The 114,772-nt window shown below is 57.9% G+C and carries 101 protein-coding genes, 1 other RNA gene and 2 CRISPR repeat arrays (2 of these 104 cut by a window edge); of the genes, 62 read left to right on the top strand and 40 right to left on the bottom strand.

Going from position 1 to position 114,772, the window contains the following annotated elements:
• A protein-coding gene (gene sbcC, locus G6041_RS10610; protein WP_012125512.1) for an exonuclease subunit SbcC crosses the window boundary here: on the bottom strand, positions 1–1,901 show its 5' portion. The gene continues 1,249 nt to the left of window position 1, outside the view; 1,901 of the gene's 3,150 nt are visible here — the first part of the coding sequence; the start codon lies at positions 1,899–1,901; its stop codon lies beyond the left edge, outside the window.
• Positions 1,898–3,112 (bottom strand): exonuclease subunit SbcD, encoded by a 1,215-nt coding sequence (gene sbcD / locus G6041_RS10605; protein ID WP_012125511.1) that lies wholly within the window; start codon positions 3,110–3,112, stop codon positions 1,898–1,900. The genes sbcC and sbcD overlap by 4 nt, the downstream gene beginning before the upstream one ends.
• A 198-nt stretch (positions 3,113–3,310) precedes the next feature.
• On the opposite strand from sbcD, the gene phoB reads away from it, so the two are divergent.
• From phoB to G6041_RS10570, 7 genes are all read left to right on the top strand, one after another.
• Complete coding sequence (gene phoB / locus G6041_RS10600) at positions 3,311–4,000, top strand: phosphate response regulator transcription factor PhoB (RefSeq protein WP_004387771.1); 690 nt, start codon at positions 3,311–3,313, stop codon at positions 3,998–4,000.
• Positions 4,001–4,022: 22 nt separating this feature from the next.
• Positions 4,023–5,336: a phosphate regulon sensor histidine kinase PhoR gene (gene phoR, locus G6041_RS10595; protein ID WP_012125510.1), complete on the top strand. Its 1,314-nt coding sequence runs from the start codon at positions 4,023–4,025 to the stop codon at positions 5,334–5,336.
• Between the two features lie 398 nt (positions 5,337–5,734).
• Entirely contained in the window at positions 5,735–7,054 is a 1,320-nt protein-coding gene (brnQ, locus tag G6041_RS10590; protein ID WP_004387769.1) for a branched-chain amino acid transporter carrier protein BrnQ, read from the top strand.
• 70 nt (positions 7,055–7,124) lie between these two features.
• Complete coding sequence (proY, locus tag G6041_RS10585) at positions 7,125–8,492, top strand: proline-specific permease ProY (RefSeq protein WP_012125509.1); 1,368 nt, start codon at positions 7,125–7,127, stop codon at positions 8,490–8,492.
• Positions 8,493–8,660: 168 nt separating this feature from the next.
• Positions 8,661–10,478 (top strand): maltodextrin glucosidase, encoded by a 1,818-nt coding sequence (gene malZ, locus G6041_RS10580; protein WP_012125508.1) that lies wholly within the window; start codon positions 8,661–8,663, stop codon positions 10,476–10,478.
• A gap of 84 nt (positions 10,479–10,562) precedes the next feature.
• Entirely contained in the window at positions 10,563–13,289 is a 2,727-nt protein-coding gene (locus G6041_RS10575) for a DUF2339 domain-containing protein (RefSeq protein WP_012125507.1), read from the top strand.
• Positions 13,286–14,656, top strand: coding sequence for a DUF3999 family protein (locus G6041_RS10570; RefSeq protein WP_012125506.1), 1,371 nt, complete (start codon positions 13,286–13,288; stop codon positions 14,654–14,656). Before G6041_RS10575 ends, G6041_RS10570 begins: the two co-directional genes overlap by 4 nt.
• On the opposite strand, the gene acpH is transcribed toward G6041_RS10570, so the two are convergent.
• Positions 14,657–15,238 carry an ACP phosphodiesterase gene (acpH, locus tag G6041_RS10565; RefSeq protein WP_004387765.1) on the bottom strand — a complete coding sequence of 194 codons (582 nt, stop codon included), beginning with the start codon at positions 15,236–15,238 and terminating at the stop codon, positions 14,657–14,659.
• Between the two features lie 101 nt (positions 15,239–15,339).
• Between acpH and queA the strand changes: the two genes are divergently transcribed.
• The 5 genes from queA (at position 15,340) to secF (ending at position 20,860) form a co-directional block, all read left to right on the top strand.
• Positions 15,340–16,410: a tRNA preQ1(34) S-adenosylmethionine ribosyltransferase-isomerase QueA gene (gene queA / locus G6041_RS10560; RefSeq protein WP_012125505.1), complete on the top strand. Its 1,071-nt coding sequence runs from the start codon at positions 15,340–15,342 to the stop codon at positions 16,408–16,410.
• A 111-nt stretch (positions 16,411–16,521) separates the two neighbouring features.
• Positions 16,522–17,649, top strand: coding sequence for a tRNA guanosine(34) transglycosylase Tgt (gene tgt, locus G6041_RS10555; protein WP_004387763.1), 1,128 nt, complete (start codon positions 16,522–16,524; stop codon positions 17,647–17,649).
• A 21-nt stretch (positions 17,650–17,670) separates the two neighbouring features.
• Entirely contained in the window at positions 17,671–18,003 is a 333-nt protein-coding gene (gene yajC / locus G6041_RS10550) for a preprotein translocase subunit YajC (protein WP_004387762.1), read from the top strand.
• A gap of 27 nt (positions 18,004–18,030) precedes the next feature.
• Entirely contained in the window at positions 18,031–19,878 is a 1,848-nt protein-coding gene (gene secD, locus G6041_RS10545) for a protein translocase subunit SecD (protein WP_004387761.1), read from the top strand.
• A 10-nt stretch (positions 19,879–19,888) separates the two neighbouring features.
• On the top strand, positions 19,889–20,860 hold the full coding sequence (gene secF, locus G6041_RS10540; protein WP_004387760.1) for a protein translocase subunit SecF: 972 nt from the start codon (positions 19,889–19,891) through the stop codon (positions 20,858–20,860).
• Positions 20,861–21,053: 193 nt separating this feature from the next.
• On the opposite strand, the gene G6041_RS10535 is transcribed toward secF, so the two are convergent.
• Together G6041_RS10535 and G6041_RS10530 are read right to left on the bottom strand one after the other, a co-directional pair.
• Entirely contained in the window at positions 21,054–21,932 is an 879-nt protein-coding gene (locus tag G6041_RS10535) for a nucleoside-specific channel-forming protein Tsx (protein WP_012125503.1), read from the bottom strand.
• A 340-nt stretch (positions 21,933–22,272) separates the two neighbouring features.
• Entirely contained in the window at positions 22,273–22,833 is a 561-nt protein-coding gene (locus G6041_RS10530; RefSeq protein ID WP_007865183.1) for a DUF3251 domain-containing protein, read from the bottom strand.
• A gap of 154 nt (positions 22,834–22,987) precedes the next feature.
• Here G6041_RS10530 and nrdR point away from each other — a divergent pair, with 154 nt between their 5' ends.
• The 6 genes from nrdR to pgpA all read left to right on the top strand — a co-directional run bounded on the left by nrdR (position 22,988) and on the right by pgpA (position 27,206).
• Positions 22,988–23,437, top strand: coding sequence for a transcriptional regulator NrdR (gene nrdR, locus G6041_RS10525; RefSeq protein WP_004387756.1), 450 nt, complete (start codon positions 22,988–22,990; stop codon positions 23,435–23,437).
• A 3-nt stretch (positions 23,438–23,440) separates the two neighbouring features.
• Positions 23,441–24,544, top strand: coding sequence for a bifunctional diaminohydroxyphosphoribosylaminopyrimidine deaminase/5-amino-6-(5-phosphoribosylamino)uracil reductase RibD (ribD, locus tag G6041_RS10520; RefSeq protein WP_012125501.1), 1,104 nt, complete (start codon positions 23,441–23,443; stop codon positions 24,542–24,544).
• An 87-nt stretch (positions 24,545–24,631) separates the two neighbouring features.
• Positions 24,632–25,102, top strand: a complete 471-nt coding sequence (gene ribH, locus G6041_RS10515) for a 6,7-dimethyl-8-ribityllumazine synthase (RefSeq protein ID WP_004387754.1) — start codon at positions 24,632–24,634, stop codon at positions 25,100–25,102.
• Between the two features lie 21 nt (positions 25,103–25,123).
• Positions 25,124–25,543 carry a transcription antitermination factor NusB gene (nusB, locus tag G6041_RS10510; protein WP_004387753.1) on the top strand — a complete coding sequence of 140 codons (420 nt, stop codon included), beginning with the start codon at positions 25,124–25,126 and terminating at the stop codon, positions 25,541–25,543.
• 186 nt (positions 25,544–25,729) lie between these two features.
• Positions 25,730–26,710 carry a thiamine-phosphate kinase gene (thiL, locus tag G6041_RS10505; protein ID WP_032989266.1) on the top strand — a complete coding sequence of 327 codons (981 nt, stop codon included), beginning with the start codon at positions 25,730–25,732 and terminating at the stop codon, positions 26,708–26,710.
• Positions 26,685–27,206 carry a phosphatidylglycerophosphatase A gene (gene pgpA, locus G6041_RS10500; RefSeq protein ID WP_004387751.1) on the top strand — a complete coding sequence of 174 codons (522 nt, stop codon included), beginning with the start codon at positions 26,685–26,687 and terminating at the stop codon, positions 27,204–27,206. The genes thiL and pgpA overlap by 26 nt, the downstream gene beginning before the upstream one ends.
• 41 nt (positions 27,207–27,247) lie before the next feature.
• Here the strand turns inward: pgpA and G6041_RS10495 are convergent, their stop codons facing one another.
• The 4 genes from G6041_RS10495 to xseB all read right to left on the bottom strand — a co-directional run bounded on the left by G6041_RS10495 (position 27,248) and on the right by xseB (position 31,325).
• A complete protein-coding gene (locus G6041_RS10495; protein ID WP_012125498.1) occupies positions 27,248–28,222 on the bottom strand; it encodes an aldo/keto reductase in 975 nt (324 codons plus the stop codon).
• Between the two features lie 69 nt (positions 28,223–28,291).
• Complete coding sequence (gene dxs, locus G6041_RS10490) at positions 28,292–30,154, bottom strand: 1-deoxy-D-xylulose-5-phosphate synthase (protein ID WP_012125497.1); 1,863 nt, start codon at positions 30,152–30,154, stop codon at positions 28,292–28,294.
• A gap of 26 nt (positions 30,155–30,180) precedes the next feature.
• Entirely contained in the window at positions 30,181–31,080 is a 900-nt protein-coding gene (gene ispA, locus G6041_RS10485) for a (2E,6E)-farnesyl diphosphate synthase (RefSeq protein WP_004387748.1), read from the bottom strand.
• A gap of 2 nt (positions 31,081–31,082) precedes the next feature.
• The gene (gene xseB / locus G6041_RS10480) at positions 31,083–31,325 is read right to left on the bottom strand and encodes an exodeoxyribonuclease VII small subunit (RefSeq protein ID WP_004387747.1); all 243 of its coding nucleotides are present in this window, start codon (positions 31,323–31,325) and stop codon (positions 31,083–31,085) included.
• Between the two features lie 211 nt (positions 31,326–31,536).
• On the opposite strand from xseB, the gene thiI reads away from it, so the two are divergent.
• A complete protein-coding gene (thiI, locus tag G6041_RS10475) occupies positions 31,537–32,985 on the top strand; it encodes a tRNA uracil 4-sulfurtransferase ThiI (protein WP_004387746.1) in 1,449 nt (482 codons plus the stop codon).
• Between the two features lie 78 nt (positions 32,986–33,063).
• Here thiI and yajL read toward each other — a convergent pair whose 3' ends face one another.
• Entirely contained in the window at positions 33,064–33,657 is a 594-nt protein-coding gene (yajL, locus tag G6041_RS10470; RefSeq protein ID WP_004387745.1) for a protein deglycase YajL, read from the bottom strand.
• Positions 33,617–34,531 (bottom strand): 2-dehydropantoate 2-reductase, encoded by a 915-nt coding sequence (panE, locus tag G6041_RS10465; protein ID WP_012125495.1) that lies wholly within the window; start codon positions 34,529–34,531, stop codon positions 33,617–33,619. The genes yajL and panE overlap by 41 nt, the downstream gene beginning before the upstream one ends.
• Before the next feature lie 152 nt (positions 34,532–34,683).
• Here panE and G6041_RS10460 point away from each other — a divergent pair, with 152 nt between their 5' ends.
• Positions 34,684–35,175, top strand: a complete 492-nt coding sequence (locus tag G6041_RS10460; protein WP_004387743.1) for a YajQ family cyclic di-GMP-binding protein — start codon at positions 34,684–34,686, stop codon at positions 35,173–35,175.
• A gap of 64 nt (positions 35,176–35,239) precedes the next feature.
• Here G6041_RS10460 and G6041_RS10455 read toward each other — a convergent pair whose 3' ends face one another.
• From G6041_RS10455 to cyoA, 6 genes are all read right to left on the bottom strand, one after another.
• Positions 35,240–36,604, bottom strand: coding sequence for an MFS transporter (locus tag G6041_RS10455; RefSeq protein WP_012125494.1), 1,365 nt, complete (start codon positions 36,602–36,604; stop codon positions 35,240–35,242).
• Between the two features lie 171 nt (positions 36,605–36,775).
• Entirely contained in the window at positions 36,776–37,663 is an 888-nt protein-coding gene (gene cyoE, locus G6041_RS10450; RefSeq protein ID WP_007705361.1) for a heme o synthase, read from the bottom strand.
• An 11-nt stretch (positions 37,664–37,674) separates the two neighbouring features.
• On the bottom strand, positions 37,675–38,004 hold the full coding sequence (locus G6041_RS10445; RefSeq protein WP_004387740.1) for a cytochrome o ubiquinol oxidase subunit IV: 330 nt from the start codon (positions 38,002–38,004) through the stop codon (positions 37,675–37,677).
• Positions 38,004–38,621 carry a cytochrome o ubiquinol oxidase subunit III gene (locus tag G6041_RS10440; RefSeq protein WP_004387739.1) on the bottom strand — a complete coding sequence of 206 codons (618 nt, stop codon included), beginning with the start codon at positions 38,619–38,621 and terminating at the stop codon, positions 38,004–38,006. Before G6041_RS10440 ends, G6041_RS10445 begins: the two co-directional genes overlap by 1 nt.
• Entirely contained in the window at positions 38,611–40,602 is a 1,992-nt protein-coding gene (cyoB, locus tag G6041_RS10435; RefSeq protein WP_004387738.1) for a cytochrome o ubiquinol oxidase subunit I, read from the bottom strand. Before cyoB ends, G6041_RS10440 begins: the two co-directional genes overlap by 11 nt.
• Before the next feature lie 19 nt (positions 40,603–40,621).
• Positions 40,622–41,569: a cytochrome o ubiquinol oxidase subunit II gene (gene cyoA / locus G6041_RS10430; protein WP_004387737.1), complete on the bottom strand. Its 948-nt coding sequence runs from the start codon at positions 41,567–41,569 to the stop codon at positions 40,622–40,624.
• A gap of 520 nt (positions 41,570–42,089) precedes the next feature.
• Here cyoA and G6041_RS10425 point away from each other — a divergent pair.
• Together G6041_RS10425 and G6041_RS10420 are read left to right on the top strand one after the other, a co-directional pair.
• Complete coding sequence (locus G6041_RS10425; RefSeq protein ID WP_012125493.1) at positions 42,090–43,790, top strand: molecular chaperone HscC; 1,701 nt, start codon at positions 42,090–42,092, stop codon at positions 43,788–43,790.
• Positions 43,790–45,130, top strand: a complete 1,341-nt coding sequence (locus G6041_RS10420) for a J domain-containing protein (protein WP_012125492.1) — start codon at positions 43,790–43,792, stop codon at positions 45,128–45,130. The genes G6041_RS10425 and G6041_RS10420 overlap by 1 nt, the downstream gene beginning before the upstream one ends.
• Here the strand turns inward: G6041_RS10420 and ampG are convergent.
• Complete coding sequence (gene ampG / locus G6041_RS10415; protein ID WP_012125491.1) at positions 45,119–46,603, bottom strand: muropeptide MFS transporter AmpG; 1,485 nt, start codon at positions 46,601–46,603, stop codon at positions 45,119–45,121. The genes G6041_RS10420 and ampG overlap by 12 nt on opposite strands.
• Before the next feature lie 54 nt (positions 46,604–46,657).
• Positions 46,658–47,236: a lipoprotein gene (locus tag G6041_RS10410; protein WP_004387734.1), complete on the bottom strand. Its 579-nt coding sequence runs from the start codon at positions 47,234–47,236 to the stop codon at positions 46,658–46,660.
• Between the two features lie 298 nt (positions 47,237–47,534).
• Between G6041_RS10410 and bolA the strand changes: the two genes are divergently transcribed.
• The 10 genes from bolA to G6041_RS10360 all read left to right on the top strand — a co-directional run bounded on the left by bolA (position 47,535) and on the right by G6041_RS10360 (position 60,694).
• Positions 47,535–47,852 (top strand): transcriptional regulator BolA, encoded by a 318-nt coding sequence (gene bolA, locus G6041_RS10405; protein ID WP_004387733.1) that lies wholly within the window; start codon positions 47,535–47,537, stop codon positions 47,850–47,852.
• A gap of 350 nt (positions 47,853–48,202) precedes the next feature.
• Positions 48,203–49,501, top strand: a complete 1,299-nt coding sequence (gene tig, locus G6041_RS10400; protein ID WP_004387731.1) for a trigger factor — start codon at positions 48,203–48,205, stop codon at positions 49,499–49,501.
• Between the two features lie 300 nt (positions 49,502–49,801).
• A complete protein-coding gene (clpP, locus tag G6041_RS10395; RefSeq protein WP_004387730.1) occupies positions 49,802–50,425 on the top strand; it encodes an ATP-dependent Clp endopeptidase proteolytic subunit ClpP in 624 nt (207 codons plus the stop codon).
• A 123-nt stretch (positions 50,426–50,548) separates the two neighbouring features.
• Positions 50,549–51,823, top strand: coding sequence for an ATP-dependent protease ATP-binding subunit ClpX (gene clpX / locus G6041_RS10390; RefSeq protein WP_004387729.1), 1,275 nt, complete (start codon positions 50,549–50,551; stop codon positions 51,821–51,823).
• A 186-nt stretch (positions 51,824–52,009) separates the two neighbouring features.
• Entirely contained in the window at positions 52,010–54,364 is a 2,355-nt protein-coding gene (gene lon / locus G6041_RS10385) for an endopeptidase La (protein WP_004387728.1), read from the top strand.
• A 209-nt stretch (positions 54,365–54,573) separates the two neighbouring features.
• A complete protein-coding gene (hupB, locus tag G6041_RS10380; RefSeq protein ID WP_004387727.1) occupies positions 54,574–54,846 on the top strand; it encodes a nucleoid-associated protein HU-beta in 273 nt (90 codons plus the stop codon).
• A gap of 215 nt (positions 54,847–55,061) precedes the next feature.
• Positions 55,062–56,939: a peptidylprolyl isomerase gene (ppiD, locus tag G6041_RS10375; protein ID WP_012125487.1), complete on the top strand. Its 1,878-nt coding sequence runs from the start codon at positions 55,062–55,064 to the stop codon at positions 56,937–56,939.
• 146 nt (positions 56,940–57,085) lie between these two features.
• A complete protein-coding gene (locus tag G6041_RS10370; RefSeq protein ID WP_004387725.1) occupies positions 57,086–57,454 on the top strand; it encodes a helix-hairpin-helix domain-containing protein in 369 nt (122 codons plus the stop codon).
• A gap of 123 nt (positions 57,455–57,577) precedes the next feature.
• Positions 57,578–57,976, top strand: a complete 399-nt coding sequence (locus tag G6041_RS10365; protein WP_007902862.1) for a YbgC/FadM family acyl-CoA thioesterase — start codon at positions 57,578–57,580, stop codon at positions 57,974–57,976.
• A gap of 213 nt (positions 57,977–58,189) precedes the next feature.
• A CRISPR array of direct repeats spans positions 58,190–59,683; the repeat unit is 29 nt; unit sequence CTGTTCCCCGCGCGAGCGGGGATAAACCG.
• Positions 59,684–59,857: 174 nt separating this feature from the next.
• Positions 59,858–60,694: an MBL fold metallo-hydrolase gene (locus tag G6041_RS10360; protein WP_029464267.1), complete on the top strand. Its 837-nt coding sequence runs from the start codon at positions 59,858–59,860 to the stop codon at positions 60,692–60,694.
• On the opposite strand, the gene queC is transcribed toward G6041_RS10360, so the two are convergent.
• Together queC and G6041_RS10350 are read right to left on the bottom strand one after the other, a co-directional pair.
• On the bottom strand, positions 60,687–61,382 hold the full coding sequence (gene queC, locus G6041_RS10355) for a 7-cyano-7-deazaguanine synthase QueC (protein ID WP_012125485.1): 696 nt from the start codon (positions 61,380–61,382) through the stop codon (positions 60,687–60,689). The genes G6041_RS10360 and queC overlap by 8 nt on opposite strands.
• 29 nt (positions 61,383–61,411) lie before the next feature.
• On the bottom strand, positions 61,412–63,142 hold the full coding sequence (locus G6041_RS10350) for an SgrR family transcriptional regulator (protein ID WP_012125484.1): 1,731 nt from the start codon (positions 63,140–63,142) through the stop codon (positions 61,412–61,414).
• Positions 63,143–63,233: 91 nt separating this feature from the next.
• Between G6041_RS10350 and cof the strand changes: the two genes are divergently transcribed.
• Positions 63,234–64,052 carry an HMP-PP phosphatase gene (gene cof, locus G6041_RS10345; protein ID WP_012125483.1) on the top strand — a complete coding sequence of 273 codons (819 nt, stop codon included), beginning with the start codon at positions 63,234–63,236 and terminating at the stop codon, positions 64,050–64,052.
• A 39-nt stretch (positions 64,053–64,091) separates the two neighbouring features.
• On the opposite strand, the gene G6041_RS21425 is transcribed toward cof, so the two are convergent.
• The 3 genes from G6041_RS21425 to G6041_RS10330 all read right to left on the bottom strand — a co-directional run bounded on the left by G6041_RS21425 (position 64,092) and on the right by G6041_RS10330 (position 68,471).
• The gene (locus tag G6041_RS21425) at positions 64,092–66,581 is read right to left on the bottom strand and encodes a hypothetical protein (RefSeq protein ID WP_227003068.1); all 2,490 of its coding nucleotides are present in this window, start codon (positions 66,579–66,581) and stop codon (positions 64,092–64,094) included.
• 11 nt (positions 66,582–66,592) lie between these two features.
• On the bottom strand, positions 66,593–67,030 hold the full coding sequence (locus G6041_RS10335; RefSeq protein ID WP_007865247.1) for a hypothetical protein: 438 nt from the start codon (positions 67,028–67,030) through the stop codon (positions 66,593–66,595).
• A 394-nt stretch (positions 67,031–67,424) separates the two neighbouring features.
• Positions 67,425–68,471 carry a PLP-dependent cysteine synthase family protein gene (locus G6041_RS10330; protein ID WP_012125481.1) on the bottom strand — a complete coding sequence of 349 codons (1,047 nt, stop codon included), beginning with the start codon at positions 68,469–68,471 and terminating at the stop codon, positions 67,425–67,427.
• A 115-nt stretch (positions 68,472–68,586) separates the two neighbouring features.
• Between G6041_RS10330 and G6041_RS10325 the strand changes: the two genes are divergently transcribed.
• The 5 genes from G6041_RS10325 to amtB all read left to right on the top strand — a co-directional run bounded on the left by G6041_RS10325 (position 68,587) and on the right by amtB (position 74,540).
• Positions 68,587–69,048, top strand: a complete 462-nt coding sequence (locus G6041_RS10325) for an Lrp/AsnC family transcriptional regulator (RefSeq protein WP_004387554.1) — start codon at positions 68,587–68,589, stop codon at positions 69,046–69,048.
• 57 nt (positions 69,049–69,105) lie between these two features.
• Positions 69,106–70,881, top strand: a complete 1,776-nt coding sequence (locus G6041_RS10320; RefSeq protein WP_041460591.1) for a SmdA family multidrug ABC transporter permease/ATP-binding protein — start codon at positions 69,106–69,108, stop codon at positions 70,879–70,881.
• Complete coding sequence (locus G6041_RS10315) at positions 70,874–72,652, top strand: SmdB family multidrug efflux ABC transporter permease/ATP-binding protein (protein ID WP_012125477.1); 1,779 nt, start codon at positions 70,874–70,876, stop codon at positions 72,650–72,652. The genes G6041_RS10320 and G6041_RS10315 overlap by 8 nt, the downstream gene beginning before the upstream one ends.
• 231 nt (positions 72,653–72,883) lie before the next feature.
• Positions 72,884–73,222: a P-II family nitrogen regulator gene (glnK, locus tag G6041_RS10310; protein WP_004387552.1), complete on the top strand. Its 339-nt coding sequence runs from the start codon at positions 72,884–72,886 to the stop codon at positions 73,220–73,222.
• A gap of 31 nt (positions 73,223–73,253) precedes the next feature.
• Entirely contained in the window at positions 73,254–74,540 is a 1,287-nt protein-coding gene (gene amtB / locus G6041_RS10305; RefSeq protein WP_004387551.1) for an ammonium transporter AmtB, read from the top strand.
• A 269-nt stretch (positions 74,541–74,809) separates the two neighbouring features.
• On the opposite strand, the gene tesB is transcribed toward amtB, so the two are convergent.
• Complete coding sequence (gene tesB, locus G6041_RS10300) at positions 74,810–75,670, bottom strand: acyl-CoA thioesterase II (protein ID WP_012125475.1); 861 nt, start codon at positions 75,668–75,670, stop codon at positions 74,810–74,812.
• Positions 75,671–75,895: 225 nt separating this feature from the next.
• On the opposite strand from tesB, the gene G6041_RS10295 reads away from it, so the two are divergent.
• The gene (locus tag G6041_RS10295) at positions 75,896–76,468 is read left to right on the top strand and encodes a YbaY family lipoprotein (RefSeq protein ID WP_041460590.1); all 573 of its coding nucleotides are present in this window, start codon (positions 75,896–75,898) and stop codon (positions 76,466–76,468) included.
• Positions 76,469–76,499: 31 nt separating this feature from the next.
• On the opposite strand, the gene G6041_RS10290 is transcribed toward G6041_RS10295, so the two are convergent.
• Positions 76,500–76,811, bottom strand: coding sequence for an MGMT family protein (locus G6041_RS10290; RefSeq protein WP_054628518.1), 312 nt, complete (start codon positions 76,809–76,811; stop codon positions 76,500–76,502).
• A gap of 205 nt (positions 76,812–77,016) precedes the next feature.
• On the opposite strand from G6041_RS10290, the gene G6041_RS10285 reads away from it, so the two are divergent.
• The 13 genes from G6041_RS10285 (at position 77,017) to G6041_RS21570 (ending at position 89,997) form a co-directional block, all read left to right on the top strand.
• A complete protein-coding gene (locus G6041_RS10285) occupies positions 77,017–79,650 on the top strand; it encodes a CRISPR-associated helicase/endonuclease Cas3 (protein ID WP_012125472.1) in 2,634 nt (877 codons plus the stop codon).
• 353 nt (positions 79,651–80,003) lie between these two features.
• Positions 80,004–81,572, top strand: coding sequence for a type I-E CRISPR-associated protein Cse1/CasA (gene casA, locus G6041_RS10280; protein WP_041460589.1), 1,569 nt, complete (start codon positions 80,004–80,006; stop codon positions 81,570–81,572).
• Positions 81,573–82,178, top strand: coding sequence for a type I-E CRISPR-associated protein Cse2/CasB (casB, locus tag G6041_RS10275; protein WP_012125470.1), 606 nt, complete (start codon positions 81,573–81,575; stop codon positions 82,176–82,178).
• Between the two features lie 11 nt (positions 82,179–82,189).
• Positions 82,190–83,263, top strand: a complete 1,074-nt coding sequence (cas7e, locus tag G6041_RS10270; RefSeq protein ID WP_012125469.1) for a type I-E CRISPR-associated protein Cas7/Cse4/CasC — start codon at positions 82,190–82,192, stop codon at positions 83,261–83,263.
• A 9-nt stretch (positions 83,264–83,272) separates the two neighbouring features.
• On the top strand, positions 83,273–84,025 hold the full coding sequence (gene cas5e, locus G6041_RS10265; RefSeq protein WP_012125468.1) for a type I-E CRISPR-associated protein Cas5/CasD: 753 nt from the start codon (positions 83,273–83,275) through the stop codon (positions 84,023–84,025).
• Positions 84,007–84,657 (top strand): type I-E CRISPR-associated protein Cas6/Cse3/CasE, encoded by a 651-nt coding sequence (cas6e, locus tag G6041_RS10260; protein ID WP_012125467.1) that lies wholly within the window; start codon positions 84,007–84,009, stop codon positions 84,655–84,657. The genes cas5e and cas6e overlap by 19 nt, the downstream gene beginning before the upstream one ends.
• On the top strand, positions 84,654–85,571 hold the full coding sequence (gene cas1e / locus G6041_RS10255) for a type I-E CRISPR-associated endonuclease Cas1e (protein ID WP_007865291.1): 918 nt from the start codon (positions 84,654–84,656) through the stop codon (positions 85,569–85,571). The genes cas6e and cas1e overlap by 4 nt, the downstream gene beginning before the upstream one ends.
• Positions 85,571–85,864: a type I-E CRISPR-associated endoribonuclease Cas2e gene (cas2e, locus tag G6041_RS10250; protein ID WP_012125466.1), complete on the top strand. Its 294-nt coding sequence runs from the start codon at positions 85,571–85,573 to the stop codon at positions 85,862–85,864. Before cas1e ends, cas2e begins: the two co-directional genes overlap by 1 nt.
• 96 nt (positions 85,865–85,960) lie before the next feature.
• Positions 85,961–87,820: direct repeats of the CRISPR family, unit length 29 nt; unit sequence GTGTTCCCCGCGCGAGCGGGGATAAACCG.
• Positions 87,821–87,925: 105 nt separating this feature from the next.
• Positions 87,926–88,384 (top strand): DUF3828 domain-containing protein, encoded by a 459-nt coding sequence (locus tag G6041_RS10245; protein WP_012125465.1) that lies wholly within the window; start codon positions 87,926–87,928, stop codon positions 88,382–88,384.
• 374 nt (positions 88,385–88,758) lie between these two features.
• Positions 88,759–88,855, top strand: an RNA gene (gene ffs / locus G6041_RS10240) — signal recognition particle sRNA small type.
• A gap of 300 nt (positions 88,856–89,155) precedes the next feature.
• Positions 89,156–89,407, top strand: coding sequence for a DUF6364 family protein (locus tag G6041_RS10235; protein WP_004386923.1), 252 nt, complete (start codon positions 89,156–89,158; stop codon positions 89,405–89,407).
• Positions 89,404–89,625 carry a hypothetical protein gene (locus G6041_RS10230; protein ID WP_007781449.1) on the top strand — a complete coding sequence of 74 codons (222 nt, stop codon included), beginning with the start codon at positions 89,404–89,406 and terminating at the stop codon, positions 89,623–89,625. The genes G6041_RS10235 and G6041_RS10230 overlap by 4 nt, the downstream gene beginning before the upstream one ends.
• A gap of 243 nt (positions 89,626–89,868) precedes the next feature.
• Positions 89,869–89,997: a hypothetical protein gene (locus tag G6041_RS21570; RefSeq protein ID WP_007865308.1), complete on the top strand. Its 129-nt coding sequence runs from the start codon at positions 89,869–89,871 to the stop codon at positions 89,995–89,997.
• A gap of 3 nt (positions 89,998–90,000) precedes the next feature.
• Here G6041_RS21570 and yczR read toward each other — a convergent pair whose 3' ends face one another.
• The gene (yczR, locus tag G6041_RS10225; protein ID WP_012125462.1) at positions 90,001–91,422 is read right to left on the bottom strand and encodes a MocR-like transcription factor YczR; all 1,422 of its coding nucleotides are present in this window, start codon (positions 91,420–91,422) and stop codon (positions 90,001–90,003) included.
• An 86-nt stretch (positions 91,423–91,508) separates the two neighbouring features.
• Between yczR and yczE the strand changes: the two genes are divergently transcribed.
• Positions 91,509–92,126, top strand: coding sequence for a membrane protein YczE (gene yczE / locus G6041_RS10220; protein ID WP_014729420.1), 618 nt, complete (start codon positions 91,509–91,511; stop codon positions 92,124–92,126).
• A 56-nt stretch (positions 92,127–92,182) separates the two neighbouring features.
• Entirely contained in the window at positions 92,183–93,010 is an 828-nt protein-coding gene (locus G6041_RS10210; protein ID WP_041460588.1) for a GNAT family N-acetyltransferase, read from the top strand.
• Here the strand turns inward: G6041_RS10210 and G6041_RS10205 are convergent.
• The 5 genes from G6041_RS10205 to G6041_RS10185 all read right to left on the bottom strand — a co-directional run bounded on the left by G6041_RS10205 (position 93,003) and on the right by G6041_RS10185 (position 98,030).
• Positions 93,003–94,559 carry an EAL domain-containing protein gene (locus G6041_RS10205; protein ID WP_041460587.1) on the bottom strand — a complete coding sequence of 519 codons (1,557 nt, stop codon included), beginning with the start codon at positions 94,557–94,559 and terminating at the stop codon, positions 93,003–93,005. The genes G6041_RS10210 and G6041_RS10205 overlap by 8 nt on opposite strands.
• Positions 94,560–94,723: 164 nt before the next feature.
• The gene (locus G6041_RS10200) at positions 94,724–95,383 is read right to left on the bottom strand and encodes a methionine ABC transporter permease (RefSeq protein WP_012125458.1); all 660 of its coding nucleotides are present in this window, start codon (positions 95,381–95,383) and stop codon (positions 94,724–94,726) included.
• Positions 95,380–96,171, bottom strand: a complete 792-nt coding sequence (locus tag G6041_RS10195; RefSeq protein ID WP_012125457.1) for a methionine ABC transporter ATP-binding protein — start codon at positions 96,169–96,171, stop codon at positions 95,380–95,382. Before G6041_RS10195 ends, G6041_RS10200 begins: the two co-directional genes overlap by 4 nt.
• A complete protein-coding gene (locus G6041_RS10190) occupies positions 96,168–96,971 on the bottom strand; it encodes a MetQ/NlpA family ABC transporter substrate-binding protein (protein ID WP_012125456.1) in 804 nt (267 codons plus the stop codon). The genes G6041_RS10195 and G6041_RS10190 overlap by 4 nt, the downstream gene beginning before the upstream one ends.
• A gap of 21 nt (positions 96,972–96,992) precedes the next feature.
• Positions 96,993–98,030: an isopenicillin N synthase family dioxygenase gene (locus tag G6041_RS10185; RefSeq protein WP_012125455.1), complete on the bottom strand. Its 1,038-nt coding sequence runs from the start codon at positions 98,028–98,030 to the stop codon at positions 96,993–96,995.
• Between the two features lie 357 nt (positions 98,031–98,387).
• On the opposite strand from G6041_RS10185, the gene G6041_RS10180 reads away from it, so the two are divergent.
• The 3 genes from G6041_RS10180 (at position 98,388) to ykgO (ending at position 100,833) form a co-directional block, all read left to right on the top strand.
• Positions 98,388–100,289: a methyl-accepting chemotaxis protein gene (locus tag G6041_RS10180; protein ID WP_014729414.1), complete on the top strand. Its 1,902-nt coding sequence runs from the start codon at positions 98,388–98,390 to the stop codon at positions 100,287–100,289.
• A 139-nt stretch (positions 100,290–100,428) separates the two neighbouring features.
• Positions 100,429–100,689, top strand: coding sequence for a type B 50S ribosomal protein L31 (locus tag G6041_RS10175; protein WP_004386912.1), 261 nt, complete (start codon positions 100,429–100,431; stop codon positions 100,687–100,689).
• Positions 100,690–100,692: 3 nt separating this feature from the next.
• The gene (ykgO, locus tag G6041_RS10170; protein ID WP_004386911.1) at positions 100,693–100,833 is read left to right on the top strand and encodes a type B 50S ribosomal protein L36; all 141 of its coding nucleotides are present in this window, start codon (positions 100,693–100,695) and stop codon (positions 100,831–100,833) included.
• Between the two features lie 28 nt (positions 100,834–100,861).
• Here ykgO and G6041_RS10165 read toward each other — a convergent pair whose 3' ends face one another.
• The 6 genes from G6041_RS10165 to acrA all read right to left on the bottom strand — a co-directional run bounded on the left by G6041_RS10165 (position 100,862) and on the right by acrA (position 107,709).
• Positions 100,862–101,371 (bottom strand): YlaC family protein, encoded by a 510-nt coding sequence (locus G6041_RS10165; protein WP_007891920.1) that lies wholly within the window; start codon positions 101,369–101,371, stop codon positions 100,862–100,864.
• 119 nt (positions 101,372–101,490) lie between these two features.
• Positions 101,491–102,042: a maltose O-acetyltransferase gene (gene maa / locus G6041_RS10160; RefSeq protein ID WP_004386910.1), complete on the bottom strand. Its 552-nt coding sequence runs from the start codon at positions 102,040–102,042 to the stop codon at positions 101,491–101,493.
• Between the two features lie 208 nt (positions 102,043–102,250).
• Complete coding sequence (locus G6041_RS10155; RefSeq protein ID WP_004386909.1) at positions 102,251–102,469, bottom strand: HHA domain-containing protein; 219 nt, start codon at positions 102,467–102,469, stop codon at positions 102,251–102,253.
• A gap of 26 nt (positions 102,470–102,495) precedes the next feature.
• The gene (gene tomB / locus G6041_RS10150) at positions 102,496–102,870 is read right to left on the bottom strand and encodes an Hha toxicity modulator TomB (RefSeq protein WP_004386908.1); all 375 of its coding nucleotides are present in this window, start codon (positions 102,868–102,870) and stop codon (positions 102,496–102,498) included.
• A gap of 462 nt (positions 102,871–103,332) precedes the next feature.
• Entirely contained in the window at positions 103,333–106,482 is a 3,150-nt protein-coding gene (gene acrB / locus G6041_RS10145) for a multidrug efflux RND transporter permease subunit AcrB (protein ID WP_007848020.1), read from the bottom strand.
• A gap of 21 nt (positions 106,483–106,503) precedes the next feature.
• The gene (gene acrA, locus G6041_RS10140) at positions 106,504–107,709 is read right to left on the bottom strand and encodes a multidrug efflux RND transporter periplasmic adaptor subunit AcrA (RefSeq protein WP_012125452.1); all 1,206 of its coding nucleotides are present in this window, start codon (positions 107,707–107,709) and stop codon (positions 106,504–106,506) included.
• A gap of 144 nt (positions 107,710–107,853) precedes the next feature.
• Between acrA and acrR the strand changes: the two genes are divergently transcribed.
• On the top strand, positions 107,854–108,519 hold the full coding sequence (gene acrR / locus G6041_RS10135; protein WP_012125451.1) for a multidrug efflux transporter transcriptional repressor AcrR: 666 nt from the start codon (positions 107,854–107,856) through the stop codon (positions 108,517–108,519).
• 116 nt (positions 108,520–108,635) lie between these two features.
• A complete protein-coding gene (gene mscK, locus G6041_RS10130) occupies positions 108,636–112,007 on the top strand; it encodes a mechanosensitive channel MscK (RefSeq protein ID WP_170921715.1) in 3,372 nt (1,123 codons plus the stop codon).
• 39 nt (positions 112,008–112,046) lie between these two features.
• Here mscK and rsmS read toward each other — a convergent pair whose 3' ends face one another.
• Entirely contained in the window at positions 112,047–112,199 is a 153-nt protein-coding gene (gene rsmS, locus G6041_RS10125) for a pleiotropic regulatory protein RsmS (RefSeq protein ID WP_007781495.1), read from the bottom strand.
• Between the two features lie 22 nt (positions 112,200–112,221).
• Complete coding sequence (priC, locus tag G6041_RS10120; RefSeq protein WP_012125448.1) at positions 112,222–112,737, bottom strand: primosomal replication protein PriC; 516 nt, start codon at positions 112,735–112,737, stop codon at positions 112,222–112,224.
• A gap of 66 nt (positions 112,738–112,803) precedes the next feature.
• Between priC and G6041_RS10115 the strand changes: the two genes are divergently transcribed.
• The 3 genes from G6041_RS10115 to dnaX all read left to right on the top strand — a co-directional run.
• On the top strand, positions 112,804–113,181 hold the full coding sequence (locus G6041_RS10115; protein ID WP_012125447.1) for a DUF454 family protein: 378 nt from the start codon (positions 112,804–112,806) through the stop codon (positions 113,179–113,181).
• 151 nt (positions 113,182–113,332) lie between these two features.
• Positions 113,333–113,884 carry an adenine phosphoribosyltransferase gene (gene apt, locus G6041_RS10110; RefSeq protein WP_004386902.1) on the top strand — a complete coding sequence of 184 codons (552 nt, stop codon included), beginning with the start codon at positions 113,333–113,335 and terminating at the stop codon, positions 113,882–113,884.
• A 90-nt stretch (positions 113,885–113,974) separates the two neighbouring features.
• Positions 113,975–114,772, top strand: partial view of a DNA polymerase III subunit gamma/tau gene (dnaX, locus tag G6041_RS10105; protein WP_041460586.1) — the start only. The gene runs 1,164 nt beyond the window's last position; only the first 798 of its 1,962 coding nucleotides appear in the window; its start codon is at positions 113,975–113,977; the stop codon falls past the right edge of the window.

The raw sequence follows: 114,772 nt of genomic DNA, 5'->3' as shown, positions 1-114,772 counted from the left end.
GACGTGACCTGGCGCTGTGTGCCTTCAAGCGTGGCCTCCAGCATCTGACGCTCGCGCAGCAGATGCAACTGCTGTTCGCGGCGGGTCTGCTCGTCAAGCCAGGGGGTGAGATCGTCGCCCGGTGTCTGGGTGAGCCCTGCCGCCGCGCAGAGCGTCTGCCATTGTGAGGTGAGTGCTTGCTCTTCTTCCAGCAGGCTTGCCGCTTCGCTTTCCTGCTGCTGGCGCTGTTTCATCAGCGCGTCGAGCTGGCCGCGCAGCGCCGCGCCCTCGGTGCCGAGCTGCTCTTTCTCCTGCTCTAGTTGCGCAAGACGCAGACGGCTCGCGTCGGGCTTCAGCGCCTGATACGCCTCCACGGCCGGGTGTTCGGTCGCGCCGCACAGCGGGCAGGGGCTGCCGGGTTGCAGGCGCGCGCGCTCTTCAACGAGGCTCGCGATACGCTGCTCCAGATCGCACACCGCTTTCGCCCGGGCCACATCTTCCTGTTTGGTTTTGTAATCCTGACGCTTTTGCGCCAGCTGCTGTTCGGCGTGCTGAATTTGCGTTTGCAGCGCGCTGTTCGTCTCCTGCAGGCGCGCTTTACGGCGCGTCAGGGGCGCAAAGGATGACTGGAGCGTTGCAAGTTGCTGGCGCAGCGGGCGCTGCTCGTTAAGCTTAGTCAGCGCCTGCGCGGCGTCCTCCGGCGAGAGCGTAAGCCCGGCGTCCGGCATCGCGTCGCGCTTGCGGCGGGTGGCGTCAAGCGTCTCGTTCAGCGCGCGTAGCTGGTCGCGGTCGCGTTTCTGCTGCGCCAGCACCGCGCGCCAGCCCGCGAGCTCGCTGCTCCAGAGGCGAAAGCGGTCATGCTCCGTCAGCCACTGGCCGAGTTGCGTGAGTTCTGCCGCCTGCGCCTGCGCCTGCTGTGCAGCGGCCTGGCGGATCTCACGGCGGCGCTGCTGGCTTTCCTGTAAGCGAACGCTTACTTCTTCATACTGGCGACCGGTGGCGGTAAGGGCGGTTTCCAGCTCCTGACAGCGCAGCCAGGCCGGACGCAGTTTTTCCGCCGGTAGCGCCGCTTCAAGCCGTGCGAGATCCGGGGCGGCGGCCTGTAACGCCGCATCCGCCGCAGCCGCAGCCTGGCGCGTCGCGTCGAGCGCGCTGGCAAGCGCGGTGCGCTGCGTCAGCCACAGGTGTTCTTGCTGTAACTGGCGCTGGCGGGCAAGCAGCGTTTTTTCCTCGTCAGTAAGCGCCTGCAAACCTGTGGTTAAGCTTTCCCGTTGCGCTTCGTCCAGCAGCCGCACGCCCTGCGCCTGCGATTCAAGCTTCTCAAGCTGGCTGCGGGCTTCTTTATGCTGTTCGAAAATACGCGCCGAGACCTGACCGTAGATTTCGGTGCCGGTCAGCTCTTCCAGCAGTTCGGCGCGCGCTTTGGCTTCGGCATTGAGAAACGCGGCAAACTGCCCCTGCGAGAGCATCATCGAACGGGTGAAACGGTCGTAATCCAGCCCCGTCAGCGCGGCAATTCTGTCGAGTTTGTCTTTGATTTTATCGGCGACGATTTTGCCGTCTTCGCAGCGCGCCAGCTCCACGCGCGGCGCCTGCAAGTTACCGTCCGGCTGGCCGCGCGCGCGGCTCTGGCTCCAGAAGGCGCGCCAGGCGACGCCTTTGACTTCAAACTCCACTTCCGCCAGACACTCGGCGGTGTCGCGCGTCATCAGGTCATTCTGGCTTTGCGACAGCGCGTTCAGGCGCGGCGTGCGGTGGTAGAGCGCAAGGCAGATGGCGTCGAGCAGCGTGGTTTTGCCCGCGCCGGTCGGGCCGGTAATGGCGAAGAGCCCGTTGCTCGCGAACGGTTCGGCGGTAAAGTCGATTTTCCATTCGCCTTTCAGCGAGTTCAGGTTTTTTAGGCGCAGGGTTAAGATTTTCATGCCTCGTCCTCCTCGTGCAGGCTCTCCAGGGTGCGGGCGAAGAGCGTGCGCAGGCGCGCTTTCTCCGGCTCCTCAAGCGCCTCCAGCTCCAGGCGGCGTTCAAACACCTCTTCCGGCCCCAGCTCGCTGAGCGTTTCGGTGCTGAGCGTGCCGAGCGCGCGCTCGCGCATTTCGCGGCTGCGACGCAGAAGGACAACCTCCACCGGCAGGCTTTCGGTGAGCTGACTTATCTGACGGTGCATATCATGCAGAAACTCGCCGGTGTCGATTTCGATATCGAGCCAGACTTTCGGCTCGTCCGGCGCGTCGCGCCACTGTTCGAGCTGCGCGGTAATGGATTCCAGGCTGCCTTTCAGCACCGCCAGCGGCTGGCTGACCGGTACCGGCAGGGCTGTGACGTCGCGCAGTTTGCCGTCTGCAAACTCCACCAGATAAACGCTTTTCTCTTTGCCGGTTTCATCAAAGCTCAGCGCAATCGGCGAGCCGCTGTAGCGGATATGCTCGCAGCCCGCCACTTTCTGGGCGCGGTGAATATGCCCGAGCGCGATATAATCGGCGGGCGGAAAGCGGTCCGCCGGGAAGGCGTCGAGCGTGCCTATATAGATGTCGCGTACCGCGTCACTTTTGGTCACGCCGACGGTGGTCAGATGGCCGGTCGCGATAATCGGCAGGTTACGCTCGCCGCGAAGCGCGCACGCGGCCTCATAGCTCTGCTGGTAGTGCAGGCTGATGGCTTCCAACAGTTGCTGCTGCTTTTCACGGCCTGACTGCCCGCTGAGGCTTCGCAGTACGTCGCGCGGGCGTAAAAACGGCACCGGGCAGAGCACGGCACCCGGCTCGCCGTCGCGGCGGTATAAAAGCGTGGCCTGCGTTTCTGGCGTAAGCTGCGCGCTCGCGATAACGTGGGTATTGAGGCAGGCCAGCAGTTCGCGGGATTCATTGAGCGTCGCGACCGAATCGTGGTTGCCGCCAAGCACGATAAGCGGGCAGTTCGCCGCCTGGAGTTTGACCACAAAGCGGTTGTAGAGCTCACGCGCATAGCTTGGCGGCGCGCCGGTATCGAAGATGTCGCCCGCGACGATAATCGCATCCACCTGATGCGCTATCGCCGCCTCCAGCAGCCAGTCGAGAAAAGCTTCATGTTCGGCGGCGCGGCTTTTGGCGTAAAAATTTTGTCCAAGATGCCAGTCTGAGGTATGCAGAATACGCATGGAATGCCCTGTGGCGAAAAAGCGAGAAGGGGATTATAAACATCCAGTACGGCGGGTGTCCTGTTTCGTCGCGCCGCCAGGTTTAACCGCCTGCGCTGACAGGTCATCTAACGGTCATCTTTTTCATAAATCTGTCATAAATCTGACGCATAATGGCGCCGCATAACATACTGTTTACTTTATTTAACAGGGCGAATCATGGCGAGACGTATTCTGGTCGTTGAAGATGAAGCACCTATCCGCGAGATGGTGTGTTTCGTACTGGAACAAAACGGCTTCCAGCCGGTGGAAGCGGAAGATTATGACAGCGCGGTGAATCAACTCAATGAGCCCTGGCCCGATCTGATTTTGCTGGACTGGATGCTGCCCGGCGGATCGGGGATCCAGTTTATTAAACATATCAAACGCGAAGCGCTGACCCGCGAAATTCCGGTCGTCATGCTGACCGCGCGCGGCGAAGAAGAAGACCGCGTGCGTGGCCTGGAAACGGGGGCTGACGATTACATTACCAAACCGTTTTCCCCGAAAGAGCTGGTGGCGCGTATTAAAGCGGTCATGCGCCGTATCTCGCCGATGGCCGTTGATGAAGTTATCGAAATGCAGGGCTTAAGCCTCGATCCGTCATCGCACCGCGTGATGACCGGCGAAAATCCCCTCGATATGGGGCCGACCGAATTCAAGCTGTTACACTTCTTTATGACGCACCCGGAGCGCGTTTACAGCCGCGAACAGCTGCTGAATAACGTCTGGGGCACCAATGTGTATGTGGAAGATCGCACCGTGGATGTGCATATCCGCCGCCTGCGTAAGGCGCTGGAGCAGAGTGGTCATGACAGAATGGTTCAGACGGTGCGCGGCACGGGTTATCGGTTCTCAACCCGTTTTTAAACCCAAAACAGGAGTGTGACGCGTGCTGGAACGGCTGTCATGGAAAAGACTGGTGCTGGAGCTGTTGCTCTGCTGTATTCCGGCGCTGGTGCTCGGGGCGATATTCGGCTATCTGGCATGGTTTTTACTGGCGGCGGTGACCGGATTGCTTATCTGGCATTTCTGGAATCTGCTGCGGCTCTCCTGGTGGCTGTGGGTGGATCGCAGCATGACGCCGCCGCCCGGCAGCGGGAGCTGGGAGCCGCTGCTCTACGGTCTGCACCAGATGCAGTTGCGCAATAAAAAACGCCGCCGCGAACTGGGCAATCTTATCAAACGCTTTCGCAGCGGCGCGGAATCCCTGCCGGACGCCGTGGTGCTGACCACGGAAGAGGGCGTCATCTTCTGGTGTAACGGCCTTGCGCAACAGCTTCTCGGCCTGCGCTGGCCGGACGATAACGGCCAGAACATCTTAAACCTGCTGCGCTACCCGGAATTCACCAGTTATCTGCGCGGCAAGGAGTTCAACCGGCCATTGCATCTGGTGCTCAATAACGGGCGTCATCTTGAGTTTCGCGTGATGCCGTACAGCGAAGATCAGCTGTTAATGGTGGCGCGCGACGTCACGCAGATGCACCAACTCGAAGGCGCGCGGCGCAACTTCTTCGCTAACGTCAGCCATGAGTTGCGCACGCCGCTGACCGTGTTGCAGGGGTATCTGGAGATGATGCACGAGCAGACGCTCGAAGGGCCGCTGCGTGAAAAAGCGCTGCACACGATGCGCGAGCAGACCTTCCGCATGGAAGGGCTGGTGAAACAGCTACTCACGCTCTCGAAAATCGAGGCGGCACCCGCAATGCAGCTTAACGAAACCATCGACGTGCCGATGATGCTGCGGGTGGTGGAGCGCGAGGCGCAGACGCTGAGCCAGCAGAAGCAGACCTTCACGTTTGAGGTCGATCCGCAGCTTAAAGTGCTTGGCAACGACGAGCAGTTGCGCAGCGCGATTTCAAATCTGGTGTATAACGCGGTCAACCATACGCCCGCCGGGACGCACATCACGGTGCGCTGGGAGCACGTGGCGAACGGGGCGCGCTTTAGCGTGGCCGACACCGGGCCGGGGATCGCCGCGGAGCATATCCCGCGCCTCACCGAGCGTTTCTATCGCGTGGATAAGGCGCGTTCGCGCCAGACGGGTGGGAGTGGGCTGGGGCTTGCGATTGTGAAACATGCGCTGACGCACCACGACGCGCGTCTGGAGATTGAAAGTACGCCTGGCAAAGGCACGACGTTTTCCTTCCTCCTGCCGGAGCGGTTAATCGTCTCCGCGCCTGCCAAAGCGCTTTCTGACGCTTAATTCGTCAACCTTTCTTTCCAGGGCCAGCCATAAGCTGGCCTTATTCATTTTTTCGCCGACTCTGAACGCTTTTTACAGCGTTTGACGCTTTTTTGCTCGCGCGAATCGCCGGAGGTTTTTTACGATTTTAGATTTTATCACTGCTCTGAAACTTAGATCTGGCATAAAGGTCTGGTTTTACGATCCCGTCTTGCCTTTAAACGTTATAAGCGTTTAAATTGCGCCCCTGCTATTGCCAGACCGACTGTTTTTACCTAGTAAATCGAAAAACAATTCTTCGCCAGCGTAATCGGGAAGCATATCCCGCTGTCAGCTCTGCAAATAGCCGCGTTTTCGTCAGGTAACTGGCGATAAAAAATTAGTCAATTTCAACACCACATCCACAGGCAGTAAATCTTATGACCCATCGTTTAAAATCGCGCGACATTATCGCACTGGGGTTTATGACCTTTGCGTTGTTTGTCGGCGCGGGCAATATCATTTTCCCTCCCATGGTTGGTTTGCAGGCCGGTCCGCATGTCTGGACGGCGGCGATCGGCTTTCTTATTACCGCCGTGGGTCTGCCTGTGCTGACCGTGGTGGCGCTGGCGAAAGTTGGCGGTGGCGTTGACAGCCTGAGCCATCCGATTGGCCGCGTCGCGGGCATTCTGCTGGCGACGGTGTGCTATCTGGCCGTCGGGCCGCTGTTCGCGACGCCGCGCACCGCGACCGTGTCGTTTGAAGTGGGTATTGCGCCGCTCACCGGCGACGGCGCGCTGCCGCTGCTCATCTACAGCCTGGTCTATTTCGCGCTGGTGATTCTGGTGTCGCTCTATCCGGGCAAACTGCTGGATACCGTGGGTAACTTCCTGGCCCCGCTGAAAATCATCGCGCTGGTGGTGCTGTCGGTGGCGGCGATTGTCTGGCCGGCGGGTGATATCAGCGTGGCGACTGATGCCTATCAGAAAGCGGCGTTTTCTAACGGCTTCGTGAACGGGTATCTGACGATGGATACGCTCGGCGCAATGGTGTTCGGCATTGTTATCGTCAACGCGGCGCGTTCGCGCGGCGTGTCTGATTCTCGTCTGCTGACGCGCTACACCATTTTCGCGGGCCTGATGGCAGGCGTCGGCCTGACGCTGCTCTATCTGGCACTGTTCCGTCTGGGCTCTGACAGCGCGACGCTGGTGGATCAGTCCGCCAACGGCGCGGCGATTCTGCATGCGTATGTTCAGCACACCTTCGGTGGTGCGGGCAGCTTCCTGCTGGCGGCGCTGATCTTCCTCGCGTGCATGGTGACGGCGGTCGGCCTGACCTGCGCCTGCGCCGAGTTTTTCGCGCAGTATCTGCCGCTCTCTTACCGCGCGCTGGTGTTTATCCTGGGTCTCTTCTCGATGGTGGTGTCGAACCTTGGCTTAAGCCAGCTGATTCAGTTCTCCATTCCGGTGCTGACGGCCATCTATCCGCCATGTATCGCACTCGTTGTGCTGAGCTTCACCCGCGGCTGGTGGCATAATTCGGGCCGTGTTATCGCCCCGGCGATGGCGGTCAGTCTGCTGTTTGGTTTGATTGATGGGGTGAAAGCCTCCGCGATAAGCGGTATCCTTCCGGCCTGGACTCAGAAACTGCCGATGGCGGATCAGGGGCTGGCCTGGCTGCTGCCGACCGTCGCGATTACGCTGGCGGCGGCGCTCTGGGATCGTGCGGCCGGACGGAGCGTGACAACCACCGCTCACTGATCGTCGGTTGATTGTTGAACCACGGGGCCTGGCTCCGTGGTTTTTTATTGTATGACGTGGTACTGGAAAGATGGAAAACGAGAACAAGCTCAAGCGCGGATTGAGTACAAGACACATCCGCTTTATGGCGCTGGGTTCAGCGATTGGCACCGGCCTGTTTTACGGCTCGGCGGACGCCATCAAAATGGCGGGCCCGAGCGTACTGCTGGCTTACATTATCGGCGGCGTGGCGGCGTATATCATCATGCGCGCGCTTGGCGAGATGTCTGTGCATAACCCGGCGGCGAGCTCATTTTCTCGCTACGCGCAGGATAACCTTGGCCCGCTCGCAGGCTATATCACCGGCTGGACCTACTGCTTTGAAATTCTGATTGTCGCCATTGCCGACGTCACCGCGTTCGGCATCTATATGGGCGTCTGGTTCCCGACGGTGCCGCACTGGGTCTGGGTGCTGAGCGTGGTGCTTATCATCTGCGCCATTAACCTGATGAGCGTGAAAGTCTTCGGCGAGCTGGAGTTCTGGTTCTCGTTCTTTAAAGTCGCCACCATTATCATCATGATCGCGGCCGGTATCGGCATCATTGTCTGGGGTATCGGCAACGGCGGTCAGCCGACCGGCATTCATAATCTCTGGAGTAACGGCGGCTTCTTCGCGAACGGCTGGATTGGCACCGTCATGGCGCTGCAAATGGTGATGTTCGCCTATGGCGGCATCGAGATTATCGGCATCACCGCCGGTGAAGCGAAAGATCCGGCCAAATCCATTCCGCGCGCCATTAACTCAGTGCCGCTGCGTATTCTGGTGTTTTACGTCGGCACGCTGTTCGTGATTATGTCTATTTACCCGTGGAATGAAGTCGGCACCAACGGCAGCCCGTTTGTGCTCACTTTCCAGCATATGGGGATCACCGTTGCGGCGGGCATTCTGAATTTCGTGGTGCTGACGGCCTCGCTGTCGGCGATTAACAGCGATGTGTTTGGCGTGGGCCGTATGCTGCACGGCATGGCCGAGCAGGGCAGCGCGCCGAAAGTGTTCGCCAAAACCTCGCGCCGCGGCATTCCGTGGGTGACGGTGGTGGTGATGTGCTTTGCGATGCTGCTGGCGGTGTATCTCAACTACATCATGCCGGAAAACGTCTTCCTGGTGATTGCGTCACTCGCGACCTTTGCGACCGTCTGGGTCTGGATAATGATCCTGCTCTCGCAGGTGGCGTTCCGCCGTCGCCTGAGCGTGGATGAAGTCAAAGCACTGAAATTCAAAGTGCCGGGCGGCGTGGCGACGACCATCGTCGGCCTGATTTTCCTGGCATTTATCATCGCGCTGATTGGCTATCACCCTGATACCCGCATTTCGCTCTACGTCGGTTTCGCGTGGATTGCGCTGCTGCTGGTGGGCTGGGTGTTTAAACGCCGCCGCGACGCCCGACTTTCCGCATAACGCGCCCTCTCATCCCCGCCGCCTGGCGGGGATGTCGTTTTCGCTCTACGCTCACTTCTGTTTCTCCGCCTCCCGTCTCCTCCCCCAATAAAATCCAGAATGAGGAAGGCGCGCGGTTGCCCCTGTGGAAAGATGCGCCTGTTTTCTGTCGATTAAGGATCAAAGTGTATGTTGAATGCCTGGCATCTCCCCGTTGCGCCCTTTATTCACCGGCAGGGGGAGAAATTACTCATTACCCTCTGGCTTGCGGGCGACGCGCTGCCGGAAAAGGTCATGCTGCGTTACGAGCGCGATAACGAAGAAACGCCCTTTGAAATGAAGCGTCTGACCGCCGCGCCGCATCCGCAGGTCAGCGCGTGGCAGGCGAGCATTCCGCTCGGCGACGGCCAGCCGCGCCGCCGCTACTGCTTTAAGCTGTTATGGGGCGATCGCCAGCAGTGGTTCAGCCCGCTGGGGCTGAGTGAGTTTCCGCCCGCCCGGCTGGCGCTGTTTGCCATCGACGCGCCGGACGACGGCCCGCAATGGGTGCAGGATCAGGTGTTCTACCAGATTTTCCCGGACCGCTTCGCCCGCAGCACGCCGCGCGGCGCGCAGCAGGACAACATCTATTTCCACCACGCCCAGGGCCACGACATCATTCTGCGCGACTGGCACGAGCCGGTCAGCGCAGAGGCGGGCGGCTCGACGTTTTACGGCGGCGATCTCGACGGTATCTGCGAAAAACTGCCGTACCTGAAAAAACTCGGCGTCACGGCGCTTTATCTCAACCCTATCTTCAGCGCGCCGAGCGTGCATAAATATGACACCGCCGATTATCGCCACGTCGATCCGCAGTTCGGCGGCGATGAAGCGCTGCTGCGCCTGCGTGAAAAAACGCGTGAAGCGGATATGCGCCTGATTCTGGACGGCGTCTTTAACCACACCGGTGATACGCACCCGTGGTTCGATCGCCAGAATCACGGCACCGACGGGGCGTGCCATCACCCGGATTCGCCGACGCGCAACTGGTACACCTTCGCCGAGGACGGTCACGCCTTCTGCTGGCTCGGCTACGACAGCCTGCCGAAACTCGATTTCGCTGAGCGCGATGTGGTGGAAGAGATTTACGCAGGCGAAGAGAGCGTGGTGAAACACTGGCTGAAAGCGCCCTGGAGCATCGACGGCTGGCGGCTCGATGTAGTGCATATGCTTGGGGAACGCGGCGGCGCGAAAGCAAACCTGCGCCACGTCGAGGGGATCACCCGCGCGGCCAAAGCCGTAAACCCGCAGGCGTTTGTCTTCGGCGAGCATTTCGGCGACGCGCGCCAGTGGCTGCAAAACGACGTGGAAGATGCGGCCATGAACTACCGCGGCTTTACGACGCCGGTGTGGAGCTTTCTTGCGGGCGTCGATCACGGCCTTGAGCCACAGCAGCTTGACGCCGCCGACTGCGCGCGGTGGATGGATGAGTATCGCGCCGCGCTCTCGCACGAGCAGCAGTTGCGAATGTTTAACCAGCTCGACAGCCATGATACTGCGCGTTTTAAAACGGTCGCCAAAGGCGACCCGGCGCGCATCAGGGCGGCGGCGGTGTGGCTTTTCTGCTGGCCCGGCGTGCCGTGCGTTTTCTATGGCGACGAAGTGGGCGTGGAAGGCGGCAACGATCCGTTCTGCCGCCAGCCGTTCCCGTGGGATAAAACACAGCAGGACGGCGAGCTGCTGGCGCTCTATCAGCGGCTCGCGCGCCTGCGCCACCGCAGCCGGGCGCTGCGTTCCGGCGCGTGCCAGGTGGTGTATGCGAAAGGCGACGTCTTTGTGTTTACGCGTGTCTTCCGGCAGGAGCGCGTGCTGGTGGCGCTGAACCGCGGCGCGGCTTGTGAAATCACACTGCCGTTCTCGCCGCTCCTTGATGACCGGGCCTGGACGCGCGAAGAGGGCGACGCCGCGCTGGAAGGGCTGACGCTGCGGCTCGCCGCAGGCGCGGCGGTGATCCTGCATTCGCGATAAGCGTAACGAAACGCGGTAAAGGAATACCGCTTTTCATTCAGATATGGGAAAGTAGCCGCACTTCTGCCGCAGGGTCTGAAATCAATGGATGAGATTTTTGTATTTGCTGCTCTGATTGCGCTCTTCTGCGTGGTTGTGGTGCCGGTGATAGCCATCATGGCGCTAAAACGCAGCGCGCGTAATGAAACCGAACTTCATCGCCTGCGTAATCGCATAGAGACGCTGGAAGCGCGGCTTGCCGCGGCGTCTGCGCCGCCGGGTGTGGAAACCGCGCCAGTGGCAACGCCTGCGCCGGAGCCTGCGCCCGTGTTTGTCGCGCCAGAACCCGAACCGGTGCCTGAAACCGCGGCAGCGCCTGAGCCTGAACCGGTGCCGCAGGCGGACGCGCCACCGGTCTGGTCGCAGGCGGTGCGCAACGCGGCGAAAGCGCCTGCACCCGCCGCTGCTACGCGCCGCGAAGAACCCGCGCCGGAACCGCGCCATGCCGCGGCGTCAGGCGGGCTTATCACCAGCCTGACGCGCTGGTTTATGCAGGGCAATCCGCTCGCTAAAATCGGCGTCATCCTGCTCTTTTTGGGTATTTCCTTCCTGCTGCGCTACAGCGTTGAGCGCGACATGCTGCCGCTTGAGCTGCGCGTGGCGGGCGCGGGCGTCGCGGCGCTGGTGCTGCTGGCGTTCGGCTGGCGGCTGCGCCACAAGACGCCGGTCTATGCGCTCATCCTTCAGGGCGGCGCGGTGGGCGCGCTCTATATCACGATTTTCGGCGCGTTCCGGCTCTGGCAGATGCTGCCGATGCCGCTCGCCTTCGGCCTGATGCTGGTGGTGTGCGCCGCGAGCGTCGCGCTGGCCGTGCTGCAACGGGCGTTAAGCCTCGCGATGCTGGCGAGTCTCGGCGGCTATCTCGCGCCGCTGCTGCTCTCAACTGGCGGCGGCAATCACATCGCGCTTTTCTCGTTCTATCTGCTGTTGTCGGTAGGCATCGCCGCCGTCAGCGTCTGGCAGCACTGGCGCGAGCTTAATCTGCTCGGCTTGCTGTTTACCTTTGGCGTGGCGGGCCTCTGGGGCATCAACGGCTATCAGCCGGACGAGTGGCTGAGCTGCCAGCTCTTTCTTATCGCCAATATTCTGCTCTTTGGCGTGGTCTGCGTGGCGCTGTCGCTGCGCGCGCAGGGGCGCAAGAAAATCGTCGACGGCGTGATGCTGTTCGCGCCGCCGCTGGTTGGCTTTGGGATGCAGTATGCGATTACCCGCCACTGGACCTATGGCCCGGCGTTTTCGGCGCTCGGCTTCGGGCTGGTCTATTTGCTGCTCGCGCGTGCCGCGCTGCGCCGCTATCCGCAGGAGGGGCGAATACTGGCGCTGGGCGGGCTGGCGCTCGGCGGCGCGTTTGTCACGCTCGCTATTCCGCTGGCGCTGTCGGCCCGCTGGACAGCGCTCGCCTGGGCGCTGGAAGGGCTGGGGCTGCTGTGGTTTGGCATGCAGCAGAAGCAGCGTCGGATGAGCTACAGCGGCAGCGTGCTGCTGACGCTGGCGGCGGCCAGCGCTGTTTACGCATGGGTTGATGGTATTACGCTGCTCAACGCGGCGTTTATCAGCGCGGTGCTGGCGCTCTGCTGGCTGGCGGGCGGCTGGCTGTGGCGCGAACCGCAGCGGCAGGTGAGCCGGGCGCATCTTGGCGCGGGCATCGCCTTCTGGCTGATGGCGCTGCTGCAGACCGCCCGCTGGGCGTTTACGGATATCTCCACCGGGCTTGCCCTGATGCTTGCACTGCTGACGCTCTCCGTCTTGCTGTGGCTCGCGGTATCGCGCAAAGCGGCGTGGCCGGATCTCGCTTACGCCGTCTGGCTGCTGTGGCCGGGCATGGCGCTGATGCTGGCTTGTCACATTGTTATTGATGGCGCGCTGGTGCTGGCGGGCTGGCACAGCCTCGTCTGGTGCCTGACGCTGCCGTGCGCGCTCTGGCTGCTGCGCCGTGATGCCGGTGCGTTGCCGGTTCGCCTTCAGCAGGCGCTGCATCTGTCGCTGTTCTGGATGCTGCTCCTTGCCGCTGGCGCGGAAACCTGGTGGTTTACCGATAGCCTGCCGTGGGGCAGCGAGGCGTGGCAGACCGGCATTATCCTTGCCGTCAGCGCCGCTATTGTGTTGCTGGTGAACGGCGCGCTCCGGCGCGGCGTGTGGCCGTGCGCGCAGTGGCCTGCGCTTTACAGCGGGCCAGGGCTGTTGCCGGTCGCGCCCGTACTGGCGTTCTTACTGCTTGCGGGCAACCTGATGAGCGGCGTAACAATCGACTGGCCGTACCTGCCGTTGATTAACCCGCTGGAGCTTGGCGCAGGTTTCGCGCTGCTGGCGGTGCTGAGCGGGTGGCGGCTGCTTACGCGCTTCTGGTCACCGCTGTTACAGCAGGCGCAGCCGTGGGCGCTGCTCGTCTGGTATGCGCTGCTGTTCTGGTGGGGCAATGGGCTGGTGCTGCGTACGCTCGCGTGGATTGGGGATATTCCGTGGCAGTCCGACGCGCTGTGGGATTCTCGTCTGGTCCAGACCACGTTCGCGCTGCTCTGGATGTTGCTGGCGCTGCTGGTGATGGTGAGCGCCACGCGTAAAGGCGCGCGTCAGGGCTGGTTCTGCGGCGCAGGCCTGCTCGGCGTGGTGATTGTGAAGCTGATGCTGGTGGACAGCGCAGGCGGCGGCGGGCTTGCGCGCGCCGTGGCGTTTATCGGCGTCGCGGTGCTGGTGCTGATTGTCGGTTATTTCTCACCGCTGCCGCCGAAAGCGGCGCAGCCGGTCAATACCCGTCAGGGAGAGGCAGAATGAAACAGTTATGGGTTGCCCTTGTCTGGGCGTTCGCCGCGACGTGCGCGGCCAGTGACGACACCCCTCGCGCCGAGCGTCCGCAGGATTATGCACGCGGTGTGGAACTTGCGGTGGAAGGGCAGTCGCCGTGGTATCGACTGCCGCTGCCGGAGGCCGTCTATTCGCAGAGCGCCTGGCCGGATCTGCGCGATATCCGCGTGTTTAATGCGCAGGGCGCAAGCCTGCCTTTTGCGCTCGACACCACCACGCCGCCCGCGCCTGCGCCGCAACGCGCGCCGCTGACGGTCTACAGGCTTGACGCACAGCCGGTTAAAACCAGCGAAGAAGAGCAGCGCACGGTGCTGTTAACCTCGCCGTCCGGTGTGCAGATCCGCATGGAAAACGCGCCGGTAGAGCAACTGAGCGCGAGCTGGCTGCTCCCGCTTGGCGAGAACAACGGCGAGCGCGCGCTGACGCAGCTGCAACTGGCGTGGCCACAACAGGTCAACGGCTGGCAGGCGCGCGTGGACGTGCTCGCGAGCGAGACGATGCGCGACTGGCAACCGATCATCGCGGATGCGCCGCTGCTGGATTTAGCCTCCGGCAATCAGCGGCTGTTGCAGAACACGGTGGATTTCAGTGGTGCGCCGTCGCTCTTCGGCGCGAAATACCTGCTGGTGGTGGTGAAAAACGCCAGCGCGCCGCTTGATTTTACCTCGGCTACCGGGCTGTGGCAGGCACCGCACGTACAGCCGCGGCGCGTCACGCTTGCCGCGCATGGCGAGAAAGAAAACGATGACGCCGCCGTCTATCGCTGGGCGCGGCCACAGCCGTTCGATGCCCTGACGCTGCGCCCGCAGCTTGAGAACGCCGTTGTGCCGGTGGAGATTGAGTATCGCAGCGCGGATAACATGGCGTGGCAGCCGCTCGCCCGCACGGTTATTTATCGCCTGCCGGAGAGCCCGGCGGTGACGCTGCCGCTGCACGGCGAGCAGATTTCCGCGCTCCGCGTGCGGGCGGTGAACCAGCGCTTTGGCGACGCGTTCCCGGAAGTGACCGGCGAGCGCGACGAAAAAACGCTGGTGTTTAATGCCCAGGGCAGCGGCCCGTTCCTGCTCGCCTGGGGCAATGGAGCCGCTAAAACGCAGGCGCTGGAGTTACAAACGCTGGTGCCGGGTTCTCACGATCCGGAGATGTTGCCTTACGCGCAGGCGGTAAAAGCGGTGACGCTCGGCGGCGACGCGCGGCTGACGGCCAAAGACGCCAGCGCGCAGCGCAACGCGCTCTACAACTGGATCATCTGGGCGGTGCTGGTGGCGGGCGCCGCCGGGTTGCTGCTGCTCGCCTGGCGGCTGTGGCGCGAGATTCGCGGCGAAAAAGCGGCGTAATCAGAGCGTTTGCTCGCGCGCCATCGCCATCATGCGCGGATAAAAGCGCCAGAACTGGCGCTCCAGCGCGGCGTAATGGGTATTGAGATCGTCCCAGGAGTCGCGCAGGGCCGCGAGTTTCGGCCGTCGGCTCGCCATGCCGTTGAGCACGCGGGCGATGTAGTCCATCTCGCGGTAGCGTTCCATCCAGCGTTCGCGCCAGAGGTAGTTATTAAGATTCACAAAGCGCTCCGGCGCGTCGGGCAGCGTCGGTAAAATCTGGGCGTGCGCGTGCGCGATAAATTCCGCAAGCGGGATCTCCGGTGAGATTTGCGCCCAGTGGCGCGAGAGAAAGTGATCCCACATGACATCCAGCGTGACCGGCGCCACGCGGCGGGTTTCCGGGCGGAACCACTCGCGCGCCTCGCGCACTTCCGGCAGGTTATCGGTCAGCACATCCACGCGCCGGTGCATGTAAATTCCCGCCACGACATCCGCCGGATAAAGCTCATCCGGTTTGCCGCGCACGAAGTCCGCCATCAGATTGCCGGGCAGCGAACTTTGCGCCAGATGCGCCAGATGCAGATGGGCAAGAAAATTCATAACGATCCTTTCCTTAAAGAGAGATAAAGCGGCTTATCAGTTGCAGGGAGCGCGCCCCGGCACTAGACTAGCCGCCTGTTTTTTATGTCAGAGTTCCAGCCATGCGTTTGACCGATTTCTCCTTTGAATTACCCGAATCCCTGATAGCTCACTATCCGCAAGCCCAGCGTAGCGCCTGTCGCCTGCTGTCGCTCGACGGGCCGACGGGAGATCTCACGCACGGCACTTTCACCGATTTGCTCGATAAGCTCAACCCCGGCGATCTGCTGGTGTTTAACAATACCCGCGTGATCCCGGCGCGCCTCTTTGGCCGCAAGGCGAGCGGCGGCAAAATTGAAGTGCTGGTGGAGCGTATGCTCGACGATCATCGCGTGCTGGCCCATATCCGCGCCTCTAAAGCGCCGAAGCCGGGCGCGGAACTTCTGCTGGGCGATGATGAAAGCGTAAACGCCACGATGACCGCGCGCCACGACGCGCTGTTCGAAGTGCAGTTTAATGACGCGCGCCCGGTGCTGGATATTCTGAACAGCATCGGCCATATGCCGCTGCCGCCTTACATTGAGCGCCCGGATGAAGAGGCTGACCGCGAGCTTTATCAGACCGTTTACAGCCAGAAACCGGGCGCTGTCGCGGCACCGACCGCAGGCCTGCATTTTGATGAGCCGCTGCTTGAGCGCCTGCGCGCGAAAGGCATTGAGATGGCGTTTGTCACGCTGCACGTCGGCGCGGGGACGTTCCAGCCGGTACGCGTTGAGAGCATCGAAGATCACGTGATGCACTCTGAATACGCCGAAGTGCCGCAGGAGGTGGTCGACGCGGTGCTGGCCGCGAAAGCGCGCGGTAATAAAGTCGTCGCCGTGGGCACGACATCGGTACGATCGCTTGAGAGCGCCGCGCAGGCAGCGCAAGACGCGCTTATCGCGCCGTTTTTCGGCGATACCCAGATCTTTATCTATCCGGGCTATCAGTACAAAGTGATCGACGCGCTGGTGACCAACTTCCACCTGCCGGAATCGACGCTAATCATGCTGGTGTCTGCGTTCGCGGGCTATAAGCACACCATGAACGCCTACCGCGAAGCGGTAAAAGCGGAGTATCGCTTTTTTAGTTACGGTGATGCGATGTATATCACGTACAATCCGCAGGCCATTAACGAGCGTCCGGGCGAATAACCGGGCGCTTGCCGCTTTTTTCTCTCTCCTTAACGGGAGAGGGCCGGGGTGAGGGGCGCCCTCACTCTGTAACATTAATCATCAGACTGTCTCTCTGATGTGGAGAAAAACGTGAAATTCGAACTTGATACGACCGATGGCCGCGCGCGCCGCGGCCGCCTGGTATTTGATCGCGGCGTCGTGGAAACCCCGGCGTTTATGCCCGTGGGCACCTACGGCACCGTCAAAGGCATGACGCCGGAAGAAGTGGAAGCCACCGGCGCGCAGATTATCCTCGGCAATACCTTTCACCTCTGGCTGCGTCCAGGCCAGGAGATCATGAAGCTGCACGGCGACCTGCACGATTTTATGCAGTGGAAAGGCCCGATCCTGACCGATTCCGGCGGCTTCCAGGTCTTTAGCCTGGGCGATATTCGCAAAATTACCGAGCAGGGCGTGCATTTCCGCAACCCGATCAACGGCGATCCTATCTTCCTCGACCCGGAAAAATCGATGGAGATCCAGTTCGATCTCGGTTCTGACATCGTGATGATCTTCGATGAGTGCACGCCGTACCCGGCAGACTGGGATTATGCGAAGCGCTCTATGGAGATGTCTCTGCGCTGGGCGAAACGCAGCCGCGACCGCTTTGACAGCCTCGGCAACAAAAACGCGCTGTTCGGCATTATTCAGGGCAGCGTTTACGAAGATTTACGCGATATCTCCGTGAAAGGTCTGGTAGAGATAGGCTTTGATGGCTACGCTGTCGGCGGCCTGGCTGTCGGTGAGCCGAAGGAAGATATGCACCGCATTCTTGAGCATGTCTGCCCGCAGATCCCGGCGGACAAGCCGCGCTACCTGATGGGGGTGGGCAAGCCGGAAGATCTGGTCGAAGGCGTGCGTCGCGGCATCGATATGTTCGACTGTGTCATGCCGACGCGCAACGCGCGTAACGGCCATCTTTTCGTCACCGAAGGCGTAGTGAAAATCCGCAACGCGAAGTACAAAAGCGATACGGGGCCGCTGGATCCTGAGTGTGATTGCTATACCTGTCGCAATTATTCACGCGCCTACTTGCATCATCTTGACCGTTGCAACGAAATACTGGGCGCGCGGCTCAATACCATTCATAACCTTCGCCACTATCAGCGCTTAATGGCTGGTTTACGCAAGGCTATCGAAGAGGGTAAATTAGAGCACTTCGTCGCGGATTTCTACCAACGCCAGGGGCGGCCGGTGCCACCGTTGAACGTTGATTAATTTAATAATGAGGGAATTTGAATGAGCTTTTCTATTTCTGACGCGGTAGCCGCTGGCGGTGCGCCGGCGCAGGGCAGCCCGATGTCTCTGATCCTGATGCTGGTCGTGTTTGGTCTGATTTTCTATTTCATGATCCTGCGTCCGCAGCAGAAGCGTACCAAAGAGCATAAAAACCTGATGAACTCCATCGCTAAAGGGGATGAAGTGCTCACTAACGGTGGTCTGGTGGGTCGCGTGACCAAAGTAGCGGAAAACGGCTACATTGCTATCGCTCTGAACGACACCACCGAAGTGGTTATCAAGCGTGACTTCGTCGCAGCCGTCCTGCCGAAAGGCACCATGAAGGCGCTGTAATTCATTGTTTTCCCAAAGGGAACTGCCGTGTTAAACCGTTATCCTTTGTGGAAGTACCTCATGCTGGTCGCCGTGCTTATCGTCGGCCTGCTTTATGCACTTCCCAACCTGTATGGTGAGGATCCGGCTGTTCAAATCACTGGCGCGCGCGGCGTCGCCGCCAGTGAGCAAACGCTGATCCAGGTCCAGAATACGTTACAAAAAGAAAAAATTTCCGCGAAATCTGTGGCTCTGGAAGAGGGCGCAATTCTTGCGCGCTTTGACTCCACCGATACTCAGCTGCGCGCTCGTGAAGCGCTGATGAGCACGATGGGCGATCAATTCGTCGTCGCGCTTAACCTCGCGCCTGCCACCCCACGCTGGCTTACCGCTATTTCCGCCGAACCGATGAAACTGGGTCTCGACCTGCGCGGCGGCGTTCACTTTCTGATGGAAGTGGATATGGACACCGCGCTTGGCAAGCTCCAGGAACAGAATATGGACAGCCTGCGCAGCGATCTGCGCGAGAAAGGGCTGAGCTGGACGAACGTGCGTAAAGCCGATAACTACGGCGTGACGATTCAGTTCCGTGACAGCGATATCCGTGACGCCGCGGTCTCTTACCTGACGAGCCGCCACCGCGACATGGTTATCTCAAGCCAGGGCGATAACAGCCTGCGCGCGGTGATGTCTGATGAGCGTCTGCGCGAAGCGCGTGAATACGCTGTTCAGCAGAACATTAACATCCTGCGTAACCGCGTGAACCAGCTGGGCGTAGCCGAGCCGCTGGTGCAGCGTCAGGGCGCTGACCGCATCGTGGTTGAGCTGCCGGGTATTCAGGATACCGCTCGCGCGAAAGAAATCCTCGGCGCGACCGCGACGCTGGAATTCCGTCTGGTTAACAGCTCTGTTGACCGTTCTGCCGCCGCGGCAGGCCGTGTTCCAGGCGATTCTGAAGTGAAGATGACCCGTGAAGGCCAGCCGGTTGTGCTGTACAAACGCGTTATCCTGACCGGTGACCATATTACCGATTCCACCTCCGGCGTTGACCAGTACAACATGCCGCAGGTGAATATTTCGCTCGACAGTGCGGGCGGTAATATCATGTCCAATTTCACCAAAGACAACATCCATAAACCGATGGCGACGCTCTTTGTGGAATATAAGGACAGCGGTAAGAAAGACGCCAACGGCCGCAGCATCCTGGTAAAACAGGAAGAAGTGATCAACGTTGCGACGATTCAGGCGCGTCTGGGTCAGAACTTCGTGATTACCGGCATCGACAACCCGAACGAAGCGCGTCAGCTTTCGCTGCTGCTGCGTGCGGGCGCGCTGATTGCGCCGATTCAGATTGTGGAAGAGCGCACCATTGGCCCGACGCTGGGTATGCAGAACATCACTCAGGGTCTGGAAGCATGTCTGGCGGGCCTCGCGGTCTCCATTCTGTTCATGATTCTGTTCTATAAGAAGTTCGGTCTTATCGCCACCACGGCGCTGCTGGCAAACCTGGTGCTGATCGTCGGCATTATGTCGCTGCTGCCGGGCGCGACGCTCACCATGCCGGGTATCGCGGGGATTGTGTTAACCCTTGCGGTCGCGGTGGATGCGAACGTGCTGATAAACGAGCGTATTAAAGAAGAGCTCAGCAACGGCCGTTCGGTGCAGCAGGCGATTGACGAAGGTTATCGTGGGGCGTTTAGCTCGATTTTCGATGCCAACGTCACGACGCTGATTAAGGTCATCATCCTGTACGCAGTGGGGACCGGCGCGATTAAAGGGTTTGCTATCACGACCGGTATCGGCGTGGCGACCTCCATGTTCACCGCTATTGTCGGTACCCGTGCCATTGTGAACCTGTTGTACGGCGGCAAACGCATCAACAAGCTGTCTATCTGAGGAGTGCGTTGTGGCACAGGAATATACTGTTGAACAATTGAACCACGGCCGCAAAGTCTATGACTTTATGCGCTGGGACTACTGGGCCTTCGCCATTTCCGGCCTGCTGCTTGTCGCCTCTATTGTGGTGATGGGCGTACGCGGGTTTAACTGGGGTCTCGATTTTACCGGCGGTACGGTTATCGAGATTGGCCTGGAAAAACCGGCGGATCTGGATGTAATGCGCGAGTCGCTGGTAAAAGCGGGCTTTGAAGAGCCGCTGCTGCAGAACTTCGGCAGCAGCCGCGACATCATGGTTCGTATGCCGCCTGCCCAGGGTGAAACCGGCGGTCAGGCACTCGGCACCAAAGTAGTGAACGTCATTAACCAGGCCACCGGCCAGAACGCGGCGGTAAAACGTATCGAGTTTGTCGGCCCGAGCGTAGGCGCTGACCTCGCTCAGGCGGGCGCGATGGCGCTGCTGGTTGCGCTGCTCTCCATTCTGGTTTACGTCGGGTTCCGCTTTGAGTGGCGTCTCGCGGCTGGTGTGGTTATCGCGCTGGCGCACGACGTCATTATCACCATGGGCGTGCTGTCGCTGTTCCAGATTGAGATTGACCTGACCATCATCGCCTCGCTGATGTCGGTTATTGGTTACTCGCTCAACGACAGCATCGTGGTTTCTGACCGTATTCGTGAGAACTTCCGCAAGATCCGCCGCGGAACGCCTTACGAAATCTTTAACGTGTCGCTGACCCAGACGCTGCAAAGGACGTTAATCACATCCGGTACGACGCTTGTCGTGATCCTGATGCTTTACCTGTTCGGCGGCGCGATGCTGCAGGGCTTCTCGCTGACCATGCTTATCGGTGTCTCTATCGGTACGGCGTCGTCCATTTATGTCGCTTCCGCTCTGGCGCTGAAGCTTGGCATGAAGCGTGAACATCTGTTGCAGCAGAAGGTGGAAAAAGAGGGCGCGGATCAACCGTCTCTTCTGCCGTAATCGCGCAGCAGCGTTTTACGTTTATAAAACCGCAGGTTCAGGCCTGCGGTTTTTTTTTCGCCTCGATAAGGGATAAAGAGGGCAGAAGAGGCGGTGCGCGTACATCTGTGGCGTAACAGCAGGGCGCGATAATCAACGCCCATAAAAAAAGCCAGCAGAGGCTGGCTTTTTTACACGTTCACCGGGGTAAAGCTTAGAAGTTGTAACCTACCACCAGGTAACCACCCCAGCCCGTAGTGCGGGTGTTGTAGTTAGTGAAGGCTAACTGCGCATCATCGTTCCACTGACCGCCGTTGTGCCAGTAACGCGCGACCACGGAGTAGTGCCAGTGATCGTAATTCAGCGCCAGAATATGGCTGGAGGCGATGGAATCGTTAGTGCGGGATTTCACGCCATTGAGCGCATAACCGCTCTTATCGCCGAGGTCTGAACCCCAGTCAAAGTTGGTGAAACCGATATAGCTCAGGTTGCCGCCCCACAGCTGGGTGATCGGCACGAAGTATTTCACTTTAAAGCGGTAGCCATCCCACTCATTCTGGTTTTCTGCACCGTAGTTCTGCCACTGGTATTTGGCATACACGTTCAGGGAGAGGCTCATCGGCAGGCCGGTGTCGATATCGGTACCAAGACCCATATACCAGGTGCTCTGACGGCCAGAAGCGTTGCGGCCCATATCGTAGATATAGTTATTCGCGAAATACCACTCTTTGAACGGGCCAAACGCCAGGCTGGTGCCGGTCAGCTTATCGATAGAGAAGCGCGGTTCGATCTCCACAAACAGCGGGGAACCGTGATTCCAGATCCCTTTAGCATCAGTGTTACCGCCGAAGAAGACCGGGGCGTCAGCGTAGCCGTAGAAATCAAACCAGTCTTTTTTGGCGAACGCTTCATATTCCAGATAGGTATCGTTGCGGATGGTCGGTCCGAAGCGCGTGTGGTAGCTGCCCACCACGTTAACGCTCTGGTGCCACCAGTCGGAAACAAACTCACTATTGCTGGTTTCTGCCGCGCCGGCAGTAAAAGAGGTGGAGAGCGCCAGGGCTGCACCGGCAGCTAAAACAATTTTTTTCATAATAGAGCCACTGTTTTCAGGAAATCCCCATTTCTGGGTGGAGTAATGCTTTCGCGCAACGCGGATAAACCGCCGCCGCATAAATTGTGCTGCCTATTATAAGTATCCAGCCTCACAAAAATATGTGGCGTTTCACATTCTTGTCATGTACGTAATCGATTGCGTTCACGTTTGCGTACATCGGAACGCGGATTCTAGCGGCATAAGGGAACTAAGCCAACTCCTGTTACACCATTTTTGCGAAGCGGCAGGGATGAAATGAAGAATTTACGACGCGAGAAAAGCAAGAAAAGCGAGCGGCGCGAATGTAACAAACCCCGCGCCGCAGATGGTGAGGCTCTCAGGGCGTGACGACGGCGTCACCAGCGATAAGCGGCTGAATATCATGCACGCGGATAAAGCCCAGTTGTTCTGGCGTAATGCCGGTCAGCGTCAGGGGAATGGAAACATCACTCGGTGCCAGCGTGCTGGCGGGTGCGCTGAACGGCTGGTTCTGCACGTTCACTTCCTGATAATTTTCGGTGGTGCCCTGTAACTGGCCCCATTCGACGGTGCCGGTAAAGGCGGGCAGCGCCTCGCTGGATTCGCTCTGGATAAACAGCGTCGCCTGTGTGCCGTTTGCGCCCGCCGTGACGTTACGCAGCGACATTTTCAGCATACCGAGCTGGCTGCTTAAGCGAGCGGGCGTGTTGGAGCCCGGCAGCAGGTAAACGCCGCTTTTCGATTTTACATTCAGCGCGTTCTGTTGCGTGATTTTGACGGTCTCCTGCTTGAGCTTCGTCATCTCCTGATTGAGCGTGCTGACATTCTGGTGCATCTGGCGTACTTCGCTTTGCGGGGCGCAGGCGCTTAAGGCCAGCGCGCTGGCGACGATAGACCATTTCAGATAACGTGTTGTCATTATTCGCTTTTCCTGAAAGAGTGGCGGTCTTTTTATGGTAGAGCGTAACGGCGCGTCCGGCATAGCGCCTTTGTCTCAAAAAGGTTGCGTCTTTGTAGTCCCGCCAGTTCAGGGTAAACTGTTGTTCAGTTAACTTTTTCAGTCAGGAAGCGCTATGCATTGCCCGTTCTGTTTCGCCGTTGACACTAAAGTGATCGATTCCCGCCTGGTGGGAGAAGGCTCCTCGGTGCGCCGCCGCCGCCAGTGCCTGGTGTGTAATGAACGTTTCACGACCTTTGAAGTCGCGGAACTGGTCATGCCGCGCGTGGTGAAAAGCAACGACGTGCGCGAGCCTTTTAATGAAGACAAACTGCGCAGCGGCATGCAGAAAGCGCTGGAAAAACGCCCGGTCAGCTCCGATGACGTGGAGATGGCCATCAACCATATCAAATCCCATCTACGCGCGACCGGTGAGCGAGAAGTGCCGAGCAAACTTATCGGCAATCTGGTGATGGAGCAGCTTAAAAAGCTCGATAAAGTCGCCTACATCCGTTTTGCCTCGGTCTACCGCAGCTTTGAAGATATCCGCGAATTCGGCGAAGAGATCGCCCGCTTACAGGATTAACTGATGTCTGACGAATTTTACATGGCGCGCGCGCTTAAGCTCGCGGGCCAGGGACGTTTTACCACGCATCCGAATCCGCGTGTGGGCTGCGTGATTGTTAAAGAGGGCGTTATCGTCGGCGAAGGCTTTCATCTGCGCGCCGGCGGGCCGCACGCCGAAGTGCATGCCCTGCGTATGGCAGGCGACAAAGCGCGCGGTGCTACCGCGTATGTCACGCTTGAACCCTGTAGCCACCACGGACGCACGCCGCCGTGCTGCGATGCGCTGATTAACGCGGGCGTCGCGCGCGTTGTCGCGGCGATGCAGGATCCGAACCCACAGGTGGCGGGCCGCGGTTTGTATCGTCTTCAGCAGGCGGGAATTGAGGTCAGCCACGGTCTGATGATGAGCGAGGCCGAAGCGCTCAATAAAGGCTTTCTCAAGCGCATGCGCACCGGTTTTCCGTTTATTCAGCTCAAGCTTGGCGCGTCGCTTGACGGCCGCACGGCGATGGCGAGCGGCGAAAGTCAGTGGATAACCTCGCCGCAGGCCCGGCGCGACGTGCAGCGTCTGCGCGCTGAAAGCCATGCTATCCTCACTACCAGCGCCACGGTGCTGGCCGACGATCCGTCAATGACGGTGCGCTGGGATGAACTCGGCGAAGAAACGCAGGCGGTTTATCCGCGTGAAAACCTGCGCCAGCCGCTGCGGATCGTGCTCGACCGCCAGAATCAGGTCACGCCCGCGCACAAGATTGTCAATCAGCCCGGCGAGACATGGCTTGCCCGCGCCTGCCCGGACGACACCGTCTGGCCAGAGGGCGTGGAACAATTGCCGACGCCCGTGCACAACGGCAAGCTCGATCTGGTGTTGCTGATGATGCAGCTTGGCAAACGCCAGGTGAACAGTTTGTGGGTTGAAGCGGGCCCGCAGCTCGCCGGCGCGCTGCTTCAGGCGGGGCTGGTGGATGAGCTGATTGTTTATATGGCGCCGAAATTGCTCGGCAGCGAGGCCCGCGGGCTGTTCGCGCTGCCAGGACTTGAGCGGCTCGCCGACGCGCCGCGTCTGGAATTTCGCGACGCCGTTCAGATCGGCCCCGATTTGCGCCTGCGCCTGACGCTCGCCTGACGGTGGGACGTAAAACGTAAGCAGTGCGCGAAAGAGTATGATAAAATCCGCCCCCCTGCGGGGGCTACATAACCCTAAGGTAAGAGTATGAACATTATTGAAGCTACCGTTGCTGCCCCGGACGCTCGCGTCGCCATCGCCATTGCGCGTTTCAACAACTTCATCAACGACAGTCTGCTGGAAGGCGCTATCGACGCCCTGAAACGCATTGGTCAGGTAAAAGATGAAAATATCACCGTCGTGTGGGTGCCGGGCGCTTACGAGCTGCCGCTGGCGGCTCAGGCGCTGGCGAAAACCGCAAAATATGACGCGGTGATTGCGCTCGGTACGGTGATTCGCGGCGGCACCGCGCATTTCGAATATGTTGCCGGCGGTGCCAGCAACGGTCTGGCCCACGTGGCGCAGCACAGCGAAATCCCGGTAGCTTTTGGCGTACTCACCACTGAAAGTATTGAACAAGCCATCGAACGCGCTGGCACTAAAGCCGGGAACAAGGGCGCCGAAGCGGCGCTGACCGCGCTTGAAATGATTAATGTCCTGAAGGCTATCCAGGCCTGATTTTTTTGTAAGGGGAATTCCGTGAAACCTGCTGCTCGTCGCCGCGCCCGTGAGTGTGCCGTCCAGGCGCTTTACTCCTGGCAGTTGTCCCACAATGACATCGCCGATGTTGAATACCAGTTCCTGGCGGAACAGGATGTCAAAGATGTGGACGTGATGTATTTCCGCGAACTGCTCTCCGGGGTGGCGACCAACAGCGGCTATCTCGACGGCCTGATGAAGCCGTACCTGTCCCGTCAGCTCGAAGAGCTGGGCCAGGTGGAGAAAGCGGTGCTGCGCATCGCGCTGTTCGAACTCTCAAAACGTGATGATGTGCCGTACAAAGTGGCCATCAACGAAGCGATTGAGCTGGCGAAAGTCTTCGGTGCTGAAGACAGTCATAAGTTCGTCAACGGCGTGCTCGATAAAGCCGCGCCGCACATCCGCCCTAACAAAAAGTAATTTCCGCCTGCCATCGGCAGGCGAGACCTGACGCTCGTTTTCTTTTACCGTTCTGTGCTTAAGGCAGACGAAAAGCTGACGATTGTCTACTATGGTCATCAATACGAAGAAACTGCGGTTCTTCGTCTGCTTTCTGAGGCCGGGATCCCGGCCTTTTCTTCTTCTTATCTGTTGAGGCGTAACCTTATGTCATGCGGTGAGTTTTCCCTGATTGCACGTTACTTCGATCGGGTCAGAAGCTCTCGTCTTGATGTCGAGACCGGCATTGGCGACGACTGCGCGCTATTGACCGTGCCGGAGAAGCAAACCCTGGCTATCAGCACCGACACGCTGGTGTCGGGTATTCACTTTTTACCGGATATCGATCCGCGCGATCTCGGCTACAAGGCGCTGGCGGTGAATGTCAGCGATCTGGCGGCGATGGGTGCCGATCCGGCATGGCTGACGCTGGCGCTGACCCTGCCGGAGGTGAACGAGACCTGGCTTGAAGCGTTCAGCGACAGCCTCTTTGAACAGCTTAACTATTACGATATGCAGCTTATCGGTGGCGATACCACCCGCGGCCCGCTCTCCATGACGCTCGGCATTCACGGCTTTGTTCCCGCCGGACGGGCGCTGAAGCGCTCCGGCGCACGGCCTGGCGACTGGGTGTTTATCACCGGCACGCCGGGCGACAGCGCAGCCGGGCTTGCGATTTTGCAAAAGCGGCTTCACGTCGAAGATACCAGCGACGCAGGCTATCTGGTCAAACGCCATCTGCGCCCGACGCCGCGCGTGCTGCACGGTCAGGCACTGCGCGGGCTCGCCAGCGCCGCTATCGATCTCTCGGACGGGCTGATTTCCGATCTCGGGCATATCCTGAAGGCGAGCGACTGCGGCGCGCGCATTGAGCTTAACGATCTGCCGTACTCCGACGCGCTCTCTCGCCATGTTGATCCGGAGCAGGCGCTGCGCTGGGCGTTGTCTGGCGGTGAGGATTATGAACTCTGCTTTACGGTATCGGAGCTTAATCGCGGTGCGCTGGAGGTGGCGGTGAGCCATCTTGGCGTACCCGTGACCTGCATCGGCCAGCTGACCACGGCGTCGGAAGGCATGGTATTTTTACGCGATGGCGCGCCGGTAACGCTCGACTGGAAAGGATATGACCACTTCGAAACGCACATTTAATAAGGATGTTGCTAAAAGCCGCCTGAATTTACGCAATCCGTGGCATCTGCTCGCCACCGGCTTTGGCAGCGGTTTAAGCCCGTGGGTACCGGGCACGATGGGGTCGCTTGCGGCGATCCCGTTCTGGTACCTGATGACTTTTTTACCCTGGCAGCTCTACTCGCTGGTGGTGATGTTTGGCATTAGTCTTGGCGTCTATCTCTGTCATCAGACCGCCAAAGATATGGGCGTACATGACCACGGCAGTATTGTCTGGGATGAGTTTATCGGCATGTGGATTACGCTGATGGCGCTGCCGACGAATGACTGGCAGTGGGTCGCCGCCGGGTTTGTGATTTTCCGTATTTTCGATATGTGGAAACCCTGGCCTATCCGCTGGTTTGACCGTAACGTTCACGGCGGTATGGGGATCATGGTGGATGATATCGTCGCGGGGATTATCTCGGCCGGGCTTCTCTACTGGATTGGGCATCACTGGCCCATCGGCCTGATTTAACGAAAACAGCCCTCTGCGACGAGGGCTGTTTTTTTACTGGCTTATTTAAAACCCACCACCGGGTGCGCTTTGTAAGGCGTCTCCAGCTCGGCCATCTCTTCAGGGGTGAGCGTTACGTCAACCGCCTCAATCAGCTCCTGCAACTGCTCTTCGCGCGAGGCGCCGATAATCGGTGCGACGACGCCGGGTTTGCTTAAAAGCCAGGCCAGCGCTACCTGAGCGCGGCTCACGCCTTTATCTTCGGCGATGAACGCCAGCCGTTCGGCGATTTTCGCGTCGTTTTCTTCGGTTTCGCTGTAGAGCGTTTTGCCGAACTCATCGGAAACCAGACGCGCCGTGGTTTCGCCCCACGGGCGGGTCAGTCGCCCACGCGCCAGCGGGCTCCACGGGATCACGGCCACGCCCTCGCGATAGCAGAGCGGCAGCATCTCCTGTTCTTCTTCACGGTAAATCAGGTTGTAGTGGTTTTGCATGGTAACGAACGGCGCCCAGCCGTTCTCTTTTTGCAGCCGCAGCGCCTGTTCAAACTGGTGCGGATGCATTGACGACGCGCCGATGTAGCGCGCTTTACCCGCTTTCACCACTTCGTTCAGCGCTTCCAGCGTCTCTTCTATGGGCGTGTCGTAGTCCCAGCGGTGGATTTGCAGCAGGTCGACATAATCCATACCGAGGCGGCGCAGGCTGTCGTCAATCGAGCGCAGGATCAGCGGGCGGGAAAGCCCCTGCGGCAGGTCGCCGACCTGGTGATAGACTTTAGTGGCGACGACGACCTCTTCACGCCGCGCGAAATCGCGCAGCGCGCGTCCAACAATCTCTTCGCTGCTGCCGTCGGAGTAGCTGTTAGCGGTGTCGAAAAAGTTAATGCCGCCGTCGATGGCGTGTTTGATGATAAGGCGGCTGCTTTCTTCGGGGAGAGTCCAGGCGTGATTACCGCGGTCCGGCTCGCCAAAAGTCATACAGCCCAGGCACAGACGGGAAACCTGAAGGTCGGTTTTTCCTAATTGCTTGTATTGCATGGTTCCGCTCCTGCTTTAGGGTCACAAAGGTCACCGTTAAGCATAGCAGGAGCGGAAACAGAGCAGGGGTCAGGCGAGCCAGTCCCGCACGCGTTGTTCGATGCCCGACGCGGTCAGGCCAATTTCGGCGCGCGCTTCGTCCTGCGTACCCTGTGGAATGAAATGATCCGGCAGGCCAATATTCAGCACCGGCACCGGTTTGCGCTTCGCCATCAGCACTTCGTTTACGCCGCTACCGGCACCGCCCATCACGGCGTTTTCTTCGATGGTGACCAGCGCCTCGTGTCGCCCGGCGAGCTCCATAATCAGCGCTTCATCAAGCGGCTTCACAAAACGCATATCCACAAGCGTGGCGTTCAGCGCTTCAGCGGCCTGCGTGGCCTCCGGCAGCAGCGTACCAAAGTTGAGCAGCGCTACTTTTTCACCGTGGCGTTTCACCACGCCTTTGCCGATGGGGAGTTTCTGGAGCGGCTCCAGCGTCACGCCGAGCGCATTGCCGCGCGGATAGCGAACCGCGCTCGGGCCGTCGTTGTAGTGATAGCCGGTAAACAACATCTGGCGGCACTCGTTTTCATCGCTCGGGGTCATGATAACCATGTCCGGGATGCAGCGCAGATAAGAGAGATCGAACGCGCCCTGGTGCGTCTGGCCGTCAGCGCCAACGATGCCCGCGCGATCGATAGCGAACAGCACCGGCAGTTTCTGGATAGCGACATCGTGGATAACCTGGTCATACGCGCGTTGCAGGAACGTGGAGTAAATCGCAACGACCGGTTTATATCCGCCAATCGCCAGCCCCGCCGCGAAGGTCACCGCATGCTGCTCGGCGATCGCCACGTCGAAATATTGCGCCGGATATTTGCGGGAGAACTCCACCATGCCGGAGCCTTCGCGCATGGCGGGCGTGATAGCCATCAGTTTGTCGTCTTTGGCTGCGGTTTCGCACAGCCAGTCGCCGAAAATCTTCGAATAACTCGGCTGACCGCCGCTGCTTTTCGGCAGCGTGCCGCTTTCCGGATCGAATTTCGGTACGGCGTGGAAGGTGATCGGATCTTTTTCCGCTGGCTCATAACCACGGCCTTTTTTGGTCATGATGTGCAGGAACTGCGGGCCTTTCAGATCACGCATGTTTTTGAGCGTATTCACCAGCCCCAGCACGTCGTGGCCATCCACCGGGCCGATATAGTTAAAGCCCAGCTCTTCAAACAGTGTGCCCGGCACGACCATGCCTTTGATGTGCTCTTCGGTACGCTTGAGCAGCTCTTTGATGGGCGGAACGTTAGAGAACACGCGCTTGCCACCTTCGCGAAGCGTCGAATAGAGCTTGCCGGAAAGCAGCTGCGCCAGATGATTATTAAGCGCGCCGACGTTCTCGGAAATCGACATCTCGTTATCGTTCAGGATAACCAGCATATCCGGGCGAATATCGCCCGCGTGGTTCATCGCCTCAAACGCCATCCCTGCGGTGATAGCGCCATCGCCGATCACGCAGACGGTGCGGCGGTTTTTCTCTTCGCGCGCCGCGGCGACGGCGATGCCGATACCGGCGCTGATGGAGGTGGACGAATGGCCGACGCTCAATACGTCATATTCGCTCTCGCCGCGCCACGGGAACGGGTGCAGGCCGCCTTTCTGGCGGATAGTGCCGATGCGGTCCCGGCGGCCAGTCAGGATTTTATGCGGATACGCCTGATGACCCACGTCCCAGATAAGCTGGTCGAACGGCGTGTTGTAGACGTAATGCAACGCCACGGTGAGTTCCACCGTGCCAAGCCCGGAGGCGAAGTGTCCGCTGGAGCGGCTTACGCTGTCGAGCAGGTAACGACGCAGCTCGTCGCACAGCTTCGGCAAACTCTCTTTTGGCAACAGGCGGAGCTCCGCAGTGGAGTCCACCAGCGCCAGGGTCGGGTATTTGGCAGTATCAAAACTCATCAGAGACTCATCGTGGTGTTATACGTTTATTTATCACGTTGGATTATGAAATTCGCTAACGCTTCCAGTGTCGCGGTATCCAGCGCTTGTGCTTTCAGCGGCGCCAGCGCCGCCAGGGCGTCATCGCACAGACTGCGCGCTTTCGCCTGGGCTTGCTCAAGACCCAGCAGGGCGGGGTAGGTGCTTTTGCCAAGTTGCTGATCGGCCCCCTGGCGTTTTCCAAGGGTTGCAGTATCGCCCACCACATCCAGAATGTCATCCTGTACCTGGAAGGCAAGGCCGATGCTGTCTGCATAGCTGTCGAGATAAACCAGCGCGTCGCGGCCTTTATCGCCCGCGCACAGCGCGCCCATTCGCACGGCGGCGCGGATAAGCGCGCCCGTTTTGTGGCGATGGATACGCTCAAGCGCGTCGAGATCCACCTGCTGGCCTTCGGCTTCGAGATCGAGCGCCTGGCCGCCGCACATGCCTGCCACACCGCTGGCTTTCGCGAGCTCAGACACCATCGCGAGCCGGTCGCGCAGCGCCACGTTTTCCATCGGCGCGTCGCTTAAAATCGAAAACGCCAGCGTTTGCAGGGCGTCGCCCGCAAGAATAGCGCTCGCTTCGCCAAAGCGGATATGACAGGTCGGCTGTCCGCGACGCAGATCGTCATCGTCCATGGCGGGCAGATCGTCATGCATCAGCGAATAGGCATGAATACACTCAATCGCTGCCGCCGGAGCATCCAGCGCGGTCGGGTTAACCCCAAACATCTCGCCAGTGGCGTACACCAGAAACGGGCGCAGGCGTTTACCACCTAATAATGTGCCGTAGAGCATCGCCTCAACCAGTGGACTCTTCTGAAACGGCAGCTCGCCGATAAAGTGCTGTAACGCGCGATTGGCCCGCTCGGCCTGCGCCTGAAGCTGTTGACTGAAATCCATGTTTACTCGGCGTCCGGCGTGAAGGGGGTAAGAGGCGCGTCCTCATTCTGAGACAACAGGATCTGAACGCGCTGCTCAGCCTGCTGCAGTTTTACCTGGCCCTGGCGCGCGAGCTGCACGCCGCGCTCAAATTCATTCAGCGCTTCTTCCAGCGGCAGGTCGCCGCTTTCCAGACGGGTGACTATCTGCTCAAGCTCCGTCAGGGCCGTTTCGAAACTGGCCGGCTGTTCATTTTTCTTCGGCATAGTAAATATCTGACTCTATGGGTTAACGTCATGTTAGCGACACTGCATGGTAGCGGAGACGCAAAGATTAGCAAATAACGCCTTGTGGGTTGGTAATAGGCGCAGTGACATCGCGATGATGATATACTGCCGGGCTCACGATGCAGGCGCGGTTCTGCCTGCTGTACCATTTTCTAAGCCCCGGTGGGCTTGCCAACGAATCATAGCCACCATGAAGTTTATCATTAAATTATTCCCGGAAATCACCATTAAAAGCCAGTCTGTGCGCTTGCGCTTTATAAAAATCCTGACCGGGAATATTCGTAACGTCCTGAAACACTACGATGAAAATCTTGCCGTGGTTCGCCACTGGGACCATATCGTAGTGCGTATTAAAGATGAAACTCAGCACGACGCGGTGCTTGACGCCCTGACCCGTATTCCCGGCATTCACCATGTGCTTGAGGTGGATGACGTCCCGTTCACGGACATGCATGACATTTTCGAGAAGACGCTCGCCAACTGGCGCGACCAGCTCGAAGGGAAAACGTTCTGCGTGCGCGTTAAGCGACGCGGTCAACATGAGTTTAGCTCGATTGAAGTGGAGCGCTACGTCGGCGGCGGTTTAAATCAGCATATTGAATCTGCCCGCGTCAAACTCAAACAGCCTGACGTGACCGTGAATCTTGAGATTGAAGATGACCGCCTGTTGCTTATCAAAGGCCGCTATGAAGGCATCGGCGGTTTCCCGATCGGCACCCAGGAAGATGTGCTGTCGCTGATCTCCGGCGGTTTCGATTCCGGCGTCTCCAGCTATATGCTGATGCGTCGCGGCTGCCGCGTGCACTACTGCTTCTTTAACCTGGGCGGCGCGGCGCACGAAATCGGCGTGCGTCAGGTCGCGCACTATCTGTGGAGCCGCTTTGGCAGCTCGCACCGCGTGCGTTTTGTGGCGATTAACTTTGAGCCGGTCGTCGGCGAAATCCTTGAGAAAGTGGACGACGGCCAGATGGGCGTGGTGCTCAAGCGTATGATGGTGCGTGCGGCCTCAAAAGTGGCGGAGCGCTACGGCGTGCAGGCGCTGGTCACCGGCGAAGCGCTGGGCCAGGTCTCCAGCCAGACGCTGACCAACCTGCGTCTTATCGATAATGTCTCCGATACGCTGGTGCTGCGCCCGCTTATCTCTTATGACAAAGAGCACATCATCGATATCGCCCGTAAAATCGGCACCGAAGATTTTGCCCGCACCATGCCGGAATATTGCGGCGTGATTTCAAAAAGCCCGACCGTGAAAGCCGTGAAAGGAAAAATCGAAGCCGAAGAGGCGAATTTCGATTTCTCTATCCTCGACCGCGTCGTGGCGGAAGCCACCAACGTGGATATCCGTGAAATCGCCGAGCAGACCGAGCAGCAGGTAGTGGAAGTGGAAACCGTTAACGGTTTCGGCCCGAACGACGCGATTCTGGATATTCGCTCTGTCGATGAGCAGGATGAGAAACCGCTGGTGGTTGAAGGCGTTGAGGTCGTTTCGCTGCCGTTCTACAAGCTCAGCACGAAGTTTGGCGATCTCGACCAGAGCAAAACGTACCTGCTGTGGTGCGAGCGCGGCGTGATGAGCCGTCTGCAGGCGCTTTACCTGCTGGAGCAGGGCTTTAAGAACGTGAAAGTCTACCGTCCGTGACGTCATGGCGTTGCGCTGAGACAAAAATCCCCTCGGTCGAGGGGATTTTTTTATATCCGTGGCTTAACGGGATAATGCTTAATAGTCGCGATAGCTGTAAATCCCCGCGGCCAGCACCAGTTGCCCGGCCACCTCATGCGCTTTTTCGCGCCCGACCAGCAGATCGATAATCTTGAGCGCGAAATCAATCGCGGTGCCCGGCCCCTGGCTGGTGAGCAGGTTGACGCGCGGATCCCAGACCACGCGCTTATCCTGCCACTGATCGTCCGGGATCGTCTCTTTCAGCGCCGGAAAGCCGGTCATATTGCCGATCGGGAAGAGCTCGTGCGGCACCAGTACCGTACCCGCCGCCGCGCAGATGGCCGCGACAATCCGCCCTGAGAGATGAAACTGGCGCACGGTTTCGACCAGCAGCGGGCTGTCGCGAAACGCTTCGGCACCTTTCAGGCCGCCCGGCAGAACAATCACATCGAAATCGCCGTCGGCGACTTCCACCAGCGGCGCATCCGCCAGCAGCCGGACGCCGCGCGAGCAGGTGATCGTCAGATTGCCGTCGCTGGCGACGCTCGCGGTGGTGACGTTAATCCCGCCGCGCACCAGCAAATCGATGGTGGTGACCGCTTCGGTCTCTTCAGTGCCAGGGGCGAGGCATACCAGTGCCGATGCGCTCATACTCATTCTCCTTGCGTTTAATCTGTTCATACAGACGGCTGTTAACCGGCAGCGTCAGGCCATGCGCTCTGGCGCGGCGCAGCAGATAGCCGGTGATGTAATCTATCTCGGTGTGACGCTGCTGGCGGATATCCTGCAGCATCGAGGAAATATTGGCGGCGGTGCTCTCGATCACCTGATTGATGTAATAGAGCAGGCTATCCGGCGACGTATGGTGTCCTTCACGCTGCATCACCAGGGCGACTTCGGCGCAGATCTCGCGTACCTCGTCCTGGCGCATGCGCAGGTCGCCGTTCGGGCAGTTATAAAGCGCCGTCAGCGGGTTAATCACGCAGTTGGCGGCCAGTTTTATCCAGCGTGAGACGTTGACGTTATCATGCCAGGCGACATCCGGCAGCGCCTGCTGGAGCAGCGCCGCCAGCCGGGAGTCATCCTGCGCGCCGGGCGTAACCGGGCCAATGTGAGTGGTACCGCAGGCGACATGTATCACCTGGTTGCCTTCGCGCCGCGCCGCGTGGGTCGTCACGCCCGCCAGCAACGGCTGTTGCACGGCGCGCAGCTCATCAAGCGTGCCCATGCCGTTATGCAGCAGCAGAATCGGGCTGGCGGCCGGTAGCCGTGTCGCCAGCGTGCTTACCGCATCTGAAACCTGCCAGGCTTTCAGCGTCACCAGTAACAGCTCACTTTCTGCCAGAAATCCGGTGTTGTTAGTCGTAAAGGTGTGCTGGAACACGCTATTGTCGGTTTCCAGCAGATTCACGCTGTATGACGATTGCGGCACCCGCAGCCATCCCTGCACCTCGTGACCTTGTTTATGCAGCGCGCTCATCCAGAGCTGGCCTAACGCGCCGCAGCCAAGCACGGTAATTTTCATGGTTCCTCCTCGCCCGCAACAGCGCCGGGCGTTATGTCATACGTCTATTATAACGTGAGCGCTTAGGCTTTCGCCTGCCGCCGGTTTCCGGGTTGTGTTATGCGCCTTTGCGGGTATTATGCAACGCACATACTGTGAGGGAGATAGAAAACATGCCATCTTTTGACATTGTCTCTGAGGTCGATATGCGCGAAGTGCAGAACGCGGTAGAGAACGCGACGCGCGAGCTCGAAACCCGTTTCGACTTTCGCAACGTGACCGCAAGCTTCGAGCTGAACGAAAAAAATCAGACCATCAAAGTGACGAGCGAATCTGATTTCCAGGTCAACCAGCTGCTGGATATCCTGCGCGCGAAGCTGTTGAAACGCGGCATCGAAGGCAGCTCTATTGAGGTGCCGGAAGAGTTCGATCACAGCGGAAAAACCTGGAGCGTGGAAGCGAAGCTCAAGCAGGGCATCGATTCCGCAATGGCGAAGAAGATCGTGAAGCTGATTAAAGACAGCAAGCTGAAAGTCCAGGCGCAGATCCAGGGCGAGCAGGTGCGCGTCACCGGTAAAGCCCGCGACGACCTCCAGCAGACCATTGCGCTGGTGCGCGGCGGTAATCTCGGCCAGCCGTTCCAGTTCAACAATTTCCGCGACTAAGCGGTAAGTCGAACAGACGGCACAAAAAAGGGCGGATTTTCCGCCCTTTTTCTTTGCTGATGACTCAAGCGCCGAGCATTCGCTGCTCTATCTCGACGCGGTTCGTCACTTTGGTGTCGATTTTCAGATACGCGCTACGCTCATCGGCCACCACAATCGCCTCGCTGACGCCCGCGCTTTCGCGTAAACGCTGCGCCAGTGTTTCATCGGCAGTCACTTCAGGCGGAATTTCCACGCGTATGCTGCTGACATAGGGCGGCTCTTTCATCGTGGTGCTCACGAGCAGCCACACGGTCGCCAGCAGCGCGCCCACCAGAAATACGGTTTGCGAGTCAAACAGGCCATCAACCCAGCCGCCGAGCGATCCGCCAATGGCCACGCCCAGAAACTGGCTGGTGGAGTAGACGCCCATCGCGGTGCCTTTATAGCCCGCCGGTGCCGCTTTACTGATAAGCGACGGGAGCAGCGCTTCCATCAGGTTGAACGCCACGAAGAAAAGCTGAACGCCGACGATAAGCTCCCAGAAGTGCGGGCCCGCGCCCCACAGCACGATTTCCGCAATCAGCAGCAGCGCCACGCAGAAGAGAAACACGCGCTTCATTTTGCGTTTCGCTTCGGCGTAGATGATAAACGGCACCACCGAGACAAACGAAATCAGCATCGTGCAGAGATAGACTTTCCAGTGCGCCGCCGCCGGAAAGCCTGCCGCTTCAAGCTGGCCGGGCAGGGCGACGAAGGTCGACATCAGCAAAATATGCAGACACATGATGCCGAAGTTAAGCTTCAGCAGCGTCGGCTCCGCCAGCACTTTACGAAAGCAGCCCTTCACCATGCCGGAATCGCGGTTCAGCACGTGATTGCTGCTGTCAGGCACGACCCAGAGCGTAATGATGATGCCTGCGGTGGCGAGCACTGCGATCATCCAGAACAGCGCATGCAGGCCGAGCGCGTGGGTGATAATCGGCCCGAGCACCATCGCGATGGCGAACGTGATGCCAAAGCTGACGCCAATAAACGCCATCGCTTTGGTGCGGTTCTGTTCGCGGGTGAGATCGGAAAGTAGCGCCATCACGGCGGCGGCAATCGCGCCGGAGCCCTGCAGCGCACGCCCGAGAATAATGCCCCAGATGGAGTCGGTCAGCGCGGCGACCAGGCTGCCGATAACGAATATCGCCAGTCCCCCGACAATCAGCGGCTTGCGGCCGATGCGGTCAGAGAGCAGGCCAAACGGTACCTGGAAAATCGCCTGCGCGAGGCCGTAAATACCGATGGCCAGGCCAATCAGCGCTTCGCTTGCGCCCTGTAGCGCCATTCCGTAAGTAGTAATGACCGGCAGTACCATAAACATACCGAGCATGCGCAAAGAAAAGACCGTCCCTAAACCCCATGTCGCGCGCAACTCGACTGGCGTCATTTTGTTATCGTTCATTACCACCTCAGATAAAAAGCAGGTCTTAGTGTAGTGCGAGGGCAAGGGAGGGTAAATGCCGGGTTATTTAGAAAATATTTCAAGGGTTAACTATTAATGCTGCCAATAAAACGAGCGCCAGATTGCAGCAATAAAAAAGGGTGCCGCAGCACCCTTTTTCGTATCGATGACTTACCAGACGTAAGTCAGCAGATTATGTGAATCCGGCACCATGAAATCGACGGACATCATCACGCTCAGCGAGGTGATAGCGACAATCGAGAACACAAACAGCTTACGCGCCCAGACTTTGTCGTTTTCAGCCTTGTAGCCACGCAGGGCCATGCCAAGCCACCAGACGCTGACCGCTGCCGCCACCACCAGGTATTTATACCCGGCATAACCACCCAGCGAGAGCATCAGGGTCGCCACGGCGAAGGCGATGATATAAAGGGTGATGTGGTTTTTCGCCACAGAGATCCCTTTAACCACCGGCAGCACCGGAATATTGGCGGCCTGATAATCCTTGAAGCGGAAAATAGCAATCGCATAGGAGTGCGGCATCTGCCACAGGCTGAAAATCGCAAGCAGGATCAACGCGCCGGTATCGAATTCGTTGGTCACCGCGCAGTAACCGATAACCGGCGGCGCGGCGCCCGACAGCGAGCCAATCAGCGTGCCATAGACCGAGTGGCGTTTCATGTAGAGGCTATAGACCCCGACATACACCACAAAGCCCATGACCGCCAGCCACATCGCCAGCGGGTTCGCGCCGAACCAGAGCAGCATAAAGCCAGCAATACCCAGCAAGGTGGCGTACACCAGCGACATTTTCGGCGAAATCAGTCCCTTCACCAGCACACGGTTTTTCGTGCGCTCCATTTTGCGGTCAATATCACGGTCGATGTAGTTGTTGAACACACAACCGGACGCCACGACCAGCGACACCCCCACGAGGGTGAAAAGGAACAGGGGATAGTCGATGCTGCCTTTGGAAGCCAGCAGGAATCCCCCGATAACCGATATCAGGTTGCCGAAGATGATGCCTGGTTTCGTTACTTGCAGGTATTGCTTAATCATACTCGCCGCTCTTAGTGAACCATCATGTTGTAATTCAGGTTCCACATAATCCAGATAGAGCCTACCACTACTATCGCGATAATCAGCAACGTAAAGACAAAGGCTACCAGGTTCCAGCGCTCCTCAGAGGAGGCGTTCATGTGCAGGAAGCACACCAGGTGAACCAGAATCTGTACGACTGCGGTTGCCACGACCACACCCAGCAGGGTGCCGTGAGACGCGGAGCCGTTCATGACCATCCAGAACGGGATTACTGTCAGAATGACCGACAGGATAAACCCGATCAGGTACGTCTTGACGCCACCGTGGTGGGCGCCGTTGTGATCGGTTGAATGACTCATTACATCGCCCCCATCAGATAGACTACAGAGAACACACAGATCCACACGACATCCAGGAAGTGCCAGAACATGCTCAGGCACATCAGGCGCGCGCGGTTATTGTGGGTCAGACCGCGGCGGGAGACGTGAATCATCATCACCACCATCCAGATAAGGCCAGAGGTCACGTGGATACCGTGGGTGCCGACCAGGGTAAAGAATGCGGACAGGAAGCCGCTCTTATCCGGGCCGAAGCCTTCGGCGATCAGATGATGGAATTCATAGATTTCCATCGCCACGAACCCTGCGCCAAACAGGAAGGTCAGGGCGAGCCAGGACATCACCTGGCTCTGTTTGTTGTTGTTCATGGCGATCATCGCCATGCCATACGTGATGGAGGAGAACAACAGCAGGAAAGTTTCAACCAGCACAAACGGCAGTTCGAAAATGTCTTTCCCGGTCGGGCCCCCCGCCGTGCCGTTCACGAGAACGGCATAGGTGGCAAACAGACATGCAAAGAGAATGCAGTCGCTCATCAGGTAGATCCAGAAGCCAAAGACCTTATTGGCTCCTGCATCGTGGTGCCCATGCTCATGGCTGCCATGGGCAAGTTCGTGATTAATGCTCTCAGTTGACATTTTTCAGCCCTGCTTTGGTGATTTCTTCGAAGTGCTGGTTTTCCAGTTTCTCAACGGTGGCTACCGGTACGTAGTAATCCACGTCTTCATCGAAGCTCTTCGCAATCCAGGTAATAACGATACCCGCGAAGCCCACGATAGCCAGCCACCAGATGTGCCAGATCATCGCGAAGCCAAAGATGGTGCTGAACGCGCCAATGAAAATGCCTGCTGCGCTGTTCTTCGGCATATGAATTTCTTCATAGTGCGCCGGCTGTTTGTAAGCTTCACCTTTGTCTTTCATTTCCCAGAACGCGTCGCGCTCGTGGATTTCAGGCACTACTGCGAAGTTATAGAACGGCGGCGGAGAAGAGGTTGCCCACTCCAGCGTACGGCCGCCCCACGGGTCGCCAGTCAGGTCACGGTTCAGGTGACGGTCACGGATACTCACGTAGATCTGCAGGATGATGCACAGGATACCGCACGCGATCAGCAGCGCACCGATTTCTGCGACAATCATCAGCGGCTGGAACATCGGGTCGATGTTCTGGCTCACACGACGCGTCATACCCATGAAGCCCATGGCATACAGCGGCATAAAGGTTACGAAGAAGCCGATGATCCAGAACCAGAACGCACGGATGCCCCAGGTTTCGTTCATCTTGTAGCCAAAGGCTTTCGGCCACCAGTAGCTCATCCCTGCGAAGCAACCAAATACCACGCCGCCGATGATGACGTTATGGAAGTGCGCAATCAGGAACAGGCTGTTGTGCAGTACGAAGTCTGCGCCCGGTACCGCCAGCAGAACGCCGGTCATACCACCGATGGAGAAGGTGATGATGAAGCCGATAGTCCACAGCATGGAGGAGTGGAACTGAATGCGGCCCTGATACATGGTAAACAGCCAGTTGAAGATCTTCACCCCGGTCGGGATGGCGATAATCATCGTGGTGATACCAAAGAAGGCGTTAACGTTCGCGCCACTACCCATGGTGAAGAAGTGGTGCAGCCACACGATGAACGACAGCACGGTAATCGCGATGGTCGCCCAAACGAGGGAGGTATAACCAAACAGACGTTTCTTCGAGAAGGTGGAGGTGATTTCAGAGAACACACCAAACACCGGCAGAACCAGGATGTACACTTCCGGATGGCCCCAGGCCCAGATCAGGTTCACGTACATCATCATGTTGCCACCCATATCGTTGGTAAAGAAATGGGTGCCCAGATAGCGGTCCAGGGTCAGCAACGCAATAGTGACGGTCAGGATCGGGAAGGAGACGATAATCAGGACGTTAGTACACAGCGACGCCCAGGTGAATACCGGCATTTTGAACATGGTCATGCCCGGCGCACGCATCTTCAGGATAGTCACGAAGAAGTTGATACCGGTCAGTGTCGTACCAATACCGGAGAGCTGGAGACTCCAGATCCAGTAGTCCACCCCGACGCCCGGACTGTACTCAATACCCGAGAGCGGCGGATAAGCCACCCAACCGGTCTGAGCAAATTCGCCCACACCCAGAGAGACGTTCACAAGAATTACCCCGACAACGGTGAACCAGAAGCTCAGGTTGTTCAGGAAGGGGAATGCCACGTCGCGCGCGCCGATCTGCAGCGGAACCACCAGGTTCATCAGACCGATAACGAACGGCATCGCCACGAAGAAGATCATGATAACGCCGTGGGCGGTAAAGATCTGATCGTAGTGATGCGGCGGCAGGAATCCGGCTTCGCCGGAGGCCGCCAGCAATTGCTGGGTACGCATCATGATGGCGTCCGCGAAGCCGCGAACCAGCATCACGATAGCCACGAGGATATACATTACCCCCAGACGTTTGTGGTCCACAGACGTGAGCCACTCGTTCCACAGATAAGACCACTTACCGAAGTAAGTGATAGCTGCAACTAGCGCCAGACCCCCGACGATAATGGCAGCCACCGTAACCATGATAATCGGCTCATGGTACGGGATTGCATCCAGTGTAAGTTTTCCGAACATCGTATTATTCCTCGGCCCCTTAGTGAGAGGTTTCCGCGTGATTCATGTCCATGCCTTCCATGCCTTCGTGGGCGTTATGCTCCCCTTCAGACTGAGTCATATCCATGCTCTTCCCAGGTCCCATGAATTTGTTAATCACATCTTTAAACAAATCCGGTTTTACGCTGGAGAAGTATTCGACTTTGTTGTATTCGCTCGGGGCCGCCAGCTTGTCGTAGGTCGCCATATCGTTAATGGTTTTGCCAGACTGCTTCGCTTTGGCCACCCACTGGTTGAAGGTCTCGTTATCCGGCGTGGCGATTGCCTTGAACTTCATGCCGGAGAAACCTGCACCACTGTAGTTAGCAGAAATACCGTCGTAGGTGCCGGCTTCGTTCGCAATCAGGTGCAGTTTGGTCTGCATACCTGCCATTGCGTAGATCTGGCTACCCAGGCGCGGAATAAAGAAGGAGTTCATCACCGAGTTGGAGGTGATTTTGAATTCCACAGGCGTGTTCGCCGGGAACGCGATTTCATTGACCGTTGCGATACCCTGCTCCGGATAAATGAAGAACCACTTCCAGTCCATTGCGATAACTTCGATGGTCACCGGCTTCGCATCGTGATCCAGCGGACGGCTGGGTTCGAGCGAGTGCGTGGTTTTCCATGTCAGTACTGCAAGGAAAATGATGATAAGGATCGGGATGGTCCAGACAACAGCTTCAACTTTATTGGAGTGTGACCAGTTGGGGCTGTATTTTGCGTCCTTATTGGTTGCCCGATATTTCCAGGCGAAGCCAATAGCCATCAAGATGGCTGGAATCACGACAATCAACATCAGCCCGAGGGCGGTCAGTATCAGTGAACGTTGCTCCAGTCCAATCTGTCCTTTGGGGTTGAGAAGCGCAGCATCGCAGCCACTGAGTAAAACAGTGCCTGCGAATAATGACAGCAGTCCCAAACTTTTATTGTATTTCCTGAGTCTCATTTAACGACCTCAATTCAGGGGGATCTGGTGGCGGTTAAAGTGTGCCGGGCATTTTACGGGAAGGTTACATTACTGTAAACACGAATGGCGCACTGTCTGCGGGGTGTAACCGGGTTCTGTCGCTACCGTCACAGCCAATGCAACAAAATGTAAAATGTAAGCCATGACAGCCACATGGCAAGGGTTATAACAAAATCCTATGTAAAGTAAGGTCAAGACGGGAATTGAGTATATCGGGGAGAAAATAACATACAATAAATTAACAAGGCGGTTTCAAATGAGAAACAATAACGGCGCGGAAATAATTATTCCCGGTGCTGAATCGTTAAAAATAATGTCGCACAGAATGATAAACGAAATTATTTAAAGTCTCTGCTACCAAATTTCGATAAATATATCTAAGCAAATCAGATGCTATTTTATTGACCAGTAAATTGGAACACTTTCTTCGTTGTGCTTTTTTTCTGGCGATAAAAGCAACAAAAAAACAACAATTATTCAGGGTAAAGGATTGATACACATGGAAACAGCAACGCCGCTCGTCGGCATCGATCTGGGGACATCCAACAGCGCGGTGGCCTGGTTTAATGAAGGGCAGGCCACATTGATTGCCGATGGGCAGAAGCACGTCCTCACGCCATCGGTGGTCGGGCTGGATGACGACGGCCATTTCATTGTGGGCGAGGCGGCGAAAGCGCGGCTGGTGAGCCATCCGGCACTCACTCATGCGAGCTTCAAGCGCTACATGGGCACCGATAAAATCTTCGCGCTCGGCGAACACCGCTTTCGCGCCGAAGAGCTGTCTGCCTTAGTGCTTCGCAAGTTGAAAGCCGATGCGGAAGTGGCGCTTGGCTCTCCAGTTACCCGCGCGGTGATCACCGTGCCAGCCTGGTTTAACGATATCCAGCGTAAAGCGGTGAAAGCCGCCGGGCATCTGGCCGGGCTTACGGTTGAGCGGCTGGTGAATGAACCTACGGCGGCCTCGCTCGCCTACGGTCTTGCCGATAATCGCGAGCAAAAGTTTCTGGTTTTCGATCTGGGCGGCGGCACGTTTGACGTTTCCATCGTCGATATGTTTGAAGGCGTGATTGAAGTGCGCGCCAGTAGCGGCGACGCCAGGCTTGGCGGCGATGACTTTACCGACATCATCCGCCAGTGGATGCTTTCGCGTTACCCGAACTACCAGCCGTCCGGCGCGCAGGAAGAGGCGCAACTGGTGGACGCGGCAGAAAGCCTCAAGCGGCAACTGACGCACCAGGCGCAGGCGACCGCCACGCTCAGCGCGGGCGGCCATGAGATGACGTGGACGCTCGACAACGAGACTTTAACGGAGATCTGCCAGCCGCTGCTGGCGCGCCTCAAACAGCCGGTCATCCAGGCGCTGCGCGACGCCCGCTTTGATATCAGCGATCTGGACGATGTGATTCTGGTGGGCGGCGCCACGCGCATGCCGGTGGTGCGCCAGCTGGCCGCGCGTATGTTTGGCCGCTTTCCGCGCGCCGAACTCAACCCGGATGAAGTCGTCGCGCTCGGCGCGGGCATTCAGGCCGGACTTGCCAGCCTTGACGCCGCGCTCGATGACATCGTGCTTACCGACGTCATGCCATACTCGCTTGGTATCGAAACGGCGCGCCGCAACGGCGATCGCTATGACAGCGGGTATTTTCTCCCCATTATTGAGCGCAACAGCTTTGTGCCGGTCAGCATGTTCCGCTCGATTTCCACTGTTTACGATAACCAGCGCCAGCTTGAGATCGCCGTGTTTCAGGGCGAAGCGCGCCGCGTCGCGGAAAATATTCTGCTCGATAAATTCACGCTTGATATTCCCCCGCGCCCGGCGGGCGAGGTAACGGTGGACGTGCGCTTTACCTATACCCTCGACGGCATTCTGGAAGTGGAGTGCAAAGTGGACGGCCAGGAGAGCGCGGCGTCGCTGGTGATTGAACGCGCCCCTGGCAGCCTTAGCCCGGAAGAGATCAAACAGCGTCTGGCACAGCTCGACGCCCTGAAAATTCACCCGCGTGACCGCACGGAGAACCGGCAACTGCTGGCGCAGGCGAGCCTGCGTTATGAGCAAACGCTCGGCGAAAGACGCCATCTTATCGATCACTACAGCGCGCAATTCGAGCAGGCGCTGGAGAGCCAGGATCTGCGTGAGATCGCGCTCGCGCGCCAGGCGCTGGAGCAGATCCTCGCGCAATTTGACGACGGATTACGCTAATGGACGCCTGGACGCTTCTTGGCCTTGAGCCAACAAAAGATAAAGGCGCGCTGCGCCGCGCGTGGGCAAAAATCGTTAAGCAACACCGCCCGGATCAGGATCCGCAAAAGTATCAGCAGTTACGCGAAGCCTATGAGGCGGCGCAGCGCTATCAGGAGTATGACGAGGAAGAAGAGGATGAAGAGGGTGATGATGAAGGCGTCATTACCTACCGCTTTACGCCGCAGACTTTGTTGACGCCGCAGGACGAGCCTCTGCCGCAGGCTGAAACCGTGACGCTGGCTGACTGGGATGCACAAACGCTTAACGAGCAGGCGCAGGCGCTCGCCACCTCGATTGTGGCTGACGAGATGGCGGGCTGTCAGCAACTGGAGACGTTTCTCGCAACCGGGCTGCCGGATGCGCTGGCGGCACGCCGTTATTTCAGCGAGCGGCTTGCCGATGCGCTCTCACAGGAGGAGTGGCTGACGCGCGGCATGCTGGAGCATGTGGGCAGAATTATGGGCTGGGAGCTGGATCACTACCGCAGCACGGCGCTGCCTGACGTGCTGGTTTGGGCGCTTGAAGCGCGTATCGCCACGACGGAAGAAGAGTACCGGATGGTCGTGGAGCGCGGCCAGCATCAGGCGAACTGGCTGTCGAAAGCCCGCTGGCGGTTGATCAGCGAACCGCAGGCGCCGCTGCCCTGGTGGGGGCGTTTCTGGCCCGGTTTTCTGGATGAGGCACGCCAGCGCGCGCGCGCGATGTGCAGCGAGCATCCGGGGATGTGGCAGCGTCTGAATCCGGTCATGATTGAGCTTTTATCTGCGCCTGGCTGGGCGCTGCCACTCTATACCTTTATGGCTGTGCTCTTCTGGGGCAGCGTGCTGGGTTTCCTTGCGATCGACCCGCAGGTGACGGCGGTGGATGTCGGTATCGTCGGCGCGATAGTGGTGGTTTACCTGTTTGGCATACCTTATCTCTGGAACCGCTATCCGGAAGGCAGTCGTCAGCGGATCGGCATTCGTGTCGGGTACGTGCTGTTATCCGTCGCGCTACTTGCCCATCCGGTGGGAGAGCTTGCGCGATATACCGTCGGGTTTTACCACAAAAACCATGAAATCACGCCGCTGCTCTATGTGGTCGTCATTATCGTGGCGGTGCTGGTGGTGTGTTTAAGGCCGCGAATGCGGGTCTGGTGGCGCTGGCCCATTGATATTATCTCCGGGCCGTTGGGGTTTCCTGTAAACCTTATCAGTCAGCTTCCGTGGATAATCAACCTGCTTCTGATTCCGTTCGGCAGCAAAGTCTATAGCGCGATAATAAGCAACATGATTACCTTACTACGCTTAGGGCTGTGAACGCGCAGAGCCCTTGCGCAGCGCCAGGTAATCCAGCAGGCAGCCGAGCACGATACCGGCAAGCGCCAGCGCTATGCCCGCTTCAAGCAGCGTGACGCCGAAGGTCAACGCGCTCAGACCGAGCGCGTGACTGATGATAATCAGCAGCCAGACGCCTGCCAGCACGCAGCCGAGCAGCAGCAGACGCAACGCAAACCGGTAGCCAGCCGGGTAGGCCTGGCGGCGCAAAAACTTGCCAGTATCGCCCATATATTCCAGCGTTTCCTTGCACAGCTGTAAAAGCAGAAGGCCCGGCACGGCCGCCGCGACCGAGAAAAGATAAAACGTCGGCCAGCCGTAGGCTTCCACAAACCAGCCCGCGACCGGGCCGACATAGACGCGGCCCACGGCCGAGAGCGCAGAGAGCAGGGCGAACTGTGTGGCGGAGAACGACTTATTACAGAGCGTCATCAGCAGCGCGACGAACGCCGCGGTGCCCATGCCGCCGCACAGGTTTTCAAAAAAGACCGCACCGGCCATGCTCAGCAGATGTTTATCCGTCACCGACAGCAGCCAGTAACCCGCGTTTGAAACCGCCTGCAAAATCCCGAAAATCATCAACGCGCGAAACAGTGAGAGCCGCTGCATCAGCGCACCGCCGAAAAGCGCGCCAATGATAGTGGCGAGCAGCCCCAGCGTCTTGTTCACCATCCCCACCTGACCGGCGTCAAAGCCGACGCCGCGAATTAAAAAGGTGGTGGTGAGGCTCATGGCGAACGCGTCGCCAAGTTTATAAAGCACAATCAGCAGCAGAATAAGCCAGGCGTTATTGCGCCCGAAGAAATCGCGCAGAGGCGCGACCACCGCCTGCTCCAGCGTGCGCGGGGCGGGGATCGCGTCGTCCGGTTCGGGCGCAAGCCAGGTGGCGATAATGCAGGGGATCAGCAGCGCGGCCATCAGCCAGTAAGTGGCCTGCCAGCCAAGCCAGCGGTCCGCCATCCAGAGCGCAAGCCCGCCAGACACCAGCATCGCCAGCCGGTAGCCCAGCACGCTAATCGCAGCACCCGTTCCGCGTTCATCTGCGGGCAGCACGTCCGTTTTCCAGGCATCAAACACGATATCCTGCGATGCCGAGCAGAACGCAATCAGCACCGCCAGCGCCGCCATCCAGCGCAGATGCGTTGAGGGCTCTAAAAAGCCCATCGCGGCGATGGCGATCAGTAATAACAGCTGTGTGATAAACAGCCAGCCGCGGCGTCTGCCGAGAAACGGCGGCGTATAGCGGTCCATCACCGGCGACCAGAGAAATTTAAAGACGTAAGCCTGACCGACGAGGGAGAAAAAGCCGATGGTTTTGAGATCGATATTCTCGACCGTCATCCAGGCCTGGAGCGTGCCGGAGGTGAGCGCCAGCGGGAGTCCAGAAGCGAAGCCGAGGATCAGTAAAATGGCGGATTTCGGCTGCTGGAAAAGACGTAAGTAAGAACTGTGCATGGGCGGCCGTAAAAAAAGCGGCCCGGCGAACCGGGCCTTTAACAACAAGGATGATTAACGCGCGTTCTGTTTGATGAACTCGTGAATGCTGGTGTCCTGCGCCATATCGGCGATGGTGTCGCTCAGCACGGAGTTAACGGCGTCGGCGATGTTTTTGTTGCTCGCCTGGAAAGCGCCTTCAACAGAATAGCTGGCGCGGTAGTTTTTGGTCATCTTATTGCCGGTCTTCGCGGTGGCGATGATAGAGATATCCGCTTTGGTGGCGATGTTGTAGCGCACGTTACCCTGCGAGACGTCAGCATAGAGCTGGTTGACGATAATTTGCAGATCCACCGCGCCGCTTGGGCCAATCATATAACCGCGGGAGGTCATCTGTTTTTCCAGCACTTCCTGGAGCAGGAAACGCAGATCGCGAGAGGCGGTCAGCGTTACCAGCTGGTTGTCGCGGGTGACTTTCGCGAGCGCCTGATCCTGACGCTGGTCAGCGCCGTTGATGCTGACGGTCACGCCCATCAGGCTCGGGTCCTGCTGCGGCAGGGTGATTTTCGGGGAGACTTCAATCGTCGTCGGCGGTGTGGCACATCCGGCCAGCATAAAAAGGGCGACGAGCGGGAAGAGTACTTTTTTTAACATGTTCAGGCTCTCAACGGTCCATGGGCAATAAAGAAGAAAATTCCCGCCATCATAGCATCGCCATGCGCGAGGGGAAGAGGCCAGTCGACTGAAAATAACGCAATGTCTTTTTTATGACCGTCGCCTGGCTTCGCACCGTAACAGATTCCCGTAAAACGGCGCGACCGGGCGCACAGCCTGCCATAAAGCGAAGCGGCTGCAAAAGTTAAAATTGTGTTGTTTTTTGACAATGGAAACGGTAAAAGCGGCTAACCTTTAAAGTGATGGCTGCCATCGCAGCGTGGTCGAGGAGAGTTTTATGATGATACGCGAGCAGATCGAAGAAAAACTGAAAGCAGCGTTTGAGCCTGTCTTTCTGGATGTGGTGGATGAAAGCTATCGTCATAACGTACCGGCAGGCTCTGAAAGCCATTTCAAAGTCGTGCTGGTCAGCGATCGCTTTGTTGGCGAGCGTTTTCTGAATCGTCACCGCCTCATCTACGGCATCCTTAGCGAAGAGCTGGCCTCGACGGTGCATGCGCTGGCGCTGCATACCTACACGCTTAAAGAGTGGGAAGGGCTACAGGATACTGTCCTGCCTTCTCCGGCCTGTCGGGGAGCCGGCACGCTGGCCTGATTAATCACAGTTGCAACGTCGGGAGCTTTTCCAGTATGTTGCGCCAGCGGTAAGAAAACGAAACGGCCTGCGTGGCCGTTTTTGTTTTGCCTGAATTTTGCACGGTATGTGCATTTTTCAGTCGTAATTTTGCCGGGAAGTGTGAAAAGTGCCGCAATGCCTCGGCTGGCTTTTCTCGACTCCCCAAGGGGATGCCGCTATAATGCTGCGTCTTATTTTTCGGAATGTCTTCGGGACGATTCTGGCGACAGGGATAGTGTTTCTGCTAAAGAAGACGTCCCGGTTCTGCGAAGCGAATACCATAGGGCTTCCAGAGTTGACCGAGCACTGTGATTTTTTGAGGTAACAAGATGCAAGTTTCAGTTGAAACCACTCAGGGCCTTGGGCGCCGTGTAACGATTACTATCGCTGCTGACAGCATCGAGAACGCTGTAAAAAGCGAGCTGGTCAACGTGGCAAAGAAAGTGCGTATCGACGGCTTTCGCAAAGGCAAAGTACCGATGAATGTTGTTGCTCAGCGTTATGGCGCTTCCGTGCGTCAGGATGTGCTGGGCGATCTGATGAGCCGTCACTTCGTTGACGCCATCATCAAAGAAAAAATCAATCCGGCTGGCGCGCCGAACTACGTTCCGGGCGAATACAAACTGGGCGAAGACTTCACCTACGCGGTAGAGTTCGAAGTGTACCCGGAAGTTGAGCTGAAAGGCCTGGAATCTATCGAAGTGGAAAAACCGGTTGTTGAAGTGACCGACGCTGACGTAGACACCATGCTGGACACCCTGCGCAAGCAGCAGGCGACCTGGAAAGACAAAGACGGCGCTGCTGATGCAGAAGACCGTGTGACCATCGACTTCACCGGTTCTGTAGACGGCGAAGAGTTCGAAGGCGGCAAAGCGACCGACTTCGTACTGGCGATGGGCCAGGGCCGCATGATCCCGGGCTTTGAAGAAGGCATTAAAGGCCACAAAGCGGGCGAAGAGTTCACCATCGACGTGACCTTCCCGGAAGAGTACCACGCAGAAAACCTGAAAGGTAAAGCGGCGAAATTCGTCATCAACCTGAAGAAAGTTGAAGAGCGCGAACTGCCGGAACTGACTGAAGAGTTCATCAAACGTTTCGGCGTTGAAGATGGTTCTGTTGCTGGTCTGCGTGCTGAAGTGCGTAAAAACATGGAGCGCGAACTGAAAGGCGCCGTGCGTAACCGCATCAAGTCTCAGGCTATCGAAGGTCTGGTGAACGCGAATAACATCGACGTTCCGGCGGCGTTGATCGACGGCGAAATCGACGTGCTGCGCCGTCAGGCTGCACAGCGTTTCGGTGGCAACGAGAAACAGGCTCTGGAACTGCCGCGCGAACTGTTCGAAGAACAGGCTAAACGCCGCGTTGTTGTTGGCCTGCTGCTGGGTGAAGTGATCCGTACCCACGAGCTGAAAGCTGACGAAGATCGCGTGAAAGCGCTGATCGAAGAGATGGCTTCCGCTTACGAAGATCCGTCAGAAGTTATCGAGTTCTACAGCAAGAACAACGAGCTGATGGACAACATGCGCAACGTGGCGCTGGAAGAGCAGGCGGTTGAAGCGGTACTGGCGAAAGCCAAAGTGACCGAAAAACCGACCTCTTTCAACGAACTGATGAACCAGCAGGCGTAAGCCCTTTCATCGTTTCACGACGAGGCACATGGGGCCCGTCACCGCAGGGTGACGGGCTTTTTTGTCACTTTTCCTACCCAAAAATGGCGGGTCAGGCGTGTTTCGGTGTTAGCGTAACAGCAAAAGATTGTTATGCTTGAAACAGGGCATCATTATCCCCATTAATGAAACAGTAAAAAGTGAACGACTGGCTGATAATCCGTCCGTAAGGTGTTTACCGGCAGGAGCATAGTCATCCTGTACGGTCTCAAGTAGAATCAGTGCAGCAGGTTACTCAGAATATTTATCCAGGAGACGGATATGTCATACAGTGACGAACGTGATCAATTTGCACCCCATATGGCTCTGGTGCCGATGGTTGTTGAACAGACCTCGCGCGGCGAGCGTTCTTACGATATTTTCTCCCGTCTGCTCAAGGAACGTATCATTTTTCTGACCGGCCAGGTCGAAGACCAGATGGCCAACCTGATTGTCGCGCAGATGCTGTTTCTGGAAGCGGAAAACCCAGAGAAAGACATCTATCTTTACATTAACTCGCCGGGTGGGGTAATCACCGCCGGGATGTCTATCTACGACACCATGCAGTTTATTCAGCCGGACGTCAGCACCATTTGTATGGGCCAGGCGGCGTCAATGGGCGCATTCCTGCTGACCGCGGGCACGAAAGGGAAACGTTTCTGCCTGCCCAACTCGCGCGTAATGATCCACCAGCCGCTGGGCGGCTACCAGGGGCAGGCGACGGATATCGAAATCCACGCCCGCGAAATCCTGAAAGTGAAAGCACGCATGAATGAACTGATGGCGCAACATACGGGCCAGCCTCTTGAACAAATCGAGAGAGACACCGAGCGCGACCGTTTCCTCTCTGCAGGTGAAGCAGTAGAGTATGGTCTGGTTGACTCCATCATGACCCACCGTAACTGACGCCCGCCACGCGAGGGCCGCTATACTCATTAAGAGGTGGTCCTCGGTATCCTGGCGGCAGGCGCTGGTATTGGCATGGCGTTGTCGCGTGCGGCACTAAGAACAGAAAAGAGGTTTTGACTCATGACAGATAAGCGCAAAGACAGCTCAGGCAAACTGTTGTACTGCTCTTTTTGCGGCAAAAGCCAGCATGAAGTGCGCAAGCTGATTGCCGGGCCGTCCGTGTATATCTGCGACGAGTGTGTCGATCTGTGTAACGACATTATTCGCGAAGAGATTAAAGAAGTGGCTCCGCACCGTGAACGCAGCGCTCTGCCGACGCCACATGAAATTCGTAGCCATCTTGACGATTACGTTATCGGTCAGGAAAAGGCCAAAAAGGTGCTGGCGGTAGCGGTCTATAACCACTACAAACGTCTGCGCAATGGCGACACGTCTAACGGCGTTGAGCTTGGCAAAAGTAACATTCTGCTGATCGGCCCGACCGGTAGCGGTAAAACGCTGCTCGCCGAAACGCTGGCGCGCCTGCTGGATGTGCCGTTCACCATGGCTGACGCCACCACGCTGACCGAAGCCGGTTACGTGGGCGAGGACGTGGAAAACATCATTCAGAAACTGCTCCAGAAGTGCGACTACGACGTGCAGAAAGCGCAGCGCGGCATCGTGTATATCGATGAGATTGATAAAATCTCCCGGAAATCCGATAACCCGTCTATCACGCGTGACGTTTCTGGCGAAGGCGTTCAGCAGGCGCTGCTGAAGCTTATCGAAGGCACCGTGGCTGCCGTACCGCCGCAAGGCGGTCGCAAGCATCCGCAGCAGGAGTTCTTGCAGGTGGATACCTCCAAGATCCTCTTTATCTGCGGCGGCGCGTTCGCGGGCCTCGATAAAGTTATCGCGAACCGCGTAGAAACCGGATCCGGCATTGGTTTTGGCGCGACGGTCAAAGGCAAATCGCAGAAAGCGACCGAAGGCGAACTGCTCTCTCAGGTGGAGCCGGAAGATCTGATCAAGTTTGGTCTGATCCCGGAATTCATCGGTCGTCTGCCGGTGGTGGCCACCCTGAATGAGCTGAGCGAAGACGCCCTGATCCAGATCCTGAAAGAGCCGAAAAACGCCCTGACCAAGCAGTATCAGGCGCTGTTCAATCTGGAAGGTGTGGAGCTTGAGTTCCGCGACGAAGCGCTGGAAGCCATCGCGAAGAAAGCGATGTCCCGTAAAACCGGTGCGCGTGGCCTGCGCTCTATCGTAGAAGCGGCGCTGCTTGAGACCATGTACGATCTGCCGTCCATGGAAGAAGTGGAAAAAGTGGTCATCGATGAGTCGGTGATTGCCGGCCAGAGCGAGCCGCTGCTGATTTACGGCAAGCCGGAAGCCCAGCAGGCATCCGGCGAATAATTCGCCCGTTCCGACAATCAGTTAACAATAAATGGGGGAAATATTCCCCCATTTATTTTTCCTGCTTCCGTGCCGTTGAATGTCCGGGAAACATCCCCATATACTGATTTACTTAATTGGTGATGCCGTGAAGTGCGTTCACATGCGCCCCATCACCAGGCGGAAACTAAACTAAGAGAGAGCTCTATGAATCCTGAGCGTTCTGAACGCATTGAAATCCCCGTATTGCCATTGCGCGATGTGGTGGTTTATCCGCACATGGTTATCCCTTTGTTTGTGGGACGGGAAAAGTCTATTCGTTGTCTTGAAGCCGCCATGGATAATGACAAAAAAGTCATGCTGGTGGCGCAGAAAGAAGCCTCAACGGATGAGCCGGGCGTGAACGATCTGTTTACCGTCGGTACCGTGGCGTCTATTTTGCAAATGCTGAAACTGCCGGACGGTACCGTCAAAGTGCTGGTCGAAGGTTTGCAGCGCGCGCGTATTACCACGCTTTCCGACAACGGCGACCATTTCGCGGCAAAAGCGGAATACCTCGAATCGCCGGCTATTGACGAGCGCGAGCAGGAAGTGCTGGTGCGCACCGCGATTAGCCAGTTCGAAGGCTACATCAAGCTGAACAAAAAAATCCCGCCAGAAGTGCTGACGTCGCTTAACAGCATCGACGATCCGGCGCGTCTTGCGGATACCATCGCCGCGCATATGCCGCTGAAGCTCAGCGACAAGCAGTCGGTGCTGGAAATGTCCGACATCAATGAGCGTCTGGAATACCTGATGGCGATGATGGAATCGGAAATCGACCTGCTGCAGGTTGAGAAACGCATTCGTAATCGCGTCAAAAAACAGATGGAAAAAAGCCAGCGCGAGTACTATCTGAACGAGCAAATGAAAGCCATTCAGAAAGAGCTCGGCGAAATGGACGACGCGCCGGACGAAAACGAAGCGCTGAAGCGTAAAATCGACGCGGCCAAAATGCCGAAAGAGGCAAAAGAGAAAGCCGAAGCCGAGCTGCAGAAGCTGAAAATGATGTCGCCGATGTCCGCCGAAGCGACCGTGGTACGCGGTTATATCGACTGGATGGTGCAGGTGCCGTGGAACGCGCGCAGCAAAGTCAAAAAAGACCTGCGTCAGGCCCAGGAAATCCTCGATACCGACCACTACGGCCTTGAGCGCGTCAAAGACCGCATTCTGGAATACCTCGCGGTTCAGAGCCGTGTTAACAAAATCAAAGGGCCGATCCTCTGCCTGGTCGGGCCGCCGGGGGTAGGTAAAACCTCGCTCGGTCAGTCCATCGCCAAAGCGACCGGTCGTAAATATGTCCGTATGGCGCTCGGCGGCGTGCGTGACGAAGCGGAAATCCGCGGTCACCGCCGTACTTACATCGGCTCCATGCCGGGTAAACTTATCCAGAAAATGGCTAAAGTGGGCGTGAAAAACCCGCTGTTCCTGCTCGATGAGATCGACAAAATGTCCTCTGACATGCGCGGCGATCCGGCTTCCGCCCTGCTGGAAGTACTCGATCCGGAACAGAACGTGGCCTTTAACGATCACTATCTGGAAGTGGATTACGACTTAAGCGACGTCATGTTCGTCGCGACCTCCAACTCCATGAACATTCCGGCGCCGCTGCTGGACCGTATGGAAGTGATCCGTCTGTCCGGTTACACCGAAGATGAAAAACTCAACATCGCGAAGCGCCATCTGCTACCGAAGCAGATCGAGCGTAACGCGCTGAAAGAGAATGAGATTAACGTCGATGACAGCGCCATTATCGGCATCATCCGTTACTACACTCGCGAAGCGGGCGTGCGTAGCCTTGAGCGTGAAATCTCTAAACTGTGCCGTAAAGCGGTAAAACAGCTGCTGCTGGATAAATCGCTCAAACGCATCGAAATCACCGGTGAAAACCTGAAAGATTTCCTGGGTGTGCAGCGCTTCGACTATGGCCGCGCCGACAGCGAAAACCGCGTAGGGCAGGTGACGGGGCTTGCGTGGACGGAAGTGGGCGGCGATCTGCTGACCATCGAAACTGCGTGCGTGCCGGGTAAAGGCAAACTGACTTACACCGGTTCACTGGGTGAAGTGATGCAGGAATCTATCCAGGCGGCGTTAACGGTCGTTCGCGCGCGCGCTGAGAAGCTTGGCATCAACAGCGACTTCTACGAAAAACGTGATATTCACGTTCACGTGCCGGAAGGTGCCACGCCGAAAGATGGCCCGAGCGCCGGTATCGCGATGTGCACCGCGCTGGTCTCCTGCCTGACCGGCAACCCGGTGCGCGCCGATGTGGCGATGACCGGTGAAATTACGCTGCGTGGTCAGGTACTGCCGATTGGCGGCCTGAAAGAGAAACTGCTGGCGGCGCACCGTGGCGGCATCAAAACCGTGCTGATCCCGGATGAAAACAAACGCGACCTGGAAGAGATTCCGGAGAACGTGATTGCCGATCTGGATATCCACCCGGTTAAGCGCATCGAAGAAGTGCTGACGCTGGCGCTGCAAAACGCGCCGTACGGCATGCAGGTCGCCACCGCAAAATAGTGACCTGACGCAAGCGCGCTGAGAAAAACAGGGCTGGTAAGTGCTTTCGTACTTGCCAGCCTTTTTTTGTATAGCTAATTTAGATTGCCGGTCTGGGGTGCCATCAACAACTCCTGTTGTAAGGGCATGTGAGGACTGTTATAACTGCTGCGCGGTCGCACCCTGAAGGATCCCGGTGCGATATAAAATATAAAGAGAGGAAGAGAAGAGTGAATAAATCTCAACTGATAGACAAAATTGCCGCAGGTGCCGATATTTCTAAAGCAGCGGCTGGACGTGCGTTAGATGCTTTGATTGATTCCGTGACTGAATCTCTGCAGTCCGGGGATGAAGTCGCGCTGGTTGGCTTTGGTACTTTTTCCGTTCGTGAACGCGCTGCCCGCACTGGCCGCAACCCACAGACGGGCAAGGAAATCACCATCGCGGCTGCGAAAGTTCCGGGTTTCCGTGCCGGTAAAGCGCTGAAAGACGCGGTTAACTGATCCTGTGGCTGGCGTCAGCACAGCCAGAGGATAAAAAAACAAGGCGCATCATAAGATGTGCCTTTTTTCTTTCTGGATGAGTAATCTGCGGATATGGGCTGACAACCGCCCCGGTTTCTTGTCACAATACGCCTTTGCGCGCAGCGGCCCAGCGGATGTCGCCATGTTTCTGTGCGAGTTCTACCTGTCATTCTACAGCGGAGTGTTGTTACACCATGATGGACAATTTACGCGCGGCGGCGAATCACGTCGTGCTCAAGATCATTCTGGGTTTGATTATCCTGTCATTCGTACTGACTGGCGTGAGTAACTACCTGATTGGCGGTAACAGCAACTATGCCGCGAAAGTTAACGACCAGGAAATCAGTCGGGCCCAGCTTGAAAACGCGGTCAACATCGAGCGCAACAACCTTGAGAGAAGACTGGGCGACCGTTTCTCTGAGCTCGCGTCCAATGAACAATATATGGCCGAGCTGCGCCAGCGCGCGCTGCAGGGGCTGATTGACGAAGCGCTGATTGATCAATACGCGCGTTCGCTGCATCTCAACATCAGCGATGAGCAGGTGCGCCAGTCGATTTTCAAAAACCCGGCGTTCCAGAGCGACGGTAAATTCGATAACGCGCGCTACAACGCTATTATCACCAGCATGGGCATGAGCGCCGATCAGTACGCGCAGGCGCTGCGTAATCAGCTCACGACGGACCAACTGGTCAGCGCCGTGATGGGCAGTGACTTCATTCTGCCGGGCGAAAGCGATCAGTTCGCTGCGCTCTTTGCCCAGCAGCGCCAGGTTCGCACGGCGACCATCGCGGTCGATGCGCTGGCTCAGAAGCAGCAGGTTTCCGAACAGGAAATCAAAGACTACTATCAGCAGCACACCAATAATTTCCAGTCGCCTGAGCAGTTCCGCGTAAGCTACATCAAGCTTGATGCCGCAGCGCTCGCTGAGAACGCCAGTGAAGATGAAATCCAGGCGTACTACGACAAACATCAGGATGAATTTGGTCAGCCGCAGCGTAACCGCTACAGCCTGATCCAGACTAAAACCGAAGATGAAGCGAAAGCCATTCTCGCGCAGCTCAAGCAGGGCGCGGATTTCGCAACGCTCGCCAAAGAGAAATCGGTCGATGTCATCACTGCCCGCAACGGCGGCGACATGGGCTGGCTGGAGCCGGGTACCACGCCGGATGAGTTCAAAAATGCCGGTCTGAAAGAGAAGGGCCAGCTTTCTGACGTTATCAAATCCTCCGTGGGCTTCCTGATTGTGCGTCTCGACGACATCACGCCAGCCACCGTGAAGCCGCTTTCTGAGGTACATAACGACATCAGCGCGAAAGTGAAGCAGGAGAAAGCGCTGGATGCCTTCTTCGCACTGCAGCGTAAAGTGAGCGATGCAGCGAACAATGATAACGAATCACTGGCAAGCGCCGAGAAAGCCGCGGGCGTGAAAGCGGTGGAAACCGGCTGGTTCAGCCGTGATGCAGTGCCTGAGGAAATTAACTTTAAGCCGGTGGCCGACGCTGTGTTTGGCGGCAACCTGCTCGGCGAGAACGGCACGCCGGGCAGTAATTCAGACATCATCACCGTCGATGGTGACCGCGCGTTCGTGCTGCGTATTACCGATCACAAACCGCAGGCGGAAAAACCGCTGGCAGAGGTGAAAGATCAGGTGACGGCACTGGTGAAACACCAGAAGGCGCTGAAAGCGGCAAATGAAGAAGCGCAAAATCTGCTGAGCGCGCTGAAAGCGGGCAAAGGTGACGAGGCGCTGAAAGCGGCAGGCATTGCTTTCAGCCCGGTAAAAACCTTTGAGCGCACCACGCAGGATACGCTGACGCAGCCGGTGTTCGCTCTGCCGCTGCCAGCCAAAGATAAACCGAGTTACGGCATCGGCAACGACATGCAGGGCAACGTGGTTCTGCTGGCGCTCGATGAAGTGCGTAGCGGCACCATGCCGGATGCTCAGAAGAAAGCGATGGCGCAGCGTCTGACTCAGAACAATGCAGAGATTGCCTTCGACGCGCTGCTGAAAGGCCTGCGTAAAGACGCCAAAATCAAACTTGGCGATGCGGGCGCACCGCCGCAGCAATAACGAGACGTCTCGCACCATTTCTGCAACTCACTGCAAATACCAAAGGCCGCTTTCGCGGCCTTTTCCATTTCTGAAATCTGACATTTGAGCCTGCTTCTCTCTCCGCTTAAGGTGGCGAGGCTGTTAACAAACAAGGAGAACACAGCATGAAACGTGGAATCAAAGCCTTATGTCTCGCCGTCGCGCTGGCTGGCGGCACTTTTTGCACCGCAGCTATCGCGGCACCATCAGCAGGAAAAACCCAGGCGGAGCCGGTAAAAGAAAAAACCGCCGCCACTACGCCACAGGCGAAGCCGGAAACCACGGCGGATGCGCCAGAAGAAACCGTTAGCATTAACACCGCGACGGCGGATGAACTGGCACAGGCGATGAACGGCGTTGGTAAAAAGAAAGCGCAGTCTATCGTCAGCTATCGCGAAGAGTATGGTCCGTTTAAGTCTATTGAGGATTTAAAACAGGTGCCGGGAATGGGGAATTCGCTCGTCGAACGTAATCTTTCCCGGATCCGCCTCTAATCGTTAGTCATCCACGCTTGCAGAGTTGAAAAACTTTGCCAGACTAAAGAGGTCATACCAGTGGTGTGACCTCTGTTTTTATATCACTCTGTATCCCTGACAAAAAGAAAAGGTTCAAGCGCTATGCAGACTCAAATCAAAGTGCGCGGGTATCACATGGATGTTTATCAGCACGTGAACAATGCGCGTTATCTGGAATTTCTTGAAGAAGCCCGCTGGGATGGGCTGGAAAACGATGAAAGCTTTAAATGGATGATGGCGAACAACATCGCGTTTATCGTCGCCAATATCAATATCAACTACCGTCGGCCCGCCGTGCTTGGCGATCTGCTGACTGTCACGAGCCAGGTGAAGCAGCTTAACGGTAAAAGCGGGGTCTTAAGCCAGGTCATTACGCTTGAGCCGGAAGGCGAAGTGGTCGCCGATGCGCTGATCACCTTTGTCTGTATCGATCTGAAAACGCAGAAAGCCTTACCGATTGAGGGCGAGCTGCGTGAAAAACTGGAAAAAATCACAGGGTAAATTCTGCAATAGTGGCGCTTGTGCTGGCAATCATGGATTTATCACCGCACAGGGTGAACAATCCGGTAGATGTTAACAGCCCACAAGCGTCGCGAAAAAACGCCTTCAAAATCAACAGGGCAGCCGTTCTTTAACAAGATGGGTTGTTGTAAAAATGTTGGTAGGATGCGGAAGGCGAAAAAATGCCATTCAGTACAAAGGGTTACTTTTAGTCTGTTCCCCGCGCGAGCGGGGATAAACCGGTAAACGGCGTTGCGCCGTCCGTCGTTGCCGACTGTTCCCCGCGCGAGCGGGGATAAACCGTGATGTAGCTCACCTGGCGTTCCCCACTCTCCCTGTTCCCCGCGCGAGCGGGGATAAACCGCCGGTACGGTTAGTGGCACCAGGCTTGGCGTGCTGTTCCCCGCGCGAGCGGGGATAAACCGCGTCGCTGACGGCGCGGTACGTGATTACCTGTCTGTTCCCCGCGCGAGCGGGGATAAACCGTGGCGGGTGGCGCGGGTTTAATCGGATTAGGGCTGTTCCCCGCGCGAGCGGGGATAAACCGCCGGATTCCATATCGGCGGCGGGCATAGGTGACTGTTCCCCGCGCGAGCGGGGATAAACCGTTTCCCCAGCTGCTCCCGCAGCACCTTACAGGCTGTTCCCCGCGCGAGCGGGGATAAACCGCGTGCTGCCGAGGTTGAGCGCCAGAACCAGGGCTGTTCCCCGCGCGAGCGGGGATAAACCGTTACAGTTAAGCGAAGAGGTAAGAGCGGCGAACTGTTCCCCGCGCGAGCGGGGATAAACCGAGATTTACGAAATAGACCCGATTCAGTGCATCCTGTTCCCCGCGCGAGCGGGGATAAACCGCGCTTAGCAACCCTAACGCTTATGCATTCCTCCTGTTCCCCGCGCGAGCGGGGATAAACCGTCACTTCGGAAAGCGGCGACAGCAAATAAGCACTTTTCCCCGCGCGAGCGGGGATAAACCGCGCACGCTTCCGTTTTCGCCGCGAGAGTGTAACTGTTCCCCGCGCGAGCGGGGATAAACCGGCTAGCGCGTTGAATGTGACGGTAGTTTTTCGCCTGTTCCCCGCGCGAGCGGGGATAAACCGCCGCTGACCAGGTCATTACAGCGCTTGCTGGTCTGTTCCCCGCGCGAGCGGGGATAAACCGAAATGTGGGCCAGCGGCAAAAGCATCTACTTCCTGTTCCCCGCGCGAGCGGGGATAAACCGTAATACCGCCGATTCGATCCACTCCGGCTTCCCTGTTCCCCGCGCGAGCGGGGATAAACCGTAGACCCTCGCACGGTTCGTCATTATCTCTCACTGTTCCCCGCGCGAGCGGGGATAAACCGAGCATCTTTTAAAGAGGTCTTTATGGGCCACACTGTTCCCCGCGCGAGCGGGGATAAACCGATTTGGTTCGGCCTGAACGATATACCGGTGAGCTGTTCCCCGCGCGAGCGGGGATAAACCGCCTCTAATACACAGGAGTTGCCACCCGGCGAGCTGTTCCCCGCGCGAGCGGGGATAAACCGAGTGTCTACATTTAATGATGTCAGTTTGTGTTCCGTTCCCCGCGCGAGCGGGGATAAACCGTCTTCCGGCGCGTCGGCCAGCTCCACCTGCTCCCGTTCCCCGCACGAGCGGGGATAAACCGATAACGGCCAACTTTACATTTAAAAATGATGGCCGTTCCCCGCGCGAGCGGGGATAAACTGAGCTCATGAAGCGCAACAGCTTCGGCTCTCTGGCGTTCCCCCGCCAGCCGTAATAAACCGCTCAGGCTCTTAGCGCCTGTCACTCGCCGCCCCCTTTCCCGCCACAATCTTCAGTAACGTTTATACTTCAAAGCCCTTGTTAAATTTTGAACACTGCGCAACGAAGGAGAGGCTATGCGAGTACACCATCTCAACTGCGGTTGTATGTGTCCTTTGGGCGGCGCGCTGTACGATGGCTTCAGTAAAGGGCTGCATGCGCACCTCATCTGCCACTGCCTGCTGATTGAAACCGACCATCACGGGCTGGTGCTGGTGGATACCGGCTTTGGCTGTGACGATATGCGCCATCCGCGCCGCCGTTTACCACTCTTTTTCCGGGCGCTGAATAATATCCAGTACCGGGAATCATTAACGGCGCTGCACCATATTAAAGCGCTCGGCTTTAAGCCGGAGGATGTACGGCACATTGTGCTGACGCATCTGGATTTCGATCATGCCGGCGGGCTGAGCGATTTCCCGCAGGCGCAGGTGCATCTGATGCAGCGTGAAATGACGGCTGCAGAAGGGCGCGGCACGTGGCTTGACAGCGCGCGCTATCGTCCGGGGCAATGGGGAAATCGTTCCGGCTGGCATGGCTATCATCCACATGGCGAGGCGTGGTTTGGTTTCAGCGCGGTGCGCGCGCTCGATGGTTTGCCGCCGGAGATCCTGTTAATCCCGCTGCCGGGGCATACGGAAGGGCACGCAGGTGTGGCGATTGATACGCCGCAGGGCTGGTTACTGCACGGCGGTGATGCGTGGTTCTATCGCGATGAAATGGCGGCAGACCCGCACTGTACGCCGGGCCTGCGCTTTTATCAGTGGATGATGCAAAAAGACAAAGCCGCGAGGCTTGCGAATCAGAAGCGCCTTCGGCTTCTGGCCGCTGACGCCAGCGCGGGCGTGACGCTGTTTTGCAGCCACGACGCCCGCGAATTTGAACGCCTGAGCGGGAAAAACCTGGCTATTTAAGCCCGGTTTTCTGTTTCATGGCGGCCATAATGGCAGGCTTATCGGCCTCATACTGACTAAGGCCATTGGCGCGCAGGTGGCAGGCCGCGCATTCGCCGCAGCCATCACCCTGAATGCCGTTATAGCAAGTCAGGGTCTGGTGGCGGATGACATCAAGCTTGCCCCAGTAATCGGCGAGCGCCCAGGTTTCGGCTTTGTTAAGCCACATCAGCGGCGTTTCAAAACGCACGTCGCGCGCCATGCCGAGCGCAACGGCATGATTCAGCGCTTTGACAAATTCATCGCGGCAATCCGGATAGCCGGAGAAATCGGTCTCGCACACGCCGGTAATCACCGCTTCTGCCTGCACCTGATACGCGTAAATCGACGCCAGCGTCAGGAAGAGAATATTGCGGCCAGGCACGAAAGTGCTCGGCAAGCCTTCGGCGTCAGGATCGTAATCCGGTACCGGGATGCTGTCGCGCGTCAGGCTGCTGACCGCGAGTTCGTTAAGCAGCGTCACATCCAGCACTTTATGCGCCCGTGCGCCCAGCGATGCGGCAAGGGCGCTGGCGACATCAATCTCCGCACGATGGCGCTGGCCGTAATCGAACGTGACGCAATGCACTTCATCATATTGATGTAACGCCTGAATCAGGCAGGTGGTGGAGTCCTGGCCTCCGCTGAAGACCACAACGGCACGTTTCATAAAGCCCCTGTCATTGAGTAGCAAAAACGTTATGGTAGCGCCGCACCGTCGCGTCCACCAGCTTCTTGCGGCGGCGGCAGCCACGCGCGGCTAAAATCAAACCAGCCGAGCGCGTTCAGTTCGATGCCGTTCACGCCCGGCGGCGCGCTTATCTGGTAGCGATAATTAAAGAGCGGAGTGATAACGGCGTCGTGCATCAGCGTCTGCCATACCTCGCGCAGCGCCGCGTGACGGCTCTGTTCATCAGGGTGGCTTTGCACCGCGTCAAGAGTGGCTTCCAGATGCGCCCGCTGTGGGCCTGTTAACAGATGCCGCCAGAGCGGATCGCAGCGCAGCCACTGCTCCAGCGTATATTCCGGCGCTTCGCCAATCAGCCTGTCACCCATGACGATATCCGCCTGCGCCAGTTGCGTACAGCCGTCCCAGTTTTTCGCATTATGAAAATGCAGCGTGAGCGTGCATCCACGCTGTGCCAGCTCATGCTGAAGCTGGCGTGCCATTACCGGCAATTCCACCGGCAGATGATAGACCAGCGTCAGCGAGGGCGGCAGCGGTGGCGGAGGCTCGTCGGGCCATTGCGGCAAATGCCAGCCCGGCAGCAGTTCACTGCTTGGTGTAATCAGATGCTCATCAAGCGGCAGGGAATCTATCATGCCGCTGCGGTGAACCCGTTGCATCAGCCAGCGCGCCTGCGCGTGTGAGAGTTGTCCGTTTTGCCGGATGCCGAGATAACAGAACCCGAGGCTGATGCTGTTGCTGACGGGGCGCAGATGCACGAGCTCTTCCTGCTGCCCGATGGCTATCTGTACCGGGTGCCGGCAGCTGGTACCGAGCGCGCTGTCGAAGAGACCGGGCGTTATCCAGTATTCAACCGCGTTCAGCAACGGGTGCCCGAGATGACAGCGATCGTGGCTTTCAATGCGCACCAGCTCAGGCGTAAACGTGGCGAGCCGGAATGGCCCGCTGCCGATCGTTGTGTCATCCGGATGCGCCAGATAACAGCCGTGACTGGCAAGACGCCACGCGAGCCAGTGATCCGGGCGCGTGAGTTCAAAACGCAGGCAGTGCTTATGCTCCACCGTAATCTCTCTGACGCTCGCGAAAAGCTGGCGCAGCGTCTCCAGCTCAAGCAGTTGTTGCAGCCGCTGGCGGAGTTGCCAGGCATCCACCGGCTCGTGATTGTGCCAGTGCAGGGTCGGGCGCAGATAAAACCACCAGCTGAGCCCGTCCGGCGAAACGCGCCAGTGGTGGGCTAAATCGCCTTCCGGGCGCGCGGTGTCGGGGTTAAAACGCGTCAGGCCGCTGAAAATCTGGCGGGCGAGATGCTGCTCGGCGCGGCCGGGCAAAAAGCCGGGCTTGAGCGGCTCCAGCGGGCGATAGTAAGGAATGCGTAGCGTCGGCGTGTCGTTATGCCACTGGCCGCCCAGAAACGGATGCAGTAACTGGCGCAGTTGCCCGGACGCCAGCTGTGCGAGCGCCAGCGCATTATGCGTCTGCCCCTGGCTTAACACCGTTTCCATCATGCCGGCGCGCACGGTGTGCGGCGATACCAGAAAGATCAGCTCGCCCCGCTTGCCGCGTCCCGACTGCGCGCGCCAGCGCAGCCAGCCGTGCTGTTCAAGCTGGCGAAGCAGCGTGCGCATGTGGCGTTCACTGCAAAAACAACGCACGGCGAGCTCGCTGATAGTCACGGCCTGCGGCGCGCCCTCAGAAGGCTGCCACAAACGCTGAAATTGATTAAGTCGGTTCAGAAGGCGCATATAAACCCGGAACGATTTTTCCTAACTCTTCACTATTAGTTCCGTATATGCCAGGCAATACTGCAAGTCAACCGACAGAGGGAGACGAACCATGGCGCGACTGGGTGCTTTTGATATGGATGGCACGCTGCTGATGCCTGACCATCAGCTTGGTGAAGCCACACAGATGGCGTTGCACCGTTTGCATCAGCGCGGCGTGACGCTGGCGTTTGCAACCGGTCGCCATTTGCTGGAAATGCGACAGATGCTGCAAAAAATCGCGCTGGAGGCGTTCCTCATTACCGGCAACGGTACGCGTATTCATGCGCCGTCGGGCGAGCTGCTGTTCGCGGAAGATTTATCGCCGCAGGTCGCGGAAGCGGTACTGCACGGCTACTGGGATACATCAGCCAGTCTGCACGTGTTTAACGACAGCGGCTGGCTGACGGATAACGACGATCCGGCGCTGCTGGACGCGCACGCCTGGAGCGGGTTTCGCTATCAGCTCACCGATCTGAAGCGGCTTCCCGCCCATCAGGTGACGAAAATCTGCTTTGTTGCCGATCACGACGCGCTGTGTGAGCTGCGCGTTAAGCTTTGTCAGACGCTTGGTTCGCAGGCGCATATTTGCTTTTCCGCGCTCGACTGTCTGGAGGTGCTGCCGCCGGGTTGTAATAAAGGCGCGGCGCTGCAGGCGTTGAGCCAGCATCTGGGCATTACGATGGCGGATTGTATGGCGTTTGGTGACGCCATGAACGACCGCGAGATGTTATCGCTGGCAGGGAAGGGGCTGATTATGGGCAACGCGATGCCGCAGCTTCTGGCAGAGCTCCCGCATCTGCCGGTGATCGGGCACTGCAGCAGACAGGCGGTCGCCCACTATTTGACGCATTGGCTGGACCATCCACACCTTGATTATTCCCCCGAATGATGAGGCATTCCAGCAAGCCGGGGGAACCCCCGGCTTTTTTTATTTACCACCGCTGATAGTGACCGTCAGCTTCATCAGTGAATAGTTGAAGAGATCCGGCGGCATGGTATCCGGGTTATAGAGATCGCCTGCGAAGCAGTAAACCTCCATTACACCTCCCCGTTTACCGAGCTCCAGCGCCTGCTGGAAGATATACGGCAGGTTTTCGTCATAGGTCACCGGCACATTGGCGTTATTGTTGATCACGCGGCCTTCATACGTTGCCTCTTTAAACGTGACGTTAACGGTCTCGCCTGGCGCAATGGCTTTTTTGCCAGCCTTCGCCTGCACAAAGAACAGCGATTTATTACGCTTGAGCAGTTTTTTCTTCGCGGTGGCTTTTTCAAGCTGATCAATACCCGCCTGATACTTTTTCTCTTCGCGACTCGAAAGCTCTTTCAGCATCGACTCATGCAGCGATAGCAGCGTTTTTGGTTCGACCGCGACTTTTTGCGCCAGGCCGTCTTTAATGCCTGCCAGCAGGATGGGGAGATTGGTTTTAATGCCAAGATCCGCCATCTGATCCATGCTCTTTTGCACCAGCCTTGAGAACATCACGCCGTTCGCATAGGACTGCTTATTGGCTTTATCCTTAAGCGCCGCGGCGCTGACTTCCGCTTCAGATTTCGTCGCCGCCACTGTTTGCGCCTGCGTTGCCGCGTCGGCTTTCAGTTTTTCCGCCTGCGCCAGCAGCTCTGCTTTTTCTTTCTCGGCCTGCGCTTTTTGCGCCTCGGTTTGCGCGCTCAGGCTGGCCAGTTTGGCGTTGAGTTCTTCATTGGCGTGTTTAAGGGCTTCCAGCTCAGCCTGTGTTTTTTGCTGGCTGGTGGCGGAGGCGGTAGTCAGCGCTTTGGCCGACTGCGCCTCTTCTTTCAGCGCGAGCAGCGCTTTATCCGACTGCTGTAAACGACTTTCTTTGTCTGCCAGCGACTGCTTCAGTGTGGCGATATCTGCCTGGGCGGCAGCAAGCTGCTGAGTGAGCGCTTCTTTTGCCGCGACAATCTGCGCGGCCTGCTGTTGTTGACTTTGCAGCGCCTGCGCTTTTTCGCTCTGGCTGCCTTTCAGGCTGGCAAGCTCTGAGGCAAGGGCCGCGACTTTTTCCTGCGAGGTGGCGGCAAGCGTTGTCGAGGCGTTGAGTTTTTCCGTAAGAGCGGCGATCTGCGCCTTAAGCGCGGCTTCTGCCGCCTGATTTTTCTCAAGCAACGCGGTCTGCTCCGCCTGCGCTTTTTGCAGTTTCGCTTTCTCTTCTTTGCTAAGTGAACTGTTCTTCATCAGCAGGCTGTTCTGCTCGGTGAGCGAGGCTTTCTCTTCCTCAAGCTGCGCGAGCTGTTTGTTCAGTGCACCGATGCTCTTCTCATTTTGCGCCGTCAGCGCCGCTTTTTCTTGTTCAAGCTGCGTGAGTTGCTTTTGCAGCGAGGTCTGGCTCTTCTCGCGCTCGCTGCCTGCCTTTTGGAGCGCGGCGAGTTCGGCGGTGCGTTTATCAAGCTCTGCCTGCAGCGCCTGCGCTTTTTTATTAGCGGCATCGATGCTCTGCGCACTTTGCGCCGTCAGCGCCGCTTTTTCTTGTTCAAGCTGCGTGAGCTGTTTTTGCAAATCGCTCTGGCTCTTCTCGTGCTCGCTGCCTGTCTTCTGGAGCGCGGCGAGTTCGGCACTGCGTTTATCAAGCTCTGCCTGCAGCGCCTGCGCTTTTTTATTAGCGGCATCGATGCTCTGCGCACTTTGCGCCGTCAGCGCCGTTTTCTCTTTTTCCAGTTGTGCAAGCTGTTTTTCCAGCGCGCTCTGGCTCTGCGCGCGTTTATCGCCCGCATTTTTCAGCGCCACCAGTTCATCGGCGCGCTTATTCAGTTCATTGCGCAGTGCCTGCATGTCGCGGTTAAAACGCGCTGTGTCTTTCGTATTACGTTCTGCGATGGCGGCTTTTTCTGTTTCAAGACGCGCAATCTGTTTTTGCAGTGCGCTTTCGCTCGCCGCCTGGCTGTTGTTTGATTTTTTGAGTTGCGCCAGTTCTTCGGTTTTGCTGGCAAGCGACGCCTGAAGCTCCGCGGTTTTCTGCTCCAGCGCTTCAATGCGCGCGGCCTGTTGCGTGCTGGTAGCACCTTGTTCGCGCTGCGCGTTTTGCAGGCTGCGGGAGAGGCGGTCGTTCTCTTTCGCAAGCGCGCTATTGTCTTTCAGCAGTTGCGTATTTTGCGCCTGAAGATCGCCGGGAGCGCTGAGGCTTTTCTTCTCTTGTTCCGCAGCTTTAAGCTGTTTTTTCAGGCGAGCGATCTCCTGCTGGAGATCGTTGATTTGCGCCCGGGAAGCGGATGGCGTTTGTTGACGATGGGTGGGGGCAGGGAAGTCTATCTGCTTCACTTCGATTTGCTGAATTGACGACAGAAAATCATTTCCCTGAACGGCAGCGCTATTTTGCGCAGCCCAGGACGACTGTCCGCTCAGTGCGAGCGCCAGTAAAACAGCGATCGCGCTTTTATGGCTTTTGATGCTTCCCTTCATCCCATCACCTCTCATTTAGCAAGCCCTGCGCCTTTTTTCAGTTCGGCCAGAAGAGACTGTGAAATTGTATTGCAGGCGTCATTGACCCGGAATTGATACAGCGGAGTGATGGTTTCCACCATAATATTGGACAGATCGTTACTGATAGAGGCGTAATATTGTGTCGCTTTAATGCTGCGATATAGCGTGTCGATCTGCTCACGATATTTTTCACGGTTAATATCTGAAAGGTGTTTAGTCTCCGCGAGGCAGCGTTCAAGACGCAGTTTGGTATCACTGCTGACGGGGGCTAACTGATTCATGGATTCAACCGGCGTTGGGGCAGGCTGTGCGGGGACGACAGGCGTCTGCGACACATTGCTTTTTACCGGGGCGCTTTTAGGGGCGGTGGTACAGGCGCTTAAAGACATCATCATCGCAGCGATATAAAGGATTTTTTTGTCCAACATATTATCTCTTATGTGTCTGATTACAGAATGCCAGCAATCCCTGCGCAATCTGGCCGGGATGATCCGAAATATGTCCAGTAATAGACTGGCTAACCACAAACAGCGCGCTGCATTAGGCCAGCATACCGGGAGAAAGAAAGGTGATTTTATACAGAGTTTATCAAGATAGATTTTAATAAATTCTTAAAAGTGATTCTTCGCTATTTCAAAAGTATGAAAATCTATAATTACGATGGAGTTGTATTGTTTTATTTTATCAATAAATTATATGCATAGATTTCAGGAATGTTTTTATTTTATATTTTTGGAATAAACAGGGCGTGACATAAATTTAAAAGCATGATGCATATAAAAAGCGGCGAAGGTTCGCCGCTTTGATCTTCACCTTTCCATCTTAACCCACGAGTTCCTGAATGGCTGCGCGCCAGGGCGAGATATCGTCAATCGAGGCCGCCACCCATTCCGGGTTGTGATAGGTTTCGAGATACCGCTCGCCGCTGTCGCACAACAGCGTAACGATAGCGCCGCAGCGGCCTTCTTCACGCATCCGCGCGGCCAGCTGCAGCGCGCCCCACATGTTGGTGCCGGTGGAAGCACCCACTTTGCGGCCCAGCAGTTCGCTAAGCCATTGCATCGCCGCCACGCTCGCGGCATCCGGCACCTGCAACATTTCATCAATAACATCGGGAATAAAAGAGGGTTCGACGCGCGGACGGCCAATCCCTTCAATGCGGCTGCCCACATTGTTTTTCAGCCCGCTGTCGCGCTGCTGCCAGTAATCGTAAAACACCGAGTTCTCAGGGTCGACCACCATCAGACGCGTGGCGTGCCCCTGATAACGCAGATAGCGGCCAATGGTGGCCGATGTACCGCCGGTACCGGCGCTCATCACGATGTAATCAGGAACCGGGTGCGGCTCGCCTGCCATCTGCCGGAAAATACTGTCGGCGATATTGTTGTTGCCGCGCCAGTCGGTCGCGCGCTCGGCGTAGGTAAACTGATCCATATAGCGGCCACGCAACTCGCGGGCGAGCACCTCGGAGGCCTCGTAAATTTCACAGGCGCTCTGCACGAAGTGGCAGCGGCCGCCGTAAAATTCAATTTGTTCCACTTTGCGCCGCGCGGTGCAGGCGGGCATCACAGCGATAAACGGCAGGCCCAGCATGCGGGCAAACCAGGCTTCGGAAACCGCGGTCGAGCCGGAAGAGGCCTCGATAATCGGCGTGCCTTCGCGGATCCAGCCGTTGCTCAGGCCGTATAAAAACAGCGAGCGCGCCAGGCGGTGTTTCAGGCTGCCGGTAGGGTGCGTGCTTTCATCTTTCAGATAGAACCAGATGCCCGGAAAGGCGGGCAGAGTAAAGCGGATCAAATGGGTATCCGCGGATCGCCGGGCGTCGGCGTGGATCTCATTAATGGCGTGGTGAACCCAGGTGCTGGACATGATACGTTCCGGTTTATCAATTTGTGCCCAGCGTAAAGCATCTTTCAGGAAAATAAGTTGCCATTTAGCCTGCCTGTTGCTGATATGAGAGGAAAATTTTCTACAGGAATCGGGAATGTTAGATAAAATTGATTGCAGACTGCTGGCGCTGCTTCAGGAGGACGCGACGCTCTCTTTGCAGGCGCTCGCCGATGCCGTTAATCTGACGACGACGCCCTGCTGGAAGCGGCTCCGGCGGCTTGAAGATGACGGCTATATTATTAAGCGCGTCGCGCTGCTCGACCCGGAAAAACTCGGCCTCGGCCTCACCGCTTTTATGCTGATCAAAACGCAGCATCACAGCAGCGACTGGTACAGTCAGTTTGTCGCGGTGGTGGAGGAAATGCCGGAAGTGCTCGGTTTCTGGCGCATGGCGGGCGAATACGACTACCTTATGCGGGTACAGGTGGCCGATATGAAAAGCTATGATGACTTTTATAAACGTCTGGTCAACCGGGTGCCGGGGCTGTCAGATGTCACGTCGAGCTTCGCCATGGAGCAGATAAAATACACCACGGCCCTGCCGCTTAAGCGCTGAACCGTCTGGCTCGCCACGACGCCCGCGCTTTATCATCAGACCAATCAGGAATTTCGCGTGCGATTATTTGCTCAGTTAAGCTGGTATTTTAGCCGGGAGTGGCGTCGCTACCTCGGCGCGGTTGCCCTGCTTATTGTTATCGCCATTCTGCAACTGGTGCCGCCAAAAGTGGTGGGCTACGTTGTCGATGGCGTCACTCAACACCATTACACCACGCGCCAGGTGCTGCTGTGGGTGGGCCTGCTGGTGGTGATTGCGGTAGTGGTTTATCTGCTGCGCTACGTCTGGCGCGTGCTGCTTTTCGGCGCGTCCTATCAGCTGGCCGTTGAACTGCGGCGCGATTTTTACCGCCAGCTCAGCCGCCAGCATCCGGAGTTTTATCTGCGTCACCGCACCGGTGATTTGATGGCGCGCGCGACTAACGATGTCGATCGCGTGGTCTTCGCCGCCGGCGAGGGCGTGCTGACGCTGGTCGATTCGCTGGTGATGGGCTGCGCGGTGCTGGTCATCATGTGTACGCAGATCAGCTGGCAGCTCACGCTGCTGGCGCTGTTGCCGATGCCGGTGATGGCGATTGTCATCAAGCGCTACGGCGATCAGCTACACCACCGTTTCAAGGCCGCGCAGGCGGCGTTCTCATCGTTGAACGACAGAACGCAGGAGAGCCTGACCAGCATCCGCATGATTAAAGCGTTCGGCCTGGAAGACAGACAGTCGGCGCTGTTTTCTGAAGACGCGCGCGATACCGGCGTGAAAAACCTGCGTGTGGCGCGCGTGGACGCCCGCTTCGACCCGACGATTTATATCGCGATTGGCATGGCGAACCTGCTGGCCATCGGCGGCGGCAGCTGGATGGTGATGAACGGCACGCTGACGCTCGGCCAGCTCACCAGCTTTACGATGTATCTGGGCCTGATGATCTGGCCAATGCTGGCGCTGGCGTGGATGTTTAACATCGTCGAGCGCGGCAGCGCAGCGTACAGCCGCATTCGCGCGCTGCTGGCGGAGGCGCCGGTAGTGAAAGATGGCCAGGCGTCGCTGCCCGCCGGGCGCGGTGTGCTGAACGTGGCTATCCGCGAATTCCGCTATCCACATGCCGCGCGCGATACGCTGCGTAACGTGCAGTTCACGCTGAAACCCGGCCAGATGCTGGGGCTGTGCGGCCCGACCGGTGCCGGCAAAACCAGCGTGCTGTCGCTTATCCAGCGCCATTTCGATCTCGACGCAGGGGAAATTACGTTCCATGACGTCTCGCTTGACCGCGTGCATCTGGATGACTGGCGTGGACGGCTTGCGGTCGTCAACCAGACGCCGTTCTTATTCTCCGACACGGTTGCCAGCAATATTGCGCTCGGCAAGCCCGACGCCACGCAGGAAGAGATAGAACAGGCGGCGAAACTCGCCTGTGTGCATGACGATATTCTGCGTCTGCCGCAGGGGTATGACACCCAGGTCGGCGAGCGCGGCGTGATGCTCTCCGGCGGGCAGAAGCAGCGCATCTCTATTGCCCGCGCGCTGCTGCTGGAGGCCGAAATTCTGGTGCTGGATGACGCGCTCTCCGCCGTTGACGGCCGTACTGAACATCAGATTCTGCATAACCTGCGCCAGTGGGGCGAAAACCGCACGGTTATCATCAGCGCGCACCGGCTGTCGGCGCTGACCGAAGCCAGCGAAATTCTGGTGCTGCAACACGGCCAGGTGGCGCAGCGCGGGCGTCATGAGTCGCTCGCGGCACAGCCCGGCTGGTACCGGGATATGTATCGCTATCAGCAGCTCGAAGCGGCGCTGGATGACGCGCCGGAAGAGAACGACGAGGAGGCGCTGAATGCGTAATACCGTAAAAAGCTGGCCGACGCTAAAACGTCTGCTGGCGTATGGCTCGCCGTGGCGTAAACCGCTCGGCGGCGCGGTGCTGATGCTGTGGGTGGCCGCCGCCGCGGAAGTGACCGGGCCTGCGCTCATCAGCTACTTCATCGACAACCTGGTCGCGAAAAACCAGCTGCCGCTGGGGCTGGTGGCCGGGCTGGCGTTCGCGTATGTGCTACTGCAAATCCTCGCCGCCGGGCTGCACTACTGGCAGGCGCTGCTGTTTAACCAGGCGGCGGTGGGCGTGGTGCAACAGTTGCGTACTGATGTAATGGATGCCGCGCTGCGCCAGCCGCTCAGCGCGTTCGACACGCAGCCGGTGGGGCAGCTGATTTCGCGCGTCACTAACGATACCGAGGTGATCCGCGATCTCTATGTCACGGTCGTGGCGACGGTGTTGCGCAGCGCCGCGCTTATCGGCGCGATGCTAGTGGCGATGTTCAGCCTCGACTGGCGTATGGCGCTGGTGGCCATCACTATCTTCCCGGCGGTGCTTATCGTCATGATGATTTATCAGCGCTACAGCACGCCGATTGTGCGCCGGGTGCGAACCTATCTGGCGGACATTAACGACGGCTTTAATGAAGTCATCAGCGGGATGAATGTCATCCAGCAGTTCCGCCAGCAGACGCGTTTTGGCGAGCGCATGAACGCCGCCAGCCATTCGCACTATCTGGCGCGAATGCAGACGCTGCGCCTGGACGGCTTTCTGCTGCGCCCGTTGCTGAGCCTCTTTTCCGCGCTGGTGCTGTGCGGCCTGCTGATGCTGTTCGGCTTCACCGCCATCGGGACGATTCAGGTGGGGGTTCTCTACGCCTTTATCAGCTATCTGGGCCGCCTGAACGAGCCGCTGATTGAACTCACCACCCAGCAGTCGATTTTGCAGCAGGCACTGGTGGCGGGCGAACGTGTGTTTGAGCTGATGGACAGGCCGCGCCAGGATTACGGCCACGACGACCGCCCGCTGACGAGCGGCGCGATTGAGGTGGATAATGTCTCTTTCGCCTATCGCGACGATCAGCTGGTGCTGAAAGATATTTCGCTCTCGGTGCCGTCCCGTCACTTCGTGGCGCTGGTCGGTCATACCGGCAGCGGCAAAAGCACGCTCGCGAGCCTGCTGATGGGGTATTACCCGCTCAGCAGCGGCGAAATCCGCCTTGATGGCCGTCCGCTGGCTTCGCTCAGCCACGGCGTGCTGCGTAAAGGCGTGGCGATGGTGCAGCAGGATCCTGTCGTGCTGGCCGATTCGTTCTTCGCGAACGTCACGCTCGGGCGTGATATCGACGAAGCGCGCGTCTGGGAGGTGCTGGAAACGGTACAACTGGCCGAGCTGGCGCGCGGCATGAGCGAGGGCATTCATACCCGCCTTGGCGAGCAGGGCAATAATCTCTCCGTCGGGCAGAAGCAGTTGCTGGCGCTGGCGCGCGTGCTGGTGGACGCGCCGCAAATCCTTATCCTTGATGAGGCGACGGCGAATATTGATTCCGGCACCGAGCAGGCGATTCAGCATGCGCTGGCCGCTATCCGGCCGCACACGACGCTGGTGGTTATCGCGCATCGTCTCTCAACGATCGTGGAAGCCGACACCATTCTGGTGCTGCATCGCGGGCAGGCAGTAGAGCGGGGCAGCCATCAGGCGCTGCTTGAGGCGCGCGGACGCTACTGGCAGATGTATCAGCTCCAGCTTGCGGGTGAAGAGCTACAGGCCGCCGCGAAAGAGGAGCCGCTCAGCGCCTGATGCACCAAAATCAGGCGTTCTGCTAACACGCATCGTTAGTGGTGCAAAAATGTAACGCACCGTGCACTCGCATGGTGCGTTTTTCTTTTCTGCCTTCCGTTTCCTTCAATTAATCCTGCTTTCCTGCCGCAGTTTTTGCCGCCGCCGCACGCTTTTCTATTCCTGGCACGCCGCTTGCTTTATCAGATCATCTTCGCTGCCGCATTACCCATTTCTGACTGGAGGGGATCTATGAAGCTGGTTACCGTGGTAATCAAACCGTTCAAACTGGAAGATGTGCGTGAAGCACTCTCCACCATTGGCATTCAGGGGCTTACCGTCACCGAAGTGAAAGGGTTCGGGCGCCAGAAAGGCCATGCCGAGCTTTACCGCGGCGCCGAATACAGCGTGAACTTCCTGCCGAAAGTAAAAATCGACGTGGCAATCGCCGACGATCAGCTGGATGAAGTGATCGAGGTGGTCAGCAAGGCCGCGTGGACCGGAAAAATTGGCGACGGCAAAATTTTTGTCGCCGAACTGCAACGCGTGATTCGTATTCGTACCGGCGAAGCCGACGAAGCGGCTCTCTGATTTCTGGCCAACCGTTACAGGAATGCACAAGATGAAACACACAGCTTTCAAATCGGGTTTCGGCCTGCTTGCTCTTCTGCCGGGTATCGCCCTGGCGGCGCCCGCGGTGGCGGACAAAGCCGATAACGCTTTTATGATGATCTGCACCGCGCTGGTGCTGTTTATGACCATCCCGGGGCTTGCGCTGTTTTACGGCGGTCTTATCCGCGCGAAAAACGTGCTCTCAATGCTGACGCAGGTGTCTGTCGCGTTCGCGCTGGTCTGCGTCCTCTGGGTGGTCTATGGCTACTCACTGGCGTTCGGCAGCGGCGGCAGCTTCTTTGGCAATGTCGACTGGCTGCTGCTGAAGGGCATTAAAATTACCGACCTGATGGGCACCTTCTATCAGTACATTCACGTCGCGTTCCAGGGCTCTTTCGCCTGTATCACCGTGGGGCTTATCGTCGGCGCGCTGGCGGAACGCATCCGCTTCTCGGCCGTGCTTATCTTCGTGGCGGTGTGGCTCACCTTCTCCTATGTGCCGATTGCCCATATGGTCTGGGGCGGCGGCCTGCTGGCCTCTGACGGCGCGCTGGATTTCGCGGGCGGCACCGTGGTGCACATTAACGCGGCGGTAGCGGGTCTGGTGGGTGCGTATCTGGTTGGCAAGCGCGTTGGCTTCGGCAAAGAAGCGTTTAAACCGCATAACCTGCCGATGGTCTTTACCGGCACTGCGATCCTCTACTTCGGCTGGTTCGGCTTTAACGCCGGCTCCGCCAGCGCCGCCAACGAAATCGCGGGTCTGGCGTTTGTGAACACGGTTGTTGCAACGGCGGCGGCCATCCTTGCGTGGGTGTTTGGTGAATGGGCGCTGCGCGGTAAGCCATCGCTGCTGGGCGCATGTTCCGGCGCCATTGCCGGTCTGGTGGGCGTGACGCCTGCGTGCGGCTACATCGGCGTGGGCGGCTCGCTTATCGTGGGTATCGCGGCAGGTCTGGCGGGCTTGTGGGGCGTCACGCTGCTGAAACGCTGGCTGCGCGTTGACGACCCGTGCGACGTATTCGGCGTGCATGGCGTCTGTGGGATTGTGGGTTGCATCCTGACCGGTATTTTTGCCTCAACATCGCTTGGCGGTGTGGGTTACGCCGCGGGCGTGACGATGGGTCATCAGGTGCTGGTGCAGCTTGAGAGCATCGCCATTACCGTTGTCTGGTCCGCTGTGGTCGCGTTTATCGCCTATAAAGCGGCGGATTTGACCGTGGGCCTGCGTGTCTCCGAAGAGCAGGAGCGCGAAGGGCTGGATGTCAACAGCCACGGCGAGAACGCCTACAACGCTTGATAGCGGCGTTATCTCCGGAGCAAAAAACCTCCCGCATGCGGGAGGTTTTTTATGGGGGCGAGTGGCAAGGTGGGTGCGCTTCGCTTACCCACCCTACAAAAGACGATCACATAGACTGTATTAAACGTAGGACGGGTAAGCCACGCGCACCCGCCATGAAAGGGGCTATGAATGTAAAGGTGGGTGCGCTTTGCTTACCCACCCTACAAAAGACGCTCACATAGACTGTATTAAACGTAGGGCGGGTCACCCGCCGGGTCGCAAAAAAATTATCCGCGCTTTCTCATCACGCCTTCCTGCACAGTCGAGGCGACCAGCACGCCGTCCTGCGTATAAAACTCACCGCGCACAAAACCGCGGGCGCTGGAGGCGGACGTACTCTCCACGCTGTAAAGCAGCCACTGGTTCATATCGAACGGGCGGTGGAACCACATCGAATGATCGATGGTCGCCACCTGCATCCCCGGCTCCAGGAAGCCAACGCCGTGCGGTTGCAGCGCCACCACCAGGAAATTGAAATCCGATGCGTAACCGAGCAGCGACTGATGCACGCGCACGTCGTCCGGCATCTGCCCGTTGGCGCGCATCCACACCTGACGCTCCGGTTTCGCCGTGTGGCCTTTTAACGGGTTGTGAAACTCTACCGGGCGGATCTCCAGCGGCTTATCGCACAGAAATTTGTCCTTCACCTGCGGCGGCAGAAGGTGCGCCAGCGAGCAGGCAATCTCCGTTTCCGATTTCAGCCCGTCAGGCGCGGGCGCAGGCGGCATGGGTTTCTGATGCTCGAAGCCGCTTTCCGGCGCCTGGAACGACGCGGTCATATAAAAAATCGGTTTACCGTTCTGGATAGCCGCCACGCGCCGGGCGCTGAAGCTATTGCCGTCGCGCAGCACTTCCACGTCATAAACAATGGGTTTCTGGCTGTCACCGGGGCGCAGAAAATAGCTGTGGAATGAATGCACCAGACGCTCTTCCGGCACCGTTGCTTTGGCGGCGTACAGCGCCTGGCCGACGACCTGGCCGCCGAACACCTGCCGTAATCCGAGATCTTCGCTTTGGCCGCGAAAGAGCCCTTCTTCAATTTTTTCCAGATTTAATAACGCGAGTAAGTTGCTCAGCGCCTGACTCATAAAGGGTCCTCTACATACCGGGAAATGCACAGCCGTGCGAATGAATATATCCCGATTATAACGCAGAACGGCAACTGGTCAGAGGGGTTAAATAATCTTAATAGCGCCCCGTTTCCAGGCGAAAATTAGTGATATGTGCCACACTTAGCACGACAAACATGTTGTAACAGCTCACGCTGGTGAGTGCCTGGCGCTTACTGGTGGAATGAAAATAAGGAGAACGCCATGAAACTCGTGCACATGTTAAGTGGTTTAGCCGTTGCCGTTGCTCTGGCCGGTTGCGCGCAGGATAAAAGTGCTGATATTGCTGTTCCAGCCCCGAACCCGAATACTTCCGGCGTCGCGACCAAGCCGGTGATTAAGCAGCCGAACGTTTCCGGTACCGTCTGGATCCGCCAGAAAGTGGCTCTGCCGTCGGACGCCGTGCTGACCGTGACCCTTTCTGACGCCACCCAGGCGAACGCGCCGTCGAAAGTGCTGGCGCAGAAAGTGGTGCGTACCGAAGGTAAACAGGCACCGTTCAGCTTCGTACTGCCGTTTAACCCGTCCGACATTCAGCCGAACGCCCGCGTTCTGCTGAGTGCGGCGATCACGGTTAAAGATAAGCTGGTGTTTATCACCGACCGCGTCCAGCCTGCGGTGAACGAAGGTGGCACCAAAATCGACCTGACGCTGGTGCCGGTGCAGCAGACCGCGGTGCCGGTACAGTCTGGTGGCGGTGCGGTGACAAGCGTGCCGTCAACCTCGCCGACGCAGGTCACGCCGTCCTCCGCCGTTCCGGCCCCGACGACGTACTAAACCCGCACAAGCGCCTCTTCGGAGGCGCTTTTCAGTAGCGCCACCCGTAGCGCGCCAGATCGATCTCTCCTTTCCCTGAGACCTGCACCCCCTCCGCGAGCAACGCCTGCCGCTGGCGCTGTAAATCCGGCCCGGTCAGCGAAATTTCCCCGTGACAATTCACCACCCGATGCCACGGCAGCGTGCTGCCTTCCGGCAGACGCTTTAGCACGCCGCCTACCTGACGCGCCGCCCGCGGCGAGCCCGCCAGCCGCGCCACCTCGCCATAGGTCGTGACGCAGCCTTCCGGGATGGCGGCGACAATCTGGTAAACGCGCTGTGGAAAGGTGTCGTGGTGGTTCATAGAGGCTCCTTGATTTCAGGCGTTAAGCATAAGAAAGAGCGGGCGAAGGGCGCAACTGGGAGGCGTTTTTTATCAGTCATTTCAATGTAAATTCTTTATATATCAGTTAATTGTATATTTTCAGGGAAAAGGAAATACGCTTGCGCTCACGGTACGATTCCGGCGTGCGCCGCAGAATAGGCGGAATTTTGCAAAGGACTGATTTATGAGCGGATATTTATACTGGGGTAAGTCACGAAAGGGCGAAAACCATCGGGGCGATGAATACCACCTGCTGCAATGGCATTCCCTTGATGTAGCTGCATGCGGATACGTGATGGTGATGGAAAACTACTTTAACGCCGCATCTCTCTTTGCGACGCTCGGGATAGACGATCGCGAAACGGCGGCCACGTTTTTCGCCTGGCTGCTCTGCTGGCATGATATTGGCAAATTTGCGCGTCTGTTTCAGCAACAATACCGCTGCGACGCGCTGGCGTGCGGCCAGCGCGATGTTAACGACAGCCGCCATCACCATACCGTCACCGGCACGTGGCTGTGGCAAAACCATCTTGGTGATTGCGTGGCGCAGGGCATGACAGGCCCGCTGTCGGCGCGTGAGCGTAAACGCGTGCTGGACCGCTGGATGCCTGCGGTGCTCGGCCATCACGGCAAGCCCGTCTCCTGTGAAAACTGCCATAACGATTTCCTGCCGGAAGATATCGCTGCCGCCAGAGCGTTTGCGGGCGCGGTGAATGCACTCTTCCCGGCGGTTGCGCTGCCGACGCAGTGGAAAGACGATAGCTGGCGGGAGGCGTTCCCGGAGAAAAGCTGGCTGGTCTCCGCGCTCACGGTACTGGCGGACTGGACAGGCTCCGCGAATCTGTACTTCCCCTGGGTGGCGCAGGCGATGCCGTTTGAAGATTACTGGGCGCGCGCTGTTGCACAGGCGCAACGGGCGCTGCGCCTGTTGCCGCCAGCAAGCGACGTCGCGCCCTTTACCGGCATCGAAACGCTTTTTCCTTTTATCACCAGGCCTACGCCGCTTCAGCAAAACGCGCTGGAGATGGATATTCACGCGAAAGGCCCGCATCTCATCATTCTTGAAGATGTCACCGGGGCCGGAAAAACGGAGGCGGCGCTGGTGCTGGCGCATCGCCTGATGGCGGCGGGGCAGGCGCGCGGGCTCTATATCGGCCTGCCGACGATGGCGACGGCGAACGCCATGTATGCGCGGATGTCGCAGGCCTGGCTGCGGCTGTATCGTGAAGGCAGTCATCCGAGCCTCGTGTTGGCGCACAGCGCGCGCAAACTCTCTGCGGGATTTAACGCCTCCATCTGGGTACATGAATTACTGCCGAACGACTCCGGCGATGAGGCCGCCGCGTATGAAGGCTGTGCCGCCTGGTTTGCGCAGTCGCCTAAAAAGGCACTGCTCGCTGAAACCGGCGTCGGCACGCTCGACCAGGCGATGATGGCGGTCATGGCGTTTAAGCACCAGAATCTGCACCTGCTGGGCCTGAACGACAAAGTGCTTATTGCCGATGAAATCCACTCTTACGATGCGTATATGTCGCATGTGGTGGAAAAGCTTGTCGAGACGCGTGCCCGCTACGGCAACGCCACGATTTTGCTTTCCGCCACGCTTTCGCAGGCCCAGCGCGACCGCCTAATCGCCGCTTTTTATAAAGGGCTTAATACCACGCGTGAATCGCCGCGCCTCGGGCCTGACGACTACCCGTGGATAACGCATCTCCACGCGCAGGGCATTGACGGGCAGCGCGTCGCCACGCGTGCGCAGGTGCAGCGGCGCGTCGGCATCGGCTGGATGGAAGATGACGCCGCGTGCTTTGATAAGATCGAGACGGTAGCGCGCGAGGGCGGCTGTATCGGCTGGATACGAAATTCCGTCGACGATGCGGTGAACAGCTACCGGGAATTAATTCGCCGGGGGAATATCCCGGAAGAGAATATTATTTTATTTCATAGCCGTTTCGCGTTTATCGACCGTAATGATAAGGAACAAAAAACGCTGGAATGGTTCGGAAAACAAAATACGATTAATCGAAGCGGTAAGGTGATTATATCTACTCAAGTAATAGAACAATCCATCGATATCGATCTGGATTATTTAATTAGCGATCTCGCGCCGGTCGATTTATTAATTCAGCGCGCCGGACGTTTGCAGCGGCATAGTCGTGATAAACAGGGGCAGCTTAAATTAACCGGCGCAGATGAACGCCCCGCGCCACGTCTGGATATTCTGGCGCCGCGTTGGGAGGCGCAGCCGGATGAGAAATGGCTGACCTCCGCCATGCGCAATACCAGTTACGTTTATCCGGCGCATTCGCGGCTCTGGCTGACCCAGCGGATATTGCGCGAGCAGGGTGAAATAAAGATGCCGGAAGCGGCGCGCCTGTTAATTGAAGCCGTATATGGCGAAGACGTTGAGGTGCCGGAAGGCATGAAACGTTCTGAAGAGAAGGCGCTGGCCGACTATTACTGCCAGCGCGCCATTGCGAGTAAGTATGAAATTTCCCTCGACGTTGGCTACAGCGTTGAGAGCGCGGAGCTATGGGGGCCGGACGTCTCGACCCGTATTGGAGATATGACCATAAGCGTATCGCTCGCACGGGAGACATCGCAAGGCATAACGCCCTACGCGCAGGGCGATAACGCCTGGGAGATGAGCGCGCTGCGCGTGCGCAAAAGCTGGTGGGACAAGCACCGCGGCGAGTTCACGCTGCTTTGCGGCGAGGCGCTCTCTCAGTGGTGCAGCGCGCAGCGTAAACCAGAGGCGGTGGTGATTCTGCTGCCGGGCGGCTATTCAGCCAAAGAGGGGCTTATCGGCGAGGCGTAGCTTAGTCAATCCCGGGGCACTTGCCCTGGGATTTTATCCCCGCGAAAGCGGGGAACGGTTAAACACCAGGAGAAAAAATACACCGGTTTATCCCGGTTAATATCGACGGGAACGAAATAAGGGTAATAGCTAAGAAATAAAATAAAAGGTGTAGTTTTTATTTTGATGTTTTTTTTAGCGCTATGTCACTTTTTATTTGAATCTTCAGGCGTATTTTTCAATGAGTTCGATCGAGGTGATTGAATTATTTTTGATATGAATTAATTGTCTTAATTAATTTCTGCCATCCATTGTTTAAACCTTTAAAGGACGCATGCCTGCGGGATATCTGTCAGGCAAGGGAGGGATATGTTTTGAGTTCATTAATCACCACAAAATGGCTCCCCGTTATTTACCGCGACGGCACCCGTGGGAAAATCGCGCCGCTGGATCTGGCCGATGAAAACATTCTGGACCTGATTTTGCCGCGTCCGGATTTTCAGGGCGCGGCCTGGCAGTTTCTGCTCGGTCTGCTGCAAACGGCGCTGGCCCCGAAAGACGCCGAAAGCTGGGAGGATATCTGGGAAGACGGCTTAACGGCGGAGGCTATCCGCAACGCCCTGGCGCCGCTGGAGAAACTCTTTGAATTTGGCCCGGATACGCCCTCGTTTATGCAGGATTTCGAGCCGCTCGACGGTGAAAGCGTCGCGCTGGCGCTGCTGCTGCCGGAAACGCCTGGGGCCCAGACACTAAAGCTCAATAAAGATCATTTTATTAAGCGCGGCACCACTGAAAAATTCTGCCCGCACTGTGCGGCGCTGGCGCTCTTTTCGCTCCAGCTAAATGCGCCATCAGGTGGGAAGGGTTACCGCACCGGGCTGCGCGGCGGTGGGCCAATGACCACGCTGCTGGAACTGCATCGCTATCAGGGCGAGCGCCCGGCGCTGTGGCGCAGGCTGTGGCTTAACGTATTGCCGCAGCGCGAGGGGCGTCTCCCGCGCCCGGCCAGCTACGACGCCCACGTCTTCCCGTGGCTCGCGCCGACCCGCACCAGTGAAAAAGCGAGCGATATCATTACGCCGGAGCAGGCCGATGCGCTGCAGGCGTACTGGGGCATGCCTCGGCGCATTCGCGTGGATTTCTCCACTACACAGCCGGGCACCTGCGATCTCTGCGGCGAGCCGGGCGACGCGCTGCTGACGTCCATGACCGTCAAAAACTACGGCGTCAACTATGTGGGCTGGATGCACCCTTTAACCCCTCACCGCATCCCTAAAAAAGAAGGCGGGGAGATGTTCTCCGTGAAAGGGCAGCCGGGCGGCCTGCTGTGGCGCGACTGGCTGGGGCTGATGATGGAAAGCGAAAACGACAACAACCGGGAGCAGCCTGCCCGTATTGTCAAAATCCGCCAGCAAAAACCGTTGCCCGGCGCGGAAACCGGGCTCTGGTGCTTTGGCTACGACTTCGACAACATGAAGGCCCGCTGCTGGTATGAGCATCATCTGCCCTTCCTGCAACTTCCCGAATCGCAACAGCCGTTTATCCGCCAGACCCTGAGCGACGCCGCGCGGGTCGCCAACCTGATGCTCAGCAAGTTACGCAGCGCGCTGAAAGAGGCCTGGTTCGGCGAAGGCGCGACCGTGCGCGGCGATTTCAGCTTTATCGATATCGACTTCTGGCAGCAGACGCAGCCGCGGTTCCTGGAGCTGGTCGAGGCGGTCAAGGCCGATACTACCGGCGACAACCGTTCGCTGCTCAGCGCCTGGAATAGCGATATCTGGCGGTATACGCGCCGCTATTTTGACGACCACGCCCTGACTAACCCGCAGGAGCGCACGGAATTCGCAGACATCATGAAAGCCCGCAAAAAGTTTTTCACGCAGGCGAAGGCGAAGCCTGCCGCGAAAGGCGCGCGGGCGAAAAAACCGCAGGAGGCAAACTAAGTGAGCATCTTATCGCAGGCGCACCGTGAGTCTTTACTCAAATGGCATGCGCTACTCAATGAACAACAGGGACGGCGGTTGCGCGCCAGCCTGCGTCGCAGCCATACGCTGAACGAGGTGTGGCTCAGCGAAGGGTTTCGGTCACTGGCGGCGCGCGTGCCGACGCGCTCGAACATTGAGGGGCACGAATGGCGCTTCTGTGCGCTCGGCATCGTCGCGGCGCTGGCCGCCCATATCAAAACGGTAGATACGCGCGCCTCTTTTGCCGAACAGCTCGGCCACAAAGAGGGCAATCATGCGGTGATGTCCGAACTGCGCTTCCGGCGGCTCAGCCAGGCGCGCACGCAGGAGGAGCTGTTCCGCCAGTTGCGCCGCGCGGTGCAGTTGCTGCGAGGTGTGGTCAATCTGCCGGATTTAGCGGAGGGCGTTTTCCGCTGGTGCAAAGAAGAAAACGAACGCGAGTGCCGCGCGGCGCACAGGCGTGCCCCGACCGATTACATCCGCGTGCGCTGGGCGCTGGATTATTACATGGCGGGCAACCCCACAGACGCTCCGGACGCAGAAAACACCGATTTACCGGCTGATTCGGCCACCACTCAGGAATAAGGAACATTCACATGACAACGTTTATTCAGCTTCATCTGTTAACCGCTTACCCGGCTGCTAACCTGAACCGCGACGACACCGGCGCGCCGAAAACCGTCACCATCGGCGGCGCGTCGCGCCTGCGTGTCTCTTCGCAAAGCCTCAAGCGCGCCTGGCGCACCTCTGAACTCTTTGAGGCGGCGCTCGGCGGGTATACCGGCACCCGCACTGCGCGCATCGGCCGCGAGGCGGCGGAGATCATGCTGGCGGGCGGCGTCGCGCAGGCCAAAGCCATTGAGTGGGGCGGCGCAATTGCCGCCTGCTTCGGCAAAGTGAAAAGCGAAAAAGATAAAAACAGGCTGGAGAAAGATCCGCTGATCAACACCGAAACCGAGCAGCTCGCCCATGTCAGCCCGAAGGAAAGAGAAAGTGTGCATGTGCTGGCCCGTACGCTCGCAGTGGAGAAACGCGCGCCGACGGTAGATGAACTCAATTTCCTGCGCAAAGACGCGATGGCGGTGGATATCGCGCTGTTTGGCCGTATGCTCGCGTCCACGCCGGAGCATAATATCGAAGCCGCCTGTCAGGTTGCTCACGCGTTCGGCGTCGGTGAAACCCTGATGGAAGAAGATTTCTTCACGGCGGTGGACGATCTGCGCCAGGCCGCGGCGGAAGACGCCGGCGCCGGACATATTGGCGAGCTGGGTTTCGGCTCGGCGCTTTTTTACACCTATCTGTGCATCGACCGCGATCGCCTGCTGGAAAACCTCAACGGCGACGAACAGCTTATGGCGAAAACGCTGCGGGCGCTGGGCGAATGTACGCTGAAAATCTCCCCCACCGGCAAACAGAATAGTTTCGCCTCGCGCGCGTACGCCAGCTGGGCGCTCGCCGAAAAAAGCACGGAGCAGCCGCGCTCGCTGGCCGCCGCGTTCTGGGAGCCAGTGACCGGTCACGATCAGCTTGACGAGGCGGTGCGCCGCATCATCACACTTCGCAACAACATGAATAACGTCTATGGCGGCGGCGCGACGCCGTGCGCAGTGCTGTATGGCGATAAAGGGGAAGGTTCCGTCGCGCAACTGCTGGATTTTATCAGCGCATAAGGGGCGACGATGAACCGCTATCTTATTTTTCAGCTTCAGGGGCCGATGGCCTCCTGGGGAGAGATTGCCGTCGGCGAGGTGCGCCATACGCGCGCGCTGCCGGGGCGCTCGGCGCTGCTCGGGCTGCTTGCCGCCGCGCTCGGCATCCGGCGTGACGACGAGGCGGCGTTAAACGCGCTGAATCAGCATTATCAGTTTATCGTCTGCGCCGGAAAATCAAGCGCCTGGGCGCGTGACTACCACACGGTGCAGGTGCCACGCGAAGCCCGTAAAGTGCGCTATTTCACCCGTAAAGATGAACTGCGCGACGCGCAGATGCTCGAAACGACGCTTTCGCGCCGCGATTATTACGCCGATGGCTACTGGCTCGTCGCCGTCGCGGCGACGCCCGGCGCGCCTTATACGCTTGAGGCCTTACAGACGGCACTGCGCGCGCCGGTTTTTCCGTTATACCTCGGACGTAAAAGCCATCCGCTCGGGCTGCCGCTCTGGCCGCATCTGTGCGAAGGCGAGGCCGCCTCGCTGCTGCGCGAAGCACAGGCGCGCTACGGCGCGGCATTAAGCGAGCTTAACCCGGCGCTGAGCGCGCTCGCGCAGTTTCATCCGCACCTCTGGTGGGAGGGCGAGCACGACGGCCTCACGGCGGATGAAATTCAGATCTGGCGTGACCAGCCGCTCAGCCGCCGACGCTGGGATTTCGACATCCGGACGGTGCAGCAAGGACGACTGACGCAGGAGGCGACATGTATCTCTCAAAAATAACGCTCCCCACCGCCAGGCTCACGCCGGAGCGGCTGATGGAGATGATGGCGCGCGGCGAATATGTCATGCACCAGTGGTTGTGGGAGCTGTTTCCGGGCGTGGCGCAGCGGCAGTACCTCTACCGGCGCGAGACGCTGCAAAACGGTTTCTGCTTTTATCTGCTTTCAGCAAGCGCGCCCGAGCGCACGCACCCGCTATTTGAGATTCAGACGCGCCCGTTCGCGCCAGCGCCTGATGAAGGCACCGCGCTGCGTTTTTCGCTGCGGGCTAATCCGGTCGTCACCCGCAACGGTAAAAGGCACGACGTGCTGATGAACGCGAAACGCGAATGGCAGCTTAATCAGAAGCAGGGCGCGCTCTGGACGATGCAGGAGCAGGCGGCGCTGGCGTGGCTCGACGCGCAGGGCGAGAAAGGCGGCTTTCGTCTCTCGCAGGCGTGCGTGGCGGCATACCGTCAACAGCAGGTCGTGAAGAAACGCGGCGAGTTGATCCAGTTCAGCACGGTCGATTATGAAGGCGCGCTTATCGTGACCGATCCGGCGCGGTTTATCGCCCGGCTTCACGAAGGCATTGGCAAATGTCGCGCTTTCGGCTGCGGACTGATGCTTATCAAGCCGGGCGACGGGGTATGAGCTTTGTTCCCCTCAACCCGATTCCGCTTAACGATCGCACCTCGATGATTTTCCTCCAGTACGGTCATCTCGACGTACTGGATGGCGCGTTCGTGCTGGTGGATAAAACCGGCGTGCGCACGCATGTGCCGGTGGGGGCTATCGCCTGCATTATGCTGGAGCCGGGCACGCGGGTGTCTCATGCCGCGATCAGGCTGGCTTCGCAGGTCGGTACGCTGCTGGTATGGGTGGGCGAAGCGGGCGTGCGTCTTTATGCTTCCGGCCAGCCGGGCGGCGCGCGGGCTGACAAGCTGCTGTACCAAGCGAAGCTCGCGCTCGACGAGACGCTGCGCCTGAAGGTGGTACGCAAAATGTATGAGCTGCGTTTTGGCGAGCCGCCGCCAGCGCGCCGATCGGTCGAACAGCTGCGCGGGATCGAAGGCGCGCGCGTGCGCCAGACCTACGCACTGCTGGCGAAACGCTACGGCGTGAAGTGGAACGGGCGCAGATACGATCCGAAAGACTGGGAAAAGGGCGATGTAGTGAACCAGTGCATCAGCGCGGCGACTTCCTGTTTATACGGCATCAGCGAGGCGGCGATACTGGCGGCGGGTTACGCGCCCGCCATCGGTTTTATCCACAGCGGCAAGCCGCTTTCGTTTGTTTACGACATCGCGGACATCATTAAATTTGACGCCGTGGTGCCGAAAGCATTCGAGATAGCGGCCCGTCACCCGGAACAGCCGGATCGCGACGTGCGTCTGGCGTGCCGGGATATTTTTCGTAGCGAAAAGCTGACCGGCAAGCTTATCCCGCTGATTGAAACCGTGCTCGCCGCCGGTGAAATCGAACCGCCGCAGCCCGCGGCGGACATGCTGCCGCCCGCGATACCGCAAGCCGATTCGCTGGCGGAAGCCGGTTTCAGGAGCCGCTGATGAGCATGCTGGTCGTCGTGACGGAAAACGTCCCGCCCCGGCTTCGCGGACGGCTCGCCATCTGGCTGCTGGAGCTGCGCGCCGGGGTTTACGTGGGCGACGTATCGCGTCGGGTGCGTGAGATGATCAGGCATCAGATAAATGAGTTAGCGGAGGAGGGCAATGTGGTGATAGCCTGGGCCACCAATAATGAATCCGGCTTCGATTTCCAGACGTTCGGCGTTAACCGTCGTATCCCGGTGGATTTAGACGGCCTGCGCCTTGTCTCGTTTTTACCGCTTGAAAATCAGTAGGTTATTCGCTCTTTAACAATGCGAGATTGTGAACCAAACGTTGGTAGGATGTTGTTGCACGAAAAAGTGTAATAGATACAAGTATATAGTTTTAGAGTGTTCCCCGCGCGAGCGGGGATAAACCGCGCCACTAACGCCGTTTTGGCATCCGGTGCAAGTGTTCCCCGCGCGAGCGGGGATAAACCGTTTATCGTTCGGGCGGTAGATCCCTGCGTTTGGTGTTCCCCGCGCGAGCGGGGATAAACCGCCCCTTCTGCACGGCAACGACAGGAATCACGCGTGTTCCCCGCGCGAGCGGGGATAAACCGCGCGTCGGTATCACTGTCGATACCGAGTTTGGGTGTTCCCCGCGCGAGCGGGGATAAACCGGTCGCGCAAAGCGCCATGCGGCCTGCGCCCGGGTGTTCCCCGCGCGAGCGGGGATAAACCGCCCGCAGCAGACAGAGCCTTTGTCACCGCATCGTATTCCCCGCGCGAGCGGGGATAAACCGCCTACCGACTCCGAGAGAACGCGTACACAACCGTATTCCCCGCGCGAGCGGGGATAAACCGGAAAATGTGTTTAACGCAGTGAAAATGATGGAGTATTCCCCGCGCGAGCGGGGATAAACCGGGATTGCACGGGCAGTACTAATTACGTTGGAAGTATTCCCCGCGCGAGCGGGGATAAACCGCGCAGCGTGTTATCACCAACAGAGGTGTTTCTGTGTTCCCCGCGCGAGCGGGGATAAACCGCGGCACCACCTTGACGCAGCTGGGCTGCGAACGTGTTCCCCGCGCGAGCGGGGATAAACCGCGGCAGAGGGAGGGGTTTTCGGTGATATTTCTGTGTTCCCCGCGCGAGCGGGGATAAACCGATCACTTTCGCTTTACACGTGGTGACGATCCGGAGTTCCCCGCGCGAGCGGGGATAAACCGCGGTGCCTGAGCAACTCGATCGCAATATTATCGTGTTCCCCGCGCGAGCGGGGATAAACCGTTTATTTCGTGCCAGGTAGCGTGTGTGAACTCGTGTTCCCCGCGCGAGCGGGGATAAACCGTATGGCGCTGGCGGTTCCCGGTGCAAACGCCTGTGTTCCCCGCGTGAGCGGGGATAAACCGACTACGGGTCGGACGTTGTCGTTACTTACCCCGTGTTCCCCGCGTGAGCGGGGATAAACCGAAGGGTGGCGAACGTGCGTGAAGGGATTTCGAGTGTTTCCCGCGCGAGCGGGGATAAACCGGTTCTTTAACGCTCTGGTGACGCTTACCGTATGTGTTCCCCGCGCGAGCGGGGATAAACCGATTACAACCAGATCCCCGGCACTACGCAGACAGTGTTCCCCGCGCGAGCGGGGATAAACCGCCAGTTTCTCAACGTCCAGGCACGTGTGACGCCTGTTCCCCGCGCGAGCGGGGATAAACCGGATAACCGTAGCCAACAGGCCGTAGAAGAGGAGTGTTCCCCGCGCGAGCGGGGATAAACCGCTATTAACGATCCCGACGTTCGCGGCGTGCTGGTGTTCCCCGCGCGAGCGGGGATAAACCGTGGACGGGGGTTAAGCGCGGAACAGCTGAATTGTGTTCCCCGCGCGAGCGGGGATAAACCGATCCCTCGCGGCGTTTTAAACTTGAGCAGCTCGTGTTCCCCGCGCGAGCGGGGATAAACCGGGAAGTAAACCATGCCCTACGCCACACCAGACGTGTTCCCCGCGAGAGCGGGGATAAACCGACGGCGACGCTTGTCAGCCCGCCCGAAGGCGTGTGTTCCCCGCGCGAGCGGAGATAAACCGCGACGTTTTTACCTACACCGTGCAAATACTGGCGTGTTCCCCGCGCGAGCGGGGATAAACCGCCGCCTGCGTCCTGACCGGCCTGTAGGCTTTTGTGTTCCCCGTACGAGCGGGGATAAACCGCGGTGATGCACCTCGCCGCGATAGATGATCAAGTGTTCCCGGCGCGAGCGGGGATAAACCGACGTAACCGGTTTTCGACACGGTGATCGGGGAGTATTCCCCGCGCGCGAATAACTCCTGACCGCCGGGCTCACCCAGCCTTTAAACTTTACAGGCATTATTGAACATGAATAAAACCATTTGCACCTTACTTATTACTGCCGCGTTGTGTAGTACTACCGCTGTTGCCAGTGATGAAACGCTTGAACAAAAACCGCAGCAGGCCGCACTTAATTTTAATCGCTGGTATATAAGCGGCTTTCAGAATACTCATCAGGATCTTCTTGATAGCAAGCAGATTAGACATTACGTGACAAAAACAACGCTGGAGAAATTGCGGCGAGCCAGACCGAATGAAAATGAATTTTATGATGCGGACTTTTTCATCAAGGCTCAGGACATTCTGCCGGACTGGACTTCTCATATCGTCATTACGGATGTCGAGTATGACCCGGTTTGTACGCAGGTGTATGTGTCGTTTGGTCAAAACCCGGCACATGGGGTGATCGATTGTATGGTGAAGGAAGCGGGAATATGGAAGGTTCAGTCCGTTGCACGCGTGCCAGTGGCAAAAGGGAAACCCTGAAAAGGAAATCGAGTCGTTGAGTAGAGTCCTTGCGCCCGGTGGGTGCGCTTCGCTTACCCACCCTACATCTATTGATTGCAAGGCCAGGTGGGTGCGCTTCGCTTACCCACCCTACATCTATTGATTGCAAGGCCAGGTGGGTGCGCTTCGCTTACCCACCCTACATCTATTGATTGCAAGGCCAGGTGGGTGCGCTTCGCTTACCCACCCTACATATAAACTGGCGCGCCAGCGCTTATCCGACACACAAACTTTTCCCGCGCCTGCTCGCGATTGCGCAATAAACCGGCATACGGCGCGCGTTGGGTTGCAATCGCCGGGGGCAACAGACATAATGCGCCCTGCGCGTTTAACGACGCTCTCAATGGGGGCCCTGTTGGTTCTCCCGCAACGCTACTCTGTTTACCAGGTCAGGTCCGGAAGGAAGCAGCCAAGGCAGATGACGTGTGTGCCGGGATGTAGCTGGCAGGGCCCCCACCCATTTCAGGCTCTCCACCGCGATAACCTACTTCTACTGTGCTGCTTTTAAGCATCCGCTTCTGCGTTTTCCCGTTCTTCCCACAGCTATTTATTTCCGCGTTGCAAACCGCTTTATTTTATTCTGTCGTTTAAATTTAATTATATTGTCATATATTTGTCATCTTATTGTCATAATCGCTGAACCGATATCTCATTTTTAAAACGTCTTTTTATAAGTAAGAGCTTAATGCTGGATCTTAATAATCAATTAAGGTATTAAATAGCTCTCATCTGAAAGGAAAGGAATTTTCTATGACTGCTGCGGTGCTTAACGTAAAAATAGATACCGATCTTAAAGAAAAGCTTCGTCAGTATGCTGAGCAGCACGGTGAAACGCTCAGCGCCGCCACAGAAAAGCTGTTGCAAAAGGCGCTGGTGCTGGGCGAGGAAGACGACGTGGTGAACAGCGAAGAGATCGACAGCCAGCACACCGAAGAAGATGTATCCCCACTTTCTGTAAAAGAAATCAAAGCGCTACGTAAACTGCTGAAGAAAAGAAAATGAAAGACGCGTCTTTATCCACTACGGCTGCAACCTACCGGGAAGCCTGTGAGCTGTTGCGTTCAGGCTATGTCAAACACGTCCGTCTGGGCTGGGATGTCGGCAGCGATGAGTTTTTTCGCATTGCGTCCGACTGGTGCGATGCAGGTGCAAAAATAAAAAAAGAGGGCGATGCGTTTGTCATTTCCCTGAAAGGTTTTCCGGTTCCCCGCCAGCATTAATTCCCTCCTGCTACACGCGTCATGAATATATCATCTGCGTGACACGGCGCTGTTACAAAGCGCCGTCATTATCCTCGCATAATAAAATGATACGCCTCACCATCTCAAATTATGTGCAGTCATGGATGACCGTTTTTTTATGGCGGGCCGGAAGGCTCGTCGTCTGTTTTTCTTGCCATTATTAAAACTCGATGCTTCTTTGTAACTTTTGCTTCAGGTTCACCTTAATGACAGAGGTGTGCAATGATACCTAAGTTATTGCTTGTGGCAGGCCATATCGCCAGCGTGGTTATCTCTCTCTGGTGCGCGTATGTAGTAGCGATTGTCGGTGTCTTTTTGCTGCGCATCACCTGGCCTGTTCTGAATATGTAATGTTCACACCAGCCCACGGGCAGTCGACGCGCGCGTCTCCATCAGCTGATGCCAGAGCGGCTGTAACCGGGCAAACGCCTCTTCCAGGCGTTCAGTCTCAAGCGTAAACGGCATTCGCAGAAAGCGCTCAAAGGCTCCCTCGACGCCAAACCGGTTGCCCGCGCCAAGATGAATGCCGAGCCCTTCGGCGCTGGCCGCGAAACGTGTCGCAAGCGGGCGCGGCAGCTCCACCCAGAACGATAATCCCCCTTGCGGCAAGCTCGTGCGCCACTGCGGAAAATAGCGCTGCATGGCGTCCAGACACGCATCGCGGCGCGCTTTTAACGCCGTGCGTCGCGGCGGCAGAAAATGCGGGGCATCCTCAATCAGCGTGGCGACGGCGAGCTGTTCCAGCAGCGGCGAGCCGAGATCGAGCGTATCGCGCATCTGGATCAGCGATGCGATAGTGCGTGTGCTGGCGCGTATCCAGCCAAGCCGCAGCCCACCCCAGAAACTCTTACCTGCCGAGCCGAGCGTAATGACCGTATCCTGGGCGTCAAACGCGGCGAGCGGCGGCGGCGGAGCCTCTTCATACCAGAGATCCACCATCGTTTCGTCGACGACCAGCGTTGTGCGGCTGGCGGTGGCCGCGGCGGCGATGCGCTCACGGGTGGCGGCGTCCATGCAGTAGCCGGTAGGGTTGTGGTAATCGGGAATGAGATACGCAAGGCGCGGCGACGTCTGGGCGAACGTGGCCGCCAGCCCGTCCGGATCCCAGCCTTGGCTTGCCAGCGCCACCGATACCGGACGGCATGATGCGCCACGAATGGCGGCGATGGCGAGCGGATAGGTTGGGTTATCGATAACCACCCGGTCGCCGGGGCCGGTCAACAGCCGCAGGACAAGCGCAAAACCGCTCACCGCGCCGTTCACCAGCATCACCTGATCGGGGCTGGTGGGCAGACCGCGCGCGCTATAGCGGGCGGCGAGAGTTTCACGCAGGCGCAGCAGCCCCTGCGGATCGTAGCCCGTATGGCCGAGATAATCCGGCAGTTGCGCCACGGCGCGCTGGCAAGCCGCTAACACCTCCTGGCCTGCGCTCAGCGCTGCGGTAGAGAGATCGAGCGCGCCGCCGCTGCCGGTGAGCGTTGGCACCGAGGCGCTGGCGGGCAGGGCGATTTCCGAGCCTGCGCCGTGGCGGCTTATCAGAAAACCTTCATCGCGCAGTAGCCCCAGCGCGCTGGCTATGGTCGTGCGGCTGACGCCCAGCGCGCCGGCCAGTTCACGCTCGCCCGGCAGACGGCTTGCGAGCGGCAGGCGACCATCCAGAATGATCAGGCGCAGCGCCTGCGCCAGCTGACGATAAACCGGCAGGCGGGAATGCGCCTGCTGCCAGTGGCCGAGCAGGCGCAACAGCGAGGCTGTGCCGGTACGACGATGATTCATAAGCAGTCCACTTTGTTGAAACTGGACCTTAATCTTACGTCCACTGGCCTTAAAGTAGTAGCCAGATGACGAATGAGGGAAAAAATATGTGGCGTCGTTTGGTGCAGTTGTATGTCGGGCTTTCGCTGTATGGCGTATCGACCGCAATGTTCGTCCGGGCCGATCTCGGTACCGATCCGTGGAACGTGTTTCACGTGGGGCTGGCGCGGCTGCTGTCGCTGAATCTCGGTGCGGTGATTATTGGCGTCGGCGCGCTGGTGTTGCTGTTGTGGGTGCCGCTGCGCCAGAAGCCGGGGCTTGGCACTATCAGTAACGTCATTATGATTGGGCTTGCGGCAGATGCGGCGCTGGCCGTGCTGCCTGCGCCGTCGTCGCTGGCGCTGCGTGGCGGGCTGCTCGTTGCCGCCGTGGTGCTGAATGCGCTGGCAACCGGCATGTATATCGGCGCGGGCTTTGGCGCAGGGCCGCGCGATGGTCTGATGACCGGCATTCACGCCCGTACCGGCTGGTCGGTGCGAAGTATTCGTACTGCGATTGAAATCACCGTTCTGCTGGCAGGCTGGGCCATGGGCGGCACGCCCGGAATTGGCACCGTGGTGTATGCGCTTGCCATCGGGCCGCTTATTCAGCTCTGCCTGCCGTGGTTTCTGGTGCGGCGCGTAAAACCTGCCGCACCGGCCGTGGCAGCCGCTGAAAAAGGATAGGTCATCTTTTTGCCGCGCTGCGTTATGCTGGGTGTTTTCGCCGATGAGGAATGGTCATGTCGAACCCTGCAGCCTTACACGCGCGGCCAGCGCTGCACTGGAGCAGCGAAGCGCTGGCCTCAATACTGTGCCGCTGTTTTGATGGCTATCTGGTGCCGTTTCAACTGGATGGCGCCGCGTTTGCGTACCGTTTCGCCGCGGAAAATGTCTGCCTGAACGCGAGTCGCGTCTGGCTTGCGGGTGAGCAGGTCGTCGCGCTGGCGCTCATCGCCCGGCGCGGCTGGCGCAGCCGTCTCGCGGCGTTCGCCATTCACCCTGACTGGCGCGGTAAAGGCGTGGGTAAAACGCTGATGATGCAGTTGCTGGATGAAGCCCACGAGCGCGGCGAAAAAAGCATGACGCTTGAGGTGATTGTCGGTAACGACGCCGGTCAGGCGCTGTATGAGCGTGTGGGGTTTACCTGCGAGAAAACGCTGGTAGGTTTTCAGGCCCACAGCCCGGCAGCGTTTGTGAATACGCAGGCGTTAATGCCCTGCGATCCGCATGACATCGCACAGCGTATGGCAGCGCAGGCGGAAGACCTGCCGTGGCTGATGGCTCCGGAAACGGCGCAGGCGCTGCCGGGCACGGGGTTTTCGCTGGATGATAAGGCGTTTGCCATTATTGCGACCGGTTTTGCTCAGCCGCAACTGCGCGCGTTGTGGGTTGCGCCGCAGGCGCGGCGTGAAGGGCGCGCCCGGCAGTTACTGTCGCTATTGCATGAGCGCTTTGCGGGCTTAATGACGCCCGTGGCGGTTGATCAGCGCCTGGCGCCGCTCTTTGAACAGAGCGGTTTTCGCATTCAGCCGGTGCGCCAGTATGAGATGCGGCATCGGCTTAACTGACGCCGTGCCGCCCGCACCAGGCGATAAACTCCCCGGCGGGCAGCGCCTTGCTGTAGAGCCAGCCCTGCGCGTACTGCACGCCGTGTTCCCGCAACCACAGCGCCTGGCTTTGATTTTCCACGCCTTCGGCCACCATCTCCAGCTTCAGCGTTTTCGCCATTTCAATAATGTGCGGCGTGACGGTTTTGTACTCCAGCGCATCGACAAACGATTTATCGATTTTCAGGATATCGACATCCAGATCTTCGAGATAACTCAGGCTGGAGTAGCCGGTGCCAAAGTCATCAATATAAATTTTGTGGCCCGCCGCGCGCAGGCGCGCGATGATTGGCCCGCTTAGCGCCGGGTCGGCGAAGCCGCGTTCGGTTATCTCCAGCGCGAGCTGATGCGGTGCGACGCCGTGTTGTGCCAGCGCCTGGCTGAACATATCGACAAACTGCGGATCGTGCAGATCGAACGCGGAAATATTGATGGAGATATGCTGTTGCGGATGCGTGCGCAGCCAGTCGCCAAGATCGTCCAGCACGTTATGGACAATGCGGCGCGTCAGCGGGCCGATAAGCCCGGTCTGCTCGGCAAGCGGGATAAAAATATCCGGCGTTAACATGCTGCCGTCAGGCTGCGGCCAGCGGATGAGCGCTTCAGCGCCGGTGGGCTGGCCATTGGACAGACGAATGATCGGCTGATAGTGCATCACCAGTTCATTATTGGCGATACCGTCCTGCAGGCGATAGCGCGGCGACTGCAAACGCCGCAACAGGCGCAGCAGCCAGAACGCTAATGCGAGGCTGATAAGGATACCCGCCGGGAGCCAGATAAGCTGGAGTTTACGGATTTCTGCCGTCTGCGGTGCCTGAGAGGCCCACGCCACCACGGCAATCCCGGAGCGCGGCTCGCGGTGAATCAGATAGATATTGCCCTGATACTCAATTTTCTGGGCACCGCTTTTACGCGCCATGTTCCAGACCGTTTTATCAAACGGGCCGCTACTCGCCAGCACGCGGTTGCGCGGCAGCCCAATGATGGCGGTGTTAATCGGCCAGGCGCTGAACGGAATTAAATCGATAAACGAGCTGGGATCGATAAGCACCATATGTGGCCCGTGAGCAACCATTACCATGGGTATCGACAATCCCACATCGTTTTGCGTGCTGAACCAGATCTGGTAATTTTCATCGTTAACCCATGTCGGCGTCGGCAGCGGTTTTGACGCGCTGCGCCCGACCAGCGAGGAGCAGACCGGCGTCATATCTTTTAAGTAAACCACTTCCTGAACATGGCGGAACACAAACGACGTGCGCCGCATCGCCTGTAAATGCGCCTCGCTGCACGGCTCGCCGGTAAAGCTGTTGATTTTGGCGAGCGCGGCTTTCGCCTGCTGCATGATGTCATTAGTACGGATAAGCGTGCGTTCGGTATAGGCGTCCAGCTCCACGACAAAATGCTGTTCGGCCTGATGACGGGCGAGCCAGAAACTAAACGCGACAGGCAGCAAAACGCTGAGTAACAGCACGCCTGTTACTATTTTTATCCGTCTTGTGATGGTCACGATTGCTGCCTGCCCTGAAGAAGAAATGAGTGCCGGAGTACTTCTAGCGTAGTGGGGGATAATGGCTTTTGCGACGGCACGGCGCATTGATTTTGCGTAGGGTTAGGGCAAAAAAAGTGTGTAAAGCGGGCGCAGCAATGACGGCTGCGCCGCGAGTATGGATTTTAGCGCCGGTGCGCGAGACGCCGCACCAGCCGGTCGCCGAGCGTCTGTACGCCCTGAACGAGCGCCACCAGAATCAGCACCGTGGCGGCCATCACTTCATTATTAAAACGCTGATAACCGTAGCGAATGGCGAGATCGCCAAGCCCGCCGCCGCCGATAACACCGGCCATAGAGGAAAAGCCTATCAGCATCACCACGGTAAGTGTCACGCCAGAAAGCAGCGCGGGCAGCGCCTCCGGCAGCAGCGCTTTGCTTATTACATGCCAGGCGTTGCCGCCCATAGCAATAATCGCCTCGGCGCGCCCGCGGTCCACTTCATCCAGCGCGTTTTCCACCACGCGCGCAAAGAACGGAAATGCGCCGATGGTAATCGGCACGACGGCAGCGGTGCTGCCAAGCGTTGTGCCGATAATAAGACGCGTCAGCGGGATTAACGCAATCAGCAGCACGATAAACGGCAGCGAACGCCCGACGTTAATCACGCTGCCCAGCACGCTGTTGAGCTGCGGTTGTGGCAGCACGCCGTCGCGGCGGGTGATAAACAACACCACGCCGACCGGCAGGCCGATAAGCACCGTAAAGAGCGCCGCCAGGCCGACCATGTAGAGCGTCTCCAGCGTGCCCTGCGCCAGCAGCGGCCAGAGATCTTCAAAACTCATGCCACTTCGCACCATATTCTCTCCTCCACGCCATGACGGCGTAAAAACGCCTGCCAGGCGGCGTTGTCGCGCACCAGCGTCTGACGCAGCACCGACCAGGGCGCGGTGAGTAAATCCGCGAGTCTCCCGCTCTCCACCAGACGCCCGTTCTCCAGCAACGCCGCGTGGTCGCAGATGGCTTTAACCACCTCAAGCTCATGCGTAATCAGCACGATGGTCAGCCCGAGCTGGCGATTGATATCGGCAAGCAGCGCAAGAATGGAGGCGGTGGTCTCCGGGTCGAGCGCGCTGGTGGCTTCATCGCACAGCAGCACGTCCGGGCGCGCGGCGAGCGCGCGGGCAATGCCGACGCGCTGTTTCTGCCCGCCGGAAAGGCGCGAAGGAAACGCGTCGGCTTTATCGGCAAGCCCGACTAACGCGAGCAGTTCCGCCACTCGTTCGCGCCGCGCCGCGCGCGGCACGCCCGCAATCTCCAGCGGTACTGCCACGTTGTCTGCCACCGTGCGCGCATGGAGCAGATTAAAATGCTGAAACACCATCGCGGTGCGCTGCCGGTGCTGGCGCAGCGCGCGGTCGTCGAGGCGGGTAATATCCACGCCGTTCATCAGGATGCGGCCCGACGTTGGCCGCTCCAGCAGGTTTAGACAGCGCAGCAGCGTGCTTTTGCCCGCGCCGCTGCGCCCCAGAATGCCGTACACGGCACCCTGTGGAATGGCGAGCGAGACATCGTCCAGCGCCGGGTGGCCCTCTCCGGCGTAAGTTTTGCTCAGCCCGTCAAGCGTTATCATGACTGCGGCACCGCGACCGGGATCACCGAGCCGTTGTAATGCTGGCGAATAAATTCCGCGACCTGCGGCGACTGTAAATCTTTCGCCAGCGCTTTGATGCGCGGATCGCCTGCCAGCGTGGGCGTGGTCACCAGGAGGTTGGCGTAAGGGTTATGATCGGCGCGCTCCAGCCCCAGCGCGTCTTTGGCGGGTGTCAGGCCCGCTTCCAGCGCGTAGTTGCCGTTGATCACCGCCAGATCCACATCGTCAAGCGAGCGCGGGATCTGCGGCGATTCAATTTCCAGGATCTTCAGTTTTTTCGGGTTATCGCGGATATCCTTCGGCGTGGCGAGACTGCTCGCCGGATCGTTAAAGCCCGCCTTGAGCGTAATTAGCCCCTGGTTTTGCAGCAGGAACAGCGCGCGGCTCAGGTTGGTGACGTTATTCGGCACCGCCACGGTTGCGCCCTCCGGCACGGCTTTGAAATCCTTATATTTATGCGAATAGATGCCGAGCGGCTCAACATGCACCGTGGCGGCGACCGCAAAGGTTTTGCCAAGCGCTTTTTCCTGATCCTTCAGGTAGGGCAGATGCTGAAAATAGTTGGCGTCAACGTCGCCATTCGCCAGCAGCTCGTTGGCGTTGACGCCGCTGGTGAGCTCCACGACGTTCAGGTCGAGCTTCGGATCGAGTTTTTTAATGTAGTTAAGAATTTCGGCGTGCGGCACCGGATCGGCGGCGACACGCAGCGGCTCGGCGGCCTGTAAGCCTGCGGAAATCAGCAGTGCCAGCCCGGCCAGCGTCATAGTGGCTTTCTTCATTTTGCTTTCCTTAGTAAGGGATCAGGCGATCAGTTCGTGGCTTTCGCGCAGCACGTCACGGTAGTAGCGCTCGGCGACATCAGGGTGTGAGCGCAGGCGGCCTTTTAAATAGTTCCAGCCGACATCACGCAAAAGCGGGTTGCGCGGATCGCTCTGCGGGCCATGCGCCTCGCGCGCCAGCTCCGGCGGCAGCGGATAGACCGGCACCACGCCGTCGAGCCGCGCGCCGAGGAAAAAGGCGATGGAGAGGCGTTCGTTATCCGCGGGCGGCGAGACGACGCGATGCACCGTGGCGCGCAGATAGCCGTTGGTGGCAAGCTCCAGCAGTTCGCCGATGTTCACCACAAAGCTGCCCGGCAGCGGGGCGGCGTCAATCCACTCGTCAGGCGCCACTTCCACCTGTAAGCCTTTCTGCTGATCCTGTAACAGAAAGCTTAAGAACCCGGAATCTTTATGCGCGCCGACGCCCTGGTCGCTGCCGGTGCGCTGCTGGCCGGGGTAGCGAATGAGCTTGATATGCTCGTTGGGTTGCTCGCCGTAGAGCGTGTCAAAGGCGTCGGGTGAGAGTTGCAGGGCTTCGGCGAACGCGCGCAGCAGTCGCAGCGCCATCTGCGCCATATCGCGCTGAAAGCGCAGCAGCGTTGGCCTGAGCGACGGCTGCGCGGCAGGCCAGAGGTTCGGCCCCTGCAAGCGACGCCACGAGGGCGCATTCGCTGAAAGCGCGAGCGCCGGGCGCTCGGCACCGATATCAAACTGCTCGCGCCAGTCCGGCTTGCCGCGCGTCAGTTCCGCCGCCGCGCGGTTATAGCCGCGAAAATGCGGAGAGTGGATCATCGCCACCTGCGCTTTTTCTTCTTCCGGCAGGGCAAAGAACTGGCGCGCCTCGCGCTGGACATCCTCCAGCAGACGGGTGTCGACGCCGTGGTTAACCACATAGAAAAAACCGATATCGCGCGCGGCGTAGCGCAGATGATCGAGAAACGCGGCGCGATCGGCCGGGCCTGCATTGAGTCTTGCGAGATCAAGAATTGGCAGGGTAGAGGGTAATGCTGTGCTCATGGGGCGCTCCGTTAGCAAAAGAAAATCACAGTCGGTTATCTGCAAACAGACAGGCACAACAACAGCGCTGGCGCATGGGAGTCTCCTTCATTTGTTGCCATACCGCCACACTGCCCGAAAGACGCCCGCGCGCCCAATATCGTTCTTTTCTGATTTATAACGTCATGGGGTAAAAAGGATTTCTGGCTGACGCATAAGTAATTATTTCAAAATGTTTCCATGAAAAATGGATTTGTTTTATCCGTCAATGAGTTAATTTTTTGTTAATTTTTTAACATGCATTCTGCCTTCAAGTTTAGCGCTGCGCTGCCGTTGTCCTGAATGAAGAACCCTCTGATCCTCTCCAGGAAAATAACAATGCTAAAAACAACGCAGGCCAGATTTATCTTTTTACTCTGTCTCTTTCTTGCTGCCCTGAGCGGCATTACCGCGCTGGTGATCCACTTTTTCGTCACGCCGGAAATTAAACGCACCGAGACGCGGATTATCCGTTATGAAGTGGATAACGTGGCGTTCAGCATCGTTGAGCAGATGAACCGCGTGCAGGCGCAGATGCGCAGCGTGACGCAGAGCGTCGCGGCGATGCAGAGCGATGAAATCGATCGTCTGTTACCGGCGCTGGTGGACCAGTACCAGGATGTGAATGTATTTGGCGGCGGCGTCTGGCCGCTGCCGGAAAAACGCGAGGCGGGGCGTAATAAATTCAGCACCTTCTTTGCGCGTAACGCCAGCAATCAGCTCGAAGTGAATACCTACTGGAACTCCGACGCGGCACCGAATTACTACGAACAGGTCTGGTATAAAGCGGGTCTGAATTCGCCTGCCAGCCACTGCGCCTGGGCGAACGCGTATCAGGATGACGCGAGCCCACAGCCGCGCACCAACTGCGCGATGGTCATTACCAAAGATGGTCAGCCGTGGGGAGTTGCGACCATCGACGTGACGCTGGGCTTCTTTAATCAGCTCGCGAAACAGATGAACGACGCCATCTCCGGGCGCGTGCTGATTGTGGAAGCGGACGGCAAAATCGTCGGCGACGCCGCTCAGGTCGGCAAAACCGCGAGCCTGAAGAAGCTGGCAGACCTCGGCGACGATCCGATGGCGCAGACGGTGCAGAAAGCGCTTTCCACGTTCCGCCCCGGCGAGAAAACCGAGCAGGAGTATGATCAGGACGGCGATTCGCATACCGTGATGCTGCAATCCATTAAAGGCAGCCCGTGGATTATCGCAGTCGATCTGCCGACCGCGCTGTTAACCGCGCAGACCGATACGATCCTCGCGCGCCTGAGCATGGTGCAGATCCCGATGCTGCTTCTGCTGCTGGGCGTACTGGTGCTGTTTATCCGCTCGATGATGGGCAAACTGGCCGATCTTAACCGCAATATCAGCCGGCTCTCCGCAGGTGGGGCAGATCTGACGCAGCGCCTGGAGCCCACCAGCAGCCCGGAATTTAACGCGATTATCAACAGCTTCAACGGCGTGATTGATTACCTGCAAACCATGCTGCGCCAGGTGAGCGATAGCGCCCGCGCGCTGTCGTCGGCGTCGCAGCAGATCTCAGGCGGCAACCAGGATCTCTCGGCGCGCACGGAAGATCAGGCAAGCTCGATTGAAGAGACGGCGGCGTCAATGGAACAGCTCACCAGCACCGTGCGCCAGAACGCCGATAACGCCGCACATGCCAACGAGCTGGCGCACCAGGCGTCGCAGGTGGCGGAGCGGGGCGGTAATGTGGTGCGCGAAGTGGTCAGCACCATGAGCGCTATCCAGAGTTCGTCCGGCAAAGTGGTGGATATTATCGCGGTGATCGACAGCATCGCCTTCCAGACTAACATCCTGGCGCTGAACGCGGCGGTGGAAGCGGCACGTGCGGGTGAGCAGGGCCGCGGCTTCGCGGTGGTCGCCTCGGAAGTGCGCAGCCTGGCGCAGCGCTCCGCGCAGTCGGCTCGCGAAATCAAACAGCTGATTGAAAACTCCGCCAGCAACGTTGAAGTTGGTACGAAGCTTGTGAATGAAGCGGGCGCGACGATGGATGAACTGCTGAGCGGCGTGCGCAACGTCACCACGCTGATGGGCGAAATCATGTCCTCCAGCCGCGAGCAGAGCGCGGGTATCTCGCAGGTAAACCTGGCGATTAACCAGCTCGACAGCGCGACGCAGCAGAACGCGGCGCTGGTGCAGGAAGTCTCGGCGGCGTCGCACTCGATGACCGAACAGACGCAGCAGCTTGACCGCGTAGTGGCCGGTTTCCGCCTGTAAGTTTTTACTCACTTCTGAAAAGCCGACGCCTGATGCGTCGGCTTTTTCTTTACCGTCGCCCCGTGATAGCCGCTGCTTGCAATTTCAGCGGCGTCGATTTACGATGTTGTTATGTTATAACATTAACAAGAGGCGAATGATGAAAGCTGATATCCATCCGCATTACCGTACCGTGGTGTTTCACGACACCAGCGCCAACGAATACTTCAAAGTTGGTTCGACCATTAAAACCGAGCGTGAAATTGAACTTGATGGCGAAACCTACCCGTATGTGACCATCGACGTGTCGTCGGCTTCGCATCCGTATTACACCGGGCGCCAGAAGACCATTACCACCGAGGGCAGCGCCGCGCGCTTCCAGCAGCGTTTTGGTCGCTTCTTTAACGATAAAAAGGCGTAAATCATGCAGGTGCTGAATTCACTGAGGAGCGCGAAGGCGCGTCATCCTGACTGTCAGATAGTGCGACGCAAAGGACGGTTGTATGTCATTTGCAAAACGAATCCGCGGTTTAAAGCGGTACAGGGAAGGAAAAAAAGAAAATAAGCATCGCCCTCGCAAGAGGGCGATTTTTTTAGTGCGCCTGTGAGGCGGTGGCGGTATTCACCGGCGAGCGGGCAGGGCCGTTATTTTTATCCAGCGAGTAGATATCGTAAAACGATAAGGCTTTCTTACGAGTCAGCATCTTCTCAAGCTGCGCTTTTTGTTCAGCGCTCACGCGCGGGGACGCCTGAATTTCTTCTATCAGACTCTCCGGCACGTCGCGGGTGTTATACCATTCGCCGTTATAGCACACGCGCAGATCCAGCACGTCGATATCTTCGTAGCGGTAGCGTGGATTCACGTCAAAAAAGAAAAAGCCGTTTAACAGCACAAACAGCACGACCAGCAGCCAGACTGAGCCTGCCAGCGTTTCTGACTGTAGCATCACCGCAAGCGTTGCCAGCCAGCCCAGATACATAGCGATAAACAGGCCAGGGTGCTTACGAATAAAGCTGATGCTAAAGCGTGGACGGTTGTCGCGCTTCTCTTCTTTGTTGAGTCGGTCAATGGTGGCCGTCAGCAGTCGCTGGATTTCAGTCATGCAAAACCTTCAGAATCGGTGTCGCGCGTGCGCGGGAATGGGCATTTTATGAGGCCGCCGTTCGCGAAAAAAGTAACAGACGGCCAACAAAAAACCATAACAGTTAACCGAAGCGGCGCTCAAAGGCGGCGAATCACCCGCGCCGGATTGCCTGCGACCACGCAGTTGGCTTCCACGGAATGCGTCACTACCGCGCCTGAACCGACCACCACGTTATCCCCAAGCGTCACGCCCGGATTAATAATCGCGCGCCCGCCAATCCAGACGTTATCACCAAGGGTGACGGGTTTTGCAAACTCCAGCCCGCTGTTGCGCTCGGTCGGATCCAGCGGATGCGTGGCGGTATAAATATGCACGCCGGGTGCCAGCATAACGTTAGCGCCGATATGCACCGGACAGACATCCAGAATCACGCAGTCGAAATTGGCGTAGAAATTCTCGCCCAGATAAATGTTATAGCCGTAGTCGCAGCGGAAGGTGGGCTCTATGTACGCGTTGCCGGCTTCCCCCAGCAGTGATTTGAGGATCTCCTGACGCTGTGCCTTCGCATCCGGCGCGCTGTGATTGTATTCATGCAGCAGATGCCGCGCGCGCAGGCGGTCCTCACGCAGCTCCGGGTCGTTCGGGCGGTAAAGCTCGCCCGCAATCATCTTGCGTTTCTCTTCGCTCATGGTGGTTTCGCTCCGTGAATGGAAACTCTGATAGTAGCGACTAAACGCGCGGCTGACCATTCACTGCATTTGAGGGGAAGAGAACAGGAGAGAGAAGCCATGCTAACGGAGGACATATCCGGTGTGGCACGCACAACGCGAATCGCTCGACACTAACATGGCGTCGACAATATCAAAGCCAGATAATCACATACAAAATAGCGGGAGATTAACGAACGAACTTCCACACGGCGGTCGGAATTTTATCGTAGAGCTTATTCATCGTCAGTTCAGCCAGACGATGATCCGCCGCTGAATAAAATACCGCCAGTTCGTTGTCGGATAATTCATATTTATTTTTTTCAATAACGCGCTCAAGCGTGTCAATTGTCTGACAACGTCTCAGTCGCATTAAATAATCGGTTTTGGTTAATGGTTTGGTCGTCATAATACACCTAAGTAGTTGTTCTATTTTTAAAAAGACAAGCTTACAGGGTTTTCTTTGCTGGCGTTTACGAAACACCGGAAAAGCCTGTTTCCGGACTTGCGCCATTTTTGTAAATCTTGCGCATTGATACCGTAATTGCTGAACAGCATAAAGGTATCATCCAGATATTCATCTAATTGCTCAATGAGAGCTGCGTCATCTTCATGCTTAATTTTATAATTCAGGCCGAAGCTGGCAATATGCTCAATCAAGTCGTTGAGTTGCAGGTTAACGGCAGAAGTGGGGTCGTTAACCCAGCCATGCTGGTTTTCGCCGAGCGTGGCAAGGCAATCATGATACAGGCTTTCGCAAAGAAATTTAAGCTGCGCTATATCATGCCGTTTTGGTGAGTATTCGTCCATAACGTATCCCCTTTTTAGCGAAAAATTTTAGTCAACAGCACCGCAGGGGCAGATACACAACCAGTGTCTGGAGCCGTGGCGCTCCATTTTTAATCTACTGTTACTATAAAACACCCTGGGGATTTTTTCCTGGCACGATTACGAAAAATTACATTTCCGCGGTTAATCGCACATCGGCGCAGACTCTTTTACGCGAATCAATAAAGGCAAGGCACGCAGACGCATTCAGAAAGAAAACTTAACCTTTAAGTCTTAGTTTTACCTTAGTTTAAAACGTTTATTTATTCACGCCTGAAGAATATTCTGTAATAAAGGTTTTTTCTGCATCAGATTAATCCCAATAAAATATTTATAGCGAAAAAAAGAGAAACGAAAGGCGCGAGTGATGTTTTTTTGCGCGAAGCGTTAAAACACGTATGCAGGGAAGGGGTAAAAAAAAGGCCGCATCTGCGGCCTTTCTTATTAGTGATGCTCAACCGGATGGCTGTGCTCGATATCTTCACTCTTACGGCTGAAGCGGCGGCGAACCACCACAAAGAACACCGGAACGAAGAAGATAGCCAGGATGGTTGCGGTCACCATCCCGCCCATTACGCCGGTACCGACGGCGTTCTGCGCGCCGGAGCCTGCGCCCGAGCTAATCACCAGCGGCATTACGCCGAGGATGAACGCCAGCGAGGTCATCAGGATAGGACGCAAACGCATACGTACCGCTTCAAGCGTCGCCTCGATGAGACCTTTACCTTCTTTTTCCATCAGATCTTTGGCGAATTCCACAATCAATATGGCGTTCTTCGCCGACAGGCCGATGGTGGTGAGCAGACCCACCTGGAAGTAAACGTCGTTGTTAAGGCCACGCAGCGAGGCTGCCAGCAGCGCACCGATAACCCCAAGCGGGACCACCAGCATGACCGAGAACGGGATTGACCAGCTCTCATACAGCGCCGCCAGACACAGGAACACCACGATAAGCGAAATGGCGTAAAGCGCAGGCGCCTGGTTGCCGGACAGACGTTCCTGATAGGACATGCCGGTCCAGTCGTAGCCGATACCGGTCGGCAGCTTGCTGGCAAGCTGTTCCATCATCGCCATCGCTTCACCGGTACTCTTACCCTGCACCGCCTGGCCCTGGATCTGCATGGACGGCAGGCCGTTATAACGCTCCAGACGCGGTGAGCCATATTCCCAGTGAGACGTCGAGAAGGCGGAGAATGGCACCATCTGGCCGTTTGTCCCACGCACATACCAGTTGTTGATATCACCTGGCAGCATACGGTATTGCGCCTGCGACATGACGTACACTTTCTTCACGCGACCGCGGTCGATGAAGTCGTTGACGTAGCTGCCGCCCCACGCAGAAGCGAGCGTGGTATTGATATCACTGATAGAAACGCCCAGCGCCTGTGCTTTTTCCTGGTCGATGTCGATTTTAAATTGCGGCGTATCTTCCAGACCGTTCGGACGCACCTGCGAGAGCAGATCCGGGTGCTGCGCCGCTTCGCCCAGTAACTGGTTACGGGCCTGCGTCAGCTTGTCATGTCCCAGGTTGCCCTGGTCGATAAGCTCGAAGTCAAAGCCGGTCGCCGTACCGAGTTCCACAATCGCCGGAAGGTTAAAGGCGAACACCATCGCATCTTTAATCTGCGAGAAACGGCCCATCGCACGGCCGGTAATAGCCGGAACTTTGTTTTCCGCACCCGGACGCTCATCCCAGTTTTTCAGCGAGACGAACGCCAGACCGGTGTTCTGGCCGCGACCGGAGAAGCCAAAGCCGTTAACGGTAAAGACGGAGTTAACGTTGTCTTTCTCCTGGGTGAGGTAGTAGTCGGTCACCTCATCCAGCACCTTCTGGGTACGCTCCTGGGTGGCACCCGCTGGCAGCTGCGCCATCGTCAGGAAGACGCCCTGATCCTCATCCGGCAGGAACGAGCTTGGCAGACGGATAAACAGGAACGCCATCGCCACGACGATCAGCAGATAGAGCAGCAGATAACGACCAGTGCTGCGCAGAATGTTGCCTACGCTGTCGGTGTAATGGTGCGTGCTCTTGTCGAACATGCGGTTAAACCAGCCGAAGAAGCCTTTTTTGCCTTCGCCGTGATCGCCTTTCGCGACAGGTTTAAGCATGGTGGCGCACAGCGCTGGCGTCAGGATCAACGCCACGATGACCGACAGCACCATCGCGGAAACGATAGTAATGGAGAACTGACGGTAAATCGCACCGGTCGAGCCGCCAAAGAACGCCATCGGGATAAATACCGCCGAGAGCACCAGCGCGATACCGACCAGCGCGCCCTGAATCTGACCCATCGATTTGCGGGTCGCTTCTTTGGGCGGCAGGCCTTCTTCAGCCATCACACGCTCGACGTTCTCAACCACCACGATGGCGTCATCCACCAGCAGACCGATGGCGAGCACCATCCCGAACATGGTGAGGGTGTTTATCGAGTAACCGAAGGCCGCCAGTATCGCAAACGTACCGAGCAAGACGACTGGCACCGCAATGGTCGGGATAAGCGTCGCGCGGAAGTTCTGGAGGAACAGATACATCACCAGGAACACCAGCACGATTGCTTCGACCAGCGTTTTCACCACTTCGAAAATAGAGATTTTAACGAACGGCGTGGTGTCGTACGGGTAAACGACTTTCAGTCCGCTTGGGAAGAACGGCTCAAGACCAGCAATGGTCTTGCGCACCGCTTCAGCGGTATCCAGCGCGTTCGCGCCGGTCGCGAGCTTGATACCGAGACCCGCCGCCGGCTGGCCGTTATAGCGTGCGATAATGTCATAGTTCTCGCCGCCGAGCTCAACCTTCGCCACGTCTCGCAGCAGCACGCGCGAACCATCCTGATTGACTTTCAGCAGGATTTTGCTGAACTCATCGGCAGACGTCAGACGGGTCTGCGCGATGATCGAGGCGTTCAGCTGCTGGCCTTTCACCGGCGGCGTACCGCCAAGCTGACCAGCCGCCACCTGGGCGTTCTGCGCTTTAATGGCGCTGATAACGTCCACCGGCGTTAACTGGAAGTTGTTCAGTTTGTTCGGGTCGAGCCAGATACGCATCGCGTACTGAGAACCGAAGAGCTGTACGTCACCGACACCGGTTGTACGGCTGATCGGGTCTTTAATGTTCGCACCCGCGTAGTCCGCGATATCTTCCTGCTTCATCGAGCCGTCGGTGTTAATAAGGCCTAACACCATCAGGAACGAGCTGGAGGATTTCTCAACGCTCACGCCCTGTTGCTGCACTTCCTGCGGCAGGAGCGGCATAGCGAGCTGCAGTTTGTTCTGCACCTGTACCTGCGCGATGTCCGCGTCGGTGCCGGATTCGAACGTCAGCGTGATCTGCACGGTGCCCGAAGAGTCGCTGGTAGAGGACATGTACATCAGGCCATCGATACCGTTCATGTTCTGTTCGATAACCTGCGTCACGGTATCCTGCACCGTTTTCGCATCCGCGCCCGGATAGGTCGCGTTAATCGTCACCGCTGGCGGCGCAATCGACGGATATTGCGCCACGGGCAGTTTCATAATGGACAAGCCACCTGCCAGCATGATGATGATGGCGATCACCCACGCGAAGATGGGGCGATCGATAAAAAACTTAGCCATGTTTTAACGGCTCCTGTTAACTCAAGACTGCGGTTGCTGTGACTGCGTCTGACCAGCGGCGCCGGATTGCTTTTGTTGCTGCTGGTTGTCAGTCACTTCCTGCGCTTTGACCTGCGCGCCCGGGCGAACCTTCTGCAACCCGGTGATGATCACGCGATCGCCGGCCTTCACGCCGTCCGTCACGACCCATTTGTCGCCCATCGCCTGGCCGACCTGCACCGGACGCACTTCCACTTTGTCGCCTTCGCCCACGACCATGACGGTCGCGTCACCGCGCGGAGTACGGGTTACGCCCTGCTGCGGTACCAGAATCGCGTTCGGGTTAACCCCTTCTTCGAGACGCGCGCGGACAAACATGCCCGGCAGCAGCGTGTGGTCAGGGTTCGGGAAAATCGCGCGCAGCGTGATGGAGCCGGTGGTCTGATCCACAGTCACATCGGAGAACTCCAGCGTGCCGTCCTGCGGATATTTCAGGCCGTCAGCCGTCGAGAGCGTGACTTTCGCTTTCCCGTTTTCCTGTTTCAGCTGACCGCTCGCCAGTTCCTGTTTAAGGCGCAGGAAATCGTTGCTGGACTGAGTCACGTCAACATAGATAGGGTCGAGCTGCTGGACGACGGCGAGCGCGGTGGTCTGGCCGTTTTGCACCAGCGCGCCTTCGGTTACGTTCGATTTACCGATACGACCGCTGATAGGGGAGGTCACTTTGGTGTACGCGAGGTTGATACGCGCGGTTTCAACCGCCGCTTTCGCCGCGACCACGGCGGCGTTCGCCTGCTGGGCTTCCGCCTGCGCATTGTCATAATCCTGCTTGCTGATGTACTGCGTGCCGAGCAGTTTCTGATAACGGCTGAGCGTCACCTGCGCGATATTCGCGCTGGCCTGGGCTTTCGCCAGATCGCCTTTCGCGCTTTCGTAAGAGGCCTGATAAGGCGCCGGGTCGATTTGATAAAGCGACACGCCAGCCTTGATCTCGCTGCCTTCTTCAAAATTACGCTTGAGAATAATGCCGCTGACCTGCGGACGAACTTCCGCCACACGATAAGCGAGGGTGCGGCCCGGGAGTTCAGTTGTGATTTGCAGAGGTTCGCTTTTCAGCGTCACTACACCCACTTCGGGCGCCTGTGGCGCTTGTTGCTGAGCCTGTTCACCGTCACATCCTGTTAGCGCAAAGCTGCCTGAGAGCATCAGAACGACCGCCAGAGGCGTGAACCCTCTGTTTTTGTTCATATCTAAACCTCGAGTGTTCGATTCCAAAAAATGACCAATGGATCAAAAGTCCGCAAACCCATTGCTGCGTTTATAGTGTCGTCATGCTATGGTACATACATACAAAAATGTATGTAAGTCTGACTCCTGTAAATTCACCGACCTATGGCACGAAAAACCAAACAGCAAGCCCTGGAGACGCGTCAACACATTCTGGATGTGGCGATTCGCTTGTTCTCGCAACAGGGTGTGTCAGCCACGTCCCTTTCAGATATTGCTCAGGCGGCGGGCGTAACGCGAGGCGCGATTTACTGGCATTTCAGGAACAAGTCGGATTTGTTTAGTGAAATCTGGGAATCATCAGAGGCCAGCATTGGCGATCTTGAAAATGAGTATCGGGCAAAATTCCCAGACGATCCACTCTCTGTTTTACGGGAGATTCTCGTTTATATACTTGAAGCTACGGTGACAGAAGAGCGCCGTCGCCTGATGATGGAAATAATTTATCACAAATGTGAGTTTGTTGGAGAAATGGCTGTGGTGCAACAGGCGCACCGCAGTTTGTGCTTCCAGAGTTATGACCGTATCGAACACACATTAAGGCAGTGCATACAAAGCGGCATGATGCCGGAAAACCTGCAAACCCGCCGCGCCGCTATCCTGATGCGTAGCTATATTTCAGGCCTGGTGGAAAACTGGCTTTTTGCGCCACAGACGTTTGATCTTAAAAGCGAAGCGCGCGAACTGGTGGCGATTTTACTGGAGATGTATCAGTTTTGCCCGAGCCTGCGCCGCGCCCCGGATGCCGCGCCTGCACAAGACGCCTGCTAAAATATTCTTAAAGCCCGGCGGGCCGCTATTCCATGCGCGAGAGCCGTGGTATTCTCAGCGCCGTTCCAGTATCCCCGCAGGCATTCCGCGTGCGGTCCGGCCATGACTTCATTCAAATGATTATGCAGCACACAATCCTTTCGCGACGCCTGGCGTCCGCTGTACTTTTTGCCGTTCTGCTGGTGTTCGGCGCGCTGTCGTCCGTTGCGGCGCAGGCGGCTCCTGCGAGCGGCGATCTTCCGTCGCGCGCTGACGTGCAGGCGCAGCTCGACGCGCTCGGCAAACAAAAAAACCACTCCGCGCAGGACAAACTGACGACCGAAGATTTGACGGCGACGCTTGAGACGCTGGATAAAATCGAGCGCATCAAACAAGAAACCGTGCAGTTGCGCCAGCAGGTCATGCAGGCGCCCGAGAAAATGCGCCAGGCGACAGACAACCTCAGCGCGCTGCAAAACCAGGACAGCGACGAGGTGGTGCGCCAGACGCTGAAAAACCTGTCGCTGCGCCAGCTGGAGTCGCGCGTGACGTCAGTGCTCGACGACCTGCAAACCGCACAAAACGATCTCGCGACGTACAACAGCCAACTGGTGTCGTTACAGACGCAGCCAGAGCGCGTTCAGAACGCGATGTACAACGCCTCGCAGCAGCTTCAGCAGATCCGCAATCGCCTGAATGGCACCGCACCTGGTGAAGAGGCGCTGCGCCCGTCGCAGCAGACGCTCCTGCTCGCGCAGCAGGCGCTGCTCAACGCCCAGATAGAACAGCAGCGTAAAAGTCTTGAAGGCAACACGGTTCTGCAGGACGCGCTGCAGAAACAGCGCGACTACACTACCGCGAATATCAACCGTCTTGAGCATCAGTTACAGCTGTTGCAGGAGGCGGTGAACAGCAAACGTCTGACGCTGACCGAGAAAACCGCGCAGGAGGCGATAGCCCCGGAAGACGCTTCCAGCATTCAGAACAACCCGCTGGTACGCCAGGAGCTGGAGATCAACCACCAGCTCAGCCAGCGCCTGATCGACGCGACCCAGAGCGGCAATACGCTGGTGCAGCAGAATATCCGGGTGAAGAACTGGCTCGACCGCGCGCTGCAATCTGAGCGCAACCTCAAAGAGCAGATCTCTGTGCTGAAAGGCAGCCTGTTGCTGTCGCGCATTCTGTATCAGCAACAACAAACGCTGCCTTCCGCCGATGAGCTGGAAGATATGACCAACCGCATCGCGGATCTGCGTCTTGAACAGTTCGAGGTGAACCAGCAGCGCGACGCCCTGTTCCAGAACGACGCCTTTGTCGAGAAGCTGGAAGAGGGGCACAAAAGCGAAATTAATGACGACGTACATGACGCGCTGTTACAGGTAGTCGATATGCGCCGGGAGCTGCTGGATCAGCTCAACAAGCAGCTCGGCAACCAGCTGATGATGGCGATTAACCTGCAAATTAATCAGCAGCAGTTAATGAGCGTCAGCACCAACCTGCGGGAAATGCTCACTCAGCAGATCTTCTGGGTGAACAGTAACAAACCGATGGACTGGGAGTGGGTGAAAGCCTTCCCGCAGGCGCTGCACGATCAGTTGAAGTCGATGAAAATCACCTTTAACTGGGAGAAAGCCTGGCCTGCGATGTTAAAAGCGCTGCTGGCGGGGCTGCCGCTGTTGCTGATTGCCGGGCTTATTCGCTGGCGTTTCGGCTGGCTGCGCCAGTACCTGAATACGCTTGCAGGCGAAGTCGGTCAACTGCGCAACGACAGCCAGTTGCACACGCCGAAAGCGATACTGATTAACCTCGTCCGCGCGCTCCCGGTTTGCCTGATTATTCTGGCCGTCGGGCTTATTCTTTATGTGATGCAGCTGAACATCAGCGATCTGCTCTGGGCGTTCAGCAAAGAGCTGGCGGTGTTCTGGCTGGTCTTCGGCCTCTGCTGGCGTGTGCTGGAAAAAGACGGTATGGCGGTCAGCCATTTTAATATGCCCGCGACACTGACCAGCCACTGGCGTCGTCAGATTGTGCGCGTGAGCCTGGCGCTGCTTCCGCTGCTGTTCTGGTCGGTACTGGCAGAACTCTCACCGCTGCATCTGATGGATGACGTGCTCGGCCAGAGCATGATTTTCCTGAATCTGCTGTTAATCAGCGCCCTGGTGTGGCCGATGTGCCGCGACAGCTGGCGTGATAAAGAGTCGCACACCATGCGGCTGGTGACGGTCACGGTGCTCTCCATCGTGCCGGTCGCGCTGCTGGTGCTCACCGCGACGGGCTATTTCTATACCACGCTGCGTCTCGCCGGGCGCTGGATAGATACCGTCTATCTGGTGATTGTCTGGAACTTGCTTTATCAGACCGTGTTGCGCGGCCTGAGCGTAGCGGCGCGCCGCATTGCGTATCGCCGCGCGGTGGCGCGACGCCAGAATATGGTGAAAGAGGGCGCCGAAGGGGCCGAGCCGGTAGAGGAAACGTCGCTGGCGCTCGATCAGGTGAACCAGCAGACGTTGCGTATCACCATGCTTTTAATGTTCGCGCTGTTTGGCGTGGTGTTCTGGGCTATCTGGTCTGATTTAATCACCGTTTTCGCCTATCTCGACAGCATCGTGCTGTGGCACTACAACGGCACCGAAGCCGGGGCGGCGGTCACGAAGAACGTGACGCTCGGCAGCATTCTGTTCGCGGTGGTGGCGTTTATGGTCGCCTGGGCGCTGATTCGCAACTTACCAGGCCTGCTGGAAGTGCTGGTGCTTTCACGCCTGAAAATGCGCCAGGGCGCGTCGTACGCCATTACGACCATCCTGAACTATGTGATTATCGCGGCAGGCGCGATGACCGTGTTCGGTTCGCTCGGCGTGTCGTGGGATAAACTGCAATGGCTGGCGGCAGCGCTGTCGGTGGGTCTCGGTTTCGGCCTCCAGGAGATCTTCGGTAACTTCGTCTCCGGCCTGATTATCCTGTTTGAGCGCCCGGTGCGTATCGGCGATACCGTCACCATCGGCACCTTCTCGGGCACGGTCAGCAAAATCCGCATCCGCGCCACGACCATCACCGACTTTGACCGTAAAGAAGTTATTATCCCGAACAAAGCGTTTGTGACGGAGCGTCTCATCAACTGGTCGCTGACGGACACCATCACCCGCGTGGTGATCCGCATTGGCGTGGCGTATGGATCGGATCTCGACAAAGTGCGCGAGATCTTACTGAAAGCGGCGATGGATCACCCGAAAGTGATGCACGATCCGGAACCGGCGGTGTTCTTCACCACCTTCGGGCCAAGCTCGCTGGATCACGAACTGCGTCTGTATGTGCGTGAACTGCGCGACCGCAGCTATACCGTGGATGAGCTGAACCGCACCATCGACAGACTGTGCCGTGAAAATAATATCGATATCGCCTTCAACCAGCTGGAAGTGCATCTGCATAACAACAACGGCGAGACGCACACCGAAGTGAAGCGCGATTTACGCAGTGACGATAACGGCGAGGCGAACGCCGCCAAAGCCTGACGCCGGTGCTCGCCCTTTCCCCACCAGGGGGAAGGGCGATTACTGTTCTGCTTCGGCAAGCTTTCGCAGATAGTCGTTACGCACAATCTCCAGCGCCGCCAGCACTGTTTGCGGCGCAATGTCATGATTCTCCAGCAGCATAATCAAATCGACCGCGAGCTTAACTTCATCAGGGGCTTGTTCCAGCGACATTGTTTCTCTCCTCGTCATTGATTCAGCGCGTAATGCGCTCAAGCGCGCGCTCGGTGCGGGCGATAGCCGTGCGACAGCGCGTAAGGCGCTCGTCAAGCGCGGTGATTTCACGCGCCAGTTGCGGGTCATGGCGTTCAGCATAGCGTTGCTCGCGCTCGTTTTTCATTGCCAGCAGGCGACGTTCATATTCCTGATACTCCGCAAGCCGCGCGTGCAGCCGACCGCCGGGCAAATGCGCGTTCTCATGACGACGCAGCGTGGCGGTGGCCGCCTCGCGCTGTAACGCCTCGATTTGAGCCGCGAGCCGTTCGGCAAGCCACGCCACGCGCGTCGCGTCACCCTGATTCACCGCCGCTTCCAGGTGCGTGAGGCTCTCTTCGGCTTCCGTCAGATAATCACCGAGCCGCGCGCCGCGGCATGCAAACAGTTGTCTGTCGAAGCGCGGTGAAAAGTGACGCTGCGAGGCGAGCGGCCCGATAAGCGTATGCAGCGCGGCGACACGGGTCTTCAGCGATTGTAATAATAGGGGCGTTCTCATTTTACTCCGGGCGTCTGGCCATGCGGGCTGTGCTACAGTACATCACCTGCTTTCGCGAGTACGATTATGCAAAGGACTATTTTACTCATCCTGGGGTGGCTGGCGGTAGTGCTGGCAACGCTCGGCGTGGTGCTGCCGCTGCTGCCGACGACGCCGTTTCTGCTGCTGGCCGCCTGGTGTTTTGCGCGCTCATCGCCGCGTTTTCACCACTGGCTGCTCTACCGCTCGTGGTTTGGCGGTTATCTGCGCCACTGGCAGCAGCACCGCGCAATGCCGCCCGGCGCGAAACCGCGCGCGATGCTTTTTATTCTCGCCACATTCGCTATCTCACTGTGGCTGGTGAAGATTTTCTGGGTGCGTATTCTGCTGTTGGTCATCCTTTCCGGGCTGTTGATTTTCATGTGGCGCATCCCGGTGATTGATGAAAAACAACAAAACGGGTAAAGCCTGCCCGCAGTGGTTGCATTTACCGCGCGCAGCCAGTAAATTCGAGCGTTTTCGAGTACAGGGGCCGTTGATTAAAGGGTGAGCAAATTCGCCTTTCAGTCGTGTCCGGCAACCTGTGAGTAATACCGTTTTTATCAGGCATATATCCATGACCGCAACTGCGCAGCAGCTTGAATATCTTAAAAATAGCATCAAAAGCATTCAGGATTACCCGAAGCCGGGCATTCTCTTTCGCGACGTCACCAGCCTGCTGGAAGACCCTAAAGCCTATGCGCTGAGCATCGAACTGTTAGTGGAGCGCTATAAAAACGCGGGCATCACGAAGGTGGTGGGCACCGAAGCGCGTGGTTTCCTGTTCGGCGCGCCGGTCGCGCTGGCGCTGGGAGTGGGTTTTGTCCCGGTGCGCAAACCGCGTAAGCTGCCGCGTGAAACGATTGCAGAAAGCTACGAGCTGGAGTACGGCACCGATCAGCTGGAGATCCACGTTGACGCGATCAAGCCTGGCGACAAAGTGCTGGTGGTCGACGATCTGCTGGCGACCGGCGGCACCATTGAAGCCACCGTGAAGCTTATCCGTCGTCTGGGCGGTGAAGTGACCGACGCGGCGTTTATCATTAATCTGTTCGACATCGGCGGCGAAGAACGCCTCAACAAGCAGGGCATTACCTGCTACAGCCTCGTGCCGTTCCCGGGCCACTGATCTTCCTTCCCGGCAGCCTCGCCCATCGGGTGGGGCTGTGTTAGCATTACCCCTTCAGAATCCACCACTCAAGCGTTTCAGAGCCTGCCCATGAGTTATCAGGTCTTAGCCCGAAAATGGCGCCCACAAACCTTTGCTGACGTCGTCGGCCAGGAGCACGTGCTCACCGCCCTGGCGAACGGTTTATCGCTGGGCCGAATTCACCACGCCTATCTGTTTTCCGGTACGCGCGGCGTCGGCAAGACTTCTATCGCCCGTCTTCTGGCGAAGGGGCTGAACTGTGAAACCGGCATCACCGCCACGCCGTGCGGCGTGTGCGACAACTGCCGTGAAATCGAGCAGGGGCGTTTTGTCGATCTGATTGAAATCGACGCCGCCTCGCGCACCAAAGTGGAAGATACCCGCGACCTGCTGGATAACGTCCAGTACGCGCCCGCCCGCGGCCGCTTTAAAGTTTACCTTATCGATGAAGTGCACATGCTCTCGCGCCACAGCTTCAACGCGCTGTTGAAAACGCTGGAAGAGCCGCCTGCGCATGTGAAATTTCTGCTTGCGACTACCGATCCGCAAAAGCTGCCGGTGACTATCCTCTCCCGCTGTCTGCAGTTCCATCTGCGGGCGCTGGATCCGGATCAAATCCGCCAGCAGCTTGAACATGTGCTGACGCAGGAAGGCATCGCACATGAGCCGCGCGCGCTGCAACTGCTGGCCCGCGCCGCCGATGGCAGCCTGCGCGACGCGCTGAGCCTCACCGATCAGGCCATCGCCAGCGGCGACGGGCAGGTGACCGCCCAGGCGGTAGGCGCGATGCTCGGCACGCTGGATGACGATCAGGCGTTAAGCCTCATTGAAGCGCTGGTCGCCGCCGACGGCGAGCGCGTGATGCAG

Origin of the sequence: Cronobacter sp. HA18003, from assembly GCF_011605905.1 — a bacterium.
Taxonomy (GTDB): Bacteria; Pseudomonadota; Gammaproteobacteria; order Enterobacterales; family Enterobacteriaceae; genus Cronobacter; species Cronobacter sakazakii.
The sequence above is the reverse complement of the archived record's forward strand: the minus strand, read 5'-3'. Positions and strand labels throughout refer to the sequence as shown.

Excerpts from the sequence above, each read along its gene's own strand:
- G6041_RS10445 (WP_004387740.1), bottom strand. The coding sequence starts at position 38,004 with ATGAGTCATTCAACCGATCACAACGGCGCCCACCACGGTGGCGTCAAG.
- ampG (WP_012125491.1), bottom strand. The coding sequence starts at position 46,603 with ATGCACAGTTCTTACTTACGTCTTTTCCAGCAGCCGAAATCCGCCATT.
- ribH (WP_004387754.1), top strand. The coding sequence starts at position 24,632 with ATGAACATTATTGAAGCTACCGTTGCTGCCCCGGACGCTCGCGTCGCC.
- G6041_RS21425 (WP_227003068.1), bottom strand. The coding sequence starts at position 66,581 with ATGAAGGGAAGCATCAAAAGCCATAAAAGCGCGATCGCTGTTTTACTG.
- priC (WP_012125448.1), bottom strand. The coding sequence starts at position 112,737 with ATGAGAACGCCCCTATTATTACAATCGCTGAAGACCCGTGTCGCCGCG.
- cas5e (WP_012125468.1), top strand. The coding sequence starts at position 83,273 with ATGAACCGCTATCTTATTTTTCAGCTTCAGGGGCCGATGGCCTCCTGG.
- cas2e (WP_012125466.1), top strand. The coding sequence starts at position 85,571 with ATGAGCATGCTGGTCGTCGTGACGGAAAACGTCCCGCCCCGGCTTCGC.
- ispA (WP_004387748.1), bottom strand. The coding sequence starts at position 31,080 with ATGGATTTCAGTCAACAGCTTCAGGCGCAGGCCGAGCGGGCCAATCGC.
- cyoA (WP_004387737.1), bottom strand. The coding sequence starts at position 41,569 with ATGAGACTCAGGAAATACAATAAAAGTTTGGGACTGCTGTCATTATTC.
- tesB (WP_012125475.1), bottom strand. The coding sequence starts at position 75,670 with ATGAGTCAGGCGCTGAGCAACTTACTCGCGTTATTAAATCTGGAAAAA.
- amtB (WP_004387551.1), top strand. The coding sequence starts at position 73,254 with ATGAAACACACAGCTTTCAAATCGGGTTTCGGCCTGCTTGCTCTTCTG.
- proY (WP_012125509.1), top strand. The coding sequence starts at position 7,125 with ATGGAAAACGAGAACAAGCTCAAGCGCGGATTGAGTACAAGACACATC.
- G6041_RS10360 (WP_029464267.1), top strand. The coding sequence starts at position 59,858 with ATGCGAGTACACCATCTCAACTGCGGTTGTATGTGTCCTTTGGGCGGC.
- G6041_RS10295 (WP_041460590.1), top strand. The coding sequence starts at position 75,896 with ATGAAACTCGTGCACATGTTAAGTGGTTTAGCCGTTGCCGTTGCTCTG.
- cas6e (WP_012125467.1), top strand. The coding sequence starts at position 84,007 with ATGTATCTCTCAAAAATAACGCTCCCCACCGCCAGGCTCACGCCGGAG.
- G6041_RS10410 (WP_004387734.1), bottom strand. The coding sequence starts at position 47,236 with ATGTTAAAAAAAGTACTCTTCCCGCTCGTCGCCCTTTTTATGCTGGCC.
- acpH (WP_004387765.1), bottom strand. The coding sequence starts at position 15,238 with ATGAATTTTCTTGCCCATCTGCATCTGGCGCATCTGGCGCAAAGTTCG.
- acrR (WP_012125451.1), top strand. The coding sequence starts at position 107,854 with ATGGCACGAAAAACCAAACAGCAAGCCCTGGAGACGCGTCAACACATT.
- G6041_RS10155 (WP_004386909.1), bottom strand. The coding sequence starts at position 102,469 with ATGACGACCAAACCATTAACCAAAACCGATTATTTAATGCGACTGAGA.
- G6041_RS10235 (WP_004386923.1), top strand. The coding sequence starts at position 89,156 with ATGACTGCTGCGGTGCTTAACGTAAAAATAGATACCGATCTTAAAGAA.
- panE (WP_012125495.1), bottom strand. The coding sequence starts at position 34,531 with ATGAAAATTACCGTGCTTGGCTGCGGCGCGTTAGGCCAGCTCTGGATG.
- yczE (WP_014729420.1), top strand. The coding sequence starts at position 91,509 with ATGTGGCGTCGTTTGGTGCAGTTGTATGTCGGGCTTTCGCTGTATGGC.
- G6041_RS10370 (WP_004387725.1), top strand. The coding sequence starts at position 57,086 with ATGAAACGTGGAATCAAAGCCTTATGTCTCGCCGTCGCGCTGGCTGGC.
- G6041_RS10180 (WP_014729414.1), top strand. The coding sequence starts at position 98,388 with ATGCTAAAAACAACGCAGGCCAGATTTATCTTTTTACTCTGTCTCTTT.
- G6041_RS10230 (WP_007781449.1), top strand. The coding sequence starts at position 89,404 with ATGAAAGACGCGTCTTTATCCACTACGGCTGCAACCTACCGGGAAGCC.
- G6041_RS10420 (WP_012125492.1), top strand. The coding sequence starts at position 43,790 with ATGGACGCCTGGACGCTTCTTGGCCTTGAGCCAACAAAAGATAAAGGC.
- clpP (WP_004387730.1), top strand. The coding sequence starts at position 49,802 with ATGTCATACAGTGACGAACGTGATCAATTTGCACCCCATATGGCTCTG.
- G6041_RS10365 (WP_007902862.1), top strand. The coding sequence starts at position 57,578 with ATGCAGACTCAAATCAAAGTGCGCGGGTATCACATGGATGTTTATCAG.
- G6041_RS10535 (WP_012125503.1), bottom strand. The coding sequence starts at position 21,932 with ATGAAAAAAATTGTTTTAGCTGCCGGTGCAGCCCTGGCGCTCTCCACC.
- bolA (WP_004387733.1), top strand. The coding sequence starts at position 47,535 with ATGATGATACGCGAGCAGATCGAAGAAAAACTGAAAGCAGCGTTTGAG.
- G6041_RS10460 (WP_004387743.1), top strand. The coding sequence starts at position 34,684 with ATGCCATCTTTTGACATTGTCTCTGAGGTCGATATGCGCGAAGTGCAG.
- queA (WP_012125505.1), top strand. The coding sequence starts at position 15,340 with ATGCGTTTGACCGATTTCTCCTTTGAATTACCCGAATCCCTGATAGCT.
- rsmS (WP_007781495.1), bottom strand. The coding sequence starts at position 112,199 with ATGTCGCTGGAACAAGCCCCTGATGAAGTTAAGCTCGCGGTCGATTTG.
- clpX (WP_004387729.1), top strand. The coding sequence starts at position 50,549 with ATGACAGATAAGCGCAAAGACAGCTCAGGCAAACTGTTGTACTGCTCT.
- queC (WP_012125485.1), bottom strand. The coding sequence starts at position 61,382 with ATGAAACGTGCCGTTGTGGTCTTCAGCGGAGGCCAGGACTCCACCACC.
- G6041_RS10335 (WP_007865247.1), bottom strand. The coding sequence starts at position 67,030 with ATGTTGGACAAAAAAATCCTTTATATCGCTGCGATGATGATGTCTTTA.
- G6041_RS10210 (WP_041460588.1), top strand. The coding sequence starts at position 92,183 with ATGTCGAACCCTGCAGCCTTACACGCGCGGCCAGCGCTGCACTGGAGC.
- G6041_RS10245 (WP_012125465.1), top strand. The coding sequence starts at position 87,926 with ATGAATAAAACCATTTGCACCTTACTTATTACTGCCGCGTTGTGTAGT.
- G6041_RS10440 (WP_004387739.1), bottom strand. The coding sequence starts at position 38,621 with ATGTCAACTGAGAGCATTAATCACGAACTTGCCCATGGCAGCCATGAG.
- dxs (WP_012125497.1), bottom strand. The coding sequence starts at position 30,154 with ATGAGTTTTGATACTGCCAAATACCCGACCCTGGCGCTGGTGGACTCC.
- G6041_RS10165 (WP_007891920.1), bottom strand. The coding sequence starts at position 101,371 with ATGACTGAAATCCAGCGACTGCTGACGGCCACCATTGACCGACTCAAC.
- sbcD (WP_012125511.1), bottom strand. The coding sequence starts at position 3,112 with ATGCGTATTCTGCATACCTCAGACTGGCATCTTGGACAAAATTTTTAC.
- yajL (WP_004387745.1), bottom strand. The coding sequence starts at position 33,657 with ATGAGCGCATCGGCACTGGTATGCCTCGCCCCTGGCACTGAAGAGACC.
- brnQ (WP_004387769.1), top strand. The coding sequence starts at position 5,735 with ATGACCCATCGTTTAAAATCGCGCGACATTATCGCACTGGGGTTTATG.
- apt (WP_004386902.1), top strand. The coding sequence starts at position 113,333 with ATGACCGCAACTGCGCAGCAGCTTGAATATCTTAAAAATAGCATCAAA.
- G6041_RS10350 (WP_012125484.1), bottom strand. The coding sequence starts at position 63,142 with ATGCGCCTTCTGAACCGACTTAATCAATTTCAGCGTTTGTGGCAGCCT.
- phoB (WP_004387771.1), top strand. The coding sequence starts at position 3,311 with ATGGCGAGACGTATTCTGGTCGTTGAAGATGAAGCACCTATCCGCGAG.
- thiL (WP_032989266.1), top strand. The coding sequence starts at position 25,730 with ATGTCATGCGGTGAGTTTTCCCTGATTGCACGTTACTTCGATCGGGTC.
- ribD (WP_012125501.1), top strand. The coding sequence starts at position 23,441 with ATGTCTGACGAATTTTACATGGCGCGCGCGCTTAAGCTCGCGGGCCAG.
- G6041_RS10425 (WP_012125493.1), top strand. The coding sequence starts at position 42,090 with ATGGAAACAGCAACGCCGCTCGTCGGCATCGATCTGGGGACATCCAAC.
- G6041_RS10325 (WP_004387554.1), top strand. The coding sequence starts at position 68,587 with ATGTTAGATAAAATTGATTGCAGACTGCTGGCGCTGCTTCAGGAGGAC.
- tig (WP_004387731.1), top strand. The coding sequence starts at position 48,203 with ATGCAAGTTTCAGTTGAAACCACTCAGGGCCTTGGGCGCCGTGTAACG.
- yczR (WP_012125462.1), bottom strand. The coding sequence starts at position 91,422 with ATGAATCATCGTCGTACCGGCACAGCCTCGCTGTTGCGCCTGCTCGGC.
- ykgO (WP_004386911.1), top strand. The coding sequence starts at position 100,693 with ATGCAGGTGCTGAATTCACTGAGGAGCGCGAAGGCGCGTCATCCTGAC.
- acrB (WP_007848020.1), bottom strand. The coding sequence starts at position 106,482 with ATGGCTAAGTTTTTTATCGATCGCCCCATCTTCGCGTGGGTGATCGCC.
- cas7e (WP_012125469.1), top strand. The coding sequence starts at position 82,190 with ATGACAACGTTTATTCAGCTTCATCTGTTAACCGCTTACCCGGCTGCT.
- glnK (WP_004387552.1), top strand. The coding sequence starts at position 72,884 with ATGAAGCTGGTTACCGTGGTAATCAAACCGTTCAAACTGGAAGATGTG.
- G6041_RS10200 (WP_012125458.1), bottom strand. The coding sequence starts at position 95,383 with ATGAGTTTTGAAGATCTCTGGCCGCTGCTGGCGCAGGGCACGCTGGAG.
- G6041_RS10175 (WP_004386912.1), top strand. The coding sequence starts at position 100,429 with ATGAAAGCTGATATCCATCCGCATTACCGTACCGTGGTGTTTCACGAC.
- G6041_RS10190 (WP_012125456.1), bottom strand. The coding sequence starts at position 96,971 with ATGAAGAAAGCCACTATGACGCTGGCCGGGCTGGCACTGCTGATTTCC.
- acrA (WP_012125452.1), bottom strand. The coding sequence starts at position 107,709 with ATGAACAAAAACAGAGGGTTCACGCCTCTGGCGGTCGTTCTGATGCTC.
- cyoE (WP_007705361.1), bottom strand. The coding sequence starts at position 37,663 with ATGATTAAGCAATACCTGCAAGTAACGAAACCAGGCATCATCTTCGGC.
- G6041_RS10285 (WP_012125472.1), top strand. The coding sequence starts at position 77,017 with ATGAGCGGATATTTATACTGGGGTAAGTCACGAAAGGGCGAAAACCAT.
- malZ (WP_012125508.1), top strand. The coding sequence starts at position 8,661 with ATGTTGAATGCCTGGCATCTCCCCGTTGCGCCCTTTATTCACCGGCAG.
- G6041_RS10115 (WP_012125447.1), top strand. The coding sequence starts at position 112,804 with ATGCAAAGGACTATTTTACTCATCCTGGGGTGGCTGGCGGTAGTGCTG.
- G6041_RS10530 (WP_007865183.1), bottom strand. The coding sequence starts at position 22,833 with ATGACAACACGTTATCTGAAATGGTCTATCGTCGCCAGCGCGCTGGCC.
- xseB (WP_004387747.1), bottom strand. The coding sequence starts at position 31,325 with ATGCCGAAGAAAAATGAACAGCCGGCCAGTTTCGAAACGGCCCTGACG.
- yajC (WP_004387762.1), top strand. The coding sequence starts at position 17,671 with ATGAGCTTTTCTATTTCTGACGCGGTAGCCGCTGGCGGTGCGCCGGCG.
- ppiD (WP_012125487.1), top strand. The coding sequence starts at position 55,062 with ATGATGGACAATTTACGCGCGGCGGCGAATCACGTCGTGCTCAAGATC.
- G6041_RS10195 (WP_012125457.1), bottom strand. The coding sequence starts at position 96,171 with ATGATAACGCTTGACGGGCTGAGCAAAACTTACGCCGGAGAGGGCCAC.
- G6041_RS21570 (WP_007865308.1), top strand. The coding sequence starts at position 89,869 with ATGATACCTAAGTTATTGCTTGTGGCAGGCCATATCGCCAGCGTGGTT.
- G6041_RS10575 (WP_012125507.1), top strand. The coding sequence starts at position 10,563 with ATGGATGAGATTTTTGTATTTGCTGCTCTGATTGCGCTCTTCTGCGTG.
- tomB (WP_004386908.1), bottom strand. The coding sequence starts at position 102,870 with ATGGACGAATACTCACCAAAACGGCATGATATAGCGCAGCTTAAATTT.
- G6041_RS10330 (WP_012125481.1), bottom strand. The coding sequence starts at position 68,471 with ATGTCCAGCACCTGGGTTCACCACGCCATTAATGAGATCCACGCCGAC.
- cyoB (WP_004387738.1), bottom strand. The coding sequence starts at position 40,602 with ATGTTCGGAAAACTTACACTGGATGCAATCCCGTACCATGAGCCGATT.
- G6041_RS10570 (WP_012125506.1), top strand. The coding sequence starts at position 13,286 with ATGAAACAGTTATGGGTTGCCCTTGTCTGGGCGTTCGCCGCGACGTGC.
- mscK (WP_170921715.1), top strand. The coding sequence starts at position 108,636 with ATGATTATGCAGCACACAATCCTTTCGCGACGCCTGGCGTCCGCTGTA.
- G6041_RS10185 (WP_012125455.1), bottom strand. The coding sequence starts at position 98,030 with ATGAGCACAGCATTACCCTCTACCCTGCCAATTCTTGATCTCGCAAGA.
- G6041_RS10315 (WP_012125477.1), top strand. The coding sequence starts at position 70,874 with ATGCGTAATACCGTAAAAAGCTGGCCGACGCTAAAACGTCTGCTGGCG.
- thiI (WP_004387746.1), top strand. The coding sequence starts at position 31,537 with ATGAAGTTTATCATTAAATTATTCCCGGAAATCACCATTAAAAGCCAG.
- lon (WP_004387728.1), top strand. The coding sequence starts at position 52,010 with ATGAATCCTGAGCGTTCTGAACGCATTGAAATCCCCGTATTGCCATTG.
- cof (WP_012125483.1), top strand. The coding sequence starts at position 63,234 with ATGGCGCGACTGGGTGCTTTTGATATGGATGGCACGCTGCTGATGCCT.
- pgpA (WP_004387751.1), top strand. The coding sequence starts at position 26,685 with ATGACCACTTCGAAACGCACATTTAATAAGGATGTTGCTAAAAGCCGC.
- nrdR (WP_004387756.1), top strand. The coding sequence starts at position 22,988 with ATGCATTGCCCGTTCTGTTTCGCCGTTGACACTAAAGTGATCGATTCC.
- G6041_RS10455 (WP_012125494.1), bottom strand. The coding sequence starts at position 36,604 with ATGAACGATAACAAAATGACGCCAGTCGAGTTGCGCGCGACATGGGGT.
- maa (WP_004386910.1), bottom strand. The coding sequence starts at position 102,042 with ATGAGCGAAGAGAAACGCAAGATGATTGCGGGCGAGCTTTACCGCCCG.
- G6041_RS10290 (WP_054628518.1), bottom strand. The coding sequence starts at position 76,811 with ATGAACCACCACGACACCTTTCCACAGCGCGTTTACCAGATTGTCGCC.
- cas1e (WP_007865291.1), top strand. The coding sequence starts at position 84,654 with ATGAGCTTTGTTCCCCTCAACCCGATTCCGCTTAACGATCGCACCTCG.
- G6041_RS10495 (WP_012125498.1), bottom strand. The coding sequence starts at position 28,222 with ATGCAATACAAGCAATTAGGAAAAACCGACCTTCAGGTTTCCCGTCTG.